Source organism: Sulfitobacter sp. M39 (assembly GCF_021735935.1).
GTDB lineage: Bacteria > Pseudomonadota > Alphaproteobacteria > Rhodobacterales > Rhodobacteraceae > Sulfitobacter.
On the sequence record NZ_WMDZ01000001.1, the window covers coordinates 742,199 to 852,669 of the forward strand.

At 61.5% G+C, this 110,471-nt stretch carries 111 protein-coding genes, 1 tRNA gene and 2 pseudogenes (2 of these 114 running past the window's edge); 61 read left to right on the plus strand and 53 right to left on the minus strand.

Annotated elements, in window-relative coordinates; genetic code table 11:
- A protein-coding gene (locus GLP43_RS03555; RefSeq protein ID WP_237278223.1) for a lytic transglycosylase domain-containing protein crosses the window boundary here: on the minus strand, positions 1-610 show its 5' portion. It extends 1,364 nt beyond the left edge of the window; only the first 610 of its 1,974 coding nucleotides appear in the window; it begins with the start codon at positions 608-610; the stop codon falls past the left edge of the window.
- Between the two features lie 119 nt (positions 611-729).
- Here GLP43_RS03555 and dapA point away from each other — a divergent pair, with 119 nt between their 5' ends.
- Positions 730-1,605 carry a 4-hydroxy-tetrahydrodipicolinate synthase gene (dapA, locus tag GLP43_RS03560; protein ID WP_237278224.1) on the plus strand — a complete coding sequence of 292 codons (876 nt, stop codon included), beginning with the start codon at positions 730-732 and terminating at the stop codon, positions 1,603-1,605.
- A 148-nt stretch (positions 1,606-1,753) separates the two neighbouring features.
- Here the strand turns inward: dapA and GLP43_RS03565 are convergent, their stop codons facing one another.
- From GLP43_RS03565 to GLP43_RS03645, 17 genes are all read right to left on the minus strand, one after another.
- A complete protein-coding gene (locus tag GLP43_RS03565) occupies positions 1,754-2,011 on the minus strand; it encodes a glycine zipper 2TM domain-containing protein (protein WP_037944890.1) in 258 nt (85 codons plus the stop codon).
- A 96-nt stretch (positions 2,012-2,107) separates the two neighbouring features.
- Positions 2,108-3,505, minus strand: coding sequence for an aminotransferase family protein (locus tag GLP43_RS03570; RefSeq protein ID WP_237278225.1), 1,398 nt, complete (start codon positions 3,503-3,505; stop codon positions 2,108-2,110).
- 272 nt (positions 3,506-3,777) lie between these two features.
- A complete protein-coding gene (locus GLP43_RS03575) occupies positions 3,778-5,973 on the minus strand; it encodes a DEAD/DEAH box helicase (protein WP_237278226.1) in 2,196 nt (731 codons plus the stop codon).
- Between the two features lie 164 nt (positions 5,974-6,137).
- Positions 6,138-7,706: a gamma-glutamyltransferase gene (locus GLP43_RS03580; protein WP_237278227.1), complete on the minus strand. Its 1,569-nt coding sequence runs from the start codon at positions 7,704-7,706 to the stop codon at positions 6,138-6,140.
- An 85-nt stretch (positions 7,707-7,791) separates the two neighbouring features.
- The gene (locus tag GLP43_RS03585; protein ID WP_005851155.1) at positions 7,792-8,412 is read right to left on the minus strand and encodes a CHAP domain-containing protein; all 621 of its coding nucleotides are present in this window, start codon (positions 8,410-8,412) and stop codon (positions 7,792-7,794) included.
- 132 nt (positions 8,413-8,544) lie between these two features.
- Entirely contained in the window at positions 8,545-9,174 is a 630-nt protein-coding gene (ureG, locus tag GLP43_RS03590; protein WP_005851157.1) for an urease accessory protein UreG, read from the minus strand.
- Positions 9,171-9,806 (minus strand): urease accessory protein UreF, encoded by a 636-nt coding sequence (locus tag GLP43_RS03595; RefSeq protein ID WP_237278228.1) that lies wholly within the window; start codon positions 9,804-9,806, stop codon positions 9,171-9,173. Before GLP43_RS03595 ends, ureG begins: the two co-directional genes overlap by 4 nt.
- 12 nt (positions 9,807-9,818) lie before the next feature.
- On the minus strand, positions 9,819-10,271 hold the full coding sequence (locus GLP43_RS03600; RefSeq protein WP_005851160.1) for an urease accessory protein UreE: 453 nt from the start codon (positions 10,269-10,271) through the stop codon (positions 9,819-9,821).
- Positions 10,272-10,280: 9 nt separating this feature from the next.
- Entirely contained in the window at positions 10,281-11,990 is a 1,710-nt protein-coding gene (gene ureC / locus GLP43_RS03605) for an urease subunit alpha (protein WP_009825906.1), read from the minus strand.
- 24 nt (positions 11,991-12,014) lie between these two features.
- Positions 12,015-12,320, minus strand: a complete 306-nt coding sequence (locus GLP43_RS03610; RefSeq protein ID WP_093731515.1) for an urease subunit beta — start codon at positions 12,318-12,320, stop codon at positions 12,015-12,017.
- Positions 12,317-12,502: a hypothetical protein gene (locus tag GLP43_RS03615; protein ID WP_237278229.1), complete on the minus strand. Its 186-nt coding sequence runs from the start codon at positions 12,500-12,502 to the stop codon at positions 12,317-12,319. Before GLP43_RS03615 ends, GLP43_RS03610 begins: the two co-directional genes overlap by 4 nt.
- 27 nt (positions 12,503-12,529) lie before the next feature.
- Complete coding sequence (locus GLP43_RS03620) at positions 12,530-12,832, minus strand: urease subunit gamma (RefSeq protein WP_005851167.1); 303 nt, start codon at positions 12,830-12,832, stop codon at positions 12,530-12,532.
- A gap of 1 nt (position 12,833) precedes the next feature.
- Positions 12,834-13,706, minus strand: coding sequence for an urease accessory protein UreD (locus tag GLP43_RS03625; RefSeq protein WP_237278230.1), 873 nt, complete (start codon positions 13,704-13,706; stop codon positions 12,834-12,836).
- Between the two features lie 154 nt (positions 13,707-13,860).
- Complete coding sequence (locus GLP43_RS03630; RefSeq protein ID WP_237272395.1) at positions 13,861-15,174, minus strand: TRAP transporter large permease; 1,314 nt, start codon at positions 15,172-15,174, stop codon at positions 13,861-13,863.
- Entirely contained in the window at positions 15,171-15,737 is a 567-nt protein-coding gene (locus GLP43_RS03635; protein WP_237278231.1) for a TRAP transporter small permease subunit, read from the minus strand. The genes GLP43_RS03630 and GLP43_RS03635 overlap by 4 nt, the downstream gene beginning before the upstream one ends.
- A gap of 112 nt (positions 15,738-15,849) precedes the next feature.
- Positions 15,850-16,887 carry a TRAP transporter substrate-binding protein gene (locus tag GLP43_RS03640; protein WP_237278232.1) on the minus strand — a complete coding sequence of 346 codons (1,038 nt, stop codon included), beginning with the start codon at positions 16,885-16,887 and terminating at the stop codon, positions 15,850-15,852.
- A gap of 195 nt (positions 16,888-17,082) precedes the next feature.
- Positions 17,083-17,937 (minus strand): helix-turn-helix domain-containing protein, encoded by an 855-nt coding sequence (locus tag GLP43_RS03645; RefSeq protein WP_237278233.1) that lies wholly within the window; start codon positions 17,935-17,937, stop codon positions 17,083-17,085.
- A gap of 93 nt (positions 17,938-18,030) precedes the next feature.
- On the opposite strand from GLP43_RS03645, the gene pobA reads away from it, so the two are divergent.
- The gene (pobA, locus tag GLP43_RS03650; RefSeq protein ID WP_237278234.1) at positions 18,031-19,200 is read left to right on the plus strand and encodes a 4-hydroxybenzoate 3-monooxygenase; all 1,170 of its coding nucleotides are present in this window, start codon (positions 18,031-18,033) and stop codon (positions 19,198-19,200) included.
- 98 nt (positions 19,201-19,298) lie between these two features.
- Here the strand turns inward: pobA and GLP43_RS03655 are convergent, their stop codons facing one another.
- Together GLP43_RS03655 and GLP43_RS03660 are read right to left on the minus strand one after the other, a co-directional pair.
- Entirely contained in the window at positions 19,299-20,279 is a 981-nt protein-coding gene (locus GLP43_RS03655; RefSeq protein ID WP_237278235.1) for a zinc-binding dehydrogenase, read from the minus strand.
- Positions 20,280-20,300: 21 nt separating this feature from the next.
- Complete coding sequence (locus tag GLP43_RS03660) at positions 20,301-20,894, minus strand: TetR/AcrR family transcriptional regulator (RefSeq protein WP_237278236.1); 594 nt, start codon at positions 20,892-20,894, stop codon at positions 20,301-20,303.
- A gap of 122 nt (positions 20,895-21,016) precedes the next feature.
- Here GLP43_RS03660 and GLP43_RS03665 point away from each other — a divergent pair, with 122 nt between their 5' ends.
- Positions 21,017-21,271: a hypothetical protein gene (locus GLP43_RS03665; protein WP_237278237.1), complete on the plus strand. Its 255-nt coding sequence runs from the start codon at positions 21,017-21,019 to the stop codon at positions 21,269-21,271.
- Positions 21,272-21,663: 392 nt separating this feature from the next.
- Here GLP43_RS03665 and GLP43_RS03670 read toward each other — a convergent pair.
- Both GLP43_RS03670 and GLP43_RS03675 read right to left on the minus strand, forming a co-directional pair.
- A tRNA-Ala gene (locus GLP43_RS03670) sits at positions 21,664-21,739 on the minus strand.
- 116 nt (positions 21,740-21,855) lie between these two features.
- Complete coding sequence (locus GLP43_RS03675) at positions 21,856-22,182, minus strand: TIGR02300 family protein (protein WP_237278238.1); 327 nt, start codon at positions 22,180-22,182, stop codon at positions 21,856-21,858.
- Between the two features lie 112 nt (positions 22,183-22,294).
- Between GLP43_RS03675 and GLP43_RS03680 the strand changes: the two genes are divergently transcribed.
- Both GLP43_RS03680 and GLP43_RS03685 read left to right on the plus strand, forming a co-directional pair.
- Positions 22,295-22,993: a M48 family metallopeptidase gene (locus GLP43_RS03680; protein WP_237278239.1), complete on the plus strand. Its 699-nt coding sequence runs from the start codon at positions 22,295-22,297 to the stop codon at positions 22,991-22,993.
- A 55-nt stretch (positions 22,994-23,048) separates the two neighbouring features.
- A complete protein-coding gene (locus GLP43_RS03685; RefSeq protein WP_005851189.1) occupies positions 23,049-23,699 on the plus strand; it encodes a GntR family transcriptional regulator in 651 nt (216 codons plus the stop codon).
- 21 nt (positions 23,700-23,720) lie between these two features.
- On the opposite strand, the gene GLP43_RS03690 is transcribed toward GLP43_RS03685, so the two are convergent.
- The 3 genes from GLP43_RS03690 to GLP43_RS03700 form a co-directional block, all read right to left on the minus strand.
- The gene (locus GLP43_RS03690) at positions 23,721-24,683 is read right to left on the minus strand and encodes an acetyl-CoA carboxylase carboxyltransferase subunit alpha (RefSeq protein ID WP_237278240.1); all 963 of its coding nucleotides are present in this window, start codon (positions 24,681-24,683) and stop codon (positions 23,721-23,723) included.
- Positions 24,684-24,747: 64 nt separating this feature from the next.
- A complete protein-coding gene (locus GLP43_RS03695; protein WP_064216324.1) occupies positions 24,748-25,377 on the minus strand; it encodes a LysE family translocator in 630 nt (209 codons plus the stop codon).
- 73 nt (positions 25,378-25,450) lie between these two features.
- Positions 25,451-26,410, minus strand: coding sequence for an L-malyl-CoA/beta-methylmalyl-CoA lyase (locus GLP43_RS03700; RefSeq protein WP_237278241.1), 960 nt, complete (start codon positions 26,408-26,410; stop codon positions 25,451-25,453).
- 249 nt (positions 26,411-26,659) lie between these two features.
- Between GLP43_RS03700 and dgcN the strand changes: the two genes are divergently transcribed.
- Genes dgcN through GLP43_RS03715 form a run of 3 tightly spaced genes read left to right on the plus strand, consistent with a single transcriptional unit; the run spans position 26,660 to position 29,536 of the window.
- Entirely contained in the window at positions 26,660-27,661 is a 1,002-nt protein-coding gene (dgcN, locus tag GLP43_RS03705; RefSeq protein ID WP_237278242.1) for an N-acetyltransferase DgcN, read from the plus strand.
- A gap of 45 nt (positions 27,662-27,706) precedes the next feature.
- Complete coding sequence (dgcA, locus tag GLP43_RS03710; RefSeq protein ID WP_237278243.1) at positions 27,707-28,672, plus strand: N-acetyl-D-Glu racemase DgcA; 966 nt, start codon at positions 27,707-27,709, stop codon at positions 28,670-28,672.
- A 3-nt stretch (positions 28,673-28,675) separates the two neighbouring features.
- Positions 28,676-29,536 (plus strand): D-amino-acid transaminase, encoded by an 861-nt coding sequence (locus GLP43_RS03715; protein ID WP_237278244.1) that lies wholly within the window; start codon positions 28,676-28,678, stop codon positions 29,534-29,536.
- Between the two features lie 31 nt (positions 29,537-29,567).
- Here the strand turns inward: GLP43_RS03715 and GLP43_RS03720 are convergent, their stop codons facing one another.
- Positions 29,568-29,882: a DUF1244 domain-containing protein gene (locus GLP43_RS03720; RefSeq protein WP_009825922.1), complete on the minus strand. Its 315-nt coding sequence runs from the start codon at positions 29,880-29,882 to the stop codon at positions 29,568-29,570.
- A gap of 280 nt (positions 29,883-30,162) precedes the next feature.
- Here GLP43_RS03720 and pyk point away from each other — a divergent pair, with 280 nt between their 5' ends.
- From pyk to rplT, 4 genes are all read left to right on the plus strand, one after another.
- Positions 30,163-31,608, plus strand: coding sequence for a pyruvate kinase (gene pyk, locus GLP43_RS03725; RefSeq protein WP_064216326.1), 1,446 nt, complete (start codon positions 30,163-30,165; stop codon positions 31,606-31,608).
- 44 nt (positions 31,609-31,652) lie between these two features.
- Positions 31,653-31,880, plus strand: coding sequence for a hypothetical protein (locus GLP43_RS03730; RefSeq protein ID WP_005851207.1), 228 nt, complete (start codon positions 31,653-31,655; stop codon positions 31,878-31,880).
- Between the two features lie 131 nt (positions 31,881-32,011).
- Positions 32,012-32,212 (plus strand): 50S ribosomal protein L35, encoded by a 201-nt coding sequence (gene rpmI / locus GLP43_RS03735; protein ID WP_005851209.1) that lies wholly within the window; start codon positions 32,012-32,014, stop codon positions 32,210-32,212.
- Between the two features lie 15 nt (positions 32,213-32,227).
- Positions 32,228-32,593, plus strand: coding sequence for a 50S ribosomal protein L20 (gene rplT, locus GLP43_RS03740; RefSeq protein WP_093731492.1), 366 nt, complete (start codon positions 32,228-32,230; stop codon positions 32,591-32,593).
- Between the two features lie 72 nt (positions 32,594-32,665).
- Here rplT and GLP43_RS03745 read toward each other — a convergent pair whose 3' ends face one another.
- Entirely contained in the window at positions 32,666-33,889 is a 1,224-nt protein-coding gene (locus GLP43_RS03745) for a YbfB/YjiJ family MFS transporter (protein ID WP_237278245.1), read from the minus strand.
- A 138-nt stretch (positions 33,890-34,027) separates the two neighbouring features.
- Here GLP43_RS03745 and pheS point away from each other — a divergent pair, with 138 nt between their 5' ends.
- From pheS to mscL, 6 genes are all read left to right on the plus strand, one after another.
- Positions 34,028-35,101, plus strand: a complete 1,074-nt coding sequence (pheS, locus tag GLP43_RS03750; protein ID WP_037954562.1) for a phenylalanine--tRNA ligase subunit alpha — start codon at positions 34,028-34,030, stop codon at positions 35,099-35,101.
- A gap of 65 nt (positions 35,102-35,166) precedes the next feature.
- Positions 35,167-35,448, plus strand: coding sequence for a YrhK family protein (locus GLP43_RS03755; RefSeq protein ID WP_237278246.1), 282 nt, complete (start codon positions 35,167-35,169; stop codon positions 35,446-35,448).
- Between the two features lie 8 nt (positions 35,449-35,456).
- Positions 35,457-36,302, plus strand: a complete 846-nt coding sequence (locus GLP43_RS03760) for an alpha/beta hydrolase family esterase (RefSeq protein ID WP_237278247.1) — start codon at positions 35,457-35,459, stop codon at positions 36,300-36,302.
- A gap of 83 nt (positions 36,303-36,385) precedes the next feature.
- Positions 36,386-38,785, plus strand: coding sequence for a phenylalanine--tRNA ligase subunit beta (gene pheT, locus GLP43_RS03765; protein WP_237278248.1), 2,400 nt, complete (start codon positions 36,386-36,388; stop codon positions 38,783-38,785).
- 16 nt (positions 38,786-38,801) lie between these two features.
- On the plus strand, positions 38,802-39,251 hold the full coding sequence (locus tag GLP43_RS03770) for a YtoQ family protein (RefSeq protein WP_237278249.1): 450 nt from the start codon (positions 38,802-38,804) through the stop codon (positions 39,249-39,251).
- 159 nt (positions 39,252-39,410) lie between these two features.
- A complete protein-coding gene (mscL, locus tag GLP43_RS03775) occupies positions 39,411-39,842 on the plus strand; it encodes a large conductance mechanosensitive channel protein MscL (protein ID WP_005851224.1) in 432 nt (143 codons plus the stop codon).
- A gap of 72 nt (positions 39,843-39,914) precedes the next feature.
- Here mscL and ald read toward each other — a convergent pair whose 3' ends face one another.
- Positions 39,915-41,033 carry an alanine dehydrogenase gene (ald, locus tag GLP43_RS03780; RefSeq protein WP_132997517.1) on the minus strand — a complete coding sequence of 373 codons (1,119 nt, stop codon included), beginning with the start codon at positions 41,031-41,033 and terminating at the stop codon, positions 39,915-39,917.
- A 141-nt stretch (positions 41,034-41,174) separates the two neighbouring features.
- Between ald and GLP43_RS03785 the strand changes: the two genes are divergently transcribed.
- Positions 41,175-41,636 carry an Lrp/AsnC family transcriptional regulator gene (locus GLP43_RS03785; RefSeq protein ID WP_005851227.1) on the plus strand — a complete coding sequence of 154 codons (462 nt, stop codon included), beginning with the start codon at positions 41,175-41,177 and terminating at the stop codon, positions 41,634-41,636.
- Here the strand turns inward: GLP43_RS03785 and trhA are convergent.
- Together trhA and rpsU are read right to left on the minus strand one after the other, a co-directional pair.
- Positions 41,633-42,283, minus strand: a complete 651-nt coding sequence (trhA, locus tag GLP43_RS03790) for a PAQR family membrane homeostasis protein TrhA (RefSeq protein ID WP_237278250.1) — start codon at positions 42,281-42,283, stop codon at positions 41,633-41,635. The genes GLP43_RS03785 and trhA overlap by 4 nt on opposite strands.
- Before the next feature lie 155 nt (positions 42,284-42,438).
- The gene (gene rpsU / locus GLP43_RS03795; protein WP_005851231.1) at positions 42,439-42,645 is read right to left on the minus strand and encodes a 30S ribosomal protein S21; all 207 of its coding nucleotides are present in this window, start codon (positions 42,643-42,645) and stop codon (positions 42,439-42,441) included.
- 115 nt (positions 42,646-42,760) lie between these two features.
- Between rpsU and GLP43_RS03800 the strand changes: the two genes are divergently transcribed.
- The 4 genes from GLP43_RS03800 (at position 42,761) to GLP43_RS03815 (ending at position 45,934) form a co-directional block, all read left to right on the plus strand.
- Positions 42,761-43,459, plus strand: a complete 699-nt coding sequence (locus GLP43_RS03800) for a COQ9 family protein (protein ID WP_237278251.1) — start codon at positions 42,761-42,763, stop codon at positions 43,457-43,459.
- 84 nt (positions 43,460-43,543) lie between these two features.
- On the plus strand, positions 43,544-44,269 hold the full coding sequence (locus GLP43_RS03805) for an energy-coupling factor ABC transporter ATP-binding protein (RefSeq protein ID WP_237278252.1): 726 nt from the start codon (positions 43,544-43,546) through the stop codon (positions 44,267-44,269).
- A complete protein-coding gene (locus tag GLP43_RS03810; protein WP_237278253.1) occupies positions 44,244-44,840 on the plus strand; it encodes an energy-coupling factor transporter transmembrane component T family protein in 597 nt (198 codons plus the stop codon). Before GLP43_RS03805 ends, GLP43_RS03810 begins: the two co-directional genes overlap by 26 nt.
- Positions 44,841-44,941: 101 nt before the next feature.
- Entirely contained in the window at positions 44,942-45,934 is a 993-nt protein-coding gene (locus tag GLP43_RS03815) for an NAD(P)H-quinone oxidoreductase (RefSeq protein WP_037943108.1), read from the plus strand.
- 67 nt (positions 45,935-46,001) lie between these two features.
- Here the strand turns inward: GLP43_RS03815 and GLP43_RS03820 are convergent, their stop codons facing one another.
- Both GLP43_RS03820 and GLP43_RS03825 read right to left on the minus strand, forming a co-directional pair.
- Positions 46,002-48,554, minus strand: a complete 2,553-nt coding sequence (locus tag GLP43_RS03820; protein ID WP_237278254.1) for a hybrid sensor histidine kinase/response regulator — start codon at positions 48,552-48,554, stop codon at positions 46,002-46,004.
- Between the two features lie 18 nt (positions 48,555-48,572).
- Complete coding sequence (locus GLP43_RS03825) at positions 48,573-49,052, minus strand: molybdopterin-dependent oxidoreductase (RefSeq protein ID WP_237278255.1); 480 nt, start codon at positions 49,050-49,052, stop codon at positions 48,573-48,575.
- Positions 49,053-49,265: 213 nt separating this feature from the next.
- Here GLP43_RS03825 and GLP43_RS03830 point away from each other — a divergent pair.
- Positions 49,266-49,886, plus strand: a pseudogene (locus tag GLP43_RS03830) (response regulator transcription factor).
- On the opposite strand, the gene GLP43_RS03835 reads toward GLP43_RS03830, so the two are convergent.
- Positions 49,879-50,523 carry a ribonuclease T2 gene (locus GLP43_RS03835; RefSeq protein WP_237278256.1) on the minus strand — a complete coding sequence of 215 codons (645 nt, stop codon included), beginning with the start codon at positions 50,521-50,523 and terminating at the stop codon, positions 49,879-49,881. The pseudogene GLP43_RS03830 and the gene GLP43_RS03835 overlap by 8 nt on opposite strands.
- Before the next feature lie 128 nt (positions 50,524-50,651).
- Between GLP43_RS03835 and GLP43_RS03840 the strand changes: the two genes are divergently transcribed.
- The 4 genes from GLP43_RS03840 (at position 50,652) to aspS (ending at position 56,094) form a co-directional block, all read left to right on the plus strand.
- Complete coding sequence (locus GLP43_RS03840; RefSeq protein ID WP_237278257.1) at positions 50,652-51,413, plus strand: DUF1013 domain-containing protein; 762 nt, start codon at positions 50,652-50,654, stop codon at positions 51,411-51,413.
- 108 nt (positions 51,414-51,521) lie between these two features.
- Positions 51,522-52,625 (plus strand): endonuclease/exonuclease/phosphatase family protein, encoded by a 1,104-nt coding sequence (locus GLP43_RS03845; protein ID WP_237278258.1) that lies wholly within the window; start codon positions 51,522-51,524, stop codon positions 52,623-52,625.
- 246 nt (positions 52,626-52,871) lie between these two features.
- Positions 52,872-54,050 (plus strand): type III PLP-dependent enzyme, encoded by a 1,179-nt coding sequence (locus tag GLP43_RS03850; protein ID WP_237278259.1) that lies wholly within the window; start codon positions 52,872-52,874, stop codon positions 54,048-54,050.
- A 193-nt stretch (positions 54,051-54,243) separates the two neighbouring features.
- Positions 54,244-56,094: an aspartate--tRNA ligase gene (aspS, locus tag GLP43_RS03855; RefSeq protein ID WP_237278260.1), complete on the plus strand. Its 1,851-nt coding sequence runs from the start codon at positions 54,244-54,246 to the stop codon at positions 56,092-56,094.
- A 127-nt stretch (positions 56,095-56,221) separates the two neighbouring features.
- On the opposite strand, the gene GLP43_RS03860 is transcribed toward aspS, so the two are convergent.
- Positions 56,222-56,383, minus strand: coding sequence for a hypothetical protein (locus tag GLP43_RS03860; protein WP_237278261.1), 162 nt, complete (start codon positions 56,381-56,383; stop codon positions 56,222-56,224).
- A 166-nt stretch (positions 56,384-56,549) separates the two neighbouring features.
- Between GLP43_RS03860 and GLP43_RS03865 the strand changes: the two genes are divergently transcribed.
- Positions 56,550-57,275, plus strand: a complete 726-nt coding sequence (locus GLP43_RS03865) for a GNAT family N-acetyltransferase (RefSeq protein ID WP_237278262.1) — start codon at positions 56,550-56,552, stop codon at positions 57,273-57,275.
- 7 nt (positions 57,276-57,282) lie between these two features.
- On the opposite strand, the gene GLP43_RS03870 is transcribed toward GLP43_RS03865, so the two are convergent.
- Positions 57,283-58,002 (minus strand): response regulator, encoded by a 720-nt coding sequence (locus GLP43_RS03870; protein WP_237278263.1) that lies wholly within the window; start codon positions 58,000-58,002, stop codon positions 57,283-57,285.
- A gap of 134 nt (positions 58,003-58,136) precedes the next feature.
- On the opposite strand from GLP43_RS03870, the gene mce reads away from it, so the two are divergent.
- Positions 58,137-58,541 carry a methylmalonyl-CoA epimerase gene (gene mce / locus GLP43_RS03875; RefSeq protein ID WP_005851258.1) on the plus strand — a complete coding sequence of 135 codons (405 nt, stop codon included), beginning with the start codon at positions 58,137-58,139 and terminating at the stop codon, positions 58,539-58,541.
- A 2-nt stretch (positions 58,542-58,543) separates the two neighbouring features.
- On the plus strand, positions 58,544-58,837 hold the full coding sequence (locus GLP43_RS03880) for a DUF1467 family protein (protein WP_138924407.1): 294 nt from the start codon (positions 58,544-58,546) through the stop codon (positions 58,835-58,837).
- Here GLP43_RS03880 and GLP43_RS03885 read toward each other — a convergent pair.
- The 4 genes from GLP43_RS03885 to trpS form a co-directional block, all read right to left on the minus strand.
- Positions 58,770-59,504: an EI24 domain-containing protein gene (locus GLP43_RS03885; protein WP_237278264.1), complete on the minus strand. Its 735-nt coding sequence runs from the start codon at positions 59,502-59,504 to the stop codon at positions 58,770-58,772. The genes GLP43_RS03880 and GLP43_RS03885 overlap by 68 nt on opposite strands.
- Positions 59,495-60,067, minus strand: a complete 573-nt coding sequence (locus GLP43_RS03890; RefSeq protein ID WP_237278265.1) for a nitroreductase family protein — start codon at positions 60,065-60,067, stop codon at positions 59,495-59,497. The genes GLP43_RS03885 and GLP43_RS03890 overlap by 10 nt, the downstream gene beginning before the upstream one ends.
- 11 nt (positions 60,068-60,078) lie before the next feature.
- Positions 60,079-61,185: a class II histone deacetylase gene (locus GLP43_RS03895; RefSeq protein ID WP_237278266.1), complete on the minus strand. Its 1,107-nt coding sequence runs from the start codon at positions 61,183-61,185 to the stop codon at positions 60,079-60,081.
- 133 nt (positions 61,186-61,318) lie between these two features.
- A complete protein-coding gene (gene trpS, locus GLP43_RS03900; RefSeq protein WP_237278267.1) occupies positions 61,319-62,335 on the minus strand; it encodes a tryptophan--tRNA ligase in 1,017 nt (338 codons plus the stop codon).
- Between the two features lie 75 nt (positions 62,336-62,410).
- On the opposite strand from trpS, the gene GLP43_RS03905 reads away from it, so the two are divergent.
- Entirely contained in the window at positions 62,411-63,097 is a 687-nt protein-coding gene (locus GLP43_RS03905; protein WP_237278268.1) for a rhomboid family intramembrane serine protease, read from the plus strand.
- 74 nt (positions 63,098-63,171) lie between these two features.
- Here GLP43_RS03905 and murJ read toward each other — a convergent pair whose 3' ends face one another.
- The 3 genes from murJ to GLP43_RS03920 form a co-directional block, all read right to left on the minus strand.
- Positions 63,172-64,764 carry a murein biosynthesis integral membrane protein MurJ gene (gene murJ / locus GLP43_RS03910; protein WP_237278269.1) on the minus strand — a complete coding sequence of 531 codons (1,593 nt, stop codon included), beginning with the start codon at positions 64,762-64,764 and terminating at the stop codon, positions 63,172-63,174.
- Positions 64,765-64,872: 108 nt separating this feature from the next.
- Positions 64,873-67,656, minus strand: a complete 2,784-nt coding sequence (locus tag GLP43_RS03915; RefSeq protein ID WP_237278270.1) for a [protein-PII] uridylyltransferase — start codon at positions 67,654-67,656, stop codon at positions 64,873-64,875.
- Between the two features lie 13 nt (positions 67,657-67,669).
- The gene (locus tag GLP43_RS03920) at positions 67,670-68,854 is read right to left on the minus strand and encodes a penicillin-binding protein activator (RefSeq protein ID WP_237278271.1); all 1,185 of its coding nucleotides are present in this window, start codon (positions 68,852-68,854) and stop codon (positions 67,670-67,672) included.
- 89 nt (positions 68,855-68,943) lie between these two features.
- On the opposite strand from GLP43_RS03920, the gene rsmI reads away from it, so the two are divergent.
- Genes rsmI through GLP43_RS03940 form a run of 4 tightly spaced genes read left to right on the plus strand, consistent with a single transcriptional unit; the run spans position 68,944 to position 72,103 of the window.
- Complete coding sequence (gene rsmI / locus GLP43_RS03925) at positions 68,944-69,804, plus strand: 16S rRNA (cytidine(1402)-2'-O)-methyltransferase (protein WP_237278272.1); 861 nt, start codon at positions 68,944-68,946, stop codon at positions 69,802-69,804.
- Position 69,805: 1 nt separating this feature from the next.
- The gene (locus tag GLP43_RS03930; RefSeq protein WP_237278273.1) at positions 69,806-70,195 is read left to right on the plus strand and encodes a YraN family protein; all 390 of its coding nucleotides are present in this window, start codon (positions 69,806-69,808) and stop codon (positions 70,193-70,195) included.
- 58 nt (positions 70,196-70,253) lie between these two features.
- Positions 70,254-71,189, plus strand: coding sequence for a glutathione synthase (gene gshB, locus GLP43_RS03935; RefSeq protein WP_237278274.1), 936 nt, complete (start codon positions 70,254-70,256; stop codon positions 71,187-71,189).
- On the plus strand, positions 71,186-72,103 hold the full coding sequence (locus GLP43_RS03940) for an alpha/beta hydrolase (protein ID WP_237278275.1): 918 nt from the start codon (positions 71,186-71,188) through the stop codon (positions 72,101-72,103). Before gshB ends, GLP43_RS03940 begins: the two co-directional genes overlap by 4 nt.
- On the opposite strand, the gene GLP43_RS03945 is transcribed toward GLP43_RS03940, so the two are convergent.
- Together GLP43_RS03945 and GLP43_RS03950 are read right to left on the minus strand one after the other, a co-directional pair.
- Positions 72,069-73,583, minus strand: a complete 1,515-nt coding sequence (locus GLP43_RS03945; protein WP_237278276.1) for a YifB family Mg chelatase-like AAA ATPase — start codon at positions 73,581-73,583, stop codon at positions 72,069-72,071. The two genes, GLP43_RS03940 and GLP43_RS03945, sit on opposite strands and share 35 nt — an antisense overlap.
- A gap of 120 nt (positions 73,584-73,703) precedes the next feature.
- Entirely contained in the window at positions 73,704-74,285 is a 582-nt protein-coding gene (locus tag GLP43_RS03950; RefSeq protein WP_237278277.1) for a histidine phosphatase family protein, read from the minus strand.
- Between the two features lie 173 nt (positions 74,286-74,458).
- On the opposite strand from GLP43_RS03950, the gene GLP43_RS03955 reads away from it, so the two are divergent.
- From GLP43_RS03955 to GLP43_RS03990, 8 genes and pseudogenes are all read left to right on the plus strand, one after another.
- On the plus strand, positions 74,459-75,346 hold the full coding sequence (locus tag GLP43_RS03955; protein ID WP_005851286.1) for an RNA polymerase factor sigma-32: 888 nt from the start codon (positions 74,459-74,461) through the stop codon (positions 75,344-75,346).
- Positions 75,347-75,453: 107 nt separating this feature from the next.
- Positions 75,454-76,647 (plus strand): bifunctional phosphopantothenoylcysteine decarboxylase/phosphopantothenate--cysteine ligase CoaBC, encoded by a 1,194-nt coding sequence (gene coaBC / locus GLP43_RS03960; RefSeq protein ID WP_237278278.1) that lies wholly within the window; start codon positions 75,454-75,456, stop codon positions 76,645-76,647.
- A gap of 64 nt (positions 76,648-76,711) precedes the next feature.
- Positions 76,712-77,161, plus strand: coding sequence for a dUTP diphosphatase (gene dut / locus GLP43_RS03965; protein WP_237278279.1), 450 nt, complete (start codon positions 76,712-76,714; stop codon positions 77,159-77,161).
- Positions 77,162-77,259: 98 nt separating this feature from the next.
- Positions 77,260-78,069: a phosphonate ABC transporter ATP-binding protein gene (phnC, locus tag GLP43_RS03970; RefSeq protein WP_237278280.1), complete on the plus strand. Its 810-nt coding sequence runs from the start codon at positions 77,260-77,262 to the stop codon at positions 78,067-78,069.
- A gap of 67 nt (positions 78,070-78,136) precedes the next feature.
- On the plus strand, positions 78,137-79,048 hold the full coding sequence (gene phnD, locus GLP43_RS03975; protein WP_237278281.1) for a phosphonate ABC transporter substrate-binding protein: 912 nt from the start codon (positions 78,137-78,139) through the stop codon (positions 79,046-79,048).
- Between the two features lie 71 nt (positions 79,049-79,119).
- On the plus strand, positions 79,120-80,004 hold the full coding sequence (phnE, locus tag GLP43_RS03980; protein ID WP_237278282.1) for a phosphonate ABC transporter, permease protein PhnE: 885 nt from the start codon (positions 79,120-79,122) through the stop codon (positions 80,002-80,004).
- Positions 80,001-81,299, plus strand: a complete 1,299-nt coding sequence (gene phnE, locus GLP43_RS03985; RefSeq protein WP_237278283.1) for a phosphonate ABC transporter, permease protein PhnE — start codon at positions 80,001-80,003, stop codon at positions 81,297-81,299. The genes phnE (GLP43_RS03980) and phnE (GLP43_RS03985) overlap by 4 nt, the downstream gene beginning before the upstream one ends.
- Positions 81,299-81,957 (plus strand): annotated as a pseudogene (locus GLP43_RS03990) (chloramphenicol acetyltransferase). Before phnE (GLP43_RS03985) ends, GLP43_RS03990 begins: the two are co-directional and overlap by 1 nt.
- Positions 81,958-81,969: 12 nt before the next feature.
- Here the strand turns inward: GLP43_RS03990 and phnF are convergent.
- Positions 81,970-82,683, minus strand: coding sequence for a phosphonate metabolism transcriptional regulator PhnF (gene phnF / locus GLP43_RS03995; RefSeq protein ID WP_237278284.1), 714 nt, complete (start codon positions 82,681-82,683; stop codon positions 81,970-81,972).
- A gap of 102 nt (positions 82,684-82,785) precedes the next feature.
- On the opposite strand from phnF, the gene phnG reads away from it, so the two are divergent.
- From phnG to GLP43_RS04045, 10 genes are all read left to right on the plus strand, one after another.
- A complete protein-coding gene (gene phnG / locus GLP43_RS04000) occupies positions 82,786-83,241 on the plus strand; it encodes a phosphonate C-P lyase system protein PhnG (protein ID WP_443069472.1) in 456 nt (151 codons plus the stop codon).
- A complete protein-coding gene (gene phnH, locus GLP43_RS04005; protein ID WP_237278286.1) occupies positions 83,241-83,801 on the plus strand; it encodes a phosphonate C-P lyase system protein PhnH in 561 nt (186 codons plus the stop codon). The genes phnG and phnH overlap by 1 nt, the downstream gene beginning before the upstream one ends.
- Positions 83,801-84,961, plus strand: coding sequence for a carbon-phosphorus lyase complex subunit PhnI (locus GLP43_RS04010; RefSeq protein ID WP_237278287.1), 1,161 nt, complete (start codon positions 83,801-83,803; stop codon positions 84,959-84,961). The genes phnH and GLP43_RS04010 overlap by 1 nt, the downstream gene beginning before the upstream one ends.
- A complete protein-coding gene (locus GLP43_RS04015; RefSeq protein ID WP_237278288.1) occupies positions 84,958-85,827 on the plus strand; it encodes an alpha-D-ribose 1-methylphosphonate 5-phosphate C-P-lyase PhnJ in 870 nt (289 codons plus the stop codon). Before GLP43_RS04010 ends, GLP43_RS04015 begins: the two co-directional genes overlap by 4 nt.
- Positions 85,824-86,594, plus strand: a complete 771-nt coding sequence (phnK, locus tag GLP43_RS04020; protein ID WP_237278289.1) for a phosphonate C-P lyase system protein PhnK — start codon at positions 85,824-85,826, stop codon at positions 86,592-86,594. The genes GLP43_RS04015 and phnK overlap by 4 nt, the downstream gene beginning before the upstream one ends.
- Before the next feature lie 5 nt (positions 86,595-86,599).
- Positions 86,600-87,283: a phosphonate C-P lyase system protein PhnL gene (gene phnL / locus GLP43_RS04025; RefSeq protein WP_037954574.1), complete on the plus strand. Its 684-nt coding sequence runs from the start codon at positions 86,600-86,602 to the stop codon at positions 87,281-87,283.
- Positions 87,280-87,855, plus strand: a complete 576-nt coding sequence (phnN, locus tag GLP43_RS04030; protein WP_237278290.1) for a phosphonate metabolism protein/1,5-bisphosphokinase (PRPP-forming) PhnN — start codon at positions 87,280-87,282, stop codon at positions 87,853-87,855. The genes phnL and phnN overlap by 4 nt, the downstream gene beginning before the upstream one ends.
- Positions 87,852-88,994, plus strand: a complete 1,143-nt coding sequence (locus GLP43_RS04035) for an alpha-D-ribose 1-methylphosphonate 5-triphosphate diphosphatase (protein WP_237278291.1) — start codon at positions 87,852-87,854, stop codon at positions 88,992-88,994. Before phnN ends, GLP43_RS04035 begins: the two co-directional genes overlap by 4 nt.
- Positions 88,995-89,175: 181 nt before the next feature.
- Positions 89,176-90,225 carry a HesA/MoeB/ThiF family protein gene (locus GLP43_RS04040; RefSeq protein ID WP_237278292.1) on the plus strand — a complete coding sequence of 350 codons (1,050 nt, stop codon included), beginning with the start codon at positions 89,176-89,178 and terminating at the stop codon, positions 90,223-90,225.
- Positions 90,226-90,312: 87 nt separating this feature from the next.
- Positions 90,313-92,328, plus strand: a complete 2,016-nt coding sequence (locus GLP43_RS04045; RefSeq protein ID WP_237278293.1) for a M3 family metallopeptidase — start codon at positions 90,313-90,315, stop codon at positions 92,326-92,328.
- Positions 92,329-92,442: 114 nt separating this feature from the next.
- On the opposite strand, the gene GLP43_RS04050 is transcribed toward GLP43_RS04045, so the two are convergent.
- The 6 genes from GLP43_RS04050 to GLP43_RS04075 form a co-directional block, all read right to left on the minus strand.
- On the minus strand, positions 92,443-93,375 hold the full coding sequence (locus GLP43_RS04050; protein WP_237278294.1) for a 2-hydroxyacid dehydrogenase: 933 nt from the start codon (positions 93,373-93,375) through the stop codon (positions 92,443-92,445).
- A gap of 7 nt (positions 93,376-93,382) precedes the next feature.
- Positions 93,383-94,522, minus strand: coding sequence for a rod shape-determining protein RodA (gene rodA / locus GLP43_RS04055; protein ID WP_037943167.1), 1,140 nt, complete (start codon positions 94,520-94,522; stop codon positions 93,383-93,385).
- The gene (gene mrdA / locus GLP43_RS04060) at positions 94,519-96,462 is read right to left on the minus strand and encodes a penicillin-binding protein 2 (RefSeq protein ID WP_237278295.1); all 1,944 of its coding nucleotides are present in this window, start codon (positions 96,460-96,462) and stop codon (positions 94,519-94,521) included. The genes rodA and mrdA overlap by 4 nt, the downstream gene beginning before the upstream one ends.
- Before the next feature lie 10 nt (positions 96,463-96,472).
- Complete coding sequence (locus GLP43_RS04065; RefSeq protein ID WP_237278296.1) at positions 96,473-97,108, minus strand: rod shape-determining protein MreD; 636 nt, start codon at positions 97,106-97,108, stop codon at positions 96,473-96,475.
- Positions 97,105-98,010 carry a rod shape-determining protein MreC gene (mreC, locus tag GLP43_RS04070; protein ID WP_237278297.1) on the minus strand — a complete coding sequence of 302 codons (906 nt, stop codon included), beginning with the start codon at positions 98,008-98,010 and terminating at the stop codon, positions 97,105-97,107. Before mreC ends, GLP43_RS04065 begins: the two co-directional genes overlap by 4 nt.
- Positions 98,011-98,079: 69 nt before the next feature.
- Positions 98,080-99,126, minus strand: coding sequence for a rod shape-determining protein (locus tag GLP43_RS04075; protein ID WP_037944896.1), 1,047 nt, complete (start codon positions 99,124-99,126; stop codon positions 98,080-98,082).
- Positions 99,127-99,300: 174 nt separating this feature from the next.
- Here GLP43_RS04075 and GLP43_RS04080 point away from each other — a divergent pair, with 174 nt between their 5' ends.
- Together GLP43_RS04080 and GLP43_RS04085 are read left to right on the plus strand one after the other, a co-directional pair.
- Entirely contained in the window at positions 99,301-99,885 is a 585-nt protein-coding gene (locus GLP43_RS04080; RefSeq protein WP_237278298.1) for a VOC family protein, read from the plus strand.
- A gap of 145 nt (positions 99,886-100,030) precedes the next feature.
- Positions 100,031-100,894 (plus strand): porin, encoded by an 864-nt coding sequence (locus tag GLP43_RS04085; protein WP_237278299.1) that lies wholly within the window; start codon positions 100,031-100,033, stop codon positions 100,892-100,894.
- 82 nt (positions 100,895-100,976) lie between these two features.
- Here the strand turns inward: GLP43_RS04085 and GLP43_RS04090 are convergent, their stop codons facing one another.
- Positions 100,977-102,548, minus strand: a complete 1,572-nt coding sequence (locus tag GLP43_RS04090) for a 2-isopropylmalate synthase (RefSeq protein ID WP_237278300.1) — start codon at positions 102,546-102,548, stop codon at positions 100,977-100,979.
- 265 nt (positions 102,549-102,813) lie between these two features.
- Between GLP43_RS04090 and GLP43_RS04095 the strand changes: the two genes are divergently transcribed.
- Both GLP43_RS04095 and GLP43_RS04100 read left to right on the plus strand, forming a co-directional pair.
- Positions 102,814-103,479, plus strand: coding sequence for an SDR family NAD(P)-dependent oxidoreductase (locus GLP43_RS04095; RefSeq protein ID WP_237278301.1), 666 nt, complete (start codon positions 102,814-102,816; stop codon positions 103,477-103,479).
- Positions 103,473-105,002 carry a cryptochrome/photolyase family protein gene (locus GLP43_RS04100; protein WP_237278302.1) on the plus strand — a complete coding sequence of 510 codons (1,530 nt, stop codon included), beginning with the start codon at positions 103,473-103,475 and terminating at the stop codon, positions 105,000-105,002. The genes GLP43_RS04095 and GLP43_RS04100 overlap by 7 nt, the downstream gene beginning before the upstream one ends.
- Here the strand turns inward: GLP43_RS04100 and GLP43_RS04105 are convergent.
- Positions 104,999-106,522, minus strand: a complete 1,524-nt coding sequence (locus GLP43_RS04105; RefSeq protein ID WP_237278303.1) for a 2-isopropylmalate synthase — start codon at positions 106,520-106,522, stop codon at positions 104,999-105,001. The two genes, GLP43_RS04100 and GLP43_RS04105, sit on opposite strands and share 4 nt — an antisense overlap.
- 173 nt (positions 106,523-106,695) lie before the next feature.
- On the opposite strand from GLP43_RS04105, the gene GLP43_RS04110 reads away from it, so the two are divergent.
- From GLP43_RS04110 to GLP43_RS04120, 3 genes are all read left to right on the plus strand, one after another.
- Positions 106,696-108,354, plus strand: coding sequence for an NAD+ synthase (locus tag GLP43_RS04110; protein ID WP_237278304.1), 1,659 nt, complete (start codon positions 106,696-106,698; stop codon positions 108,352-108,354).
- Between the two features lie 77 nt (positions 108,355-108,431).
- Complete coding sequence (gltX, locus tag GLP43_RS04115) at positions 108,432-109,757, plus strand: glutamate--tRNA ligase (protein WP_237278305.1); 1,326 nt, start codon at positions 108,432-108,434, stop codon at positions 109,755-109,757.
- Between the two features lie 96 nt (positions 109,758-109,853).
- On the plus strand, positions 109,854-110,471 hold the start of the coding sequence (locus GLP43_RS04120) for an MATE family efflux transporter (RefSeq protein WP_237278306.1). The gene runs 780 nt beyond the window's last position; 618 of the gene's 1,398 nt are visible here — the first part of the coding sequence; it begins with the start codon at positions 109,854-109,856; the stop codon falls past the right edge of the window.

Consider the following 110,471-nt stretch of genomic DNA (forward strand, 5'->3'; position numbering starts at 1 on the left):
GGGTTTCGGCCAGCGCCTTGTCGGCATCACTGACCAGATCGAACATCTGGCGGGCTTCGGCGTGTTCCCGTTGCCATAGCATCTCGTCCAGACGAGCGGCGTGGTGCTGTTTCAACAAAGACCCATGCGCGTCAATGAACTTTGCCTGATCGTTCCCGCTCATAGGGAGGGTACGCCACGCCAGCACCAGCCGCGCCTGTGCCTCGCCCAGACGATCCGCACGCAGCAGCGCTGCGGCATGGGCCAGCACACCCTCGGGCGTCTGCGGGCCCTGACCGGTAAAGAAATCCAGTATCGCCTTGTCACCTTCGCGGAGCACGGCCTCTTCGGACTGTCTGCGCAGATAGGCTTCGCCCGGCCAGTCTGGGCGGCGGTTGAGGAAATCGGTCACCTCGGCATAGGTGCCCCGTCCGGCGCGCAGGCGGTGCCATTCGATCACATCAACCGCAACGGCCCCGTCACGGCGCGCGATCAGGGCGGCATTCTCCCAGCTGCCCGCGCGCATGGCGTCCATCGCCCATCCCAGCGGACGCGGCCTTTCGGCGTGGGCCGGAAGGGCGAGGGCAAAAACCATCGTCAGCGTTGCCAAGGCGCGTCTCATCACTTGCATTTCCTACTGGTCAAAGGCTACAGCCTTGCAACATACGGCGCGGCGCGGGGGTTTCAACTCAACTTGCCGCTATCAGCAATTGGGCGCTTGCCCAGCAACGCAAGAATAGGAGCGTGCATATGCTACAAGGTTCACTACCTGCACTCGTCACGCCGTTCACGGACGGCGCGCTGGATTTGGACACGCTCAAGAAGCTGGTGGAATGGCACATCGCGGAAGGATCGAACGGGCTGGTGCCTGTCGGGACCACCGGTGAATCGCCCACCCTGACCCATGCCGAGCATGAAACCGTTGTCGCCGAAGTCGTCAAAGCCGCCGCGGGGCGTATCCCTGTCGTTGCAGGTGCCGGTTCGAACAACACGACTGAAAGCATCCGTCTGGCCAAACACGCCGAAAGCGTCGGTGCCGATGCGGTTCTGGTTGTCACGCCCTATTACAACAAGCCGACCCAAGCCGGTCTGATCGCGCATTTCACCGCGATCCACGAGGCCTGCGGTCTGCCGATCATCATCTACAATATCCCCGGCCGTTCGGTCGTTGATATGCTGCCCGAAACCATGGCGGAGCTGGCCAAGCTGCCGCGCATCATCGGTGTCAAGGATGCCACCGGCGATCTGGCGCGGGTCTGTGACCAGCGGATGCTGTGCGGGCCGGATTTTGTCCAGCTCTCGGGCGAGGACGCCACAGCGCATGGGTTCAATGCCCAAGGCGGCGTTGGCTGTATCTCTGTCACCGCGAACGTCGCGCCCAAGCTGCTAAGCCAGATGCAAGCGTTCTGCCTTGCGGGGGACTATGCCTCGGCGCTGGAAATCCAAGACAAGCTGATGCCGCTGCACAACGCAATCTTCACCGAGCCGGGCTTGGTGGGTGTGAAATACGCGATGGCGCGTCTGGGGTTGTGTTCAGACGAGGTGCGCCTGCCACTGGTGCCGCTGAACGAGGCCACCAAAGCGCTGGTGGATCTGGGGTTGAAGCACGCGGGTTTGCTTGACTGATCACTTCGGTAAATCAGGGTTAAGACGGGGCGGCATCTAGCCGCCCTTTTTTATGCGCAACACTCAACCCGCGCGTCAGCGCATAAAAAAGGCCCCGGCGAAACGCCGAGGCCTAATGTGAATATCTGCCTTCGGGAGCAGAAAACGCTTATGGGCAAGCAGCCGTGTAACGCTGACCTGCGGAGTTCTGGTAGACACACTGGCCGTTTTTGCCGCGGCCCAGGTATGCACCTGCAGCAGCGCCAGCCAAGCCACCCAGAACGGCGCCTTTGGTTTTGTCATCGTCGCCCGACACGACAGCACCCAGAGCCGCACCAGCAGCAGCGCCGGTTACAGAAGATTGAGTCTGCGTTTCGCAAGCGGCGAGTGCGCCAACCATAGGCAGGACCAAAAGTAGCTTTTTCATGATATACTCCATACTAGCTTCAGTACTTAACGCTATGTAACGGGTTTGGTTCCAGTAAGATTATTTTGATCGGCAACAAAGTGCCTGAGCGGCAGCCTATTTGCTGCCGAACACCCGCCCCATTGCCCCATCCACGGCGGCGATGATCTGATTAATGTCGTCTTCTTTAGCGATCAAGGCGGGGCTGAAGCAAAGGGTGTTGTTCTTGCCCGGCACCGACCGGTTGGTCGCCCCGATGATCACGCCCTGCGCCATACAGTCTGCGACGACCGCTTGAATCTGCGCTTCGACAACGGGAACGCGGGTGCTGCGGTCTTGGACCAGCTCTGCGCCAAGGAACAGACCCTTGCCGCGCACCTGACCGATCACGTCATATTTGTCGGATAGCTCTTCAAGCTCTTCGAGCATGTATTGCCCCATGTCGCGGGTGTTTTGCAGCAGGTTTTCGCGTTCGATAATCGCCATGTTTTCAATCGCGGCGGTGGGGCCAGCAGTGCATCCCCCGAAGGTAGAGATATCGCGGAAGTAGTTCAGCGGGTCGCTGGCGTCGTCCTTGAACAGGTTAAAGACCTCTTCGGTGGTCACAAGACAGGCAATCGCCGCATAGCCCGAGGCCACACCTTTGGCCATCGTGACCATATCGGGCTGGATGCCGAAATGCTGGTAGCCGAACCATTCGCCGGTGCGCCCGATGCCGCAGACGACTTCGTCGATGTGCAGCAGCACGTCATACTTGCGGCAAATCTCTTGCACCCGTTCCCAGTAGCCGTCCGGAGGCGTGATGACACCGCCGCCCGCCGTGACGGGTTCAAGACACAGCCCGCCCACGGTGTCGGGCCCTTCGGCGAGGATGATCTTCTCGATCTGATCCGCAGCCCAAACGCCGTAGTTATCCTCTGGCGCGCCGTCTTGTTCGAACTTGCGATACTCTAGGCAGTGGGGCACGCGGACGAACCCATCGGTGAAGGGGCCGTATTGCGCATTGCGTTCTTCCTGACCGCCCGCAGACAGACAAGCGATGGTCGTGCCGTGGTAGTCGCGGTCGCGATACAGGATTTTGTGCTTCTTGCCGCCATAGCGTTTGTGGGCGATCTGACGGATCATCTTGAAGGCTTTCTCGTTCGCCTCGGAGCCGGAGTTGCAATAGTACAGTCGGCTCATGCCCGGCATCTTGTCGATCAGCTTTTCCGCAAAGATCGACCCCGGAATAGACCCGGCAGAGCCCGCAAAATAGTTCAGCTTGATCAGCTGGTCGCGCACGGCGTTGGCAATGCTTTCACGGCCATAGCCGACGTTGACGGTCCAGACACCACCGGACACCGCGTCCAGATGCTCTTTGCCCTTTTGGTCCCAGACACGCATGCCTTTGCCTTCGACAATGATCCGTGGGTCCGTGGTTTCATAGGCTTTGTGCTGGCTGAGGTGGTGCCAGATGTGCGCGCGATCTGCCTCGACCACACGGGAGATATCGTTTTCGCTAAATGTACCATCCATGTGCGTGACCTTTCCGAGGTTGGGATTGGGGGCGGGTGGTAAAGCACCCTGTTTTTAAGGCCGCATCGCAAACGCGCCTCGCGTCCGTTTCGGCCCATGTGCAGTGATTGTTAGGAGCAACTTCCCCCTCTGAAAAGGAAAAACCTGCCACATAGGGGGGCGGGGCGGGGAAGATAGACGCAAAAAGGGCCGGAATTGATTAAAATTCCGGCCCCTAAGCGTTTGATTGATCTGTATTTCCCCGTTTTCAGACTGGGGGTAGGTCTTGCCGCTTATTTCGGGCGAAAGCTCGACTTGCCGCGTTTGGGGGCTGCATCGCCGCCACCGGCTTTTCCCGAGGGTTTGCCGCCCTTGGGTTTCGCGCCCACTTTGCCCGGTGGGACAAAGCGTTTCGACGGGTCAGCGGCGCGGGCCTTGAACGGTTTATCCGCTGGTTTGCCGTCGCCACGGGGGCGGTCCGCCCCACGATCCGCTGGCTTTTCCTTTTTCCAGACGGCTTTGGCTTTGGGCTTGCCGCCGGGTTTGTCAAAGCTGTCGGGCTTGCCCGCAGACTTGGGTTTAGGCGCGGCACCGGGCTTCATCGGAGACCGTTCGGTCTTGTGCGACTTGGGCGGGCGTTCGCCTTTGGGGGCCTTGGGCTTGTCAAACTTCGGCTTGTCGCCGCGCGGTTTGTCGAACCCTTTGTCGGGGCGCGGGCCACGTGGCTTGTCGTAGGAGACCGATGCTTCTTCGGTGCTGGCCGCACGTGGTTTGCGCGGTGCACGTGGTGCGTCAGGGTCATAGGGTGCGCGGTCGGGGCGGGGGCCACGATCGGGGCGTGGGCCGTTGTCAGAACGGGGGGCGCCGCGGTTCGGTTTGGGGCCACGGCCGCCGGGCTTGGGCCCGCGCGACAGATCGGGGGCCTTGTCGAGCTTGGTCACAACCGCGCCGTCTTCGACCTTCATGTCGGGGCCAAGCGCGTTGGTGAATTTGTCTGCCGAGGTCGCGAGGATCTCGACAAAGGTATGGCTGGGCTGTACGCGGATCGCGCCCACGTCATCCTTGGTCAGATCGCCCATGCGACAGATCATCGGCAGGATGGTGCGGGGTTCGGCGTCATCATTGCGCCCGATCGAGATCGAGAACCAGACCGACGGGCCAAAGTCACCACGGGGGCGTTCGTCGGCAGGGGTGCCGGGCTCTGCCAGCTGCTCGGGCGCGGACTGGCGTGCACGGTACAGGTTCACAAAGGCCGTCGCCAGTTGCTCGGCGCTGAACTGATCCACCAGATTGGCGACAAAGCCAGTCGCATCATCGGGGATCGGGTTCGACCAAGCGGAATCAGCCAGCAATCGCTTTTCGTCTTCGGCGTTTACTTCTTCGGCAGAGGGCGGGTTGGCCCATTCGACCTTCAGCTTGGCGCCGCCCAGCAGACGGTTTGCCTTGCTGCGCATCTTGGCCGGAACGATCAGCGCGGACACACCCTTGCGACCGGCGCGACCGGTACGGCCCGAGCGGTGCAGCAACGTGTCAGAGTTCGACGGCAGATCGGCATGCACCACCAGTTCGAGGTTGGGCAGGTCGATCCCGCGTGCGGCCACATCTGTCGCGATACAGACGCGCGCGCGCCCGTCGCGCAGCGCCTGCAGCGCGTTGGTGCGTTCGGATTGCGTCAGCTCGCCCGACAGCGCCACGACTGAAAATCCGCGGTTGGTAAAGCGAGTGGTCAGGCGCGCGACGGCGGCGCGGGTGTTGCAGAAGACGATGGCGTTTTTCGCCTCGTAGAACCGCAGCACGTTGATGATCGCGTTTTCAGTGTCGCGCGGGTGCACGTTCAGCGCACGGTATTCGATGTCGGCGTGTTGTTTCTTTTCGCCCACGGTTTCGACGCGCTGCGCATCACGCTGGTAGGATTTGGCCAGCTTGGCGATCGCCGCAGGCACGGTGGCCGAGAACAACAGCGTGCGGCGTTCTTCCGGCGCTTCGGAGAGGATGAATTCCAGCTCTTCGCGGAAACCCAGATCAAGCATCTCGTCCGCTTCATCCAGCACCACGGCACGAATGTCGGACAGGTTGATGTTGTTGCGTTTGATGTGGTCGCACAGGCGGCCCGGTGTCGCGACGACGATATGCGCGCCACGGTCCAGCGCACGACGTTCGGTGCGTGTGTCCATGCCGCCAACGCAGGTGGTCACGACCGCACCGGCCTTGCCATAAAGCCACGTCAGCTCGCGGCTGACCTGCATGGCCAATTCGCGCGTCGGTGCGATGATCAGCGCCAGGGGCGCGCCGGCGTGTCCGAATTTTTCATCGTCGCCCAAAAGGGTCGGTGCGATGGCGAGACCAAAGGCCACTGTCTTGCCGGACCCCGTTTGGGCTGACACCAGAAGGTCGGCCTCGACCAGATCTGGGTTGGTAACCGCCTCTTGGACGGGGGTAAGCGAATCATAGCCTTGGGTGGCAAGCGCGTCTGCGATGGTTTGGATCAAGGGATTGTCCTGTCTGAGAAAATGTCGCGCTACAAATACGCGCGTCGCGGCAAAAGCGGATACGCCAGCCACGTGTTGCGCCCGTCCCTAGTCGGTTGTGGCGCAAATGTACATCTCTTTGTCAGGCGCGCAGGGCAAGGCAGCTATGCTTGCCCGTCGCTGTTTCAGGCGCTGACGGCATCCCCCCACGCGGACATCACCTCTGTCACGCCGGTATTTTCATCGCCCGCACGCCCGACGGCTGAGGGGCAGGCGAAGTGATAGGGGAAGATCGTGCGCGGCGCGGTCACCACATTGTCCAGTGTGTCTTGCAACGTCGCGATCACTTGCGGCGGCAGCGCCAGATCCACGATGGTCACATCGGCAAGGCTCATATCCGTGCGCGGCGCATGAAAGGCGGTTTCCAGATCCATTCCGTAGTCCAGCAGCAGGGATGTCAGTTCGACCACAGCGGGCATGATCTTGCGCCCGCCCGATGCCCCAAGCGCGAATTGCGCACCGTCGGCACGCTCCAGCAGCGTGGGGCACATATTCGCAAGGCAGCGTTTATCCGGCCCAAGCGAGTTCGGCTTGCCCTGTTCAGGGTCAAACCACATGATGCCGTTGTTCATCAGGATGCCCGATTGCGGCAACATCATCCGCGAGCCAAAGATCGACAGCAGCGTTTGGGTGACGGCGACCATATTGCCTGCCGCATCAACGACGCTGAAATGTGTGGTGCAGGACGGGTCGGGTTCATGTTCGATATCGCCCATCGTGTCATAGCGTTCCTGGTTGGCCTGCCGGATGGCACGGTCATAGGCAATGAACGCCTCGGCGTCGGGGGTGTCGGTGCCGGGCTGCCAGGCGGTCATCAGGTCAAGCGCGCGGCGCATGGTCGGGCCAGCGGTCAGGGTCGGTGTGGCGATGACCTCGTGCCCGCGATAGGCATAGTGCATCGCGTCGACCAATGTCGCCTGATACTGCGCCAGATCCTCCGCCGTATGGTGCCCGCCGGCGGCTTGCAGATCGGCCACGATAGACTGCGCCAAAGGCCCCTCGTAAAACGCGCGTGGTCCGTCCTTGGCCACGGTGCGCAGCGACGCGGCAAGACGGCTAAGGTCGCATTTCGTCTCGCCCAAGGCGGTCCAGCCAGAGGATTTGGGAAAGCCGTCTTCGTCCAGAAACGTCTCGGCCGAGGCGGGGAAGGGGGCGAGGTCTTTGGCCGAGCCGCCAAGGATCAGCTGTGTGTACCAGTCCACAGGCAGACCATCATCGGCAAGCTTGATCGCAGGCGCCAGCAGATCGGCCCAAGGTTTCGTGGCAAAGCTTTCATGCGCCAGACCCATGCCCGCGACCTGACCGGGAATGGCAATCGCCTTGGCCCCAAACACATTGCGGTCTTCCAGCACCGAAGGCCAGGGGAACAGATCGCCCGCCTTGCCGCCCACGATGGGATAGTCCGCGACATCCAGCCCCTTGGGGGATTTCATCCCGAATTCGATGACCTTGGCCGTCTTTTCGCCCGCCATGCGCACGACCATAAAGCCGCCGCCGCCCATACCGCTCATCCAGGGTTCAGCCGCGCCAAGCGCAAAGGAGGTGGCAATCGCCGCATCCACCGCATTGCCGCCCTGCGCCATGACATCCGCCCCGACCTGCGCGGCGACACGGCTTTGCGAGGCGACGATCCCCTTGCGGCTGCGGGTCGCGGGTTTGGTGATCTGCCAAGAGGCATTCTGCTGCTGGGTCATTGGGGGCATCCTGATGTTTAGATGTGCCTACCCAACGCCAGTGTCAGCAGATTTGCAACCTTGAGGGGCCCTGCGGCCCCATTGGTCAGTTGCTTTGTGTCGGTGCCGCTGAAAATGCGAACACGGGGGGCTGCGTCATCTCGTTCGACGGCGCGGATTTCGCATCGGGATAGATGAACCCGTTGATCGGATAGACACTGCCGTAGGACCCAGCCTGGCTTTCAAGGCGCACATCGGACCAGTCGTTCAGCGGAGATACGTCTTGTACGCTCATCCCAAGCGAGATCTTGTTGCGCTTCCAATTGGCGTGATCGACCTTGATCTCGCGCGGGGAAACGACTTCGGAGACGACGGCAACATGGCCCATAGGGTTCCGGCTGGTGCCTTTGAACGCCATGACCGACCCGACGACGGGTTCTTTGCCGCGTTCGTACAGGCCGTTGGCTTGCGCCCACCACGTATTGGCATTGCCGCGGATTTGAACGCCGCTGGCATTGCGTGCGAAGGGCACGCACCAGACGCGCTGCCCTTTGGATTGCAAAACGCGAACCTCGCGGATCGCCATGGCGTGCAGGTCGGGGTTGATACCCGCCTGACCAATGGTCTGAATTTCAGACGGGCCGCGGGCGCAGGCTGCTGTCATCAGCAGGGCCACACACAAAAAAGGAATTCCAACTTTCGATGACCACTGGCGTTTCACGCTCATTTATCTGTCCTGCTGCCCGTTTCATTCACCTTACTGTCCCAGTAAAGTCCGGCAGACATTCCGCGATTCTTGCCGAAAAACAAAGCGTCAGGATTCCTGTGGGCAAAATTCCGCCACTATTATTGCAAATTGTTAATTTTCGGGAACCGGCCGAAGGCCGCCGATTTTGACAATTAGGTCCAGCAGCTCTGCCACACCCTTATCGTGTTTCATCTCGGCAAAGAGATAGGGCAGATCGCCGCGCATCCGTTTGGCGTCACGGTCCATCACCTCTAGTGATGCGCCCACATGCGGGGCGAGGTCGGTTTTGTTGATGATCAGGATATCCGACTTGGTGATCGCTGGCCCGCCCTTGCGCGGGATCTCTTCGCCCGCAGCAACGTCGATGACATAAAGCGTCACATCCGCCAGCTCGGGGCTGAAGGTCGCCGACAGGTTATCGCCACCGGATTCGATGAGCACACAGTCCAGATCGGGGTGGCGGTCGCGCATCCGGGCTACGGCGGCAAGATTGATCGACGCATCCTCGCGGATGGCGGTGTGGGGGCAGCCGCCCGTCTCGACCCCGATGATCCGGTCCTGCGGCAAGACCTGAAGCCGCATGAGCGCTTCGGCGTCCTCTTGGGTGTAGATATCATTGGTGATCACGCCGATCGACCAGCGGTCGCGCATAGCACGGCACAGGGCGGCGGTCGTCGTTGTCTTGCCCGCGCCAACGGGGCCACCAATGCCAATACGAAGCGGTCCATGGGGGGAGGTCATGTCTGGAACATCCTTGAGTAAAGCGTTTCATGTCGCATCGACGCGATATCGGCCAGAAAACAGGCGCTGCCGATGTCGTCGATGGTTTGGGTCAGGGCCAGCGTCACCGTTTGGTGGCACAGCGGGGCAAGGGCGGTGATCACCCGCTGCCCGTCCGTTTGCCCCAAGGGCACCGCGCGGATTGCAGCAGACACCAATGCGCTGACGAAGGCGTGCAGGAACAGCTGCGCGCCTTGTGCCACGGGCAGCCCCTGCGCCGCGCAAGCCGCGCCAAAGGCGACGGGCAGCGTCAGGTCGGGGAGGTCATGCCCCCAGACGTCATTGACCACCCGCACAAAGGCCGCGCCCTGCTGGGTCATCTCGGTCAGCCGCTCTGACGAGGGGGCCAGCGCGCGCGCCAGCGCATCCACCTCGTCCACCCCCTTACCCGCAAAGCCAGCGTTCAGCAGGATCGCATCGGTCCGGCCTGCACCGTGGGTGATGATATCCGACAGCCACGCCTGAAGGCTGGCCGCATCGTGAATGGTGCCGTCCTGCACGGCCATTTCCAGCCCGTGGCTATAGCTGAACGCGCCGATGGGAAAGCTGGGCGACAGCCATTGCGCGAGCGTGATCAGGGCTTGGGTTTGCATCGTCCGGCGGGCCTAATGTGCGTGGCTGTGGGTGCGCCCGTGGCCATAGGCACCGCCCTCGGGAATGAACGGTTCGGACACATCCCGCAACGTCGCGCCGAGCTTGGTCAGCATGTCGCGGATCACATGGTCGTTCTGGATCAGCAGGCGGGCGGGTTCAAGCTGGCAGGGGCAGTGCCGGTTGCCGATATGCCATGCCAGCCGCACCAGATCGTCGCCGGTGATTTCCAGCAAGGCTTCCTTGGCCGCGATGACCTCGATGATCTGCCCGCCTTCAAGCTCGAACGCATCGCCGTGGTTCAGCGATTCCGTATGGGCGAGGTCCACGAGGAATCCGCGGTTATGGCTGGTCAGCAAGCGTTTGCGGCGCAGGAAGCGGTCGTCATAGGTCAGCACGCAGCTGTCATCCGCATGGTCCCACTGGCCGTGGCGCTTGATCGTATGGGCGGGAGGAAGGTCGGTCATCTAGGGGCCTCAGAACATGAAATAGCGTTGCGCCATGGGGACGGTTTCAGCGGGCGCGCAGGTCAGCAGCTCGCCGTCCGCGCGGACTTCGTAGGTTTCGGGGTTTACCTCTACCTTGGGGGTGGCCGCATTATGGATCAGATCGGATTTGCCGATGTTGCGGGTGTTTTGAACGGCAATGGTCTGTTTGCGCAGGCCAAGGCTGTCGCGCAGCCCGTTCGATTGCGCGGCTTCCGAGATAAAGGTCACCGCACAATGCTGGAGCGCACTGCCATAGGCCCCGAACATCGGACGGGTATAGACCGGTTGCGGCGTGGGGATCGACGCATTCGGATCGCCCATCTGCGCCACCACGATCATGCCCGACATCAATACCATTTCCGGCTTCACACCAAAGAAGGCGGGGTTCCACAGCACCAGATCGGCCTTCTTGCCGACCTCGATCGACCCGACCTCGCGGCTGACACCATGGGCGATGGCGGGGTTGATCGTGTATTTCGCGATATAGCGTTTGACGCGGAAGTTATCGTTGTCGCCGGTTTCTTCCGGCAAGCGCCCGCGCTGCTTGCGCATCTTGTCAGCGGTTTGCCATGTGCGGATCAGCACCTCGCCCACACGGCCCATGGCCTGACTGTCAGAGGCGATGATAGAGAACGCGCCGATGTCATGCAGGATATCCTCGGCGGCAATCGTTTCGCGTCTGATCCGGCTTTCGGCAAAGGCAACGTCTTCGGGGATGGATTTATCAAGGTGGTGACAGACCATGAGCATGTCCAGATGCTCTTCGAGCGTGTTCACCGTGAAGGGGCGTGTCGGGTTGGTCGAAGACGGCAGCACGTGTTCTTCGCCGCAAATCTTGATGATGTCGGGGGCGTGGCCACCGCCTGCGCCCTCGGTGTGGAAGGCGTGGATGGTCCGGCCTTTCATCGCGCCAAGCGTATGTTCGACAAAGCCGGATTCGTTCAGCGTGTCGGTGTGGATCATCACCTGCACGTCCATATCGTCGGCGACCGACAGGCAGCAATCAATCGCGGCGGGGGTGGTGCCCCAATCCTCGTGCAGCTTCAGCGCGCAGGCCCCGCCGTTCACCATTTCAACCAGCGCGCCGGGTTGGCTGGCGTTGCCCTTGCCCGAGAGACCGATGTTCATCACCACACCATCCATCGCCTGCAACATGCGCCCTATGTGCCACGGGCCGGGGGTGCAGGTGGTGGCAAGCGTGCCATGCGCAGGACCGGTGCCGCCGCCAAAGCAGGTGGTCACGCCGGAATGCAGCGCGTCTTCCATCTGCTGGGGCGCGATAAAGTGGATGTGGCTGTCGAAACCGCCCGCGGTGAGGATGCGGCCTTCGCCTGCGATCACCTCGGTCCCCGGTCCGATGATGATATCGACATTGGGTTGGGTGTCGGGGTTGCCCGCCTTGCCAATCGCCGCGATGCGCCCGTCTTTCAGCGCGACATCCGCCTTGTAGATGCCCGAATGATCCACGATCAGCGCATTGGTGATCACAGTATCCACCGCACCGTTTGCCCGCGTGACCTGCGACTGGCCCATCCCGTCGCGGATCACCTTGCCGCCGCCGAATTTCACCTCTTCGCCATAGGTGGTCAGATCGCGTTCCACCTCGATGATAAGATCGGTGTCGGCCAGTCGCAGTCGGTCACCCGTGGTGGGGCCATACATCGCTGCATATTCAGAGCGGGGGAGTGTGGTGGTCATTGGTCTCTCTTTCCTCGAAGCGCCTTAGAGCGCGCCCATCACTTCAGCGTTGAACCCATACACCTTACGGTCGCCCGCCAGCGGGATCAGCTGCACCTCGCGGCGTTGACCGGGTTCAAAGCGCACTGCGGTGCCGGCGGCGATGTCCAGACGGTGACCACGCGCGGCGGCGCGGTCGAAGTCGAGCGCGGGGTTGGTTTCGGCAAAGTGGTAGTGACTGCCGACCTGCACGGGCCGGTCACCGGTATTGGCAACCATCAGGGTGATGGCCGTGCGATCGGCGTTCAGGGTGATGTCCCCTGTGGCGCACAGCACCTCTCCGGGGATCATTTGCGCGCCTTTTGGGGGGCCTTGACCCGCCCCCGCAGCGCGATGGCCGCGACGGTTGCGATGACGGCGAGCCCCATGAAGACAGGCATCCATTCGGCCCCGTGGGGGGCGATATGCACACCGGGGTGGGCAAGGGCAGGGCCGGCCATCAGGGCGGCGGGCAGGATCATCAGATGTTTCATAGCAGGGGCCTTTCTTGCGAATGGTGTCTAGCGGATAGGGTTGTGCACGGTGACCAGCTTGGTTCCGTCGGGGAAGGTGGCTTCGACCTGCACGTCGTGGATCATCTCGGCGATGCCCTCCATACAGTCGTCGCGGGTGATGACCTGGGCGCCAGCCTGCATCATCTCGGCCACGCTGCGGCCATCGCGCGCGCCTTCGACGACGGTGTCGGTGATCAGGGCAATCGCCTCGGGGTGGTTCAGCTTGACGCCACGGGCCAGACGCTTGCGCGCGACTTCGGCCGCCATGGCGATCAGCAGTTTGTCTTTTTCACGGGGGGTCAGCTGCATGTCAAAGCATCCATGTTTTAGGAGGGGCCGCGCCGTGCAGGCGGGCGATGATCGGCACCAGAGACTGGCGCAGGATGTAACTGTCGGGCGCGAGGAGCCGCGCATAAAGCACGCCGTCGCGGATCAGGCTGGCACCGGCTCTGGCAGGCAGCAGCGCGCGCAGGGGGGCAAGCAGCGCCTCGGCATCGGGGGCGGCGTAGATCACGCTCGCCATAGCGCAGTTGCCGCCCGCCGTGGCGGTGCCAGTAAGTTGCGCGTGGATATCGCCGGACAAACGCACAGCATCGGCAAAGATAGGGTGCCCGTCGCGGCGGATCGTGATGTTATCGGCAAAGCGCGCGTCGCGCAGCGTCTCGCCCATGGAGACGCGGCCAAAGACCAGCGGCTCTACACCGAAGAAACAGGCGTCGTCCGTCAGGTCCACCTCCAGCTTGCGGCGCAGGGCGGAGCCGTTGAACAGGATCGTTTCTTGCGGCAGCCAATCGACCCGTGCCCCCGCTTCGGCATCCAGCCGCGTGGTCATCTGCGCCATGGGGCCGGGTTGCGCCAGATAGACGCGCTCGGCCGCTTGGCTGGTCAGGGTCAGCCGGCTGCCCGCACCCGCCGTGGCGGTGATCGACAGTTCATCGCCGCCCGTCATTCCGCCCGAAGTATTGAGGAAAACCCCCGTCAGCCCGCCCGCCGCCGCGCGTGGAAACAGCGCCTTGAAGCAGCCTTGCTGGTAGAGATCGCCAATCACGGACGCGCTGCCATAGGTCTTGCTGCTGATGCGCAACGCCCCGCGGGCGCGGGGTTGCATCGGCACGGAGAAAGCCTGATCGGTATGGGCGGCGATGTTGATGGGGGGCCTCGTCCAGCTGAAAATAACTCCCATCTGGATAGCGTGATTCCCGTCGGGTGCGATCCGAAACGGGCATTTTTGGCGCAATTTCAGGCTGTAACTCGACAGCTGCCTATTATTTGAGCATATTCCGTCAGGGGCTTTGACCCGCAGGCGTGCCGCGGGTCAAAGCAAAAGCATGAGCGGTCTACCCGTAGAAATACTTGGGCAGATAGGTCGCGATCTCGGGGATCAGGATGATCAGCAAGACCCCGATCAGCGTCACGATCACGTAAGGCGTCACAGAGGCATAGATATCGCCCATTGTGACGTCCGGCGGGGCCACCCCTTTGAGGTAAAAGAGGTTAAAGCCGAAGGGCGGGGTCATATACCCGACCTCCATCATGATGATGAAGAGGATGCCGAACCAGATCGGATCAAAGCCATAGCTCTGCACCACGGGCAGGAACACAGGCAGGGTGATCAGCATGATCCCCACCGGATCCAGCACCATGCCAAGGATGAAAAGCACCGCCAGCATAAATACCAGCGACCCCCAACGCCCACCGGGCACAAGGTTCATCATATCCTGGATCAGGCTTTGTGCCCCAAGCGCGGTATAGGCCGTGCTAAAGGCGTGGGCCGCGAACAGGATCCACATGATCAGCGCGGTCAGTTTCAGCGTCGCGACAGAGGCGTCACGGATCACGGCCCATGACAGTTGCCGGTTCACGCCCGTGGCGACCATCGCACCAAAGACACCGATGGCGGCGGCTTCGGTCGGGGTGGCGAACCCGCCAAAGATGGCCCCCAGCACGATCACCACGATCAGGATCGGCAGGATCACCGCCTTGAGAGACCGCAGTTTCTGCCCCCAGTTCGCGCGTTCCTCTTTCGGGAGGGCGGGACCCAGTTCCGGCTGCATCCAGCAGCGTCCGCCGATATAGACGGACACAAGGAAGAACAGCAGCAGCCCCGGCCCGATACCGGCCGCAAACAGACGCCCGACCGACACTTCGGTCAGCAGCGAATACAGTACCATCAGGATCGACGGCGGGATCAGGATGCCCCAACCCCCGCCCGCGTTAATGGCCCCAAGCGCGAGCTTCTTGTCATAGCCGCGTTCCAGCATCTTGGGCAGCGCAATTGTCCCCATCGTGACAACCGCCGCACCCGAGATGCCCGACATGGCGGCAAAGATCACGCAGATCAGCACCGTGCCGATGGCCAGACCGCCGCGCAGCCCGCCCCACCATTCGTGCATCATATCGTAAAGGTCATTCGCGACCCCCGATTTTTCAAGCAGGATCGCCATGAAGACAAACAGCGGAATTGCCATCAGCGTGGGGGATTGCATCGTTTCCCACATTTTGGAGGCGAGCAGATAGAACCCCAGATCGCCCATTTCCGCATAGAGGAAGATGACCGATATCCCCCCAAGGGCAAAGGCCAGCGGCGTGCCGAGCATCACAAACAACAGCAGCGCGCCAAAGAACAGCATGGTCAGGATTTCAACGCTCATGACTGGCCTCCTGCGGCTTGGGCGGCGTGGGTGTCGCCGGCGGCCGGTTGTCCAAAGATCGCGGGATCATTGGGCAGCCCCATCAGGGTGCGCACATCGGCCCAAAGGCGTACAAAGCCCTGCAACAACAGCAGCAAGGCGGCGACGGGGATCAGCGATTTTGTCGGCCACAGCGGGGCCTTCCAGACAGAGTTCGACCGCTCCATATCCGCGATGGCTTCGGACGCGATGTCGTAGCCTTGCCACAGCAGCACGCCGACAAAGATCAGGAACAGCGGCCATGTCACGATGTCCACCAAGGCTTTGCGTTTGGGGGAAAACTGGCCGTAGATGATATCGACGTTCACGTGACCGCGTTCGGTCAGCAGATAACCGCCCCCGATGATCGCATAGACACCAAAGATCAGCGTCGCCAGTTCGGCAGTCCAGATCGCGGGCTGCCCGATCAGATAGCGCATGACCACATCGGCCAGCAGCAAGGCAAAGATGATCAGCACGCAAAAGCTGATCCAATAGCCGATAATGCGGTTCAATTGCGTGATGAAGCGCGCAAGTTTAAACAAAACGTTTCTCCCTCAAGACATAAAAGAAGCCGCCCGAAATGCAGGGACATGTCAGGCGGCTACATTGATTTTCACTGTGGCATCACCGGGGTTTAACCCCCGGATCAGGCCCCTAGAGGTAGCCGAGGTCGGTCATCAAGGTTTTGTAGATATCCGCCGCCTTCGCTGCGCGTTCGCCTTTCTGCGCCTCTGTGTCGAGGATCTTGGCCGAGGCATCGGCAAGGATCGCCAGAACGTCGTCGGGCAATTCGGATACTTCGATGTTGTTCTCGGCAATGCCCGAAGAAATCGCGATGGCTTCGGCGTGCTGGTATTCGGCCGACCGCTGGAAGAACCGCGTCTCCATCGTGTCGAGCAGGGCAGTGCGCAGATCGTCCTCCAGCCCGTCGACGGCCTCCATATTCAGGATAAAGGCGTCGGTGGTCTGACCAAGCGCGGGTTTGTAGTGGTATTTGCAGACCTCCCAGAGGGACATGGATTTCGCCCCCACGGCAGCGCCCCAATGTGCGCCATCCACAACGCCCGAGCTGAGCGATTGATAGAGTTCGGACCCGGGGATGTATTGCGGCGCGGCACCGGCGGATTGCAGGTAATCCAGCATCGTACCCGACGACCGCAGCTTGAGCCCTTTGAAGTCTTCGGCGGATTCGATCTTTTTCGACACGACGATTTCGACGGGCAGGACTTTCTCCGTCTTCATCATCACGCCATCGGCGTTCAGGTCTTCGTTCACCAGCGCCTCAAGGCCAAGGTTCTTGACCGCGTGTTCCATTTCCCAGGCCTGACGGAAGGTGCCGGGGATGCCGAACAGGAAGGACGCGGCCTGCGCCTGATCTTGTACATAGGACGGGCTGACCGTCCCCATCGGCACCACGCCCTTGCGCACGATATTGTAGATGTCGGGCCCTTTGGCGAATTCGCCGGCACCCAGCAGATCCATTTTGAACGCGCCTTCGGTACGCGTCTCAAGCACTTCGGCCAATTTGCCAAGGCTGTCGGTGAAAGAGCTGGACGCTTTGGGCCAATGGGCTTGCACGCGCCAGTTGACTTTGCCCTGTGCGATCCCTTTGCCGACCAGCGCCGGTGTCGCCAACGCGCCAAGCGCGGCGCCGCGCAGCATGGTGCGACGGTTCATATTGCCTTTTGTCATTCTATTTCCTCCCAGAAACTTCGGTTTCTCTTATCTGCGCGGCACGGGTTGCGCAGGCTCCCTAACGTCACCTTCACGTATCATTTGGGGTAGGTCAAACGGCTGTTAGCGATAACGGTTAATAATTCTGACATTTGTCAGTTTTGTGAGCACTGATTTGCCCAGTCTTCAACCTGTGGTCCTTTAGTCGTGATCTCAGGTTACGAATTGCTGACGGTATTGCGACGGGGTCACCCCCTGTACGGTGCGGAAACGGCGCGAGAAATAGGACGGATCGGCGAACCCCAGACGATAGCCAACCTCGGCCACTGACAGGCGGGTAAAGGCCAGCATGCGGCAGGCTTCCTCGACGTGGCGGGCTTCGATGTAGGCGGTGGCGGACAGCCCCTTTGCCGCGCGGCACAGGCGCGACAGATGTCCGGTGCTGATCCCGAGGGTGCTGGCAAAGTCCTTGGCCGTCCAGCCCGCACTGCCCGGATCGCCGATAAGCTGGTCGAGCCGCGACAGGCGATCATCCTGCGGTGCGTCGTTACTGCGGTTTTGCGTTGTCCCCCATGCCGCGATGCTGGCCAGAACCGCATGTCCCAGCCCCACGGCAATCTGCGCCCGAAACGGCGCCCCCGTCTGGGCCGCCACGGTTTCCAGCTGGGTCATCAGCGCGATCAGCGGGCCCGCGGCGCGACCAACCGTCGGCTTGGTCAACGCCTGTGCGACCTCGGCATTGACGGGCCCGATGCTGTGCAGGATCGCAATGGGAAAGGATTGCACCATGCCTTGGGTGTTGGGGGCAAAGTCGAAACTATGCACCATGCGGGGCGGGATAAAGACGACCGATCCCTGCGTCAGGGCAAAGCGGTCGCCATCGATGTTCGCCGTGCCACCCCCCGAAAGGATGTAGAGCACCTGCGCCAGCTGCGCGTGCCGATGTGGCGCGATGTGCCACGCGTGATCTGGTGCGCGGTCCTTGATCCGTTCGCAATGCAGCACATCGGGAAAGTCTTTGGTTTCGCCAAAAAGCGCATAGCTGGGGATCGGAGAAAGCTCTGTCATGCACGGATTGTACCAGCAATTGCGCTAACGATCCATTCATCATGCACGTTCCGTACAATAGGTTAATCCGGCAGTCAGGCAGGGAGCAGCTATATGAAAACCGAAGTCGTCATTATTGGCGGCGGGCCATCGGGCTTGCTGCTGTCGCAATTGCTGAACGACGCAGGCGTCAGCACTGTCGTGCTTGAAAGGACCACCCGTGAACACGTGCTGTCTCGCATCCGCGCAGGCGTGCTTGAGGACGGCACAATGAACCTGCTGCGCCATGCCGGTGTCGGTGCACGGATGGACCAACAGGGCTTGCCGCACAAAGGCTGCTACCTGACTGACAACGATCAGATGGTGCATATCGATTTCCACAAGCTGATCGGCAAGAAGGTCATGGTCTATGGCCAGACAGAGGTCACCCGCGATCTGTACGACGCACAGGACCGGATGGGCACGACGATCATTCACGAGGTCGAAAATGTGGTGATCGACGGTGCGGACAGCAAAGCGCCCACGGTATCCTTCACCAAAGACGGCCAGCGGCAAGAGATCAGCTGCATCTACGTCGCGGGCTGTGATGGGTTCCACGGTGTCAGCCGCGCGACGATCCCCGCCGCCAAACGTCGGGAGTTTGAACGGGTCTACCCCTTTGGCTGGCTCGGGATTCTGTCGCGCACGAAACCGGTGAACGATGAATTGATCTATGCCAGTTCGGCGCAGGGCTTCGCTCTTGCCTCCATGCGTAGCGCAAGCCTGAGCCGCTATTACATTCAGGTGTCGTCGACCGAAAAGGTCGAGGATTGGAGCGATGACCGCTTCTGGGAGGCACTGAAGCAACGTTTGCCGCGACCTGTGTCAGAGGCGCTTGTGACCGGCCCGTCGATCGAGAAATCCATCGCGCCGCTGCGCTCCTTCGTGAGCGAGCCTTTGCGGTGGGGAAACCTGTTTCTGGTGGGGGATGCCGCGCATATCGTGCCGCCCACCGGTGCCAAAGGGCTGAACCTCGCGGTGTCCGATGTCTTCTATCTGCATGACGCACTGATTGCCGCGCTGAAGCGAGGGGATCACAGCGGGGTTGACGGTTATTCCGCCCATGCGCTGTCGCGGATCTGGAAGGCGATGCGGTTCAGCTGGCAGATGACAACAATGCTGCATCAGTTCGAGGGCGAAGACAGTTTCGCCCCGCAGATGCGGCGGGCGTCGCTGGCCCATCTGGCGCAAAGCGAAACAGCACGGCGCGATCTGGCAGAGAATTATACGGGGCTGCCGTTCTAAGCGCAGCCGCCCAAACTTGGGTGTCGAGATGAAAGCAGGGCGGCCCTTGATCCCGGATCAAGGGCCGCCCTGTTTGGTTCTGTGGTATCCGGCTGCGTTTAGCCGCGGATCATCACCTTGCCGGGGCGGCCCGGTGTCAGCGAGGCTTTCAGCGCACCAGAGAGATCATCCAGCCCGAACTGCCCACCGTCTTCCAGCACCAACTCGCCTTTGGCGACCAGCGTAACCAGTTCAGTGATCAGGCGTTTGCGCTCTTCGGGGTCCATGTCGCCGCTCACGCGGGAGCCCCAGAAGCCTTTGACGGTGATATGCTTCATGATTAGCGCGCCAGAGTTCAGCGGCATCGGCGCACCGGTCGCGGTCCCGAACACAACAAGCTCCCCGTCCAGTCCCAGCAGATCGACCAGATCGGCAGAAATATCGCCCCCCACGGAATCGATCGCGGATGCGGCACCTTTTTCGCCAATGATTTCGCGCGCTTTATCCTGCCAGCCCGCTTCCGAGGTCGACAGCACGTTGTCGATGCCCAGATCCGTCAGCTCTGTCACAGCGTCTTCGCGCCGCACGAGGTTCAGCAGGTTGATGCCGCGGCTTTTGGCGAGCGTGGTCATGATCTTGCCGACGGCCCCGTTTGCTGCGGTCTGGACGATCCAGTCGCCTTTCTGCGCCTTAAGCGTTTCCAGCAAAGAGATGGCGCTGAAGGGCATCGCGATCAATTGTGCGCCAGCAACGTCCGAGATCATGTCGGGCAGGGGCAGAACGCCAGTGGCGGGGGCGACGAAGTATTCGGCCCATGTGCCGTGCACGCCCGCGATCGACACACGCTGGCCGACCATCGCGTCGTCCACGCCTTCACCGACAGCCTCGACGGTGCCAAGCCCTTCGCTGCCGGCAATCGCGCCGGGAAGCTCGGGCTTGTAGCCGTAGTTCCCGCGGATCGTCCAAAGATCGTGGTTGTGGATGGGCGACAGGGTCATCTTGACCAGAACCTCGCCCGCCCCTGCGGTGGGGGTGTCGATATCGGTCGCTTCGATGACGTCGATGGGTTCGCCAAAGCTATTGTGCACTGCTGCTTTCATGGTGGTCTCGCTTTCTTGTGGTTATCGAATGGTTAGAAAATCGGTGGTTTCTGACAAAGCCTGCTGCAACGGGATCTGATCCTGCGACAGTTTCGACAGGATCGCGGCCCCCAGAAACTTGGCATAGAGCATCTGCGCTGCCGCCCGTGCTTCATCGACTGGTGGGATTGAGCCTTCTTCGGCCCCGGCAACCAGCAGCTGTGCGATGCGGCCGACCAACTGTGCCACGCCATCATCCAAGATGCGCCGCATGTCGTCGGACAGATCGGCAACCTCGGCCCCAAGCTTCACAACGAGGCACTGGTTGGCGATGCCTTCGGAATGGGCATGGGCAAGCCACGCAGACCAGAACGACAGCAGCTTGTCACGGGCAGAACCCGACCCGCTGCACAGCGCATCCATGCGCGCCAGATAATCGTCGACATAGTCGTGCAGCAAGGCCTGGCCAAAGGCATCCTTGGACGGAAAGTAATAATAGAACGACCCCTTGGGGACATCACTTTCCCTCAGGATGCGCGCCAGCCCGACAGCGCCAAACCCGTGCTTGCTGATCAGCGCACGTCCGGCGGTCAGTATCTTTAGCCGCGTTTGATCTGATTTCTTTTGCTCTGTCATACGGGGGGAGATAAGAAGTAATAGACCGGTCGTCTAGTGGCGCGGCCAATTTAATTTTGTGCGCGGCTGTTCCTTGCCGTACAGCTTGGGATGGGGCGGCGTTTCAACGGGCGGGGTGCGCAATGGGAAAGGTGACGGACCGAGCGGTCATTTGGGTGTTCTTCGCCTCAGGCGCGCTTTGCCTTGGCATCGTCGCATTCCTTGGGGTGCAGCACTGGGTCGAAAGCATCCCCTACACCGACACATGGGCCTATTTCCGCAACTACCACCCGATACGGCATACTCTGCTGGTTGCGCTTGGGTGGGTCTTTGCTGGCGTCAGCGTGACTGCGGGCGTTGTGTACGCATGTAGGCGTGCGATACGTCGGAAACGTTGAAACGCGTCAGTCAGCCCCGCGTGGTGCGTGACGTGTGTGCTGGAATGTAGGGTGGTGTTTGGTGGAGCCTAGCGGGATCGAACCGCTGACTCAGAGTGTCCGCCTCGCGGACGCGCGTCAGTCAGCCTCGCGTGGTGCGTGACGTGTGTGCTGGAATGTAGGGTGGTGTTTGGTGGAGCCTAGCGGGATCGAACCGCTGACTCAGAGTGTCCGCCTTGCGGACGCGCGTCAGTCAGCCCCGCGTGGTGCGTGACGTGTGTGCTGGAATGTAGGGTGGTGTTTGGTGGAGCCTAGCGGGATCGAACCGCTGACTCAGAGTGTCCGCCTTGCGGACGCGCGTCAGTCAGCCCCGCGTGGTGCGTGACGTGTGTGCTGGAATGTAGGGTGGTGTTTGGTGGAGCCTAGCGGGATCGAACCGCTGACCTCCTGCATGCCATGCAGGCGCTCTCCCAGCTGAGCTAAGGCCCCATCGTGGATCAGAGATCCGGGAAGTGTATCAACCATTCAAGGCCGATGCGCCGCTGAATAGGCGGTCGCGAAGGCGGGATCAAGAGGAAAATCTATCCCGCCCTCGCAAAAATCAATCAATCTTCGTCGTCGGATGCAACGTCGGCGATTTCTTCGAGTGGAACGGTATCATCATCGTCGTCGTCATCGTCCAGGATGTCGTCGTCCAGATCCACATCTACATCGTCGTCATCTACCAATGTCTCGTCATCATCCGAGTTGCCTTTTTTGGCTTTGGCTGTAACGGCATCTTCGGCGTCTGCGGCGATCATGCGGGATTTGGAGTTATCCACCTCGACCACTTCGCCGGAGTAAGGGCTGATGATCGGATCTTTGTTCAGGTCGTAGAACCGCTTGCCCGTTGTGGGGCACAGGCGCTTGGTTCCCCATTCTTCATTGGGCATCGAAGTCCCCTTTTTGAAAGTGTTGTTGCGTATAGATGATTCAGGCCAAGTGCCATATGAGATAGGCACTGTCAAAGGCAATCGCCACCCCATCGCGACCCGGAACCCTGAAATGCCTGATCCTGTCCTGCCCGGAAACCCGCCTATCCCGCTGATCCTGCGCCGCTCTGCGCGGGCGCGGCGGATATCATTGCGGATATCGCAGCTGGATGGGCGGGTGACGCTTACCATGCCGAAACGCTTGAAAGAGGCCGAGGGAATCGCCTTTGCCCGCGAAAAGGAGGCGTGGATTCGGCAACATCTGGAAGCGCGCGGCGCTGATGTTCTGGTGGGTATCGGGGCCGAGTTTCCCTTGGGCGGTCGGATGCTGCGGGTTGAGGCGGGGCAGGGCAGGCGGGTGGTGCTGGGGACCGATACGATTTCCGTGCCCGGCCCGGCAGCGCGTGTGCCGACACGGCTTGCCGCGCATTTGAAAGAGCTGGCGCGGGACCGGCTGACCGGGGCCTGCGACGATTATAGTGCGCTGCTGGGGAGGCCCTATAGCAAGCTGACCTTGCGGGATACGCGGTCGCGGTGGGGGTCTTGTACCTCGGACGGGGGGCTGATGTTTTCGTGGCGCTTGATCCTGACGCCGCCCGACGTGCTTGATTACGTCGCCGCCCACGAGGTCGCGCATCTGGCGCAGATGAACCATTCGCCCGCCTTTTGGGCCGAGGTTGAAAGGATTTACGGACCCTATCAAGAGGCGCGTGGCTGGCTGCGCACCCACGGCAGCGACCTGCACCGGTTCAAGTTTACCACGCAGGCATAGGGCGCGTCCACGTTGCGCCATTGACGCAGCAGCGATTCGTGATCACAACGGCGATATGAACCTGAACCCTCGTCCCCTTGATGCGCATCCTTTGGCCCATGACCGTGTCTATCGGCAGTTGCGGACCCGCATCATGCACGGCGATCTGGCTCCGGGGCAGGCGCTGACCCTGCGGGGAATCGGGAAGGAATACGAGGTGTCGATGACCCCCGCCCGCGAGGCCGTGCGGCGGCTGGCGGCGGAAGGGGCGCTGACCATGTCGGCCTCTGGCCGGATATCGACGCCGGAGCTTAGCAACGAACGGATCGAGGAGCTGGCCGCCCTGCGTGCCCTGATCGAGGTGGAGCTGGCGAGCCGCGCCCTGCCGCGGGCCCACCTAGCGCTGATCGACCGGATGCAGGCGATCAACAATGCCATCTCGGATGCGGTGATCCACCGTGACGCGGTGAGCTATATTCGCACCAATCTGGAATTTCACCGCACCCTATACCTGCGGGCGCAGGCCCCTGCGATGCTGGCGATGGCGGAAACGGTCTGGCTGCAGATGGGCCCGACGATGCGGGCGCTTTATGGGCGGCTCAGACGGACAGAGCCGCCGCATTTTCACAAGCTGATTATCGCGGCGCTGCGCGCGGGCGACGAACCGGGACTGCGGCTGGCCGTGCGCACCGATGTGACCCAAGGTCTGCGGATGCTGGCGACGTGATGCGCCAGCGGGCGGCGTTGGTTACGCCGCCAGCCCCTTGGCCCCGAGGTCGAGGAATTTCTTGCGACGATCAGCCACCAGCGCCTTTGGGTCTTTGCCCGACAGGTCATCCAGCATCGCGGCAATCGCCTTGCGCACCGATGCAATCGCCTCTTTCTGATCCCGATGCGCGCCGCCACGGGGTTCGGGGATGATGCGGTCGTTGACGCCCAGCTGTTTCAGATCTTGCGCGGTCAGGCGCAGCGCTTCGGCGGCCTCGCGCATTTTCTCGGCGTCTTTCCACAGGATTGATGCGCAGCCCTCGGGCGAGATCACGGAATAGACAGAATGTTCCAGCATGGCGACGCGGTTCGCCGTGGCAAAGGCAACCGCCCCGCCGGACCCACCTTCACCGATGATGACAGAAACCAGCGGCACACCGATCTGCAAACATTTCTCGGTCGCGCGGGCGATGGCTTCGGATTGGCCACGCTCTTCCGCGCCTTTACCGGGGTAGGCACCGGGGGTGTCCACCAGCGTGATCACGGGCAGCCCGAACTTGTCGGCCAATTCCATCAGGCGCACGGCTTTGCGGTAGCCTTCGGGGCGGGCCATGCCGAAATTGCGTTCGATACGGGATTTGGTGTCGTTGCCCTTTTCGTGGCCGATCACGACGACAGGCGTGTCGTTGAACCGTGCCAGACCGCCCATTACGGCAAGATCATCGGCAAAATTCCGGTCCCCTGCCAGCGGGGTGTATTCGGTAAACAGGGCCTCGATATAGTCTTTGCAATGGGGCCGGTCGGGGTGACGTGCCACCTGACATTTGCGCCACGGCGTCAACGACTTGTACAGATCGTCAAGCATTTGGTGGGCTTTTTCGTCCAGCGTTTTGGCTTCGGCGCTCACGTCCATCCCTTCGGAGGACCGCGCCAGAGCGCGCAGCTCTTCCGCTTTGCCTTCAACTTCGGCCAGTGGTTTTTCGAAATCCAGATACTGTGTCATCACCTGCTCCGCGCTTTGTTCAGGGCTATATGGCGTTGATTTGCGGTCTTTGCAACGGAACCTGTCAGCTGGCCGGCCAAAGGGCGGGCAGCAGCGACGCCACAAGCAGCGCGGCCATGGTCACGTTAAACACCCGCAAACGCCGGGGATTGGTTAGAAAACGGGCCATCTGCCCGCCAAGAAGGGTCCAAAGGGTGACCGACGGCAGCGCCATCACCGCCACGACAAGCGCCGTGATCACCAGCGGCAATATGCCAGCAGAGGGCACGTAGATCGTGATGATGCTAAGACCAAAGGCCCAAGCCTTGGGGTTGACCCATTGAAACCCCGCCGCTTGCAGAAAGCTCAGCGGCTTGGCGTTCGGGTCTGCGCTTTGCACCGGGGCGGCAGTGGCGATCTTATAGGCAAGGTAGATCAGATAGATCAGGCTCAGGATCTTGAGCACCGTATAGATGACAGGAAAGGCGTCAAACACGCGGATCAGGCCAAAGCCCACCAGCAGCAACATGACCATAAAACCAAGAGTGATGCCCATCATATGCGGGACCGTGCGCGCAAAGCCGAAGTTCGCGCCCGATGCCATCAGCATCAGGTTGTTCGGCCCCGGCGTGATTGAGGTGATCAGCGCGAAAAGCGCGAGCGCAGAGAGGACATCGATGGTCATGCTGCCTTGATGCCCCAAGCCGCGGGGCATGCCAAGCCCGCTTTGCTGCGGGGGGCTGTCGCGGCGCGAGGGTCGCCTCGCGCCGCTGTCCAGTATCGCGGGGTTAGCGCGAGGCGATCATCTCGGACTGGCGCACGATGACTTCGGCCTGTTTGATGCTGGCGATGTCGACCAAACGGCCTTTGTAGACGGTCGCACCCTCGCCGTTGGCCTTGGCTGTTTCCATCGCGGCCAGAATTTCGCGCGCTTCAGCGACGGCTTCTTCCGAAGGAGTGAAGACCTCGTTCGCGACGGCGATCTGTTTGGGGTGAATGGCCCATTTGCCGACCATGCCCAAAGTTGCCGACCGACGCGCCTGCGCGCGGTAGCCTTCGTCGTCCGAGAAATCACCGAACGGACCATCGACCGGCAGCACGCCGTGGGTCCGGCAGGCGGCAACGATGGCGGTCTGCGCCCAATGCCACGGATCGGACCAATGCTTGGTCCCGTCGCGCAGCATGTAATAGTTTTCTTGCGTGCCACCGATGCCAGTCGTCTGCATCCCCATAGAGGCGGCAAAGTCGGCCGCACCAAGGCTCATCGCTTGCAGGCGCGGGCTGGCGGCGGCGATCTCTTCGACGTGGGCGATGCCTGCGGCCGATTCGATAATCACCTCGAACGAGATTTTCTTGGTGCGGCCCTTGGCGGTTTCGATCGCCGTGACCAGCGCGTCGACGGTATAGACGTCAGCGGCGCAGCCGACCTTGGGGATCATGATCTGGTCCAGACGCTCGCCCGCTTGCTCCAGCAGATCGACGACATCGCGGTACCAGTAAGGTGTATCCAGCCCGTTGATCCGCACGGACAGTGTTTTGTCGCCCCAGTCTACATCGCTGATCGCCTTGATGATGTTGGCGCGGGCGCTGTCCTTGTCCGTGGGGGCAACGCTGTCTTCCAGATCAAGGTTGATCACATCGGCTTCAGAGCTTGCCATTTTTTCGAAGATTGCCGGGCGCGAACCGGGGCCGAACAATTGGCAGCGGTTGGGACGTGCAGGTGCTGTAGGCTGGATGCGAAAGCTCATATGCGGAATCCTTGAGTAATAAAGTTACGACTTGCTTGCCTTGGGTGGTATTAAATTGCGCTGCGCCCTGCAAGGGTGATCTCGCACCTGCAGCATCGGCGGCTGAAATTCTGTGCACAGTTCTTGCTTGCATCGGCAGATACCCGCAAAATTTCCGCGCGATCTCTTGCACCTACCATTCATTTGCAACCTTATCGCGCTGAAAGGCTGCGAAACTGAGCCAAAGCCAAATTGCAGGAGCATGTGATCATGATCAAAACACCTTATCTTCTTTTTCTGGGCGACGCGCCGGATCACCTTGCGGTTAAAGTGGCGCAGGGCATCAAGGACTGGCGTCCTGAAAATGCCGTCGGTCAGCTGCGGCTGGACGGGTGCAAAGCGGATCTGGGTCTGACCGATATGACGCTTGCGCAAGCGAAAGAGGCCGGCGCGCAGACCTTGGTGATTGGCGTCGCCAACCGCGGGGGCACCATCAGCGCCACATGGCGCGCCGTGCTGGTCGACGCGCTGGAGGCCGGCTTCGATCTGGCATCCGGCTTGCATAACCTGCTGCGCAACGAGCCAGAGCTGGTGGCTGCTGCCGAGAAACACGGGCGTACCTTGCATGACGTGCGTATTCCGTCGGTGCAGTACCCGATTGCGAATGGCGTCAAACGCAGCGGCAAGCGCGTGCTGGCGGTCGGTACCGATTGTTCGGTCGGCAAGATGTATACCGCGCTGGCGCTAGACGCGGCGATGAAAGAGAAGGGGCTGAAAAGCAGCTTCCGCGCGACGGGCCAGACCGGTATTCTGATCACCGGCGAAGGCGTACCTTTGGATGCCGTGATCGCGGATTTCATGGCCGGCTCGGTCGAGTATCTGACCCCCGACAATGACGATGATCACTGGGATATCATCGAAGGGCAGGGCAGCCTGTTTCACGTGTCCTATTCCGGTGTCACCATGGCGCTGATCCACGGCGGCCAACCCGATGCTCTGATCCTGTGTCACGAGCCGACCCGCAAGACCATGCGCGGTCTGCCCGACTACACGCTGCCCACGTTGGAAGACGTGCGCGACGTGGCACTGACACTGGCAAAGGTTGCCAACGCAGGCTGTCAGGTGGTCGGTATCTCGATCAACACCCAGCATCTGTCGGAGGCAGAGGCAGACGCCTATCTGGCCGAGGTCGAACAACGCTTGGGCTTGCCAGCCGTGGACCCGTTCCGCCAAGGTGCCGCAAGATTGGCGGATGCTTTGGCAGCCCTCTGATCGGCCCTTCGGGGAGAGTTTAAGTGGCAAAATGAAGGAGCGGATATGCGTATTGAGGTAAGCCGGGATGTCTTTCGGCTGGCGCAGGTCTTTACCATTTCGCGTGGATCGCGGACCGAGGCGCAGGTGCTCACGGTGAGGATCACCGATGGCGGCGCGACGGGATGGGGCGAATGTGTGCCCTATGCCCGTTATGGCGAGACGCTGGAGTCGGTCACGGCAGAGATCGAAGCGCTGCGCGGGCCGCTGACGCGTGATGCGCTATATGACCTGCTGCCGGCTGGTGCAGCGCGCAATGCAGTGGATTGTGCCCTGTGGGATCTGCAAGCCAAGCAGGCGGGTAAGCCTGTGTGGGAACTGGCGGGGCTGGCGCGACCGGGGCCCGAGATCACGGCCTTTACCCTGTCGTTGGATAGCCCCGAAAAGATGCGCGAACAGGCCGCCTTGCACGCGCATCGCCCGCTGTTGAAGATCAAGCTGGGCACGCCGGATGATATGCCCCGCCTTGAGGCTGTGCGCGCCGGTGCCCCTGATGCGCAGATCATCATCGATGCGAATGAGGGCTGGTCGGCCGCGGTATACGCCGATCTTGCCCCTCATCTGGTGCGGCTGGGTGTGTCATTGGTTGAACAGCCTTTGCCCGCAGGGGATGACGATGCCTTGATCGGGATGGAGCGGCCCGTGCCGGTCTGTGCCGATGAAAGCTGTCATGACCGTGCGAGCCTTGCTGGGCTGAAGGGCAAATACGATGTGGTCAACATCAAGCTGGACAAGACCGGTGGTCTGACAGAGGCGCTGGCGCTGCGCGATGCGGCAGTCGCACAGGGCTTTGAGGTCATGGTGGGCTGCATGGTCGGGTCGTCGCTCGCGATGGCTCCGGCGGTGCTGGTGGCACAGGGGGCGAAGGTCGTGGACCTTGACGGCCCGCTGCTTCTGGCCGAAGACCGCGAGAACGCTTTGACATTTGACGCCGCCGGGGTGCATCCGCCTGCGGCCAAGCTTTGGGGATAAGACATGCGGACTGTATATGTGAACGGCGAATACCTGCCCGAGACCGAAGCCAAGGTTTCGATTTTTGATCGCGGGTTTCTTATGGCGGACGGGGTCTATGAGGTCACCAGCGTGCTGGACGGCAAGCTGATCGACTTTGACGGCCACGCGATCCGGCTGAGCCGGTCGCTGAATGAATTGCAGATGCGAAACCCGATCTCGAAGGAGGACCTGCTGGAGGTACACCGCGAGCTGGTGCGCGTGAACGAGATCGACGAGGGGCTGATCTATTTGCAGATCACGCGCGGGTCGGACGGGGATCGCGACTTTGCCTTCCCTGACCCCGAGACGACGGAGCCGACGATTGTCTTGTTCACCCAGTCCAAGCCGGGTCTGGCCGACAGCCCTGCCGCCAAGAAAGGTGCCAAGGTCATCAGCATCGAGGACATCCGCTGGGGCCGCCGCGACATCAAGACGGTGCAACTTTTGTACCCGTCGATGGGCAAGATGATGGCCAAGAAGGCGGGCTGCGATGATGCCTGGATGGTCGAGGACGGCTTTGTCACCGAAGGCACCAGCAACAACGCCTATATTGTGATGGGCAACAAGATCATCACCCGCGCCCTGAGCAACGAGATTTTGCACGGCATCACCCGCGCTGCGGTTCTGCGTTTCGCCAAAGAGGCGCAGATGGTGGTGGAAGAGCGTAACTTTACCATCCACGAAGCGCAGCAGGCGGACGAGGCGTTTACCACCTCCGCCAGCGCCTTTGTCATGCCCGTGGTCGAGATCGACGGCGTGGCCTTGGGCGATGGAACACCGGGCAAGGTCGCGCCGCGGCTGCGCGAGATCTATCTGGACGAGATGCGCAAGGCGGCGGTCTAACCCGCCTTGCCAAGGGGCTGGCTGCGCGCGGTCAGCCCTTTTCCCCGACGTTCTGTTCGAAGGCGACCTTGAACGCTTCTTTCTGCGCGTCCTTCGCGTCGGTCTGATAGTTGGCTTTCCATGCGTCCATGGTCATGCCGTAGAACAGCTCGCGCGCTTCTTCCTTGCCCATGTCGATCCCGCGTTCGTTTGCGGCTTCTTGATACCAGCGCGACAGGCAGTTGCGGCAAAATCCGGCCAGGTTCATCATGTCGATGTTCTGCACGTCCGTGCGGTCTTGCATCAGGTGCTGTTGCAGCCGGCGAAACGCCGCAGCCTGAAGTTCGATTTCCTGTTGTGTGGGCATTATGCTCTCCTGCGTGTGGGGTGGGGCCAAGCTATGGGTTGGCCGGTGTGGGTTCAAGGCGGCGGGCCATGAATGTGGCGCGGCCTTGCGCGGTGCGGTGTCATCGTGCTGTCATATTGTGGTGGGCATAGACGGGGCGGGCGATCTTCGCTAATTGCTAACGCTAACAAATGTTAACGCTAACTTATTTACTATCCACTCTGACCGCCGCGCGTGTTAAACCCGTGGCAATGAGCGCAGGGGCTGTCAAAGCCCGCAGATGAAAAGGGACGTCACCAGTATGAAACGCACGCGGAATGTCAAAGTAGTTGCCACCTTGGGTCCGGCCTCGGACACGCACGAGACGATATCGGCACTGTTTCACGCGGGCGCGGATGTGTTCCGGTTGAACATGAGCCACGGCAGCCATGACGAAATCCGGATCAAGCACCAGATCATCCGCCAGATCGAAGAGGAAACGGGATCCACGATCGGTATTCTCGCGGATCTTCAGGGACCAAAGCTGCGTGTGGGTGTCTTTTCGGGGGACAGCGAATTGCTGGTCGAGGGCGCGTCGTTCCGGCTGGATCTGGACGAGGCAGAGGGCAACGCCCGCCGCGTGTGCCTGCCGCACCCCGAGATTTTCCAGGCGCTTGAACCGGGCGCATCGCTGTTGGTCAATGACGGCAAGATCCGTCTGAAGGTCAAGGAATGCGGCCCCGATTTCGCTGAGTGCGAAGTGATGATCGGCGGCGTGATCTCTAACCGCAAGGGCGTGAACGTGCCGGATGTGGTGCTGCCGCTGGCCGCCCTGTCGGAAAAAGACCGCGCCGATCTGGAATTCGTGTGCGAGCTGGGGGTCGACTGGCTGGCGTTGAGCTTTGTGCAGCGCCCCGAAGACGTGACCGAGGCGCGAGAACTGGCCAAGGGCCGTGCCGCATTGCTCAGCAAGATCGAAAAGCCGTCGGCGGTGGACCGGTTCGAGGACATCCTAGCGGTGAGCGACGGTATCATGGTCGCGCGCGGTGATCTTGGGGTTGAGCTGCCAGTGCAGAACGTACCGCCGATCCAGAAACGACTGGTGCGCAAATGCCGTGCGGCGGCAAAGCCGGTGATCGTAGCGACGCAGATGCTGGAATCGATGATCGAAAGCCCGATCCCCACCCGGGCCGAGGTATCGGATGTCGCGACCGCCATTTATGAAGGGGCCGATGCGGTGATGTTGTCAGCGGAATCCGCGGCTGGTGCCTATCCGGTCGAGGCGGTGCGCACGATGGATAACGTGGCCACCGAGGTAGAGCAGGACCCGACCTACACCCAGATTATCGAATCGTCGCGCAAGGTTGACCGCATGACCGTGGCGGACGGTATCGTTGCCGCCGCACGCGAGATTGCGGAAACCGCGAACATCAAGGCAATCTGCTGCTTTACCCAAAGCGGGACCACGGCGCTGTTGACTGCGCGCGAACGTCCTCGGGTGCCGATCATCGCGTTGACGCCCCTGGTCAAGACCGCGCGCCGTCTGGCGCTCACCTGGGGCGTCAATTGCGTTCAGACCGGCACGCTGGAACGCTTCAAGATGGCCGTGGTCAGCGCCGCACGCGTTGCCCGTGACGAAGGCTATGCCGGGCCGGAAGATATGATCGTCGTCACCGCAGGCGTGCCTTTCAACGTCGAGGGCAGCACAAATATCCTGCGCGTCGCGCCCTGCGACGAACGATTGATTTTTAATACCGATCCGGAATAACCTCTGGTCAGGTAATAAGAATATATCGAGCAAGGGCAGGAATAATGGATACTGATCTGATTTTGGTGATTGGTCTTGCCCTTGCTGTGCTTTCTATCCCCTCTGTCGTGTCGGCCTTCTCTGATGGCCGTGCGCCGCGCGCGTCGGCCTTGACGGTGCTGATCGCGGGCGGGATGATCGTCTATGCCATCAACACCCATCCGGGCGGCTACGCGTTGGAAGACGTGCCAGACGCTGTTTTGCATGTGATTGCGCGCTACAAGTTCTGGTAAGCGCAGGCGTTTCGCGCTTTTGCCCTTGCTTTGGGCCCCTGTCCCTCCTATACGCCAGCTTCGTTCCGCGCGTCCGGCCTTCGTGGCATGCCGAGTCGCGCACTTACCGAACTCAAGTTAAGGAGACGGAAATGCCCAAGATGAAGACGAAATCGAGCGCCAAGAAGCGCTTTAAGATCTCGGCGACCGGCAAGGTCATCGGCGGTCAGGCTGGCAAACAGCATGGTATGATCAAACGGACGAAAAAATTCATCCGTGACGCGCGTGGGACAACAGCTTTGTCTGCACCCGACGCCAAGATCATCAAGGGCTTCATGCCCTACGACCGCTAAGATAGGAGAGCCGATATGTCCCGTACAAAAGGTGGTGTCGTTACCCACGCCCGTCACAAAAAGGTAATCAAAGCAGCCAAAGGTTACTATGGCCGCCGCAAGAACACCTTTAAGGTCGCCCGTCAGGCGGTCGACAAAGCCAACCAATACGCCACGCGCGACCGTAAGAACCGCAAGCGGAACTTCCGCGCATTGTGGATCCAGCGGATCAACGCCGCTGTGCGCAGCCACGACGAAGCACTGACATACAGCCGCTTCATCAACGGCCTGTCCCTGGCTGGTATCGAAGTGGACCGGAAGGTTCTGTCCGACCTGGCCGTCAACGAACCCGAAGCATTCGGTGCCATCGTGAAGCAAGCACAAGACGCACTGGCCGCGTAAGCGCCCTTTGCCGATCCAAAGTTTTAGAACGCCGCCCTGACATCGGGGCGGCGTTTTTCGTTTGTGCGGTGATCAGCTGGGGTCTTGTTGCGGCAGCGGTTTTTGAAACACCACCACAGCGGCCCCTGTCAGCAGGATCGCAGCGGCAGCCAGCAGGCTGGACCCGATATTGCCCGTCAGGTCGCCCAAGGCACCGGCGGCGAAGGGGCCTGCGGTCTGCGCGATGGCAAAGACCACGGTGAACAGGCTCATCGCAGCGGCCCAGCTTTCGGCAGGCAGGTTCTGGCGGATAAAGCTGGTGATCGCGCCGGGGGCCATGAAGACGCAAAGTCCGAAAACCACGGCTGAAATCACCACGGCCCCACCCGCGGGCAGGACGAGCGGCAGCGCCGACCCAACTGCGATGCCGGTCAGGATCATCGCCAAGGGCTTGCCCGAAGCATGTCGCGCCAGCACCCCGCGCCACACGAAGGGCGAGGCGATCAGCGCCACCCCCATGATGATCCACACCGCCGAGATCAGCAGCGCCGGTGCCTGTTGATCCGTCATCCACGCAGACAGGAACGTCAGATAGACGATATAGCCCATGGCAAAACCGACGTAACCTGCAAGCTCTCTCCAGATCAGGCGCAGCTTGATGCCGCCGGCCGCCGTGTTGCGTTGCGCAGGCACCGACAAACGCGCCGCGGCCCATAGGGACAGGGGCAGGCAGGCCACGCTGATCGCGCCGATGATATACCAGCCATAGCGCCATGATCCGGTGCCCCAGAGCTCTATCATCAGGGGCAGGGACGCGCCTGCCAGCATGATCCCGATACCGCCGCCCGCGCCGAACAGGATCGCGATTGCCAGGGCATTGCGGCGCGCGTCGCCCGGAAACAGCCGCGCGGTCAGCACCCCTGCGGTGGAAAAGGACATCGCCCCGAACACCCCCGCCGCGATCCGCCAGAAGGTCTGCCAGCCCATCGTCGCCTCGTACCCCGTCGCCAACAGCGTCAGCGTCGTGGTCACCATGCCGAACCCGAACAACCGCGCAGGCGCGATGCGCCCGATCAGCAGCAGCGTCAGCACTGCGCCGATGATATAGCCGATTGCATTCGCCGTGTTCAGCCAGCCCGCCTGCGCATAGGTCCAGTCCAGCTCGGTCTTCATCGCGGGCAGGATCAGCCCGTAGGCAAAGCGCGCGAACCCGTTGGTGACCGTCACCCCCAGCGTCAGGCCAAGCAGCGCCAGCCAGGGCCGTGTGACAGGTCGGGGCAGGGACGGGTTGCCGTCGGGTTGTAAAATCTCTGCCACGCGCGGCACCCCCTTGATGGTTTGCGCCACTATGTGCCCGCGGTTTCAGCATCACAAGCCCCGCTTCAAATGGCCCTGCCGCTTGTATTCGGGCCCAATTCTGCTAGCACCAGCCCGAGCAAAAGACATGAGGCCGATATGGACGACCTGAAAGCGAAATATCTGGGCCAGATCGCTGGTGCCGCCGACGAAGCCGCGTTGGAGGACATCCGTCTGGCCGCCGTGGGCAAAAAGGGCGAAGTCGCCCTGAAGATGCGCGAGCTGGGCCGTATGACGCCCGAAGAACGCCAGACAGTCGGCCCCGCGCTAAACGCGCTCAAGGACGAGATCAACTCCGCCATTGCCGCGAAGAAAGCGGCGCTTGGGGATGCGGCGCTTGATGAACGTCTGCGCAGCGAATGGCTGGACGTGACATTGCCCACGCGGGCGACGCGTCAGGGCACGATCCACCCCGTCAGCCAGGTGACCGAGGAAGTGACCGCGATCTTCGCCGAGCTGGGGTTTTCGGTCGCCGAAGGCCCGCGCATCGACACCGATTGGTATAACTTCGACGCGCTGAACATCCCCGGCCACCACCCCGCGCGCGCCGAGATGGATACGTTTTATATGGCCCGTGCCGAGGGCGACGACCGTCCGCCCCACGTGCTGCGCACCCACACCAGCCCCGTGCAGATCCGCACGATGGAGGCCGAAGGCGCGCCCTTGCGCATCATCTGCCCCGGTGGCGTGTACCGTGCCGACTATGACCAGACCCACACACCGATGTTCCATCAGGTCGAAGGTCTGGCGATCGACAAAGACATCTCTATGGCGAACCTGAAATGGACGCTCGAGGAATTCTTTAGCGCGTTCTTCGAGGTCGAGGGCATCAAGACCCGCTTCCGCGCCTCGCATTTCCCCTTCACCGAGCCGTCGGCAGAGGTCGATATCCAGTGTTCGTGGGTCGACGGCCAGCTGCGCATCGGCGAAGGCGATGGCTGGATGGAGGTGCTGGGCTCCGGCATGGTCCACCCGAAGGTGCTGCAAGCGGGCGGGATTGACCCTAACGAATGGCAGGGCTTTGCCTTCGGCATGGGCATCGACCGCATCGCGATGCTGAAATACGGCATTCCTGATTTGCGGGCATTCTTTGATTCAGACCTGCGCTGGCTGCGCCACTATGGCTTCGCGAGCTTGGACCAGCCGACGCTGCATGGTGGTTTGAGCCGCTAATTGATCGTCGCGGTGTCCGTCGTAGGGCACCGCGCCGCTTGTCCGGCAAATAAGGGCAGGGCCCGATGAAAATATTTCGCAATGAACGTCGGGACCAATCCGAGGCGCACCGCAGGCTTTATGCGCGGTTCGAGCTGGCCCATACGGTTGTCGATTTCATGGCCGCGTTTTGCTTTATCGTCGGGTCGATTATGTTCTTTAGCGACGCTTGGCTTACGCCGGGCACATGGATGTTTCTGATCGGGTCGCTGCTGTTTGCTGCCAAACCAACCCTGCGTCTGATCCGCGAGATCAAGCTTTATCGCATGGGCGATGTGGACGATCTCGCGCATCGGCTTGAGGATTAGAGAAACCTGTGAGCCTAGCTGCCTTTCTCCACGCGCTGACCGCGCGGCCAAAAGCACTTGTACAGGCCGCGATGCTGGCCTGCGCCGTGTCCGCTTCCCCCGCCGCCGCCCAAACCCTCCCGCCCTGCGGCGGGGATACCGTCTGCAAAATTGGTGACCGCAGCTACAACATCCTGATGCCCGACGATTGGGATGGCGTGACGCCTCTACCTGTCATGATGCATTTCCACGCTTTCCTGCGGCGCGGGCGTACCGTGATCAACCATCCGCGCATCGGGTCTGAAACAAAGCCGCGTGGTGTGATGCTGGTGGCCCCGTCGGCGCAGCATCGGGCGTGGCGGTTCTGGCAGGATGACCCTGCGGATATCGCCTTTGCTGATGCGGTGCTCGCGGATGTGGCGAAACGCTATCCGGTGGATCAAAGCCAGATCTATATCTCGGGGTTCAGCTTTGGCGCGGCGATGGCGTGGCGCTATGCCTGCGCGCGCGGCGACCGGATCGCGGGGCTGATGACCATGTCGGGCACGATCAAACAGGCCAGTACCTGCGCCAACCCGCCGCGTCAGGTCCGCCATGTGCATGGGCTCAACGACCTGTGGATGAGCCTGCCGCGCGGGCCCGAACATGACACCACCAATGTCGTCGCCCTCTGGCGCAAGGCGTTCCGCTGCGGCAAGGGCCGGCTGGACGGTGCGCTGACCATCGCCCCTGGGGTAGAGTTCGCGCATTTCGCTTGGGACAATTGCGCCGGCGACCGCAGCGTGACGCTGGACATCCACACCGGCGGACATTTCATCCCGACCGGATGGCTTGGCTACCAGCTGGACGGGTTGATGCCCAAAACACCGGGCTAGGCGCAAAACGCGGCCGCACCGCATTGAAACCGCGCCGATTAAACGCTACGCCCTAGCGCAAGCATTGCATGAGGATCACCGCCATGAAATTCACACTGTCCTGGCTGAAGGAACATCTCGACACCACCGCGTCGATCGATGAAATCACCTATGCGCTGACCGATCTGGGGCTCGAGGTCGAAGGCGTCGAAGACCGTGGCGCGAAGCTGGCGGATTTTACGCTGGGCTATGTGCAATCGGCAGAAAAGCACCCCGACGCGGATCGTTTGCAGATCTGTCAGGTGGATACCGACGAAGGCGTCCAGCAGATCATCTGCGGTGCGCCGAACGCGCGTCAGGGCATCACCGTGGTTGTGGCAAAGCCGGGCGTCTATGTGCCGGGCATCGATACCACCATCGGCGTTGGCAAGATCCGTGGCGTCGAAAGCTTTGGCATGATGGCGTCAGAGCGCGAGCTTGAGCTGTCCGAAGAACATGACGGTATCATTGAACTGCCCTCGGGCAACGTCGGCGACCGTTTCATCGACTGGCTGGCGGAAAACGACCCCGCCAAGGTCGACCCCGTGATCGAGATCGCGATCACCCCCAACCGACCCGATGCCTTGGGTGTGCGCGGGATCGCGCGTGATCTGGCTGCCCGTGGTCTGGGCACGCTGAAACAGCGCGATGTGCCCGCGGTCGAGGGGCAGTTTCCGTGCCCGATCTCTGTTTCGATCGACGAAGACACGCTGGACCAATGTCCGGTTTTCTACGGTCGTGTGATCCGCGGCGTCAAAAACGGCCCGTCGCCGGCATGGTTGCAGGACAAGCTGCGCGCTATTGGCCTGCGCCCGATCTCGTTCCTCGTCGATGTGACGAACTTCTTCACCTATGACCGCAACCGTCCTTTGCACGTGTTCGACGCGGATAAGGTCGCGGGCAACAGCCTGCGCATCCACCGCGCCAAGGGTGGCGAGACCCTGATGGGGCTGGACGACAAGGAATATACCTTCAGCGAAGGCATGACCCTGATTTCGGACGATGAAAAGGTCGAAAGCATCGCGGGTGTGATGGGCGGCGCGGAAAGCGGCTGTTCCATGGACACGGTGAATGTCTTTGTCGAAGCGGCCTATTTCGATCCGGTGCGCACCGCCTACACGGGCCGCGGGCTCAAGATCAACTCGGACGCGCGCTATCGCTTTGAACGGGGGATCGACCCCGAATGGACGCCCTATGCCATCGAACATGCGACCCAGATGATCCTGGACATCGCCGGCGGCGAGGCGTCCGAGGTTGTCGTCGCGGGCAAGGTGCCGGACTATTCCCGCGCCTACAAGCTGGACGCCGCCCGCGTGCAATCGTTGGTGGGGATGACCATCTCGGAAAGCGAGCAGCGCAAGACGCTGACAGCGCTTGGCTTCCGTCTGGAAGGCGACATGGCGCATGTCCCAAGCTGGCGCCCCGATGTGCAAGGCGAAGCCGATCTGGTCGAGGAAGTCGCGCGGATTGCGTCACTCACCAAGCTTGAAGGGCGCCCCTTGCCGCGCCTGACGACCGGCGTGCCCAAACCCGTCCTGTCGCCGATGCAGCGCCGCGAGTCCATCGCGCGCCGCGCCTGCGCCGCCTTGGGCTACAACGAATGTGTATCCTACAGCTTTATCGATCAGGCGTCTGCCGCGCTGTTTGGTGGTGGCACCGATGACACCCGTCTGGAAAACCCGATCAGCAACGACATGAGCCACATGCGCCCCTCGCTGCTGCCTGCCTTGCTGCAGGCCGCGGCCCGCAATCAGGCGCGGGGCTTCCCTGACATGGCGCTGTTCGAGGTCGGCCCCGTCTTCACCGGTGGCGAGCCCGGTGATCAGCATCTGCAGATCAGCGGTCTGCTGACCGGCAGCACCGGTCCCAAAGATGTGCATGGCGCATCGCGTCCGGTCGATGTGTTCGACGTCAAAGCGGATATCGAGGCAGTCCTGTCCGCGATCGGTGCCCCCGCAAAGGTGCAGATCAACCGCAATGGCGCTGACTGGTTCCACCCCGGGCGTCACGGGCAGATCTGCCTTGGCCCGAAAAAAGTGCTTGGCGTCTTTGGTGAAATTCACCCGCGGGTTCTGGCGGCACTGGATGTGAAAGGGCCCGCGATGGGCTTCACCATCTGGCCAGCCGAGGTGCCCTTGCCGCGCAAGTCCGGTTCCACACGTCCCGCGCTGAACACCAGCGCGCTGCAAGCGGTGGAACGTGACTTTGCGTTTGTGGTGGATGCCGATGTTGACGCGCTGACCTTGGTCAATGCAGCGATGGGGGCGGATAAGGCCCTGATCGACGATGTGCGCGTCTTTGACGAATTCATCGGCGGTGCCTTGGGCGAGGGGAAAAAATCGCTCGCCCTCACGGTACGGATGCAGCCAAGCGACAAGACACTGAAAGACGCGGATATCGAGGCGGTTGGCGCCAAGGTCATCGACAAGGTGACCAAAGCCAGCGGCGGCGTGCTGCGCGGCTAAAGCGAACGGAGGCGGTATGACACTGCATGTATATCTGTCGGGTGAAATCCACACCGACTGGCGCGATCAGATCATCGATGGCGCGGCAGGGTTGGATGTTGTGTTCACCGGCCCTGTCACCGACCACGCGGCCAGCGACGACTGCGGTGTGGCGATTCTAGGGGCCGAGGAAAACAAGTTCTGGCACGACCGCAAGGGCGCACAGCTGAACGCGATCCGCACCCGCAAGGGCATCGAAGAGGCGGATGTCGTCGTCGTGCGTTTTGGCGAAAAGTACAAACAGTGGAACGCGGCCTTTGATGCGGGCTATGCGGCGGCTCTGGGTAAATCGCTGGTAATCCTGCATGGGGCCGACCACGCGCACGCGCTGAAAGAGGTCGACGCAGCAGCTTTGGCTGTCGCCCAAGAGCCCGCGCAGGTCGTGCAAATCCTGCGCTATGTGCTGACGGGCACCCTGCCAGAGTAAGCAAGCTTTGCACCGGATTGCGCGGTTTTCGCCTCTGTAAGGGGGAAAACCGTGCTTATCCGACAAAAATCCATCGTTATTTGGAAAACTTGTGCTAACGCATGCGCAGTATGTCGTGCGACGTAGCAGACACGGCTTTCAATCATACGAGGGACAGACATGATTCAAGAATTCAAGGATTTCATTGCCAAGGGCAATGTTATGGACCTGGCAGTCGGTATCATTATCGGCGCGGCGTTTACGGCTATTGTGACCTCGCTGGTCAGCGATCTGATCAACCCTGTGATCGGTCTGGTCCTTGGCGGCGTTGATTTCACCAGCATGTATGTAGTGTTGTCCGGCGATGTGCCTGCGGGTACCGGTCTGGACGCGGCGCGCGAAACCGGCGCGGCGATCTTTGCCTATGGCGCGTTCATCACGGCCTGCATCAACTTCCTGATCATCGCTTTTGTGGTGTTCATGCTGGTAAAATCCGTCAACCGGCTGAAATCGCTGGCCGAACGCCCCGATGATGTCGCCCCCGAAGTGGCAACCGGCCCCAGCCAGTTGGACGTGCTGCTGCAAATTCGCGACGAGCTTGCCAAGAAGTAAGCGTTTCAACGGCGTGAAACGAAAAGGCCCGCAGGTTCACTGCGGGCCTTTTGCGTGGTGAGTAGGGGGTGGTTAACCGGCGATGGCCTGATCGGCGGTGATCGCCTCCATCCCGAGCGCTTCGGCCACGGCGGCGTAGGTCAGTTGACCTGCGTGCACGTTCAGACCTGCCTTGAGGTGGGGATCGTCGGCGCAGGCTTGCTTCCAGCCTTTATCCGCCAGTGCCAGCATGAACGGCATCGTGGCGTTGCCAAGCGCGATGGTCGATGTCCGCGCCACGGCACCGGGCATGTTGGCAACGCAGTAGTGCATAATGCCGTCCACTTCGTATACGGGGTCTTGGTGGGTGGTCGCTTTCGAGGTTTCAAAGCAGCCACCTTGGTCAATCGCTACGTCCACCAGCGCCGCGCCGGGCTTGAGCTCGGACAGTTGCGCGCGGCTGATCAGCTTGGGGGCGGCGGCACCGGGGATCAGGACGGCACCGATGATCATATCGGCCTCGCGCGCCAGTTCGATCGTATTGCCCGCCGAGGCGTAAGAAGTGTTGAATACGCCACCATAGATGTCGTCCAGATAGCGCAAACGGGGCAGGGACCGGTCAAGCACGGTGACATCCGCACCCATACCAGCGGCAATCCGTGCGGCGTGTGTGCCGACAACACCGCCGCCGATGACGACCACGCGCGCCGGACCAACGCCGGGAACGCCGCCCATCAGCACGCCGCGCCCACCGTTGGCTTTTTGCAGCGTCCATGCGCCCACCTGCGGGGCCAGACGACCGGCGACTTCGGACATTGGCGCAAGCAGTGGCAAGCCGCCATTGCGGTCGGTGACGGTTTCATAGGCGATACAAGTCGCACCGGAGGCCAGAAGATCCTTGGTCTGTTCGGGGTCGGGGGCGAGGTGCAGATACGTGAACAGGATCTGTCCTTCGCGCAGCATCTTGCGTTCAACCGCCTGGGGTTCCTTGACCTTGACGATCATGTCGGCGCTGTCGAAGACCTCTTGCGCGGTGGCAAGGATCGTCGCGCCTGCGTCGGTATAGGCGGCGTCATCAAAACCAGCGCCGATGCCGGCACCTGCTTCGATAACAACCTCATGTCCCTTGTTCACCGCCTCGTAAGCGGCATTCGGGGTCATGCCGACGCGGAATTCCTGTGGCTTGATTTCTTTGGGGCAACCGATTTTCATGAGCTCATCCTATTGAGGGTGCATTTGAATTACGGTACGCCCCTCGATACGCAATTGGGCACGGATTATGGGCCGTTATCCCCCTTGCTCTTCGAATACTCTGCTGCATATTGGTCATTTCACGCGAAAGTATTGCGCCACATGAGTCTAGACGACATCGATCGCCGCATCCTTACTGCCCTTCAACGCAATGGGCGGATGTCGAACTCTGACCTATCTGAAAAGGTACATCTGTCGCCGTCGGCCTGTCATCGGCGCGTGCAGCGGCTGGAGGCCGAAGGGTATATCCGTGATTACGTCGCCCTGCTGAACCCGCGCAAGATGGGCGTCCCCACGACGGTGTTTGTCGAGATCACCCTACAAGGCCAAGCGGACGAGGTGCTGGACGCCTTTGAAAAAGCGGTCGCGCGTATTCCCGATGTGCTGGAATGTCACCTGATGGCGGGGGCCGCGGATTACCTGCTTAAGGTCGTGGCCGAAAATACCGAGGATTTCGCCCGCATCCATCGCCAGCATCTGGCGCGGTTGCCCGGTGTGGGGCAGATGCAATCCAGCTTTGCGCTGCGCACGGTGTGCAACACCACAGCGCTGCCAGTCGGTTAAATCGCAGACGGAAACAGCGCCATCCAGATACCTGCGAACATCGCGATGCCGCCGATATTGACCCAAGCGTGCCATGTCGCATAGCGAAAGCGCATGGCCCGGCGCACGTAAAAGCCGACGCCGATCACATAGGCAAATGCCCCGCCGAGAATGCACCAGAGTGTTGCCAGCGGCACCCCTGTCAGGTCCGGCAGTGCGCAAAGGCCAATGGCGCCCAGCCCCAGATAGGATGCGGTGGACCACTTGCCCTGAACCTGCGGGTCGGTGATCTTTTTATACATCGCCACAAGCGCCAGCCCCCATGACACACAAAGCAGCGTGATCGTCCATGTCGTGCCTGCCTGCACGAAGAACGGCGTAAACGTGCCCGCGATACTGGGATAGATCGCCGCATGATCAATCCGCCGCATCAATTTGCGCGCGTCATGCCACGGCGCGAAGTGGTAGGCGCAGGATGCAAGGTTCGATGCCAGTGCGCAAAGCACATAGACCACCACCGCGACCGTCACCGCCGTTTGCAGCGATGTGGCCGATTTCATCACCAACGCGCCGCCAGCCCCAAGAATCAGCGCAAGCCCCACAAGGTGGACGATTAGATCAGCCCGCCGGTGGATCGGGGCAACGCTGGGGTAGGTGGGCTGGGTCATGCTCTGTCCTGTCTTTGGCCGCTTTGCGATACGCTCTGCCGTCGGGTCCTGTCTACTGTACCCATGCGTCACCACGCGCGCAGCGGCAGACAAAAGAAAACCCCCGGCACCGAAAGGTAACGGGGGTTCGTATTCGTATGCGTCGCTTGGATGATTTACATCATGCCTTCGCGCTGCAATTTCTTCCGTGCCAGTTTGCGGCTACGGCGGATCGCTTCTGCTTTCTCGCGTGCTTTTTTCTCGGAAGGTTTCTCGAAATGCTGCTTAAGCTTCATTTCACGAAACACACCCTCGCGCTGAAGTTTTTTCTTCAGGGCGCGCAGCGCTTGATCGACGTTGTTATCGCGAACACTAACCTGCATGTGGTTTTCACCACCTTTCTAGTTTGAAGTTGCAAGGATTTGCAGGAACTGGCCATATAGCAACCGAAACCTATATTGTCTAGAGCAAAGCCAATCACCCCTTCAGGAGGCCGCTATGACGAACACATCCCAGACACCGAAAGAACAACTGCTGGATGCCGCGCTGATGCATGTCGCGTTTGACGGCTGGTCAGAGGCGACGTTCAAGGCTGCGGTCAGCGATACTGGCATGGACCCGACCGTCGCGCGTGCTGTCTGTCCGCGCGGTGCCGTTGATCTGGCCGTCGCCTATCACAAGCGGGGCGATCAGCAGATGATCGCCCGGATGAAGGCCGAAGATATGACCGAGATGAAATTCTCGGCCAAGGTTGCCGCTATGGTCCGCTTCCGTCTTGAAGCCGCCACGGACAAAGAGGCAGTACGTCGTGGGACAACCCTATTTGCTTTGCCGCAATACGCTCCTGAGGGGGCCAAACTGGTCTGGGGGACGGCGGATGCCATATGGACTACCTTGGGGGATACGTCCGAAGACGTGAACTGGTACACCAAACGGGCCACGCTGAGCGCGGTCTATTCCTCGACCGTGTTGTTCTGGCTGGGCGACACCAGCGAGGGCCACGCAGAGACATGGGCCTTCCTTGATCGGCGGATCGAGAATGTGATGCAGATCGAAAAGGTCAAGGCGCAGGTGAACAGCAGCCCGACGCTCAGCATGTTGATGGCTGGCCCCAACTGGTTGCTTTCCCACGTAAAAGCCCCCTCTCGCCTGAGCCGCAGTGATCTTCCCGGCAGCTGGGGCAGCCCGCGTCCCTAGGCTGGCTTTCCTCGCCAGACCAGACCTGCTAGGTGCTGCGGCGTCCGCATCCGGCGCGGGCGCGGCTTATTGGTATTCACGCATATGCACCCGTTTCTGATTGATCTGGACAAGGTTTCCTACACCCCCGAAGGAACCTCGGTGCTATGTGATGTGACACTGCAGGCATCCGAACGGCGGATTGGTATCGTCGGGCGTAACGGGTCGGGTAAGACATCTCTGGCGCGGGTGCTGGCGGGGCTGGTGACCCCGTCGTCGGGCAAGCTGCGGATCAACGGGGTGGATGTGGTCAAGGACCGCAAGGCGGCGCTGCGGCAGGTCGGTATCCTGTTCCAGAACCCCGATCACCAGATCATCTTCCCCACGGTGGAGGAGGAGATCAGCTTTGGCCTGACCCAGCTGAAACACTCCCCAAAAGAGGCGGCAGAGAGAACGGCGGATATCCTCGCGCGCTTTAACCGCAGCCATTGGGCGAATGCGGCAATCCATCAACTATCGCAGGGGCAGCGGCAGCTGGTCTGTCTGATGTCGATCCTTGCCATGCAGCCGCGTCTGATCATCCTCGATGAACCTTTTGCGGGGCTTGATATCCCGACGATGATGCATCTCACGCGCGTGCTGCACGCCGTAGAGGCGCATTTGGTGCACATCACCCATGACCCCGCGCATCTGGCGACCTACGACCGGATGATCTGGATTGATCAGGGTCAGATCGTGCAGGACGGCGCGGTGCCTCAGGTGACCCAAGCCTTCGTGGCAAAGATGCAAGAGATCGGGGAAAGCGATGATTTCACTCACCTCCCCGGTTGAGACCCGGGCCCACGGTTGGCCTGCGGGTGCAAAGCTGGCAGCGCTTTGCGTGGCGACGATGGGGTTATTCAGCCTGACCCATCCCGCGCTTCAGGCGGCGGCCTTGGCGGTGACCCTGCTGTTCTATGCGCTGCCGGGGTGGCGCTTTTTCAAGGTGGGGCTGTCGCGCTTGCGGGTGCTGCTGCCCTTCGTTGTGCTGATCATGGTATGGCATATCGTGACCCATGACATCATGGCGGGCGCGACCGTGACACTGCGGATGATGACAGCGGTGGCGCTGGCGAATCTGGTGACCATGACGACCAAGCTGGCACAGATGGTGGCTGTGGTGACATGGCTGACCACGCCGCTGCGCCGCCTTGGCATCCAGACCCGCGCGATCGAACTGGGCATCGCACTCGTCATCCGCTTTACTCCCGTTCTGGCGCAAAAGGGTCAGTTGCTGGCGCAGTCATGGCGCGCGCGTTCCACCAAGCGGGTCGGCTGGCGGATGATCATCCCGTTTACCGTGCTGGCGATTGACGACGCCGAACATGTGGCCGAGGCCCTGCGTGCCCGTGGCGGGCTTTGACGTGAGACCCTCCGCGACCTGACGCCTGTCAGTTCGCATTGTGTGTGCGGAAAACCGTGCCTATGGTGCGGCAACACAGATTTACGGAGGAGACGTAGTCGATGACAGAAACCATGCGCGCGATAGAGATCACCAAGGCCGGCGGGCCCGAAGTGCTGCAACCCACCGACCGCCCCATGCCACAGCCCGCCCATGGGCAAGTAGTGATCAAAGTGGCCTATGCCGGTGTGAACCGCCCCGATGCGCTGCAACGCGCGGGCATGTATGCGCCGCCCCCCACTGCCAGCGATCTGCCCGGGCTTGAAGCCTCGGGCGTGGTGTCCGCCGTGGGCGAGGGCGTCAGCGGTCTGGCTGTCGGCGATAAGGTCTGTGCGCTGCTGCCCGGTGGCGGATATGCGGAATATGTCGCGACGCCTGCGGCCCATTGTCTGCCGGTGCCCAAGGGCATGGACATGAAGGAAGCCGCCTGCTTGCCCGAGACATTCTTTACCGTCTGGTCCAACGTGTTCATGCGCGGTGGCCTGAAAGCGGGCGAACGGTTCTTGGTGCATGGCGGGTCGTCGGGCATCGGGACGACAGCGATCCAGCTGGCGCGCGAATTCGGCGCACGGGTTTTTGCCACGGCAGGGACCGACAGCAAATGCGACGCCTGCGCCAAACTCGGGGCCGAGGCCGCGATCAACTACCGTGACTCGGATTTCGTTGATGTGCTGAAAGCCGAGGGCGGGGCAGACCTGATCCTTGATATGGTCGGCGGCGACTACATTCCGCGCAACCTGCAAGCGCTGGCCGAAGACGGCCGTCTTGTGCAGATCGCTTTCCTTAGCGGACCGAAGGTAGAGGTAAACTTTGCCACGCTGATGACACGCCGTCTGACGATGACCGGCAGCACCCTGCGTCCGCAAAGCGATCTGGCCAAGGCCAAGATCGCCGAAGAGCTGCGCGAGAAGGTCTGGCCACTGCTGGACGCGGGCAAAATCGCACCGGTGATGGACAGCGAATACGCGTTCGAGGACGCGAGCGAGGCGCACGCCCGCATGGAAACAAGCGGCCATATCGGCAAGATCGTGTTGAAGGTTGACGCCAACGCCTAAGCGGCGGGTACTGAGATGTGGCAAGGGGCGCTCTGATATCAGGGTGCCCTTTGTCGTTCAGGGGGCGTTACGCCGACAGGCGCGCCTCCCACGCATCTAGGGTTTCGGCCCATGCCGCAGGCACTTTGGCGACCTGATCACGGGCTTTATCCACGTCGCCCTGTTTGCAGTCCTGTTCGATGGTGGCGAGCAGCGCGTGCATACGCTCTGCGCCGAACATCCCGCACAACCCGGCAAGGTCGTGGGTCTTGCGTTGCAGATCGTCGCGGTCCTCGGCAGAGGCCAGGGGCGGCAATTGCCCCTCTACACGTTGGCGCAGATTGCCAATGCGATCGGCAAGCTTTTCAGGACCAAGCAGTTCGAACAATTCGTTCACCTGATTGGCGTTCAACACCGGATGCTGCGGCTCGGCGTGCGTAACTTCAGCCGCACCAGAGGCACCGTCAGCGGCGGGCATCACAAGCTCGCTTAGCGCGGTTTTCAGACGGCGCGTGTTGATGGGTTTTTGCAGAAAGCCGGTCATCCCGCCCGCGGTAAAGGCCGCGCGTTCGTTGGGCAGGGCGTGGGCGGTCACGGCCATGATCGGGGTATTGGCATTGGGCCCGCCCCCTTGAAGGATCACCTGCGTGGCCTGTAGCCCGCTCATCCCCGGCATCGAAATATCCATCAGGATCGCGTCAAACGGCTGTTCCGCCGCACGATCAATGCCTTCTGGGCCGCTGCTGGCAAGGGTGACTTCGTGACCCAGACGGCCGAGCATTGCCTTAAGCAGATCGCGGTTGATCTCGTTATCGTCGACGACCAGCAGGTTCATCGCGGGGGTGTCTTCGGTATCAAGCTGCGGTTGGGCGACGGGCTGCGGGGCTTCTGTCTGCACGAAGTCTGCGGGCAGTCGCACGATAAACCGCGCGCCTTTGCCAACCTCCGAGACGCAGGTGATCGTGCCGCCCAGACGGTGCACCAGCCGCCGCACGATCCCCAGCCCCAGACCGGTGCCCCCCGTGCGCCGCTCGTAGCGGCTGTCGAGCGATACGTAATCCTCGAAGATGCGTTTAAGGTCATCCGGCGGGATACCGGGGCCATTGTCTGCCACTTCGATATGCAGCATCGGCGCATTGGCCGTTTCCATGTCATAGGTCGCGCTGAGCACGATATCGTCGTCGGGGCTAAATTTGATCGCGTTGCTGATGAGGTTGACCAGAATCTGCTGCATCGCGAGCGGGTCCGTCAGGATGGGTGTGTCGGTCAGCCCGTCCTGATCCAGATGCAGGCGCGTGTCCGACGTTTTGGCCAGTGGAGTCATGGTGTTGACCATGCCGGCGGTCAGCGCGACCATATCGCTGGCTTGCAATTCGTGATCATTGGTTTCGGCCTCGCTGCGTTCGATGGCCAACACGTCGTCGATATGGCCCAGCAGGATGTCACCGGATTTCAGTGCTGCTTCGACATATTTGCGCTGTTCGGCGTCCAGCTTGTCGTCATGCAGCAAGTGGATGGCAGAGAGGATGCCGTTCAGCGGGGTGCGCATCTCGTGGCTCATCATCGCGAAGAAACGCGATTTTTCCTGATAGGCGTCCAGTGCCTCGTCGCGGGCGCGGATGATCTCCTGCTCTTTTTGCAGCTTGTCGGTGATGTCGCGGATATAGGTGACGAAAACCGGCGCGTCGTTTGACCGCGCCAGCGACACCGAAAGTTCGACAGGGAAGATGCGGCCCGTGCCGTCGATCATCTCTGTCTCGTGACGGCCGGTTTCGGCCAGCCGCGTTTTGCCGGTCTCGTTGAAATGAGCAAGGTTATCCCGTTGGCGATGGCGCAGTTTAGGGGGGACCAGCAGTTCGATGTAGCTGCGCCCAAGCGCGTGATCGCGCGAGATGCTAAAGACCTCTTCGGCAGAGCCGTTGAAATCGATAATCTCGCCGTCCACCGACAGCACCATCACCGCATCAAGCGAGGCGCGTAGCATGGTTTCAAGCTGCGAGTGGTTGCGTTCGACCTCGCGCGAGGCACGGTTGAGCGTGATCGTCTGGCGCGACAGCCGGAGGATGGCCCCCAGCAGCGCAATGGTCACGGTCACCACGATCACCAGCAAGATCTCGATCAGCTGCGCGATCTCTTTGCGCTCTGCCTCGGCGGCTTTGGCGGCAAAGGAGATGGAGGCAAGCCCGATGCTGCGCGGCATATCCCCGACCGTGGCCAGCGCTTCCGATAGGGCGGGCACACCTGCGGCGAGCGCCTCATCGCTGCCGTCGATCAGGGGGATCTGTGTGTCCAGAACCGCTTGGATTTGTTGGATTTCGCGGGTCAGGTCGCCGCTTTGCTGCACCCGTTCCGCGACTTCGGTGCGGCTGTAGAAGATGTCGAACCGTTTGCGCAGATTGTCCAGATCGTTTTCGGCACCCGACCGCGCCTGTTCAACGGCACCATCCAGTTTGAGAAAGTCGATTTCAAGCTGCGAGAACACCCATTCGGCATGGTCCTGCTGCGCGCTGCCAAGGGCGCGCACGCGGTCCCAGACGTTGAACGCCAGGTAGCCGGCAAGCAGGATGCCGACCATCAGCGCCAGGGCAAGAACGTATCTTACCCTGCTGCGCTGTGGGCCGTGCTGCATCAAATCGGCCATGGTGAACATGCCTTGCGGTTACTTGATCGCCAGCCGGTTCAACTGCCAGATAGAACGGCTATAGATCGTCTCTGTCTGGTACTTTACGTCGCTGTCATAGGGATAGACAATCCATAGCGGACCTTTCCCGCGGCGCGACATCTCTTTGTCGTTGTTGGCATAGGCGATGATCGGCCCGTCGGACACCGCATCCTCCATCGGGATTTCGATCGCATAGTCGTTGATCGCGGTTGCTTCGATCATACCTTCGGACACGTCCAGCGTGTCCATCAGATCCTTGAGCGATACGCCCTGAAAGGTCTGCGCGCCTTCGGTCCAGATGGTTTCGGTCTCGAAGCTGGACGACGGCAGTTCTTTCAGCTGCTCCATCGTATATGTGTGTTCCATGTCGCCTGCCGTGACGGTCAGAACGGCATCTTCTTGTGCGCTAACAGCAGTGGCCAATGCGGCACCGCACAACGCGGCGGTGATTGTTTTGGTAAAAGCTTGAAACGTCATAACTCGGTATCCTTCCCCTGTGTTTGTACATCAACCTTAGGTTAACGCCGTTTGGAGAGCGACTGAGATTAAGGGTATTCTTACTATACGAAGGTATAGTCGCCAAAAATTCGACACAGTTATCCTATCCTCATGTGTGCTATTATTCGCCCATAAGTTGGTCTACGACTACTTAAGCAGCATTGAGGTGGTGGCGAGGGAAGGAAAGAACTTATGGCATTACGGATACTGATTGCGGACGATCACGATATGGTCCGCGAAACGATTGCAATGTTTCTGGACGCCGATGGCGAGACAGAGACGGTTGCAGCAAGCGACCTGCCCGAAGCGATGGCCAAGATAGAGGCAGAGGGGCCGTTTGATCTGGTCCTGCTCGACTATACGATGCCTGGCATGAAGGGGCTTGAGGCGCTGCCTAAGGTCATGAAAGCCAACGAGGAAAAGCCTGTCGGTCTGATTTCGGGCACGGCAACGCGGTTGATCGCGGAACAGGCGCTGGCCATGGGCGCGATCGGTTTCCTGCCCAAGACGTTGCCCGCGAAATCACTGGTCAACGCGGTCCGCTTTATGGCCGCGGGCGAGATTTACGCGCCCGTCAACTTTATGTCTGGCAAGGACGATCCCTAAGAAACCGACTTTGAAAAGGCCCTGTCAGAGCGGGAGCGTCAGGTTCTGCGCGGCTTGATGGAGGCGAAATCGAACAAGGAAATCGCCCGCGATCTAGAGTTGCAAGAGGTCACGATCAAGCTGCACGTCAAAACGCTGTGCCGCAAGCTGGACGCCCGCAACCGCACCGACGCCGCAATGATTGCACGTAGCGCGGGGTTTATCTGATCGGGGTAAACAGCGCGTCGTCCAGCTTGCAATCCTTGATCACGTCGCGCCCGCAAGGCACCGGCTCCAGCGTTTTTGACAGGCATAGACGCACTTCTTGAATGTAGCCGCTTTTGCAGGTGACGGTGACGCCATCGGCCTCCATTGTCGGGTTCGCTTTCAAAAACGCTTCCTCCACCACAGAGGCGGGCAGGCGGATGTCGCCCGTGATCTTGCGAAACACAGCGGGGCGGGTCACGGCATCATAAGCCTGACGCGAAAGATCGAAATATCCGGCGGCGGGCAGGCCGGTACAACTGCCGTGTTTCTTCCATTGATGCCACGCCAGACCGGGCGTTCCCATAATGTCAGCCATGGCGGCGGTCATGCCACGGTTGGGGGGCCGTTCGGCGGTGCGGCAGTAGGAGGGAAACCCCCGATGCAGCTGCGGCCAAAGCCCGTGCATGATCCAGCCGTGATCGTGGCGCGCGTCGCATTGCGCGGAATCGCGCGCATCGCCTTCCAGTGCGCACCAGTTGGGCGACCAGCTGAGCGCCAGCACGTAATAGTCGAATTCTCCGGCAATTTCGCCCTTAGCCGCCGCGGGGCGGGGCATCGGGGCCAGCAACAGACACAGGCACAGGATCAGCAATCGCATTGGGGTCTTTCCTTATTTTGCCGGTCCGAGTATAAGGCGTTCAAGTTCCCCCACAATGGAAACCGTTCTGCCCCGCAGGACAGCCTATTTCAGGCGACGGGGAAAGTGCGTTTTAAGGAGAGACCGACATGGCAAAACCGATTATGGCCCGCGCCACTGCCGTATGGCTGGTGGACAACACAACCTTGAGCTTCAAACAGATCGCGGATTTCGTGGAAATGCACGAGCTTGAAGTGCAGGGCATCGCGGATGGTGACGTGGCGCAAGGCGTGAAGGGCTTTGACCCGATTGCCAACAACCAGCTGACCGAAGAAGAGATCGAAAAAGGGCAGGCAAGCCCGCTGCACAAGCTCAAGCTCAAGTTCAACGCGTCTGCCCAAGGCGAAGAGAAACGTCGCGGCCCGCGCTATACGCCGCTGTCCAAACGTCAGGACCGCCCCGCGTCGATCTACTGGCTGGTCAAGTTCCACCCCGAACTCTCCGACGGGCAGGTCAGCAAGCTGGTCGGCACCACCAAGCCAACCATTCAGGCGATCCGCGAGCGGACGCACTGGAACATTGCGAACATCCAGCCGATCGATCCCGTGGCTTTGGGCCTGTGCAAACAGTCCGAACTGGACGCCGCCGTTCAGAAAGCCGCTGCCAAGAAAGCGGCCGAAGGGGGCTTGATGACCGATGACGAACGCCGCCGTCTGGTCAGCACCGAACAATCGCTTGGCATGGATGCGGAACCGAAGATGCCGACCTCTATCGAAGGTCTGGAAACCTTTACCCTGTCCGGCAACCCTGCGGATGACGAAGAAAAAGACCACGGCGACTATTCTGACGCCGACAGTTTCTTCAAGCTGCCCGAGGGCGGTTCCGACGCGGATGAAGACGACGACAAATAATTCGGTTCCGCCCATCTGGCGGCTTCGGAACAAATCCGCTTAACCTCGTGTTGGGCTAGGGGTGCAGGGCAACCGCTCTGCGCCCCTTTTTTGACGTAGGGGGCATGCATGCTGGCGACGATATTACTCGGGCTGTTTTGGGGCGTTGTTGCACTCATTGCCGCGATCAGCGTGCTTCCCTTTAGCAAGATACCGCACGGCGCGATCCGGGGGATGGCATTCCCCCGTGAGCAGCTGTTTGTGTTGACCGCTGCGCTGGCTGCCGTGGCGCTGGTGTTTCTTGAACCTGACCATCGCAATCCGGCGCTGGCGATCCTTGCTGTGATTGCGGCGATCCACACGGGCTACATCCTGAAATTCACGCCGCTCTGGCCGCGCCAATCGGTGGATGCGACAAAGGCAGAGGCCGCTGACGCGGAAAACCGTGTCACCATCCTTGCGTCAAACGTGAAACAATCCAATCGCCAGTATCAGCGATTGGTCGACCTGATACGCAACGAAGACCCCGATATCGCCGCGGCGCTTGAGGTGGACCCCGACTGGGTCGATGCGCTTTATGACGCGCTGAAAGGCCAGTACCCCCATTGGGTGAAGGTGCCCAAGGACAACTCCTATGGCGTGGTCATGATGTCCAAGATGGAGGTGTCAGAGACGCAGGTGCGGGACCTGCTGGTTGATGATGTGCCGTCGATCCGGACCAAGGTCGCGATGCCGTCGGGGCGGATGTGGCGGTTGTATATCGTGCACCCCGAACCCCCCGTGCCCTATCACGATACCAAGGGCCGCGACGGAGAGATCGCGTTGGTCGGCATCGAAGCCAGTAAGGACGATCTGCCCGCTATCGTGACAGGCGATCTGAACGACGTGGCCTGGTCCACCACCACCCGCCGGTTTCAGCGGCTATCGGGATTGCTGGACCCACGGGTCGGACGTGGATTCTATAACACGTTCCATGCGGGTATTGCCGTCATGCGCTGGCCGCTTGATCATCTGTTCCATGATGCAGAATTCTGCCTGATCCGTATGTCGCGTATGCCCAATATCGGGTCCGACCACTTCCCGATCCTGTTCTCGCTTGCCCTGACAGGGGAGCCGCAGTCGAATTCCACGCCCGAACAAAGCGACGCCGAAGAGCGCGCGGAGGTGCGGGAAATGGCAGCCGAAGAACGCGAAAAGGACCGCGAAGCCATCGGCACGGATTGGGAAAAATAACCCCGATCCGTCACTGCTCACCGGTACGCAGCGCTTTGCGTGCCGCCTTGAAAAACGAATTGTCGTATCAAGTATTTTGCCACTTGCGCGAATCTGAAAACAGCGTAAATGCGCGCTTACAGACGCCAACGCACGCGCCTCTGGCCGGTCCGTCTGTCCGCGGATTGACCCCGCGCCTATGCAGCGACGGTAACGTCTCTTGAAACGACATGTTAGGGTACTCCCGCCCTTCCTTGCTCTTTGGAGATGACCATGAACGCCACAGCTACCGCCACCGTGAACACATCCGCAGCATCGAACTATGACGAAGCGGCTGATTACATCTGGAACAACAGCTTCGACAAACCGACTCTTGTCGTCAGCCGCGCCCGTGTGGGTGTACAATACGACGCGCTGCAAGCCGGTCTGGGCGATGCGCGGATTCACTATGCGGTAAAGGCGAACCCCGCCCCCGAGATCATTCGTATGCTGGTCGAACGCGGCTCGGGCTTTGATGCGGCGTCGCGTCAGGAGATCGAGCTGTGTCTGTCCCAAGGGGCGGATCCTGCGAAAATCTCTTTCGGCAACACCATCAAACGCGGCGTTGATATCGCCTTTGCCCATTCCATCGGGGTGACCATGTTCGCCGCCGACTGCGAGGCGGAGCTCGACAAGATCGCAGAGCACGCCCCCGGCGCGCGCGTCTATATCCGTCTGATCGTCGAGAATTCCATGGCGGACTGGCCGCTGACCCGCAAGTTCGGCTGCGCGGGCTCGTTGCTGCCAAGCCTGCTGGAGTACACCAAATCCGTGGGTCTCGTGCCTTATGGCCTGTCGTTTCACGTCGGTTCGCAAACCCGTCGCGCCGAATACTGGCACCCCGTTCTGGATCAGGTCGCCCCGCTATGGCACGCCGCGAAAGAAGCAGGGCACGACCTGCAACTGCTCAACATCGGCGGCGGTTTTCCTGCCTATCACGGTGATCCGGTGGATGCGCCGCGCGGCTATGCCGCCGCAGTCGTTGCCGCTGTCAACGAACGCTTTGGCGAGATTCCGGTCCTGATGGCAGAGCCGGGCCGCGGCATGGTCGCAGAGGCAGGGCATATCGCGGCCGAAGTGTTGCTGGTGTCGCGCAAATCGGCAGAGGCGGCGCGCCGGTGGGTGTATCTGGATATCGGGCGTTTTTCCGGTCTGGCCGAAACCGAGGGCGAGGCGATCCGCTATGAATTCGTGACCCCGCATGACGGCAAGCCTGTCGGCCCCTGCGTGCTGGCGGGGCCATCTTGTGACAGTGCTGATGTGCTTTATGAAAAGAATCCGGTTGACCTTCCACTTGACCTAAGGGACGGTGACAAAATCTTGATCAAGAACTGCGGCGCTTACACCAGCTCGTACAGTTCGGTCGGCTTTAACGGGTTTCCGCCGCTTGATGTATTGGTCCTGTAACAGGATCATCAACGTCGCGCGGGAAGGGCCGTCTGCTTTGGGAGGAGCAGGCGGCCCATCTATTGTCAGCCCTATGGTTTGACGCGGGGGTTTTACCCGCGGTTTGTGCCGTTTTTACGGGAAACTCTTGACTTCCGCGGCCCCAAACGGTGTACCTGCCCCGAACAATTCTAGCCCTCGAAAGGGACCCGTCATGCACGCATATCGCAGCCATACATGCGCCGATCTGAGCAAGGAAAACGTTGGCGACAAGGTTCGCCTGTCCGGGTGGGTGCACCGTGTGCGCGACCACGGTGGTATCCTGTTTATCGACCTGCGCGACCATTACGGCATGACCCAAGTGCTGTGCGACCCTGATTCCCCCGTCTTTGCCGAGGTGGAAAAGGTGCGGTCTGAATGGTGTATCCGCATCGATGGCGAGGTAAAGGCCCGCGACGCCGATCTGGTCAACACCAAGATCCCCACCGGCGAGATCGAAGTTTTCGTGCGCGACATCGAAGTGCTGGGCCCGTCGAAAGAGCTGCCTTTGCAGGTCTTTGGCGATCAGGAATACCCCGAGGAAACCCGTCTGCGCTATCGCTACCTCGACCTGCGTCGCGAGAAAATGCAGGACAACATGGTGCTGCGGTCCGATGTTGTGTCGTCGATCCGCAAGCGCATGTGGGACCAGAACTTCAAAGAATTCCAAACGCCGATCATCACCGCGTCTTCCCCCGAAGGGGCGCGCGACTTCCTCGTGCCGTCGCGTCTGCACCCGGGCAAGTTCTACGCTTTGCCGCAGGCCCCGCAGCAGTTCAAACAGCTGCTGATGGTGTCCGGCTTTGACAAGTATTTCCAGATCGCGCCGTGTTTCCGCGACGAAGACCCGCGCGCGGACCGGTCCCCCACCGATTTCTACCAGCTCGACCTCGAGATGTCCTTTGTCGAACAGCAAGACGTGTTCGACACCATCCAGCCTGTGCTGACCGGCATTTTCGAAGAATTCGGCGGCGGCAAGACTGTGGATCAGGAATGGCCGCAAATCTCTTATAAAGATGCGGCGCTGTGGTATGGCTCTGACAAGCCCGACCTGCGTAACCCGATCAAGATGCAGGTCGTGTCCGACCATTTCGCGGGCTCCGGCTTTGCGATCTTTGCCAAACTGCTGGAACAGGAAGGCACCGAAATCCGCGCCATTCCCGCGCCCACAGGCGGCAGCCGCAAGTTCTGCGACCGCATGAACGCCTTTGCGCAAAAAGAAGGGCTGCCCGGCATGGGCTATATCTTCTGGCGCGAGAAAACCGCCGACAGCGTGGCGCAGGAACTGGGTATCACGGTGAAAGAAGCCCAAGCCAAGCTGAAAGCCGGTGAGGTCGAAGGGGGCATGGAAGCAGCGGGCCCGCTGGCCAAAAACATCGGGCCAGAGCGTACCGAGGCGATCCGCCAGCAATTGGGTCTGGACGTTGGCGATGCAGCGTTCTTCCTTGGCGGCAAGCCCAAGTCCTTCGAAGGTGTCGCGGGCCGTGCCCGTAACGTCATCGGTGCCGAATTGGGTCTGACGGATGAAAACCGTTTCGCCTTTGCTTGGATCGTCGATTTCCCGATCTACGAGAAAGACGAAGAATCCGGCAAAATCGACTTTGAACACAACCCGTTCTCCATGCCGCAGGGCGGGATGGACGCGCTGATGGGCGACCCGCTTGAGGTGCTTGGCTATCAGTATGACCTTGCGTGTAACGGCTACGAACTGGTGTCCGGTGCCATCCGGAACCACAAGCCAGAGATCATGTTCAAGGCGTTCGAGATCGCAGGCTACGGCAAGGACGAAGTCGAGAAGCGCTTCGGCGGCATGGTTAACGCGTTCCAATACGGTGCCCCGCCCCACGGTGGTTGTGCGGCCGGTATCGACCGGATCGTCATGTTGCTGGCAGAAGAGGCGAACATCCGCGAGGTGATCCTCTTCCCGATGAACCAGCGTGCCGAAGACCTGATGATGAACGCGCCAAGCGAGCCTCAGTCGGATCAGTTGATGGAGCTGGGTCTGCGAGTCATCCCGCAGGACTAAGCCCTGCAACATACCCATAGAAAAGCCCGCCTTTGATTTGTCAAAGGCGGGCTTTTTCGTTTGAACGCGATGGAACCGCGTTGGTGTCGGGGTGGTGGTCTATGTCGGGATGGCATGTGCCCGAGGCTCAGAAACCGGCTTGCGCAACCTCTACCACGGTCTGTGCGCCAAAGTCGCGCGCATGGGCAAATGCCAGTGCCACGATCGCCACACCCACCACATTCGCCGCAAAGACGGTCCAGTCGAAACTGGTTTCCTTGGCGTAGATGCGGCGCAGTTTGATGAACATGACGTGCCCCCTTGGGATGGATGGCGTGGGTGGGTTGGTGGTTGCGGATGCCGTCAGCCTCGCAGGCGTTTGTGGCAAAAACAGGACTTTTCTGCGCTCTGGATTGGGTGATGTCATATGACATTCGGGTCTTGGCGCTGACAGCGCTTGGCCTTAACGTAAGCGCATGAAACAAGATGACCAGCCCCCCGGCCCACTTGGTGCCCCTGTCGCAGATTTTTCCGTCCCGCAGCGTCCGCCGCGGTTGGTGATGACGGGCCGCTACGCCCAGCTTGAACCGCTGAACGCCGAGGCCCACGCCGCCCTGCTGTTCCGCGCCTTTGAAGGGCAGGATCAGCTGTGGCATTATATGTATGACGGGCCGTTTTCATCCTCGGCCCAGTTTCACCGCTGGGTGCGCGAGGTCGAAACCAAGGACGACCCGCTGTTCTACGCGATCAAGAACCTTGAGACAGGGCATATCGAAGGGGTGGCAAGCTATCTGCGCATCGCGCCAGAGGCCGGATCGATAGAGGTCGGGTCAATCACCTTTGGGCCCGCGTTGCAGCGCACACGGGCGGCGACGGATGCCATGTATCTGATGATGAAATGGGCGTTCGAGGCGGGATACCGTCGGTATGAATGGAAGTGTAACGCGCTGAACATGCCGTCGCGCCGTGCCGCGCAACGCTTGGGCTTCAGCTACGAAGGCATCTTCCGGCAGGCGGCTGTCGTTAAAGGGCGCAACCGCGATACGGCATGGTTTGCGGCGATTGACGCCGAATGGCCGGGCCTGCGCGAAGCCTTCGAGGCGTGGCTTTCCCCCGCAAACTTTGACGCAGAGGGCAAGCAGCGCGAACGGTTGGGCGATCTGACCAGCCTCGTGCGGGTGTCGAGTGACCCGTTGACGTGACCCGCGACTAGATCGCGATCTGCCGCATCAGGCGTTGGCGCAAGACCGACCGGATCACCCGTTGTTCTTCCATCGCAGGCAGGCCCAAGGTGCTGCGTGCTGCCAGCGCTGTCGCCGCCTGTTCCAGTGCTGCATCCCGCGCACTGCGCGCCACGCCGGTCAGAAACTGCGCGACATATTCCAGCGTCTGAGGCGTACAGGGGCCGGACAGAACGTCATCCATATGCGCCATGTCATCCTGCAACGCGATAGTGTCGGGCGTGATCGTTTCATCGGCAAGCACGGACAGCCCCAGCGGACGGTGATGCTGGGGCAGGGCGGCCAGCACGACCTGCTGAAACTGTGACAAAGATTGCAACGGTTTGCTCATGAAGCGGTCTGCCCCTGCGGCCAGCGCATCCGCCGCCAGATGGGTCTCCCCCGAAATCGCCAGTAGCGCATCCACGCGGGGCTGCGATTGTGCCAGTTCCGCAATCAGATCAATGCCGTTTCCGTCTGGTAACCCCAGATCGGCAATCACGATCGACGGGCGGTAGACCTGCAAATGCCGCCGCGCGGCGCGCAGGCTGTCGGCCCGTCTGATCCGCGCGCCAGAGCGGAGACAGAGCAGTCGCATCGCCTCGCAGGCAAAGCGGCTGTCTTCGATCACCAGAACGGTAAGACCCAAAAGCGGGCGGTCGGCCGTGGGGGCGGGCAGGCTTTGGGCCTGATGTTCAAGCGTATCCATGATTCCTCCGTTATGCTTTGTGGGTGACCTATGGTTAGGCGCGCTTCGCTAATACGGTGTTAACGTGACGCATTGCTCTTGCGGCAGCGGCAGCCCATAAACTGCGTCAAATGTAGATTTGAGGGAGAAGAATGATGATCGGTCGCCTAAACCACGTAGCCATCGCCGTGCCGGACCTTGAGGCCGCTGCGGATCAATATCGCAACGCTTTGGGTGCGAATGTCGGCCCCGCGCAAGACGAACCCGACCACGGCGTCACCGTGATCTTTATCGAACTGCCCAATACCAAGATCGAACTGCTTTACCCGCTGGGGGACGATAGCCCGATCAACGGTTTTCTGGAAAAGAACCCCGCCGGTGGCATCCACCACATCTGCTATGAGGTCGAAGACATCATCGCGGCGCGGGATCGCCTGAAAGAAAGCGGCGCGCGTGTTCTGGGGAACGGAGAGCCCAAGATCGGAGCCCACGGCAAGCCGGTGATCTTCCTGCACCCCAAAGACTTTAACGGCGCGCTGGTCGAGCTGGAGCAGGTGTAACCATGGCCGTCATGTCAGGCATCGTTCTGTTCACCGTGATCTGGTCGATGGTCTTTATGATCCTGCTGCCGGTGCGGGTGCAAACCCAAGGGGATCTGGGGCAGATCGTCGAGGGCACCCATGCAGGGGCCCCCGAACATCACCATCTCAAGAAAAAGGCCCTGTGGACCACAGGTATCTCGGTCATTCTTTGGGCGATCATCGCAGGGATCATCCTGTCAGGTTGGTTCACCGTGGCCGATGTCGAACGTCTGTTGCACGGGGCCCCGACGCCAATTGGTGGAACAAATGGGTAAAGGTCGCCGCACCTAAGATCGGAATCACCAGATTCAGCAGGGGCACCGACAAGGGAATCGCCATCAACACGCCAGCGGCGAATATCGTAAGCCCATGTTTGCCACGCAAACGCTTTGCCTCGGTCCGGCCCACCCGCCGGATCGCGGCAAGAGTGAAATACTCGCGCCCCAGCAAGAAACCGTTCACGCTCCAGAAGATCAGGGGCGCGAAGGGGGCGAACATCAGGTACAGCACCAACGCCACGACGTTCACACCGATCAGCACCCCCATGAAGTTCACCGTATCGCGCAGCGCATCGCCAAAGGGCACGGGCGTGGCGGGGGGCAGATGGGGGTAGTGTTCGGCCTCTACCGCGTCGGCCACATCATCCAGAAACATCGACGTGATGGCCGAGGCGACGGGCACCATCAGGAACACCGACAGCACCATTAGCAGCAGCGCTGCCCCCCAGCTGAACAAATCGTCCAGCCAAGACACTTCGCCGAGGACGGGCAGCCAGTTGTCCTCTCCGGTCAGCCAGTCAATCAGCCAGACAAAGCCCGCAGACGCACCGACCAGCAGCAGCAACGCCAAGCCGACACCCAGCAGCAGCACGCGGCGAAAGCTTGGATCGCCGACCTGTCCAACAGCCAGCCCGAAGGCGCGAAAAATCTGTGCTATTGCCATGTGGTGATCGCCGTGATGTCGGGGCGCCCGCGCTCTGGCGGAGCGGAGGTTTCGGTGCCGATATGGATGATGCCGGCGATGCGTTCATGTTCGGCGAGGTCGAAAGCCTCGGTCATGAAGGCGCGGTCGTGGCTGACCCAACCGCTCAGCCAGTTCGCGCCCCAGCCAGAGGCGAGCGCGGCATTGACCAGCGACAGGCAGACCCCGCCCACGGCATAGGTCTGTTCCAACGGCGGGATCTTGGGCGAGGGTTTCTGCACCTCGACCACAACAACCGCCAGATCGCCCTGATCGAATTGCCCGCGGCCCTTCTGGATCTGCTCGGGGTCGAGCGCCAGGGCGGTGCCGCGTGCTTCGGCAATGTCGGCCAGACGCGCCATCGCGGGCTTTTCGATCACGATAAAACGCCAGGGCTCCAGCATCCCGTGATCCGGCGCGCGCGAGGCCACGGTCAACAGCACGGTCAGCGTGTCGCGGTCAGGGACCGGTGTGGTCAGGGTCTTGGCAGGGCGCGAACGGCGGGTTTGCAGGAAATGCAGCGCGTCGGGATTGGGTGTGGGCATCGGGGTCTCTCTTATAGGTTCAGCTTTTGCGCCATGTCGTCAATGGACGCGCGCAGGAAAGCGTCGAATGCGGGGCTTGGCTGGCGAATGCGAAAGTTCTTCGCATGGGGATCTGGCGCTGTGATGTCACTGTCTGCGAGGGCTGCGATGGTGGCGTGGCCACAGAAGGGAACATAGGCCTCTGAATAGCCGCCTTCATGGACGAGCACCAGCTTGCCACCGCAAAGTTTTTGCGCCGCTGCTTTGATCCGCTGTGTCATCTCGGCAAAGGTTTCCGCCGTGGCCTGCATGCGCGCCAGCGGGTCCACGATAGAGGCATCGAAACCGCAGGCGACGATGATCATATCGGGCTGATACGCGTCGAGCGCGGGGATTACGACGCGATCGAGCGCATGCAGATAGGCCGTATGCCCCGACCCCGCGTGCATCGGCAGGTTGATATTGTAACCGGCTCCCGCGCCGTCGCCCCGATCCGCCAGCGCGCCGGTATCAAGCGGGTAATTACCTTCTTGATGGAGCGACATCGTCAGCACGTCGTCGCGGTCATAAAAGATCGCCTCGGTGCCATTGCCGTGGTGCACATCCCAGTCCAGCACGGCAACGCGGCGCACCAGCCCCTTGGCCTTTGCTGCCTCGATCGCGATGGCGATATTGGCGAGCAGGCAGAAGCCGTTGGGGAAATCAGGCAGCGCATGGTGCCCCGGTGGACGGCTGAGCGCATAGGCATTGTCGAGGTCACCTTTGGCAACGGCCTCTACCGCGGCGATGGAGAGGCCCACGGACAGCGCCGCAATCTCAAATCCGCCAGCGGCGAAGGGGGTGCGCAACCCCAGCTCTCCACCGCCCGCGTCGGAAAGGCGCTTGAAGTGGTCGAGATAGGCCGCCGGATGGACCCGCAGCAGATCGTCGCGGGTGGCAGGTGCTGCGCTGCGCACGTCGAGCTCGGCCATCAGGCCGGTGACCTCCATCAGGTTGCGCAGCCGGCGTTTGGTCTCGGGGTTTTCTGGCAGGCCGCCCGCTGCCAGCGGCTGCACCAAACCGCCCACGGGCATGGTAAAGGCATAGTTGCCACCTGCGTGCCAAAAGCAGCGTTCATCCATGAAAAAACCGGTGGTCATCGTCTATCCCCTTCGTGGTTCGGGCGAAGGCTGGCAAAACGCCAAAGGATTGTCCATGGGGGCAAGGCCCGCAGCCGGGGTGCTGCGGGGGATCTGTGGAGTGAGTATTTGGGAAAGGGTGAAGGGGGCTGGTTTAGCCTACCATGCCCACAATCTCGTAGGTTTTCTTGAGGATCGGCGTGGTGATCTCGCGCGCTTGGGTCGCGCCGTGGGCGAGAATGCGGTCGATCTCTGCCGGGTCGGCCATCAGCTCTGCCATGCGGGTGCTGATCGGGGCCATTTTGGCGACGGCGAGTTCAGCCAGTTTGGGTTTGAAGGTGCCGAACTGCTGGCCGCCGACATCGGCCAGAACCTGTTCTACGGTCTGGTCGTTCAGCGCGGCAAAGATATTCACCAGATTGCGCGCCTCTGGCCGGTCCTTGAGGCCGTCCACCTCGGAGGGGAGCGCATCGGCGTCGGTCTTGGCCTTGCGGATTTTCTTGGCGATGGTGTCGGCATCGTCGGTCAGGTTGATACGGCTGGCATCGGAAGGGTCGGACTTCGACATCTTCTTGGACCCGTCGCGCAGGGACATGACGCGGGTCGCTGCCCCTTCGATCACCGGTTCGGTCAGCGGGAAGAAATCGACGCCGTAGTCATGGTTGAACTTGGCCGCGATGTCGCGGGTCAGTTCAAGGTGCTGTTTCTGGTCCTCGCCCACGGGTACATGGGTTGCGTGATAGATCAGGATGTCGGCGGCCATCAGCGCGGGATAGGCAAAGAGTCCCAGCGAGGCAGCTTCGGCGTTCTTGCCGGCCTTATCCTTCCACTGGGTCATGCGGCCCATCCAGCCCATACGCGCCACGCAGTTGAAGACCCAGGCCAGTTGCGCGTGTTCGGGCACCTGGCTTTGGTTGATCAGGATGGATTTATCGGGGTCGATGCCCGACGCGATGAAACCGGCACAAAGCTCGCGCGTGCTGCGCTTGAGGTCCGCAGGGTCCTGCCAGACAGTAATCGCGTGCAGATCGACCATGCAGTAGATCGACTGCACCCCCTTGTCCTGCGCATCGGCAAAACGTTTGAGCGCGCCTAGGTAGTTTCCAAGATGCAAATCGCCCGACGGCTGGATGCCGGAAAACACACGCGGGGTGAAAGAGGTGTCGGTCATTGGATGCTCCGATAAGGCTGGAAACTACGGCCAGATGGGCTTACCCATGCGCACCATGCCCGTCAAGGAGGCCCTATGGAAGACCCAGATTTTCACCCCCCCGTGAACCCGATGCCCGCAACCGTCACGCTGCTTTTTCTGGCGTTGGCGGGGATAGAGGTCGCGTTGTCGCTGGCCGAAGCCGGGATCATCGGCGGCCCTGCAGCCGTGGGCTGGCGTCTGGCCTTGATCCGCGACTTCGGGTTTTCAGGCGATGTTTTTGACTGGATGGTCGCCAATATGCAGTTCCCCCTGCGCGAGCTGTCGCGGGTGGTGAGCTATAGTTTCATCCATCTGGGCTTCACCCATGCGATCTTTGCCTGCGTGCTGTTGCTGGCGCTTGGCAAGATGGTGGCCGAGGCAATGGGGCAGGTGGCGTTCCTGGCGATCTTCTTTGTGTCGGGCATTTTCGGGGCGGTGGTCTATGCGCTGGTGCTGGATGATCCGGTCTGGCTGGTCGGGGCCTATCCGTCAGTTTATGGGCTGATCGGCGGTTATTCCTTTGTCATGTGGCGCAAGTTGGCGGTGCAAGGGGAACAGCAGTACCGCGCGTTTTCCCTGATTGCCGTGCTGATGGGGTTGCAGCTGATCTGGGGCGTGTTCTTTGACGCGGGCACCCAGTGGGTGGCGGAGCTTTTGGGCTTTGCCTGTGGTTTCGCGCTGAGCTTTGTTTTTGCGCCGGGTGAATGGGGCAGGCTGCGGGAGCGTATTCGGCATCGGTAGTATGTGACGCAGGGTAGGAAAGGGGGCCAGCCCCCTGACCCCCGGGATTTAAGGCCATTTGGAAGCGGGTCGGGTTAGCCGCGTTTTAGGGCGCGTTTGAATTCGGCCAGTTTGAACGCACCGATGAGTTGGCCGGTGCCGAAGTAGCTGACGGCCGCCAGGGCAATGAGGATCACCAGGGCGACCCCGCGCCACCAGGGTTCGGCGAGCAGGGGTTGCAGAGCCAGGTTGCTGATCCAGAGCGCGCCGCCCATGACCGCCGCCGCCGCCATGATGCGCCAGATGCGTTTGTGAAACCGTGCGTCGAATTTCGCGGCCAGCCCGAAGCCACGTGCGCCATAGGCCAGCAAGGCAAACATCGCCCATCCCGCCAGTGTCGTCGCGATGGCAGGGGCAATCCAGCCGATCACGGGGCTGAGGCCGACGGCCAGCACCACATTCACCACCATTGCCACCACGGCAAAGTAGAAGGGGCGGCGGGTGTCTTCACGCGCGTAGTAAAGCGGTTGCAGGATCTTTTGCAGCACGAAGGCCGGCAGGCCGAGCCCGTAGATCGCCACCGCAATGGCGATGGCCGCGGCGTCATCTGTGGTTGTGGCCCCGCGTTGGAACAGCACCGTGGCCAGCGTGAAGGGGATCACCATCAGCGCAACCGCCGAGGGGATGGTCAGCGCCAGCGACACCTCGGCAGCGCGGCTGATCTGGGTGTGCGATCCCTGTTCGTCTCCGGCCTTGAGCCGTCGTGACAGGTCGGGCAGCAGCACCACGCCAATGGCGATCCCCACAACGCCCAAGGGCAGTTGGTAGAGGCGGTCTGCGTAATTGAGCCAGGCCACGGCCCCTTCGTAGAAGCTGGCGACCTGACGGCCTACCAGCAGGTTGATCTGCATGACCCCGCCCGCCAGGGCCGCAGGGGCGGCGATGATGGCGAGGCGTTTCAGCTCGGGCGTCAGGCGGGGGCGGCGGCCGAAGGTCAGTGTGAAGCCTGCGCGTTTCGCGGCCCACCAGACCAGTGCCAGTTGCGCGATCCCCGCCAGCGGGACAGACAGCGCCAGCGTGTCGCCGATCTGCAGGCCAAGCGCCTTGTCGATGCCCATCCCGATTGCCTCTGATCCGTCGCGGCCAAGGGCGGCCCCGATAAGGACGGCGAGGATGAAGATGACGTTCAGCACCACAGGGGCTGCCGCTGCCGCCATGAAGCGGCCCGTGGCGTTCAGCACGCCCGACACAAGAGCCGCGAGGGAGATAAACAGGATATAGGGGAAGGCCAGCCGCCCGTATTCGACCGCCAGATCGAACCTTTCGTCCCCCGCAAAGCCTGACGCCATCAGCAGTACCAGCCCCGGCATCGCGACGATCCCGATGATGGTGAACAGCGTCAGGATGAACGCCATGCCGACGAAAGCATCCTGCGCGAATTTTTCCGGATCATCGCCGCTTTCGAGCTTTTTCGAGAACATCGGCACAAAGGCCATGTTAAACGCCCCCTCGGCAAAGAAGCGGCGGAACATGTTGGGCAGGGAAAAGGCGACCAGAAACGCTTCGGCTGCGGGGCCAGAGCCAAGGTAGCCCGCGATCATCACATCGCGCACGAACCCCATGACCCTGCTGAGGAGGGTCCAGATCCCGACGGTGAAGAAGCCGGACATAAGGCGGATAGGTTTCATGGTGGTGCTGCCCCGTAACTGCGGTGCAAATGGCCTAGCCGTTGGCGCCGCACTGCGCAATCAGGGAAATGCGAAGACAGCCGTCATGCCCGCGCGAAAGCGCCGATGTCAGTCCTGCGCCCGTGCCACACCGTCGATGATCGCCGTGCGCAATCGTTTCTCGAGCGTCTTTTGCTTGCTTTCGGTATAGTATTTCAACCCGAACATATCCTTGACGTAGAAGGTATCGACCACCTGTTCCCCATAGGTCGCGATCACCGCATTGGCGATATAGACGTTGGATTCAGACAGCGACCGCGTGAGGTCATAGAGCAGGCCGGGGCGGTCGCGGGTATCCACCTCGATAATCGTGTAGATTTCGGAGCCTTCGTTATCAAAGGTGATATGCGTGGGCACCTTGAACACTTTCTCGCGCTTTTTCACCTTGTCGCGGGATTTCAGCGCATCGCGGGCCAGAATTTCACCCTTGAGCGTCTTGGAGATCATCTGCCGCAGCCGTGGCAGGCGCGAGACGTCGTAGGGGTTGCCCTCGGCGTCCTGGATCCAGAACGCATCGGTCACCCAGCCGTCCTTGGTGGTATAGCTGCGGGCATCGACGACATTGGCCCCGACCAGCGCCAGTGCACCGGCGAGCCGTGCAAAGATGCCCGGGTGGTCTGCCATGACAAAGCAGGCGCGGGTGGCGTCGCGGTCATCGTCAGGATGCAGGTCAATGCGGATTTCACCGTCCTGAATATCGCGGAGCTGCTCGGCGAATACCACCTGCGAGGCCGTATGAAGCCCCTGCCAATAGGGCGGGTAGTGGCGTGCGGTTTCGGCCTGAAGATCCTTGCGCGGCCAATGGGCAAGGGCCGCACGCAGGGCCTTTTTGGCCCCCGCGCCGCGGTTCTCGCGGTTGAGGTCTTCGAGCCCGGTTTCAAGCGCGCGTTTGGTTTGCCGGTAGAGCCCGCGGATCAGCACGGCTTTCCAGTTGTTCCATGTGTTCGGGCCGACGCCGCGGATATCGCAGACGGTCAGCACACACAGCAGATCAAGCCGTTTGACGGTCTGCACCGCCTTGGCAAAGTCCCGCACGGTGCGCGGATCGGAAATATCGCGTTTTTGCGCCATATCCGACATCAGCAGGTGGTAGCGGACCAGCCATTCGACCGTGTCGACCTCGGCCTTGTTCAGGCCCAGACGGGGCGCGATCTTGCGGGCCATTTGGGCGCCAAGGATCGAATGGTCTTCGGGGCGGCCCTTGGCGATATCATGCAGCAAGAGAGCCACATATAGCACCTTGCGGTTCACCCCACGTTGCAGGATCGACGAGGCGACGGGCAGGTCTTCTTCCAGCTCGCCCTTCTCGATGAGGGCAAGGTTCGTAATGCACTGGATTGTATGCTCGTCCACCGTATAGCTGTGGTACATGTTGAACTGCATCATCGCCACGATGGGCTCAAACTCGGGGATGAAGGCCGACAGTACGCCCAGTTCGTTCATCCGGCGCAGGCCGCGTTCGGGGTTGCCGTGTTTCAGCATCAGATCAAGGAAGATCCGCCGCGCTTCGGGCGTGTTGCGCATGTCGTCGTCGATCAGGGCGAGGTTCGCTTTGACCAGACGCATCGCATCGGGGTGGATCAACATGCCGGTGCGCAATGCCTCTTCGAAGATGCGCAGCAGGTTCAGCTTGTCGCTGATAAACGCCTTGCCATCGGTGACGGCCAGCCGCCCGCCCACGACCTCATAGCCGTCCCGCAGCTTGGGGCGACGGCGAAAGATGCGTTCGAGCAGGGGTTCCGCCTTGACGTGCAAGGCTTCGAGCTTGGTGAGGAAGATGCGCGTCAGCTCGCCCACTTCGGTGGCATGGCGGAAATAGGCCTGCATGAACACCTCGACCCCGCGGCGGCCCCGCGTGTCGCGGTATCCCATCGCCTCGGCCACGGCGACCTGCATGTCAAAGGTCAACTGTTCGGTAGCGCGTCCTGAAATGAGGTGCAGGTGTCCGCGTACCGCCCAAAGAAAATTCTCGGCCGCGACGAAGGTCTTGAACTCTTCCTCCAGAAACACGCCGCGGTCGACAAGATCGGCGGCATGTTCGACGCTGTAGATATGTTTGGCGATCCAGAACAACGATTGCAGATCGCGCAAGCCGCCCTTGGCCTCTTTGACGTTGGGTTCCACCACATAACGTAGGCCCTGCTTGCGGTGCCGCGCGTCGCGTTCCTCCAGCTTGGCTTCGATAAAGCTGCGACCGGTGCCTGCGAACAGATCAGTCTTGAGCGTTTCATCCAAATCCTGCGCCAAAGCCACATCGGCGGCGATAAAGCGGTGCTCCAGCAGGGCTGTCTGGATCGTAAAATCCTCGCGGCCAAGGGTCACGCAGTCGCGGATGGTGCGGGTGGAATGGCCGACCTTCAACTTGAGATCCCATAGCATGTAGAGCATGGATTCGATCAGGTTTTCAGTGCGCTGGCTAGGAGTTTGGGGGATGAGGAACAATAGGTCCACATCGGAATAGGGGGCCATCTCCCCGCGGCCATACCCGCCGACGCCGATCACGGCGAGCCTGTCGTTCGGGCCAAGCGTTTCAATCGGGTGGAGCCGTTGTCCGGCGATCTGCAGGGTCGTGCGGACAAGCTGATCGGTGAGGTAGCAATAGGCCGACGTCATGGGGCGCGCGTTGAACGGTGACGCCGCAAAGGCGCGGGCGATTTCGGCGCGTCCGTTCTTCTGCGCGTCTTGCAGGACGGCGACGGCGGCGGCCTGAATCTCTGCCGGATCGGACAAACCGTCCAGCACATCCTTGAGCGCGGCGGAAACAGCCGCTTCGTCAAAGATGCGTTTGGGGGTGCTAATCAGGTGACGCGCGGTGGCCTCACCTGATTCTGCTGGTGCAACAAGGGGTTTCACAAAAGGCGGTCCCTTAGAAACCGGCCCCGCCAAAGGCTTGGGGGGCAGGGCTGATGATGACGACCTGCTGGTTGCGGATCGTGGCAATGGCAAGGCCGCGTTCGGCGGTGCCGTCCGCCTTGAGGCGGAACACGCCGCTCGCCCCGCGGAAGCCCGCGCCTTGGGTCAGACGTGCCGCGGACAACGCGTCGGATTTGCCGGATTTCGCAAGGGCACCCACGGCTGCGATCCCGTCAAAGGCCAGACCAGCGATCGGGCCGGGTGTGTCGCCATAGGCTGCGGCATAGCGCTGCGAAAATGCGGTTGTCGCACCGGGATCGGGCAGGGCGAACCAGCCACCTTGCACGCCGGGCAGTGCCAGCGTTTGGGGCGGGATGTCCCAGCGGGTCAGACCGATGTACTGCGTGGTGGCACCGCTGATCCCCGCCTCTGGCAGCAACTGTGCGAACAGTGGCAGCGCACTGGCCGAGGATGTCGTCAGGAAGATCGCATTCGCCCCGTTGCTTTCTACGGCAGCTTTCACGCGCGGCACGGCAGACATTACGGCTTCTTGGCTCAGCGCGTAATCAACCGTACCGGCAGAGGTCGCCCCGTTTGCGGCAATCGCGCGCAGGATGGCATCGCGGCCCAGCTGGCCGGCCAGATCCTGACCGTGCAGCACGAGGATCTTGTCTTTTCCGTTGCTCTTGGCGTAGCGGACCAGACGGTTGGAGGTGTCGTTAAAGTTCTGACCCAGCACAAAGACATTGCCGCCCGCGATGCTGGGGTTGTTCGAGAAGGACAGGACATTCACGCCCTGCGCGGCAACCGCGTTGCCCGCCGCATTTGCGGCCTCGCCATAAAGCGGCCCCAGAATGATCTGCGCCCCGTCGGTGACGGCCTGCGCCGCCGCGGTGCCCGCAGTGCCAGCATTGCCGCCCGTGCCATAGACCCGCAGGTCAATCTGCACGCCGCCCAGATCACGGATCGCCAGACGCGCGGCGTTCTCAAGCTCTTGCGCCAGCAGGTTATCCGCCGCCGAACCGCCGCGTGGGATCAGCAAGGCCACCGGAATAGGTTTGCTCGAGTCGACTTTGGGGCCCTTGGACCCGTTCATATTGGTCATCGCCACAGGTTCACAGGCGGCAAGCGCCAATGCGATCAGTGGCAGGATCAAAAGCCGCAGTGGCTTGCGAAGGATGTTGAAAACAGCGATCATAACAGTGTCACTCCATTGGTGGCAGGTCGGCGGCAATGGCCCCGGGGACATATGCACTGATCATAGAGGGTGCGAAAGGCGGGTCCAGCTTGAATTACCAAAAGATTCCCCTTGCGGCGGGGCTTTACTTTGTCGGGGTGCCGATCGGCTCTGCCCGCGACATAACCTTGCGGGCGCTCGACGTGCTGGCCTCGGCTGATGTGCTGGCGGCTGAGGACACGCGAAGCCTGCGTAAGTTGATGGATATCCATGGGGTGCCTTTGAACGGGCGGCAGATTGTGGCGCTGCACGACCATTCGGGCAGTGGCGTGCAGGATAAGCTTGTCGCCGCGATCCGCGATGGGCAATCCGTCGCCTATGCCTCCGAGGCGGGGATGCCGTTGATCGCGGATCCGGGGTTCGAACTATCCCGCGGTGTCGGCGAGGCAGGGCTCATGTTGACCTGCGCCCCGGGCCCCTCGGCGGTGCTGACCGCGCTGGCTTTGGCAGGGCTGCCGACGGATGCCTTCTTTTTCGCAGGGTTCCTGCCCAATGCGAAAGGCGCACGGCTCACGGCACTGCAAAAGTTGAAAGAGGTGCAAGGCACGCTGGTTTTCTACGAATCACCCAAGCGGGTGGGGGCGATGCTGCGCGATGCCGCACAGGCGCTGGGCGGGACACGTCCGGCGGCAGTCTGTCGCGAGCTGACCAAGAAGTTCGAGGAAATTCAGCGCGGTACCCTGGATGAGTTGACCGAACACTACAGCGGTAAAGCCCCGAAAGGCGAGATTGTTGTGCTGATTGATCGCGGGCGTTTACCGGCTGTTAGCGAAAGTGATCTAACCTCTGACCTTGCGAACGCATTGGAAACGAATTCGATGCGCGATGCCGTCGATATGGTGGCGCAGGCATATGATGTGCCGCGCCGACAGGTGTATCAGGCAGCATTGGAATTGGGGAAAGAAACCTAAGATGACCGACACACTGACGACATTGGCGAAATCCGTTCAAGGGGCTGTTTCCTATCACGCAGGTCGTGCGGCCGAACTGCAAGTCTCGGATGACTACCGTCGCCGCGGCTTTGATCTGGCACATGAACGGTGGCGCGGTAAGGCGGGCGAAATTGATCTGATCATGCGTGATGGCGACGGGATCGTCTTTGTCGAAGTGAAGAAAAGCAAAAGCCATGACAGCGCGCTGCAGCGTCTGAACCGGAAACAGATGCGCCGTATCTATCGATCCGCCGAAGAATTCATCGGTGGCGAACCCAAAGGCGCGCTGACGGACGTGCGGTTTGACGTGGCGTTGGTCGATCAAACCGGTGAGCTGCGTATCCTTGAAAACGCCTTCGGGCACGACTGACCCATTGCACCCCACGCCCTGCTGCGCCATCTAGAAAGGAACAACAGGGAGACCCCTTATGAAAATCGCCTTTCAGATGGACCCGATCGGGGACGTGAACATCAACGCGGACAGCAGCTTTCGCCTGGCCGAAGAAGCACAGGCGCGCGGGCACGCGCTTTTCTACTACACCCCCGATCACCTCGCCTATCAAGAGGGCCGCATAACCGCGCGGGGGCATGATCTGACCGTACAGCGTGTGCAAGGTGACCATGCCACGCTGGGTCCCGAGCGCGAGGTTGATTTGGCGGATTTCGACGTGGTCTGGCTGCGACAGGATCCGCCGTTCGATATGCATTACATCACCTCGACCCATTTGCTGGACCGTCTGAAAGAGACAACGCTGGTGGTGAATGACCCATTCTGGGTGCGGAACTACCCCGAAAAACTGCTGGTGCTCGATTTGCCGCAGCTGACCCCGCCCACCACAATCGCCCGTGATCTGGATACGATCAAAGCGTTCAAGGCGAAGCATAAGGATGTCATCCTCAAGCCGCTATACGGTAACGGGGGCGCGGGTGTCTTCCGTCTGGACACCAATGATCGCAACCTCAGCTCTTTGCACGAACTGTTCACCGGTTTCTCGCGCGAGCCGTTGATCGTACAGAAATTCCTGCCTGCTGTGTCCAAGGGCGATAAACGGGTGATTCTGGTGGATGGCGAAGCCGTCGGGGCCATCAACCGCGTCCCGGCAGAGGGCGAAACCCGGTCGAACATGCATGTGGGCGGACGCCCCGAGAAGGTCGGCCTGACAGAGCGTGACCTTGAAATTTGCGCCGCCATCGGCCCGTTGCTACGCGAGAAGGGGCAGATTTTCGTCGGTATCGATGTCATCGGCGACTATCTGACCGAGATCAACGTGACCTCCCCCACCGGCATACAAGAACTGGAACGTTTCGACGGCACCAATATCGCGGCTAAGATATGGGAAGCGATAGAGCGTAAGCGCGCATGAGCTTGCTGCGCCCTCTGCTGAACGGCTATTTACGTTTGGTAGAGAAGCGCAAGCTGGCGCGCACGCGCGATGTGCACAAGATACGTCGCGATTTCGCGAAAACCGCGCGGCTGCTGTTTCGGGCACCGCGCGGCACCCAGATCACCCGCAGCCGCTTGGTTGGCGCGGGCGAGGTTCTGCGGGTGACCCCTGCGCAGACACGCTCTGATCTGGTGGTATTTTACATTCATGGGGGCGGTTTCGTGTTCGGCAGCCCCGATACCCACGGGGCGATGCTTGGGGCCTTGGCGCAGCGTCTGGGGGCTGCGGCGGTCTTGCCCTATTACCGTCTTGCCCCCGAAGCGCCGTTTCCCGCCGCAATCGAAGATGTCGCCGCGGCGTATCAGGCGTTGCTCGACAGCGGTGTGGCGGCGCAGAATATCGTTGTCGGCGGCGATAGCGCTGGTGGCGCGCTGGCGTTCAATCTGCTCAGCCGGCTTTGTGCAGGCAGTGGCCCCGTGCCGCGCGCGGTTTTTGCCTTTTCACCGCTGACCGATTTTCTGCACGAGGGGGCCAGCTTCCGCGAGAATGCGGCGCGAGAGGCTGTATTGCCCGCCACGCAGGCCGGTCTTATGGCAGAGATGTATCTGGCCGGTGCCGACCCCCGCGATTCGGCTGTAAGTCCTTTGCTTGCGACCTATCCAGGGGCGCCGCCAATCTGGATCACCGTCGGTTCCACGGAGATTTTACGCGATGACGCGCGCCGGATGGCAGCGCATTTGCGGGATCAAGAGGTTACCGTGACGCTGGAGGAAGCGCAGGACCTGCCCCACGTCTGGCCGATATTCCACAATACCCTGCCCGAAGCGCGGGCCACGCTGGACGCATTGGCGCGCTGGATCACGCAAGTGCCACCGACGGCAGCCGAAAGCTGAGCGCTTCGGCCAGATGCGGTTTGCGCACGTCGCCGGCCCCGTCCAGATCCGCGATGGTGCGCGCCACACGCAATACCCTGTGATACCCACGCGCCGATAGGTGAAACCGCTCAGCCGCGCGGGACAGCAGTTGCCGCGCCTCCGTATCTGGGGCGGCGATCTGTTCCAGCAGATCCCCTTCGGCATCTGCGTTCAGGGCCGCTGTGGGATGGTCGGCAAATCGGTTGTGCTGGCGGCGGCGCGCGGCTTGCACCCTTTGGGCGACTTCCGCCGAGCCTTCCGCACTGGGGGGCAGGTCAAGGTCGGTATAGCCCACGGGCGGCACGTCTATGCGTAGGTCGAAGCGGTCGCGCAGCGGGCCTGACACGCGGTTCATATAATCCTCTCCGCACGCGGGGGCTTTGCTGCAGGCGCGGGAAGGATCGCTGAGATAGCCGCATTTGCAGGGGTTCGCCGCGGCGACAAGCATGAACTTGCACGGGTATTTCACATGTGCATTGGCGCGAGCGATCATCACCTCGCCCGTCTCAACGGGTTGGCGTAGGGTTTCGAGCACGGTGCGCGGAAATTCGGGGAATTCATCCATGAACAGCACGCCGTTGTGGGCAAGGCTGACCTCCCCCGGTTTGGCCAGCCGACCACCGCCAATGATCGCCGCCATAGACGCCGTGTGGTGCGGTTCGCGGAACGGGCGCAGACGCGAGATGCCGCCATCATCCAGAAGCCCGGCAAGCGAGTGGATCATAGAGGTGCTGAGCGCCTCTTGTGGGGTCAGCGGGGGGAGGATGGAGGGTAAACGCGCCGCCAGCATGGATTTACCCGAGCCGGGCGTGCCGACAAACATCAGGTGATGACGTCCCGCCGCCGCGATTTCCAAGGCGCGTTTGGCGCGTTCCTGCCCTTTCACATCACGCAGGTCATGTTGGCTGGGGCTTTGGGTGACTTCGCCCGGTGTGGCAGGCGGCAGCGGGGTTTGGCCGGTATAATGCCGCACCACCGCGCCGAGGCTGGGGGCCGCGATCACCTGCGCATTGCCGACCCAAGCCGCTTCGGCACCTGAGGCAGCGGGACAAAGCAGGCTACGCCCGTTTTCCGCCGCAGCCATCGCCGCAGGCAGCGCGCCGATCACGGGGATCAGGCTCCCGTCCAGCGAAAGTTCGCCCAAGGCGACGGTGCTTTGGATGACATCATTTGGCAGGATATCGATCGCCCCCAGCAGGGCCAGCGCGATGGGCAGGTCGAAATGGCTGCCTTCTTTGGGCAGGTCGGCCGGGCTGAGGTTGATCGTGATCCGTTTGCTGGGTAAGGCGATGGCCATCGCACCAAGCGCGGCACGGACCCTTTCGCGCGCTTCCGACACCGCTTTGTCGGGCAGGCCCACGATTGAAAAGGCGGGCATGCCGGCAGAGAGTGCGCATTGCACCTCGACGATGCGCGCGTCGATGCCCTGGAATGCGAGCGTATATGCCCGTGCGACCATTCTACCCCTGATGCCTTGCGATACCTCAGGGGTAGGGCGGGGGTGTTTAATAAGCGTTAACGAACGTGGGAAGCGCGGGATTTGAGTTTAATTGGCAAAATGAAGGTAGGGGCGGGGCCGTCAGACTTGATGGTTGATCGTGCCGATGTCCCATCCCTGCGGGGTGATGTGGATATCCGTGACCGACAGGTTGTCGATCTTATGGGCCATCGCGGCATGGGCATCCACACCAAGCGCGCGTTGGACCTGTGTCAGGATCACGCCGAAATGCGCCACGGCGATGATATCTGTGTTCGGATGGGCCTGTGTGATCCGGTCAACGGCGGCGTTGATCCGGCGGGCCGCGTCATTCCAGCTTTCGCCTTCGGGGGCGGCGATGTCACCCGGGGTGGTCCAATAGGCGCGGCTGAGCTCGGGGTGGCTTTGCGATACATCGCGGGCGTGCATGCCGTCCCACAGCCCGAAATCAAGCTCGCGCAGGTCACGGTCATGGGGCAGGCGCAGGCGGCTGGCAGAGGCCAGCGTATCGGCGGTGGCAGAAGCGCGGATGAGGTCGGAGGATACCATCATGGCAGTTTGCGGGAGATGCGCGTTTAGCCGCGCGATCAATGCGTGATCGGACAGATCGGCGGGGACATCGCGCCATCCGACAAAGTTTTTCTCGTGGGTCGGGCCGTGGCGCACCCAATGCCAGATTGTCATGATCAGCGCGCCTTATTCGCCCAGTGGTTTGCAATTTATTTAGCGTCATTGTCACAAAGTCAAAGCAAGCTGCGCGGAAAAAAAGCCGATTCTTTTTTGATTCCGCGTGAACCAACGGGCGGTTTTCCGCGTTTACATGAAAAGGCGCAGTCAGATGTGCCTCAATAATAGGGATGGACATCATGACGCTGGCGCAATCACGTGAATTTTCTTTGACCCGCACCGCAATGAAAGCAGAGCTTTTGGATGCGGAGACAGAGCTAAAGCTTGCCTATGCTTGGCGGGACGAACGCGATGAGGAAGCGCTGCACCGGCTGATCACTGCTTACATGCGTCTAGCTATCTCGATGGCGGGTAAATTCAAGCGCTATGGCGCGTCGATGAATGATCTGATCCAAGAGGCCGGATTGGGCCTGATGAAAGCCGCCGACAAGTTCGACCCCGACCGCGGGGTTCGCTTTTCTACCTATGCCGTCTGGTGGATCAAGGCGAGCATTCAGGATCACGTCATGCGCAACTGGTCGATGGTGCGCACCGGCTCTACGTCCTCTCAGAAATCGCTGTTCTTCAACATGCGCCGTGTACAGGCACGTCTTGAGCGCGAGGCCCAGGCCGCGGGCGAGACCCTGGACAAGCACCAGCTGCGTCAGATGATTTCTACCGAGATTGGCGTGCCGATGCATGACGTCGAGATGATGGAGGGGCGTTTGTCCGGCTCTGACTTCTCGTTGAACGCGACGCAATCGGCAGAGGATGAGGGCCGCGAGTGGATCGACGCGCTGGTCGATGACAGCGCGCAGGCCGCCGAACGTGTCGAGGAAAGCCACGACACGCTGACGCTGCGCAGCTGGCTCTTGTCGGCGATGCAGGCCCTGAACGAACGCGAACAATTCATTGTGCGGGAACGCAAGCTGCGCGACCAGCCGCGGACGCTTGAAAGTCTGGGTGCCGAGCTGAGCCTGTCGAAAGAGCGTGTGCGCCAGCTAGAGGCCGCGGCCTTTGGCAAGATGCGCAAAACGCTTGAGACACAATCCTCCGAAGTGCGCCACTTCCTGATGTGAGCCCCCAGATATGATCCCGCGGTCTGCGCGCTCTGCCGCAGGAACGGGCTGGCGGAAAATGAACCGCCCCCCTATGGTCGGGACGAACACCGACGACGGGGGCGATCATGCTGGCTGGGAAACATATTCTGCTGATAATCGGGGGCGGCATTGCCGCTTTCAAATCCCTTGATCTGATCCGCCGCCTGCGCGAACGCGGGGCCACTGTGACGCCCGTGCTGACCCGCGCGGGCGAAGAGTTTGTGACGTCGCTGTCCGTTTCGGCGTTGGCGGGGCAGAAGCTTTATCGCGACTTGTTCGATCTGGGCGACGAGGCCGAGATGGGGCATATCCAGCTCAGCCGCGTCGCGGATCTGGTTGTGGTGGCCCCTGCCACGGCGGATCTGATGGCCAAGATGGCGAGCGGCGTGGCGAATGATCTGGCCTCTACCCTATTGTTGGCGACAGATACGCCGGTGCTGATTGCGCCGGCGATGAACGTGCGCATGTGGGACCACCCCGCGACGCAACGCAACCTTGCGACCCTGCGCGGTGATGGCATCCATGTGGTCGGCCCGAATGATGGTGATATGGCCTGCGGAGAATTCGGCCCGGGGCGCATGTCTGAACCGCTTGAGATCGTCGCGGCGGTCGAGGCGCAGCTCGCCGATGGTCCGCTAAAGGGCCGACGTATTCTGGTGACCTCCGGCCCTACGCACGAGCCGATTGACCCTGTCCGCTATATCGCGAACCGGTCATCGGGCGCGCAGGGCACAGCGATCGCGCGCGCGCTGGCGGCATTGGGTGCCCGGGTGATCTTTGTCACCGGTCCGGCCGACGTGCCCCCGCCGGAGGGGGTAGAGGTGATCCGCGTGCAAACGGCGCAGCAGATGCGGGAGGCGGTAGAGGCCGCCTTGCCCGTCGACGCAGGCGTGTTTGCCGCGGCGGTGGCGGATTGGCGCATGGCCAGCGCCAGTGCTCGCAAGCTCAAGAAATCGAAAGACGGGCTGCCGGTGCTGAGCTTTGCGGAAAACCCCGATATCCTGAAAGCCGTCAGCGCGGCGGGTGCGCGGCGGCCCAAGCTGGTCGTGGGCTTTGCTGCCGAGACGAATGACGTCGTTGAAAACGCCACGGCGAAACGGCTGCGCAAAGGCTGCGACTGGATCGTTGCGAATGATGTCTCACCGGCGACAGGCATTATGGGCGGTGCGGAAAATGCTGTGACCCTGATCACGGATGCGGGTGCCGAAAGCTGGCCGCGTATGGGCAAGGATCAGGTGGCACAGCAGTTGGCCGCGCGCATTGCAGAGACGTTGCGCTAGAGTTTTCTTGCCTTCGGCTAGGATTTAAAACCATTTGGAAAGTGCGCGTGCGGTGGAGCGGATGATGAGCGAGATCAAATTCAAACGGGTCAGCGGCAATGATGATCTGCCGCTGCCGTCCTATACCACTGCCGGGGCGGCGGGGATGGATTTGCGGGCCTTTCTGCCAGACGGGCCTATGGAATTTGTGAAAGGGCAGATCAGTCTGATCTCTATCGGGTTCTCGGTCGAGCTGCCGCGCGGGACAGAGATGCAGATCCGGCCACGGTCGGGCTTGGCGTTGAAGCACGGGTTTCTGATCCCCAATGCGCCCGGCACGGTGGATAGCGACTACCGCGGCGTGGTGATGGTCGGACTGTACTATGTGGGGGATGCGCCTTTTGTTATCCGGCACGGAGATAGGATCGCGCAGGCTGTTATTGCACAGGTTCAACAATACGCCTGTGTCGAGGTCGATGCCTTGTCCGATACCACGCGCGGGGACGGCGGGTTCGGCTCTACCGGCCTGAAATAGGGCTGATCGCGAAAGGTTCCGCTGTCGTGAAACTTTCATAAAGCTGAAACGAATGTGAATTAATGCCGCCCTAGGTTCCCCGAAAAAAGGGGAACCGAATGCTTCAGCTTCAAGCCGTCACCAAAACATTTGGCGCGAATACAGCCGTTCACGCAGCGAGCTTTTCCGTCGACCGCCCGATGATGATTGGCATCATTGGCAGTTCCGGTGCCGGTAAGTCGACGCTGCTGAGAATGATGAATTGCCTGACCCCTGCCAGTTCGGGTGAGATTCTGGTCAACGGGCGCGACATTACCAAGCTGCGCGGGGCCGAGAAACGCGACTGGCAATCCCATTGCGCGATGATCTTTCAGCAGTTCAATCTGGTGCCGCGTCTGGATGTGGTATCGAACGTGCTGCATGGCACGTTGAACCGCCGGTCGACATTGGCGACGATGTTCAACCTCTACCCCGAGGACGACATCATCCGCGCCATCGATATTCTGGACCGTCTAGGCATTGCCGAGCACGCTCCCAAACGCGCCGAGGCCCTGTCGGGCGGGCAGCAGCAACGTGTCGCCATCGCGCGTGCGCTGATGCAGGACCCCACGATTATTCTGGCCGATGAACCCATTGCCTCGCTTGATCCGATGAACGCGCAGCTGGTGATGCAGGCGTTGCGGGATATCCACGAACAGGATGGGCGCATGGTGATCGCGAACCTGCACACGCTGGACACCGCGCGTCGCTATTGCGACCGCGTGATCGGCATGCGGCAGGGGCGGGTCGTGTTTGACGGCACACCCGCGCAGCTGACCACCGGTGTGGCACGCGACATTTACGGGGCGGATGCCAGCTTTTCCGAAGCGACGACATCGACCCAGATCGAAACGCTGTCCGCCCGTCCCGAAACGGTGGCGGCGCAATAACCCCAACCAACTTTTCATCCCCAGCCTCCGATCCTCGGGGGCCTATCTGCAAAAAGAGAGACGACCGATGAACAAACTACTTGCTGCTGCTCTGGCGACGACCACCCTTGCAACGGGTGCTGTGGCCCAAACCGAAGCCATTTCCGAATTCCGCATCGGCATTCTGGGCGGCGAGAACGCGCAGGACCGGATGAATTCGAACGAATGTATGCGCGCCATGACCGAGGATGCCTTGGGCGTCCCGACCAAGCTGTTCGCGCCTGCCGATTATAACGGCGTTATTCAGGGTCTGATGGGTGGCACGCTGGACATGGCATGGTTGGGTGCTTCCGCCTATGCCGCGGTATATCTGCAAGACGCCGAAGCGGTTGAGCCTGTGCTGGTGAAAATCAACGTGGACGGGTCCTACGGCTACCACTCCATCGGGTTTGCCCGCGCCGACAGCGGCATCACCAAGCTAGAAGACGTCAAGGGCAAGGTCTTTGGTTTCGGTGACCCGAACTCCACCTCGGGCTATCTGATCCCGTCGATCGAGATCCCCCAGATGGGCGAAGAGATCACCATGGAGTCCGGCGCGTATTTTGGCGAGGTCAAGTTCACCGGCGGTCACGAGCAGACCATCGTTGCGGTCAACAATGGCGACATCGATGCAGGCGTGACCTGGGCTGATGGTCAGGGCAACTGGGAAGACGGCTACAACTCCGGCGCGCTGCGCAAGGCCGTGGACGCAGGCCTGGTCGATATGAACGATCTGGTGGAAATCTGGCGCTCCAAGCCGATCCCTGAAGGCCCCGTCGTGCTGCGCACCAGCCTGCCTCAGGACGTCAAAGACAAGATGACCGCGCTGGTCGACAGCCTGCACGAGAACGACCCCGAGTGCGCCTATGGTGTGGCGGCGGGCGAAAGCCTTGGGTTCGATCCGATTACCCATGACGCCTATGTGTCGATCATCGAAGCCCGCAAGGCAAAATCGAATTGATCCAAGTGATTTAAGCACTGTCGCTGGCTCCGATCCGCATCGGGGCCAGCATTTTTACGTAAGGGCTTCCCATGACCGCGACATCGCAAACCGACCCTGATCTGGCAGGGATTCAGGAAAACTATCTGGCACTGGCCCGATCAAAACGCTGGATGAATCTGGTGCTGCTGATCCTTTTCGTGGCGCTGCTGGTGGGTGGATTTAACACCGCAGGCAACCGCAATGCGGGCGGGTTCTGGGACGGCTTGCCGAATATTCTGGATTTCCCCGCCGATGTGATCGGCGAAGCGATAGAACGCGGGCACCTGCTGCCCGGTTATATGGCGAAATACCTGCCGTCGCTGATCGAGACGGTGAACATCGCCGCCGCCTCGACCCTGCTGGGGGCGATGGTCGGGCTGTTCTTGTCGCTGATGGTCACGCGCGGGTTGGCTCCGGTGCCGTGGCTCGTGGGCCCTTTGCGCCGCGTCTTGGATCTGCTGCGCGCCATCCCCGAGATTGTCATCGCGCTGGTGCTGATCTTTCTGCTGGGGGGCGGGCCGGTGCCTGCGATGATCGCCATCGCGCTGCATACCATCGGTGCCTTAGGCAAATTGTTCTCGGAAGTGAATGAAAACGCATCGCTCAAACCGGTAGAGGGGCTTGCCTCTGTCGGGGCGGGGTGGAGCCAGCGCATGTGGCTGGGCGTGATCCCGCAGGTGGCCCCGAACTACATCAGCTATGCGCTCTTGCGGTTCGAGATCAACATCCGCGCCTCTGCGATCCTTGGCTTCGTCGGGGCAGGGGGTATCGGCTATGACCTGCGCAACACCATGAGCTGGGGGCAGGGCAAGTTCGACGACGCCGCTGCCATCTTCCTGCTGCTGTTCCTGACGATTGTGATCGTCGACCAGCTTTCTTCTGTTTTCCGTAACCGTCTGACCCACGGCCTGCCGAGCGCAAAGGTGACCCTATGACCGCGACCGCCCTTCACACCCAGACGATGGTCCATTTCTCGCGCAAGCGCATGACTGCATTGGCGTTCCCTGTGATGGTACTGGCCTATTTCGTCTATATCTTCTTTGCCTTCGATATCGCGGGGCTGGGGGATCGGATCAATGTGCGTAATGCGCGCACGCTGGTGGCCGATGCCTATAGCTACAAGACCCATGTCACGCAGGATAACCGCGACGGCGCGTTTTCCATCGCGATCGAAGGGGAGCGTAAGGGCGCATATGAAGCCGGCACGGCCCCCGATTGGGTCACACTGGGGGATCGCCCTGTCGCGGATCTGGGGGGCGGGCATATCGTGACCTTCGGCCCGCAGGTAAGCTATGACATCCCAGCCTATGGCACGATCGTGGCCGAGCCGGGGCAGCGCGGCGTTCAGGCGACATTCCCGCCCGGCGATGTGCCCGACTATATCAGCGCGTCCAAGAACCGTGTGATGATCAACACAGAGGCAGGGCGGCTGACGATCACCCGCAACCGGACCGAGGTGTTCAAATACGACTACGGGTGGGAGCTGTTCTTTTTCACGCTCGACAGCCCCTATCACGGGATGGGCCCGGTCGCGCTGATGGGCCGCGCGTTCAGCGGTGAAGCGGGCGCGATTTTTCATGACTTCTGGACCAACCGCATGTGGCGGCACAGTGATGTGGCCTGGGCGCTCTACGAGACCTTGCTGATGGCCTTTCTGGGCACATTCGGCGCGGCGATCATCGCCCTGCCGTTGGGGTTCCTTGCGGCCAAGAACTTTACCCCGCTGCGATCCTTGCGCTTTGCTGCGCGGCGGATGTTCGATTTCCTGCGCGGTGTCGACGGGCTGATCTGGACCATCGTCCTGTCGCGGGCCTTTGGGCCGGGGCCGCTGACCGGTGCGTTGGCGATCCTGCTGACCGATACGGGGTCTTTCGGCAAGATGTTCTCGGAAGCGCTGGAGAATGTGGACGGCAAACAGATCGAAGGCATCGCCTCTACCGGGGCCAAGCCGCTGCAACGCTACCGCTTTGGGGTGATCCCGCAAATCGTGCCCGTGCTGCTGAGCCAGATCCTCTATTTCCTTGAATCCAACACCCGCTCCGCGACGATCATCGGGGCGATCACCGGCGGCGGTATTGGTCTGCTGCTGACCCAGGCGATTGCTACCCAAAAGGACTGGGAAGAGGTGACCTATTATATCGTGCTGATCGTGCTTATGGTCATGGCGATGGACAGTTTCTCGGGCTGGCTGCGCCGCAAGCTGATCAACGGTGACGAGGGCGGTCACTGATGCCGCGCCTGACTGCCGACAGCCCCTTCATCCACCCCGACTGCGAGATCAAAGATGCCACATTCGGAGCCTATACAGAGGTCGGGCGCGGGTCGCGGATCGCCCACAGCCAGCTTGGCGACTACAGCTATTGTGACCGCTACGCCGACATTGCCAACACCACCGTGGGCAAATTCTCGAACATCGCGGCCTATGTGCGGATCGGGGCCACAGACCACCCGATGGAAAAAGCCAGCCTGCATCACTTTCACTACCGCGCGGGCGACTACTTTGACGATGCGGCTGACGATGACGCTTGGTTCGCACACCGTCGCAGCCGGCGCGTTACCCTTGGCCATGACACATGGCTTGGCAATGGCGCACAGGTCCGGCCAGAGGTAACGATCGGCCACGGCGCGGTTGTCGCGGGTGGGGCCATCGTGACCAAGGATGTCGCCCCCTATATGATCGTCGCGGGTATTCCCGCGGTGCCGCTGCGGGCGCGGTTCAGCGCGGGCATCGCTGACCCGCGGTGCCGCTGCGGGCGCGGTTCAGCGCGGGCATCGCTGACCGGATGATGGCGCTGGCGTGGTGGGACTGGCCCCATGACACCTTGCACCGCGCGCTGGATGATTTCCGCACGCTGTCAGTCGAGGCATTTCTGGAGCGCTACGAATAACGCCACGCGATCTCAGGTATCTGCCAGTGTTAGGGTCACTTTGTCCCCTGCGAACCACGTGCGCCCGTATTCCAGCGGTTGCCCTTGATCATCCACATTCAGGTTGATCGTGCGCAAGATCGGTGCGCCCTCGGCCACGCGCAGATGCAGCGCTTGGGTGGCGCTGGCGAGCTTGGCGTTGATGCGGGTCGAGGCACGGGTATAATCCGTCACGCCCCCGAGCCGCAGCGCCGCCGTTACGGATTGCGCCTGTTCAAGATGCGCCAGCATGTCGGGGAAGCGCGCGGCAGAGAAGACGCTGCGAAACAGCGCGATCACCTGACCGTCGGCAAAGGACAGCCCCTCGCAGACCTGCACCTGTGCGTTCTGCGCCAGCGCAAGTGCGTCGCTTTCTTCGGGGCGCGCGGTGCGGGTTTCCAACGTCAGGAACTCCTTGCTTGGCATCCGCCCCTGCGCCGACAGGTTCTGGTGAAACCGCACGCGGCGGCCAATCGGGTAATCGGTGGGGGTCGAGGTCACGAACACCCCCGCACCGCGCCGCGGCAACACCAGCCCTTCGTCCGTCAGCGCCTTGATCGCGTGCCGCACCGTGTGCCGGTTCACCCCGAACCGCGCGGCCAGCGCGCTTTCGGTCGGCAGCTTGTCGTCGGGGCCATAGACACCCGCTGCGATGTCGCTGCGCAGACTATGGGCGATGGCGGTCCAGATCGGGGTGCGTTGGGGCATGTCACAAATATTTCGCAAAAGGAGGGCTTGGCGCTGGTCGGCGTCACAGGTAGTATTTGTCTAGTTGTATAGACAACTCGAAAAGGTGTCTAGATGAATATGATGAACTCAGAAATCGACCCCAACGCGCCTCGTAAGGCGTGGTTGGGGCTGCTCGCTAAATCCCCTGCTACCGAGGTCGCGCGCCTTTGGGCCGCCTATGGCACCAACCCAGACCACAGCATTCTACGCGCACCGGAAATCGGCGGCGTGATGGTGCGCGGGCGGGCAGGGGCCGTGGGGGCCGCGTTCAACCTTGGCGAAATGTCCGTCACCCGTGCGTCTGTCAAACTGGGCTGCGGTACGGTGGGCCACGGCTATGTGCAGGGCCGCAGCAAGGACCACGCGCTGCAGACGGCGCTGATTGACGCGCTGATGCAAACCGACGCGGCGGCGCAGGTAGAGGCCGCGATCCTCGCCCCCCTGCGCAAGGGGCGCGACACGGCCAAGGCCACCCGCGCGGCCAAGGCGGCGGCGACCAAGGTGGATTTCTTTACGATGGTACGAGGGGAAGACTGATGCAGACACACGCTTTGGAGGGCGGCTTTACCGACGCCCCGATCGACGCCGCCCGCGCCTTTCGCGGGCTGATGACTGCGATGGCTCGCCCCGGCACGATCTGTGACGTCTCAGGGGCCACGCCGCCCGCCCCGCTTGGCGCGGCCGCCGGCACCGCGATCCTGACGCTGTGTGATCCCGATACGCCAATCTATCTCGGCACCTCTTGTGACACCCAAGATGTGCGCGATTGGATCACCTTTCAGACCGGCGCGCCCTTTGTGCCGCCCGCACAGGCGATGTTTGCCGTCGGGGCGTGGGATGATCTTCCGCTCTGCGAATTTGCCATCGGCACCGCCGAATATCCCGACCGGTCAGCGACGGTGGTTGTCGAGATGCCTGACCTCACGTCTCTGGGTGCGACCCTAAGCGGTCCCGGGATCAAGGATACCGCCAACCTGTCGCTGCCGGATACTGCCGCGTTCCAGCGCAACGCCGCGCTGTTCCCGCTGGGGCTGGATTTCATTTTCACCTGCGGTGACCGGCTTGCCGCGCTGCCACGCACGACGAGGGTTCGCTGATGTATGTTGCAGTCAAAGGGGGCGAACGCGCCATCGACAACGCCCATACCTGGCTGGCCGAGGAACGGCGCGGGGACCGTGATGTGGCGGAACTGGGGGTAGACCAGATCCGCGAGCAGATGACGCTCGCCGTCAATCGGGTGATGGCGGAAGGGTCGCTTTATGATCCCGACCTTGCCGCGCTGGCGATCAAACAATCGCGCGGCGATCTGATAGAGGCGATATTTCTGATCCGCGCCTACCGCACCACGCTGCCGCGTTTTGGCGGCTCTAACCCCGTGGATACGGCCACCATGGCCTGCGACCGCCGCGTGTCTGCAACGTTCAAGGATGCACCCGGTGGGCAAGTGCTGGGGCCAACATTTGACTACACCCACCGTCTGCTGGACTTCAAACTCGCCGCCGATGGCGAGTTTGGCGAGATGCCGCAAACAGAGCCTAATGCAGGCGAAACGCCGCATATCATGGGGTTCCTTGATCGCGAGGATCTGATCCAGTCGGAACCCGCTGGGGCGGACACACCGGACGATCTGACCCGCAGCCCGCTGGAGCTTCCGGCGAGCCGTGCCTTGCGTTTGCAGGCTCTAACACGGGGGGATGAGGGGTTTATCCTTGGCATGGCCTATTCCACCCAACGGGGCTATGCGCGCAACCACGCCTTTGTAGCAGAGCTGCGCATCGGTGCGGTCGCGGTCGAGATGGATATCCCCGAGCTCGGCTTTGCCATCGACATCGGCGAGATCACCCTGACCGAATGCGAAACCGTCAACCAGTTCAAAGGCTCTAAAACCGAACCGCCGCAATTCACGCGCGGCTACGGGCTGGTCTTTGGGATGACTGAACGCAAGGCGATATCAATGGCGCTGGTCGACCGCGCGCTGCGCTGGAAAGAACTGGGAGAGGATAACCTAGGTGCCCCCGCGCAGGACGAGGAATTCGTGCTGTATCACGCCGACAACATCCAGGCGACGGGGTTTCTGGAGCATATCAAACTGCCTCACTACGTCGACTTCCAATCCGAACTGGAGCTGATCCGCAAACTGCGCCGCGAGGCACAGGCATCAGAGCAGGCATCAGAACAAGCGGCGGGACAGTCCGAGGGGGAGGGCCCCTCCGGGGGGAGTTTAAAAGGCAAAATGAAGGAAGGGGTGGCGTCATGAGCGACTATAACTTCGCCTATCTGGACGAGCAGACCAAACGCATGATCCGCCGCGCGATTCTGAAAGGTTTGGCGATACCTGGGTATCAGGTGCCTTTTGCCAGCCGCGAGATGCCGATGCCTTATGGCTGGGGCACGGGCGGTGTGCAGGTTTCGGCAGCGGTACTGACGCCCGAGGATCGCTTCAAGGTGATCGATCAGGGGGCGGATGACACGACCAATGCCGTCTCTATCAGGCGGTTTTTCGAGAAAACGGCGGGCGTTGCCGTGACCGAGGCCACCACAAAGGCCAGCGTTATCCAGACCCGTCACCGCATCCCCGAAACACCCCTGCGCCAAGACCAGATCCTTGTCTATCAAGTGCCGATCCCCGAACCCCTGCGGTTTCTTGAACCGTCAGAGGTCGAGACACGCAAGATGCACAGCCTTGAGGAATACGGATTGATGCACGTGAAACTTTACGAAGACATCAGCCAGCATGGCGCGATTGCCACGGCCTATGCCTATCCGGTCAAGGTCGAGGGGCGCTATGTCATGGATCCGTCCCCGATCCCCAAGTTCGATAACCCCAAGCTCGAGATGGCGGGAATCCAGCTGTTCGGCGCAGGCCGCGAACAGCGCATCTATGCGGTGCCGCCCTATACGCAGGTGGTTAGTCTGGACTTCGACGATTATCCGTTCGAGCCGACCAAGGCGGATCATGCCTGTGATCTCTGCGGCGCGACGGACAGCTATCTGGACGAGCTAATCATGGATGACGCCGGCGGGCGGATGTTCATGTGTTCGGATACGGATTACTGCGGTGCGCGACGTGCGGCGGGGCATCTGGGTGCGCAGGGCGCTCCGTTGGCGGAGGACGCGGCATGACGCCTTTGTTGCAAGTAAAAGGCATCGCCAAGATGTACGGCGCACGGATCGGCTGCACCGACGTGTCGTTTGATCTTTATCCGGGCGAGGTGATGGGCATCGTCGGGGAAAGCGGGTCGGGCAAGTCGACGCTTCTGAACTGTTTGGCAGGGCATTTGCAGCCCGACGCCGGGGCCGTCCGTTTCGACACCCGCGCCGAGGGCTTGCGCGACACGGTCATGATGAGCGAGCCTGAACGCCGCATGTTGTCGCGCACCGACTGGGCCTTTGTGCATCAGCACGCCCGCGACGGCTTGCGCATGAATGTCAGCGCAGGCGGCAATGTGGGCGAGCGGCTGATGGCCGTGAACGCACGCCATTATGGCGACATCCGCGACAAGGCGATCGACTGGCTAGGCCGTGTCGAGATCAGCGCCGACCGGATTGATGACCGGCCCACGGCGTTCTCTGGCGGTATGCAACAGCGCTTGCAGATCGCGCGCAATCTGGTGACGGGCCCGCGATTGGTGTTCATGGATGAACCCACCGGCGGTCTGGATGTCAGCGTGCAGGCGCGGTTGCTGGACCTGCTGCGGGGGCTCGTGCGCGAGATGGGGCTGAGCGCCATAATCGTTACCCACGATCTGGCTGTGGTGCGTTTGCTGGCCGACCGGCTGATGGTCATGAAAGACGGCCGTGTGATCGAAAGCGGGCTGACCGATCAGGTGCTCGACGATCCGCAGCATGCCTATACGCAGCTTCTTGTTTCCTCTGTCCTACAGGTATGAACCCGATGATTACTGTTGAAAACGTGTCGAAATCTTTTGTGTTGCACAATCAGGGAGCTGCCGAAATCTCTGTTATGGCGGGGGCGTCGCTGTCGGTGGCACAGGGGGAGTGTATTGCTTTGGTGGGCGCCTCGGGCGCAGGTAAATCGACCCTGATGCGGATGATTTACGGCAATTACCTGACCCAGTCGGGGCGCATTATGGTGGGCGATCTGGATGTCGTGACCGCGGCACCAAGGCAGGTGATCCAGCTGCGCCGCACCACATTGGGCTATGTCAGCCAGTTCCTGCGGGTTGTGCCACGGGTATCGACGCTGGACGTGGTGGCAGAGCCGCTGATGGCCACCGGATCGGACCGCGCCAGTGCCGAAGCGCAGGCGAAAACCCTTTTGCAGAGACTGAATATACCCGAACGTCTGTGGCAGCTGAGCCCCACGACCTTCTCGGGCGGAGAGCAGCAGCGCGTCAATATCGCGCGCGGTTTTGCCTATCCCTATCCCGCGCTTTTGCTGGATGAACCGACCGCCAGCCTTGATCCGGTGAACCGCGCCACCGTGCTAAAGATGATCGCCGAGGCGAAGGCGCGTGGCGCTGCCATCATCGGGATTTTTCACGACCACGCCGCGCGCGACGAAATTTGCGACCGGCAGTTTGACGTGACCCGGTTCACCCCGGGGCTGGCCGCATGACGGGGCGGTTCATTGCAGTCGTCGGGCCTTCTGGTGTGGGGAAAGACAGCGTGATGGAGGGGCTGGCCGCGGCGGACCCGTCGCTTTGCCTTGCGCGGCGCGTGATCTCGCGGCCCGCAACCCTTGGCGGAGAAGCATTCGACGGCGTGTCGGAGCGTGCCTTCAGAAAGGCAGAGGATGACGGTGCGTTTATCCTCAGCTGGCATGCGCATGGTTGGCACTACGGCATCCCGCAGTCCGTCGCCCTAGAGGTGGCGCAGGGGCGCGATGTGCTGGTGAACCTGTCACGGGCCGTCCTGCCGCAGGCGCAGGCTCTCTTTGCGCGGTTTTGCGTGATCTTGTTGCGGGCGGATCATGACATCCTCGCCGCCCGTCTGACGGCGCGCAACCGCGAGGACGCCGCCGAGATCAAACGCCGTCTGGCCCGTGCGGATTTCGCCATGCCCCTCGGTATTCCCCATCAGGTGATCGACAACAGCGGCCCCTTGGCGCAGACCATTGCCACGATACGCCAGCACCTTTCCCAGACAGCCTGCGACGCTGGCCAGTCCAATCAGAAGATGATGCCATGACCCAAGAGACAATTTTCGCCAATGCCCGCCTGATCCTGCGTGATCGCGTCGAAACCGGAACGCTCCGCATCGCAGATGGGGTAATCACCGACATCGATTTCGGCACCGCCGTGCCCAAAGGCGCGCAGGACATGCAGGGCGACTACATCGCGCCCGGTCTGGTCGAACTGCACACGGATAATCTGGAACGGCATATGTCGCCGCGCCCCAAGGTCGACTGGCCGCACCGCGCGGCCATCCTCGCCCATGACCGTGAACTGGCGGGCACCGGCATCACCACCGTGTTCGATGCGATCCGCGTCGGGTCGATGATCTCGGCCGAGCACCAGTACCAGAGATATGCGCGCGGCATGGTCGATACCATTCTGACGATGCGCGCCGCCGGAGCCCTGCGGATCAGCCACCACATCCACCTGCGGGCCGAGATCTGTTCGGAAACGCTGGCCGAAGAGCTGGCCGAATTCGGCCCAGAGGATCGCGTTGGCATCGTCTCTATGATGGACCACACGCCGGGTCAGCGTCAGTTTCGCGATCTGTCGAAATTCGAGGCCTATGTGCGCGGCAAACACAGCTTTGATGCCGCCGCCTTCCAGCGTCATGTGGACTATCTATATGACGTGCAAAATCGATATGGCAAAACCCACGAGGCCGCGACCGTTGCGGCAGCCACCCGATATGGCGCAGCGCTTGCCAGCCACGACGACACCACCGCAGAGCAGGTCGAGACGAGCCACCGCTACGGCGTCCGGCTTGCCGAGTTTCCCACCACGATCGAGGCGGCGCATAGCTGTCATGCCAATGGGATCGCGACCATCATGGGCGCGCCCAACGTCATTCGCGGCGGGTCGCATTCGGGCAATGTGGCCGCCCTTGATCTGGCGAAGGCGGACCGGCTGGATATCCTGTCGTCCGACTACGTACCCGCGGGCTTGCTGATCGCGGCATTGCAACTGGGGGATCTGTGGGGGGATCTGGCGCGCGGGCTCGCGACGGTCACCCACGCGCCCGCACAAAGCGTCGGGCTAACGGACCGCGGCACGATAGAGGTCGGCGCACGCGGCGATGTGATCAGGTTTGCGCGGTTCGACGGCTTGCCGATCCTGCGCGAAACATGGGTCGAAGGGCAGCGCGTCTTTTGACCTGATGCAGCGGCGCGACGCTTGGGGCGCTCTGGCGGGCGGGGCGTAGCTTTGGGGTTGGTGTCGGCGGAAAAATGCTTAGGTTGCCGCTTTAGGGTCTGAACACCCGGAAACAAAGCGGGGGCCTTATGCGCCAATCATTCATGCAACCATATCCCCATGTCACAGGCGGAGGCGTCTGATGCTGTTGGTGCTGGGACTGGCCGCGTTGATCTGGGGCGCGGGAGCCGCGTTCGGCCAGCCGCGCGAACGACGCGTCGTGGTGTTGGGGATGCTGTTTGGTCTGGTGATCGGGTTGAACCTCTTGCTGCCCCAAGCGCACCCCTTGCGCGTGGCGACTGGTGGCTCGGCAGCACCATGGCTGCTGCTGACGGGATTTCTGCTGCTGATCTTTGGCTATAGCTGGGTGTTGAACCGCCTGCGCGCCCGCGCCGAACCGGTGGCCGCACCCACGCCCGCCGCGCAAACCGGCACATTCTCCGAAACGGAGCTGAACCGCTATGCCCGCCACATCGTGCTGCGCGAGGTCGGCGGACCGGGGCAGAAGGCGCTAAAGCAGGCGCGGGTTCTGGTCATTGGCGCGGGTGGGCTTGGCGCGCCGGTGCTGCAATATCTGACGGCGGCCGGTGTCGGCACGATTGGTGTGATCGATGACGACGTGGTCGAGAATGCCAATCTGCAACGGCAGGTGATCCACAAGGACAGCGCCATCGGCACGCCCAAGGTCTTTTCAGCGCAGGCCGAGATGGAGGCGCAGAACCCTTTTGTCACCGTGCGCCCCTATCACCGCCGCCTGACCGAAGACATCGCGGCAGAGCTTTTCGCCGACTACGATCTGGTGCTGGACGGGACGGATAATTTCGATACGCGCTATCTGGTGAACCGCACCTGTGTCGCGGCCGGTTTGCCGCTGATCTCGGGGGCGCTGTCGCAATGGGAAGGGCAGCTGAGCATCTTTGACCCCTCCAAGGGCGCGCCGTGCTACCAGTGCATTTTCCCGCAGGCCCCGGCGGCCCATCTTGCTCCCAGCTGTGCGCAGGCCGGGGTGATCGGCCCGTTGCCCGGCGTGATCGGCGCGATGATGGCGTCCGAGGCGATCAAGCTCATCACCGGGGCCGGTGCGCCCCTGCGTGGGCAAATGCTGATGTATGATGCGCTCTACGGCGAGAACCGCGTGATCGGCGTCTCCAAACGCGATGACTGTCCGATCTGCGGGAACGCGGGCGAATAGTCGACCCGACATGGTGGCTTGGTGCGCGGGTATTGCGATTGTATTGCCCCGCCGCAGTGCATAGCTTGATCCGTAAAGGAGACCGCCATGACAAACCCTTTGCTACAGGATTGGGACACCCCGTTTCAGATCGCCCCTTTCGACAAGATTTCCGACGATGATTTCGCCCCTGCGCTGGACGAGGCCCTGCAGACGCACCGGATGGAGATCGACGCCATTGCCGACTGCGAATATGATCCGACGTTTTCCAACACGATCGAGGCGCTCGAGGAAGCAGGCAGCCAGCTGGACCGCGTGTTGGGCGTGTTCTTCACCGTCGCAGGGGCCGATAGCAACCACACGCGCGAAGACCTGCAGCGCAAATTCTCGCCGCTGCTGTCTGCGCATTTCTCTGACATCTCAAGCAACAAGGCGCTGTTTGCGCGCGTGGCCTCCGTCTGGGAAAACCGCGACAGCTTTGATCTGACGCCCGAACAGGCGCGGGTGCTGATGCTGACCCACCGCGGCTTTGTGCGCGCAGGCGCGGCGCTGGACGGTGCGGATGATGCGCGGATGAAAGAGATCAAGAACCGGCTGGCGGTGCTGGGGACACAATTCACCCAGAACCTGCTGGCGGATGAACGTAGCTGGTTCATGCCGCTGGAGGAATCCGATCTGGAGGGGCTGCCCGACTTTGTCACCGATGCCGCCCGCGCGGCAGGCGAGGAGAAAGAGGCAGGCGCGCCGGTCATCACCCTATCGCGGTCTTTGATCACACCGTTCCTGCAATTCTCGCCGCGCCGCGATCTGCGAGAAAAGGCGTTTCTGGCCTGGCAGTCCCGTGGGGCCAATGGCGGCGAAACCGATAACCGCGCCATCGCTGCCGAGATCCTCTCCCTGCGCGAGGAACGGGCCAAGCTTCTGGGCTATGACAATTTCGCTGCCTACAAGCTGGAAACAGAGATGGCGAAAACACCCAAATCGGTGCGCCAGCTGCTGATGGATGTCTGGACCCCGGCAAAACGCCAAGCGCAGGCGGACGCCGAGGTGCTGACCCGTATGATGCACGACGATGGCGTGAACGCCGATCTGGCCCCGTGGGACTGGCGCTACTATGCACAGAAACGGCGCGTGGCAGAGCATGATCTGGATGAAGCCGCGTTGAAACCGTACTTCCAGCTGGACCGGATGATAGACGCGGCCTTCGACTGCGCCACGCGATTGTTCGCTCTCGAATTCAAGCGCCTCGACGTGCCGCTCTATCACCCCGATTGTCGCGCGTGGGAAGTGACCCGCAACGGCGAACATGTGGCGGTGTTCATCGGTGACTACTTTGCACGCGGATCGAAACGGTCGGGCGCGTGGTGCAGCGCCATGCGGTCTCAGGCGAAATTCCCCGACGTGCAGTCGCCCATCGTGATCAACGTGTGCAACTTTGCCAAAGCCGCGCCCGCGCTACTGTCCTATGACGATGCGCGCACGCTGTTTCATGAATTTGGCCATGCGCTGCACCAGATGCTGTCGGATGTGACCTACGAATCCGTGAGCGGCACATCGGTCGCGCGTGATTTTGTCGAACTGCCCAGCCAGTTGTTCGAACATTGGCTCGAAGTGCCCGACGTGCTCAGCCAATTTGCCACCCACGCCAAAACAGGCGACCCCATGCCGCCCGAGATGCTGGAAAAGGTGCTGGGGGCCGCGAATTTCGACATGGGGTTCGCCACGGTCGAATATGTCGCCTCTGCGCTGGTCGACCTCGAATTCCACGACGGTGCGGCGCCTGCCGATCCGATGGAGAAACAGGCGCAGGTGCTGGCCGATCTGGGCATGCCACCCGCAATCACCATGCGCCACGCCACGCCGCAGTTTGCCCATGTCTTTTCCGGCGACGGCTATTCCAGCGGCTACTACAGTTACATGTGGTCCGAGGTGATGGACGCAGACGCCTTCGCCGCCTTCGAAGAGGCCGGCAGCGCCTTTGATCCCGACCGCGCCGCCGCGCTAGAGCAGCACATCCTATCCACCGGCGGCAGTCAGGACGCGGCAGAACTGTACAAGGCGTTCCTTGGCCGGTTGCCGGGGGTAGAGGCTTTGTTGAAGGGGCGCGGCCTGACAGCGGGCTGAACGCCCGCGGCTGGCCTGCCTTCGGCGAGAGTTTAAGAGGCAAAATGAAGGGGCACGCGGCTACAGCTTCATTTTGCCAAATAAACTCTAATCCCGCCCTCGATACGGGGCGGGTCAGTAGCCTTTGGCGCGATCCACCAGATGCAGGAACTCCTCACCTGCTTCGCCGCGGCGGATGTTTTCGACGATGGCCTGTGCAGCGGTTGTCGCGCGGGTTTCAGCGGCGATGTGGGGCGTGACGGTGACCTTGGGATGCGCCCAATAGGGGTGGTCTGCGGGCAGGGGCTCGACACGGAACACATCCAGCGTAGCATGGGCGATCTGGCCGCTGTCGAGCGCTGCCAGCAGCGCGTCGTCATCGATCAGCGCGCCGCGGCCGGGGTTGATGATACAGGCACCAGCGGGCATTTGCGCCAGCGTCTCGGCATTCAGCGTGTTTTCGGTATCGGGCGTGTTGGGCAGCAGCAGCACCGCGATCTCGGCACGGCGCAGGGCATCTGCGCGCCCGGCGTCCCCATGCAGGCAGGTGACGCCCGCGATGTCCTTGGGACTGCGCGACCAACCGGTGACGTTGAAGCCCAGATAGACCAGCGTTTCCGCCACCGCCGCGCCCAAGGCCCCCAGACCCAGAATGGTGACCTGTCGTTCCTGTGCCAGCGGCGGGGTGCGCGGGGTCCAATCGGTGTCCGTTTTGCGAATGTCCGTGTCCAGCCCCAGATGATAGCGCATCACATGGCCCGTGACCCATTCCACCATCCCCTTGGTCAGCCCCGGGTCCACCATCCGCGCTAAAGGGATCTTCAGCGTCTCGTTATTGGTGATGTTTTCCACCCCCGCCCAGAGGTTCAGCACCGCCTTGGCCCGCGTGTAGGGGGTGAAATCCTGCAAGGGGCTGTTGGGGGCATAGACGATGTAGTCCACGTCCTGCGGGGTGATATCCGTCGATAGATTGGCCGTAATCCCCGCGGCATCAAGTGCTTGGCGCAGAGGCGTTTCATACGTCACCCAGCGTTCGGGGCGCGCGGCGAAAAGGATATTGAGGGGCATGGGCTTCCTATCTGGGGCGGTGGACATGGGCCGATTGTACAAGGCCAAAAGCCAGCAGCAACACCAGCATCGCCGACCCGCCGTAGCTGACCAGCGGCAATGGCACACCGACAACGGGCGCAAGCCCCATCACCATCGACATGTTCACCGCGAAGAACAAAAAGAAGTTCAGCGCGATGCCAAGGGTCAGCAGTGACGAGAAACGGTCCTTGTTGATCAGTGCCGCTGCGACGCAGAAGACGATGATTAGCGCATAGAGACCCAGCAGGGAGAACCCGCCGACAAAGCCGAACTCCTCGGCCAGGGTGGTAAAGATAAAGTCGGTGTGTTTCTCCGGCAGGAAGTTCAGACGCGACTGGGTGCCTTGCATGAACCCGCGCCCCGTCCAACCGCCGGAGCCGAGCGCGATCTTGGATTGCGTGATGTGATACCCTGCGCCCAACGGGTCGGTGCTGGGATCGATAAACGTGTCGATGCGCCGGAACTGGTAATCCTTGATCAGCTGCCACGGCGTGCCGCGTGACTGGAACACTGCCGTCACCAGTCCGACGGCTCCGGTGATGACCACGGCGAAATAGCCCCAGTGCACACCGGCCAGAAACATCAGCCCGCCGCCCGCTGCCATCAGCAGGATCGCGGTGCCCAGGTCGGGCTGTTTCAGCACCAGTGCCGTGGGGATCAGGATCAGCAGCACCGGCAGCAACACCCAAAGCGGGCGCGAGGTTTTCTTGGGCGGGAGCCAGTCGTAATAGGCGGCCAGCATCATCACCAGCGTGATCTTCATCAGCTCGGAGGGTTGCAGGCGAAACGATCCGAGCTCGATCCAGCGCTGCGCGCCCATACCGACAGCGCCGAAAAGCTCTACCCCGATCAGCAGGATCACGGTCCCGAAATAGGCCACGCCTGCGAGGTTTCGCCAAAGCCAGATCGGCACCATCCCCGCGGCGATCATCAGCGCGATGCCAAGTGCAAAGCGTTTCATCTGCGGTTCGGCCCAGGGGGTAAAGCTGCCACCGGCCACGGAGTAGAGCATCAGGAACCCCACCCCCGAAACAGCGGCCAGCAGGATGGTCAGCGGCCAGTTCAGGTGCAGGATTTTGGCAAATCCCGTGGGGACATGTTTGACCGTATATTCAAGGTAGCTCATGCTTGGTCTTTCCCGCTGAAGTCCGCTTGGGGCTGGATCGCGCGCAGGGCTTTTTGCTGCTCGGCGATGCGGCCGCGGTCGGCGGTGGGGTAGGCCTCTAGCGGCGGTTCGCCGCCATAGATCGCTTGCAGTATGACATCGCGGGCGATGGGGGCCGCTGCGGTCGATCCGCCGCCGCCGTGTTCCACCAGCACCGATACCGCATAGCGTGGCTTGTCATAGGGGGCGAAGGCGACAAACAGCGCGTGGTCGCGGCGTTCCCAGGGCAGGTCCTCGTTGCGGCTGACCCCGCGCGCGCGTTCGGCCGCGGTGATGTTGCGCACCTGACTGGTGCCGCTTTTGCCGGCCATGCGCACATCCTCGGCGATGACGCGCGACCGGTAGCCGGTGCCGCGTCGGTCGTTCACCACCGAATACATGCCCTTGCGCACCTGCCGCATGTTGTTCTCGTTCATGCCCAATGGCTCGCCCGCGCCGCTGGGTTGTTCGACACCGTCGATGGATTTGATCAGCCGTGGGACCACGGCGCGGTTGGTGGCGATCCGCGCGGTCATCACCGCCAGCTGCAGCGGCGAACTGAGGGTGAAGCCTTGCCCGATAGAGGCATTAACCGTGTCGCCGATCACCCATGAATCGCCCTTGGTCGCTTGCTTCCACTCTTTCGTGGGGGCAAGACCGGCGGCGACCGAGGACAGCGGCAGGTCGTGTTTCCAGCCGAGTCCAAAGCGGTTTGCCATGGCCGAGATTTTCTCGATCCCGACTTTCATCGCCAGATCATAGTAATAGACGTCGCAGGATTGCTTGAGCGAGTTCTCAAGGTCGATCCAGCCGTGACCTGCGCGTTTCCAGCAGTGGAAACGGCGACCACCGACCTCCAGGTGGCCGGGGCAATAGACGGTTTCTTCGGGGCCGACGATGCCCTCTTCGAGGGCGGCCAGGGCCACGACCATCTTGTAGGTCGATCCGGGCGGGTAGGTGCCCTGCACGGTCTTGTTGACCAGCGGGCGGTATTCCGATTGCAGCAGCGGGTTATAATCGGCCGAGGATATCCCCCCGATGAACAGGTTCGGGTCGTAGCTGGGCGAAGACGCATTGGCGACCAGATCGCCGTTCTCGCAATCCATGATCACGACGGCGGCGCTTTCGTTGCCCAGACGGGCCTGCACAAAGTTCTGCAGTTTGGAATCGATGGTAAGCTGCAGGTCCGCCCCCGATTGCCCTTCGCGGCGGGCCAGTTCGCGCATCACACGGCCGGTGGCGTTGACCTCGACCTGTTTGGTGCCGGCAGAGCCGCGCAATAGGGATTCCTGTCGGGCCTCTACGTTGATCTTGCCGATCTGGAACCGGGGGATGCGCAGCACCGCGTCGGGGTTTTCCAGCGCATCCAGATCGGCTTGGCTGACGCGGCCTACACGGCCGACAATATGCGCAAAGTCCGACCCGCGCGGATAGACACGGGTCAGGCCGACCTCGGGGCTAACACCGGGCAGGGCGGGGGCGTTGACCGACACGCGGCTTACCTCGTCCCATGTCACATCATCGGCGACAGTCACCGGCAGGAACGGGGCGGAGCGTTTAATCTCGGCCATCGCGCGGTCGCGCATTTCGGGATCAAGGTCGATGACCTTGCCCAGCCGGTCCATCACCGCATCCACATCATCGGCATCCTCGCGCACGATCACAATCCGGTAGGACGGCACGTTTTGTGCCAACCGCACGCCGTTGCGGTCAAAGATTTCGCCTCGTGCAGGCGGAATCAACCGGATGTTGATCCGGTTCTCTTCGGCCAGCAGGCGGAACTGGTCAGCCTGATCGACCTGCAAGTAATTCATCCGCGCGGCCAGACCGCCCATGAACAGCAGCTGCGCGCTGCCCAGCAAAACAGCGCGGCGGCTGAGCTTGGAGTGGCTGGCGTCGCTATCGGCCCTGCTGCGTCTCATCTTGGTCTCCTCATGAGCGGTTGCCCATACTGTCCAGATCGCCGGGGGCGGATTTGCGCACGCCCATCAGCGCATGGGTCACAAACACCACAGCCGGATAGGTCAGGATCGTGACAGCCAGTTCAAACAGGCTCAGCGACCATTGTGGCGGTGGGACCAGCAGCAACGATAGCACGATCCGGTTCAGCATCAAAATAGCGATCAGCCATACGGAGACCGCCAGCCATTCCGCGCCAAAGGTGCTGTCGCGCAGGGTGCGGCCACGGGTTTTCATATTCTCGCATGCCAGCAACGCCAGCAGCGCCCAGAGGCCGGGCGGGCGTTGCAGCAACAGGTCCGTCAGCAGGAACGCGACGGCGAGCAGCAGGGCGGGGACATAGTCGGGCCGCCGCACAGACCACGCCAGCGCAAAGGCGATCAGCAGGTCCGGGGCGATCCAGATGCGGTCGCTGCCTTGGTCCAGCAGGGCACGCAGACGCGCCTCTGCTGGGTCGATGGTGGCCAGTGGGGGCGACAGCTCGGGCGCGAACAGCGCGATCGGCTGGGTATCAAGCGGCAGCAGATGGAAAAACAGCAGGACCAGCGTCAGTGCCAGAAACGCCGCGCGCATCAGCCACAATCGCAGGGGCGACAGCTCGTCCATCATTCGGTCGCAGGATCAAGGGGCAGGGGCGCGATCATGCCCGTGGCGTCATCCCGCACCACGGCTGCATCCTCGTTCACTTTTTCGGAGCCGTGGTGGCGCAGCACGCGCAGGAATTCGAGCCGCTCGAAATCCGCCGCAAGACGCACGCGCAACCGCCCGCCAGGGTCGGCGGCGACCTGACCGATCAGGATACCCGCGGGAAACACGCCGCCATCGCCAGAGCTGCTTACCCGATCGCCGGGACGCACGAGGTCGGGGTTCTCAAGGAAATCAATCGGCGGCGCGGCGGAGTTGTCGCCCGCAATAATCGCCCGCTGCCCCGACGGCTGGATCACCGCCGGTATGCGGCTAGAGGTATCGGTCACCAGAATGACGCGCGCGGTGTTTTCGCCCACGCCGGAAATACGCCCTACCAGCCCGATGCCGTCCACCGTGGCCCAGCCATCGACAATGCCGTCACGGGCCCCGACGTTCAGCAACACCGATTGGCGGAAGGGCGAACCGGAGTCCGCCTGCACCACACCGGTGATATGGGTCAAACGCGGATCAAGCCGCACCTTGTTCAGGTCCAGCAAACGGGCGTTTTCCTGTTCAAGCTGCAGTGCCGCCTCTTTCCAGGTCTGCATCTTGCGCAGCTCGGACCGCAGTTCCTGGTTCTGCACGGTCAGACGTTGATAGCTTTGGAAATCGCGAAACAGGTTCACCGTGCCGGTAACAGGGGTCATCGCCCAATCCAGATTGGGGACGATCCGGTCGGTGATCTGCGCGCGAAACCGTTCAACACGCGGGCTGTCGATCCGCCACAGCAGAAAGATGCCCGCCAGGACCAGCACGATGACAGCCAGCAGCAAGCGGCGCAGCGGGCGCCCAAAATCGTTCGAAGAGGATCGGTCGATGGCCATGCGTTATACGTTTCCCACCGCGAGGGCAGCGCCGTCCTGCCGCATCGCGGGCTGTTATAGCTGCGCTGATTAGCTGTCGTAGTCGATGGCGTGGCGCAGCTGCTTTTCATACTCCAGCGCTTTGCCGGTGCCCAAGGCCACGCAGTTCAACGGTTCATCCGCCACGGAAATGGCCAGCCCGGTCTGTTCGCGCAGCGCCAGATCCAGATCCCCCAGCAAGGCCCCGCCACCGGTCAGCATGACGCCACGGTCCACGATGTCAGCCGCCAGATCGGGCGGGGTGGTTTCCAGCGCGGTCATCACCGCCTCGCAGATTTGCTGCACAGGCTCGGCCAGCGCTTCGGCGATCTGCGCCTGGGTCACTTCGATCTCTTTGGGGACACCATTCAGCAGGTCGCGCCCGCGGATCTGCATCGATGTGCCGCGCCCGTCGTCGGGCATCCGTGCGGTCCCGATAGAGGTTTTTACCCGCTCGGCCGTTGTTTCACCGATCAGCAGGTTCTGCTGGCGCCGCAGGTAGCTGATGATCGCCTCGTCCATACGGTCGCCGCCCACACGGACAGAGCGCGCATAGACGATATCGCCCAAGGACAGCACCGCGACCTCGGTTGTACCACCACCTATATCAACGACCATGTTCCCGGTCGGATCGGTGATCGGCATGCCCGCCCCGATGGCTGCCGCAATCGGTTCGGCAATCAGGCCGGCGCGGCGTGCGCCCGCAGACAGCACCGACTGGCGGATCGCGCGTTTTTCAACGGGCGTCGCCCCATGCGGCACGCAGACGATGATCTTGGGCTTCGAGAAGGTCGACCGTTTGTGCACCTTGCGGATGAAATGCTTGATCATCTCTTCGGCGGTGTCAAAGTCGGCAATCACGCCCTCGCGCATGGGGCGGATCGCTTCGATGCTGCCGGGGGTCCGGCCCAGCATCAGCTTTGCGTCTTCCCCCACGGCCAGCACCTTTTTGACGCCATCCTTGACGTGATAGGCGACAACCGACGGTTCGGACAGGACGATGCCCTTGCCTTTGACATAAACCAAGGTGTTCGCGGTCCCGAGGTCGATGGCCATATCGGACGAGAACAAACCACGGAATTGATCAAAAACGGACATGGGCAGCAGGACCTTGCAAAAATTCATTTTGGCCCGTCGACTCTGACAAGTCACGGGCTAAACGGCTTATAGGCCGATGAGGTCAAAGACGAAAGGGGGGTTGACCTTTGTGGTGGCATGATGCCGCCACCGCGCTATGGTTTGCGGCAAGCCGGACAATAGGGGGAGAAAGAAATGCAGAAGATTCAAGTTATTGGTGTGCATCACATCACGCTGATGGGCGCGGACCGTCAGACCAGTATCGACTTCTGGGAGGGTCTGCTGGGCATGCCGTTCATCTTCGACCAGCCAAACCTGGACGATCCCGACGAAGGGCACCTGTATTTCGATCCCGGCGATGGCCGATTGATCACCATCTTTACCAATGAAAACCGCAAGCCCGCGTACAGCCGTACCCCGACCGACGCAGGCTGCGTGCACCACCTTGCGTTCGAGGTCGACCGCGCCATGTTCGACCAAGTGCTCGACCGGCTCAAGGAACGGAGGATCGGCAATTCGGGCGTGAAGGATCGCGGGTTCATGCACTCGATCTACTTCAAGGACCCGCTGGGGTTCCTGATCGAACTGGCCTGCTACACCTTCATCCCGCCGCGCGGATCGTCCCACGCGGAAGTGATGCTAGAGGCGCATAAGCTGCGCGTCGCGCGCGGAGATCACCATATCGAACGCCAGCATCTGGCCGATGCCACAGTGATGATCGTCGAACGCTCGCAACGGTCGCTGTCAGAGGATCGCAGCCCCAAGGATCCCTATCGCTAAGGGGCGTCGGGCAGCGGTTCAGGCGGGTTAAAAATACCACAGGTAAACGGATCGTAACGGCGGTTTCGCTTGGGTGTTGCGGGCGGATTCCGCTGCGCCTAAGAGCCATGGAACGAGCAACCGTAAATTGTGCGAAGGAACCAGCATGATCCGTAATATTTTTGTCGCCTCGCTTCTGAGCGTGACCGCAACCGCAGCTGCTGCCGAACTGACCTATGGCACGGCTTTCGCGAAATTCCACGACTTCGACGTTGACGGCGCAGGCACGATCGACGTGAAATCCTTTGGCGGCGGCATCGAATACCGCTACGACAACTTCATCTTCTCGGGTGAGCTGTCGAACATCTCTATCGAGGGCGTCGATATCGATCTGGGCACAGTGGGCGTCGAATACGCTTTGGCCAACGGCTTTAACATCGGCCTCGACTATTCGCGTTTTGACATCGAAGGCTTCGACGCGGATGTCACCAGCCTCTTCGGGTCCTATCAGTCCGGCGCGCATACCTTTGGCGCCGCGATCGGTGATTCCTCCGATCTGGACGACATGACCTTCAGCATCTTCGCCGCTTGGGATGTTACCCCCACCGGCACCGTCGGTCTGGACCTCGTTCACATCGAAGACGAGACGCTTTACGCCGCCTATGCCGATTATGATGTCGCGCAGTACAACGTGCAGGCCGACCTGCTGAAACTGGATGATCTGAGCGTCGTCGCTGTCGCAGGCAGCTATGAATTCGCCAACGGCTTCTCTGCCATCGGTTCTGTTGGCTTCCTGGATCTGGGCCCCGAAGACGTGCGGTCGATCACCATCGGCGGTCAGTATGAATTCACCCCCGGTGCGAACGTAGAGCTGGCCTTGGGCCGTCTGGACTTTGACAGTGGCGAGGACGTGGACCAGCTGACTTTCGGTGTGAACTATGAACTGGGTCGCCGTACCTCCAAGCGTCGTTCGCTGGGTAACATCTTTTCAAGCGCGACCGGTACTTTTGCGGGTCTGACAGATTTCTAATCTGCGCTGACAGATCACGAGATACAGAAAAGGCCCCCGACTTCGGGGGCCTTTTTGCGTTCAGGGGTAAAGAACGGGTGGGTTAACCCACCACGTCCTTATAGCTGATCTCGCGCTTGTCGGTGCCGCCCTTCTCGCGGCGCACCAACAGACGGTTGAGCGCGTGGATATAGGCGCGGACCGATGCGACCACGGTGTCTGTATCCGCCGACTGACCGGTCACAATGCGGCCGTCTTCCTCAAGCCGGACAGAAACGGTGGCCTGCGCGTCGGTGCCTTCGGTCACGGCGTGCACCTGATACAATTGCAAGCGGGCCGTATGTTCAACCAGCGCCTTGATGCAGTTGAACGAGGCGTCCACAGGCCCGTCACCGGTTTGCGAGGTTGAGGTTTCCGCACCATCCACAGACAGCGACATCTCTGCCTTCTGCGGGCCTTCGGTGCCGCAGACAACGGTCATGCTATTCAGCACAATGCGGTCGCTTTCAGGATCGGTGGCGGTGCGCATCAGGGCGATGAGATCGTCGTCGTAGATCTCTTTCTTGCGGTCGGCCAGTTCCTTGAAACGGACAAACACGTCCTTGAGCTGGTTATCCCCCAATTCATAGCCGAGGTTTTCAAGCTTCGAGCGCAACGCCGCACGGCCCGAGTGTTTGCCCATCACGATGTTGGTCTCGGTCAGGCCCACGTCTTCGGGGCGCATGATCTCGAATGTTTCGGCGTTCTTCAGCATGCCGTCTTGGTGGATGCCGCTTTCGTGGGCAAAGGCGTTCTTGCCGACGATGGCCTTGTTGAACTGCACGGCGAAGCCCGAAACAGCGGCAACGCGGCGCGAGATATTCATGATCTTGGTGCTGTCGATCTTGGTCTGGAACGGCATGATGTCATTGCGCACTTTCAGCGCCATCACGACCTCTTCCAACGCGGTGTTGCCCGCGCGTTCGCCCAAGCCGTTGATCGTACATTCGATCTGGCGCGCGCCCGCTTCGACGGCGGCAAGGCTGTTGGCGGTCGCCATGCCAAGGTCGTTGTGACAATGCGTGGCAAAGACGATCTCGTCCGCGCCGGGCACGTTTTCCAAGAGCTTGCGGATCAGATCGGCGCTTTCGCGGGGGGCGGTATAGCCGACGGTATCGGGGATGTTGATCGTGGTCGCCCCCGCCTTGATCGCGATTTCGACGGTGCGGTAGAGGTAATCAAGCTCGGTCCGCGTGGCGTCCATCGGCGACCATTGCACATTGTCGCAAAGGTTGCGCGCGTGGGTCACCGTTTCGTGGATGCGCTCGGCCATTTCGTCCATCGTGAGGTTCGGAATGGCGCGGTGCAGCGGCGAGGTGCCGATAAATGTGTGGATGCGGGGCTGGGCCGCGTGTTTGATCGCCTCAAAGCAACGATCAATGTCGCCGAATTGTGCGCGGGCCAAGCCGCAGATGACCGAGTTCTTCGAAAGCTTCGCGATTTCGCTGACGGCGGCGAAATCCCCTTCGGAGGCGATGGGGAAGCCGGCTTCGATCACGTCGACGCCCATCTCGTCCAGCAGGCCCGCGATCTCGATCTTTTCGGCGTGGGTCATGGTGGCGCCGGGGGATTGTTCGCCATCGCGCAATGTCGTGTCGAAAATCAAGACGCGGTCTTGTTGTGTGGTATCTGTCATCGTTTGGGTTCTTTCATTCTGCTGTATAAATCCGTGGCGCGCGGCACTTCCCTCTGAGCGGGCGCGCCGGATGGCACGCTCAGAGGCGGATTAGCAGCAGTAGGTTGGCACGCAGGAAAGTCGCGCAGCGGCGCGGCAGGATCGCAATATGATCGGCGTGTGTCATGGCGACAAGTTATACCCGTGCATTCGCAAATGGGAAGGGTTTTTCTGCGCCCTTTTTTCGGCGCTTGAAGGGGGGCTGTTTTCCGCTACTTCCCCTTGCATGAAACAGGTTTTGATCATCGGGGCGTCGGGCGGTGTGGGTGCCGCCTTGGCCGCCGCTTACGAGGCGCGTGGCGATACGGTCACGCGGCTGTCACGGTCGGTCGATGGGTTCGACATCACGGACGAACGCAGCGTCGACACGCACTTGACCGCGCTGAACGGGCCGTTTGACGTGGTGCTGGTGGCCACAGGCGCGCTCGAGATTGACGGTGCCGCACCGGAAAAGACCATCAAGTCCATCAGCCAAAAGGCGATGTTGGACCAATTCGCGTTGAACGCTGTGGGCCCTGCACTGGTGCTGCGCCACGCGGGCGACTTGCTGCGGCGGGACGCGCCTTGTGTCTTTGCCGTATTCTCTGCGCGGGTGGGGTCGATCGGCGACAACCGCATCGGCGGCTGGATCAGCTACCGCAGCGCCAAGGCGGCGGTGAACCAGATCGTGCACACCGCCGCGATCGAACTGACGCGCAGCCACAAGCGCAGTATCTGCGTCGCCCTGCACCCGGGCACGGTCAAGACCGCCTTTACCGCGAAATACCTTGCCCGCCATCCCGCTGTCGCACCGTCGGAGGCGGCGGAAAATCTGCGGGCTGTGATCGACGGGCTGACGCCTGCGGACACAGGGCAGTTCTTTGACTGGGCCGGAAAGCCGGTGCCATGGTAGGGCGCTTGGTGCTGGTTCTGGGCGACCAGCTGACAGAAACGCTCAGCGCCTTGGCGCAGGCGGATAAGGCGCGCGATACGGTCGTGATGGCCGAGGTCGCGGACGAGGCGGCCTATGTCCAGCATCACCCCAAGAAAATCGCCCTGATCTTTGCCGCGATGCGCAAGTTTGCCCATGCGTTGGAACAGGATGGCTGGACGATCGCCTATACGCAACTGGACGATACGGATAACGCGGGCTCTATCGTGGGGGAATTGCTGCGCCGGGCTGCGCAGACGGGGGCCAGCGAGGTGCTGGCGACAGAGCCGGGGGAATGGCGCTTGATCGACAAGCTGAAATACGCCCCGCTGAAGGTGCACCTGCTGCCCGACGACCGCTTTCTTGCCACTCATGCCGAATTCGAGGCATGGGCCGAAGGCCGTAAGGCGCTGCGGATGGAGTATTTCTACCGCGAGATGCGCCGCAAGACCGGCCTGCTGATGGAAGGGGACCAACCCGCTGGCGGCAAGTGGAACTTCGACCATGACAACCGTAAGGCGGCACCCGAGGATGTCACCGTAGATGGCCCCCTGCGGTTCGACCCCGATGCCACGACGCGCGAGGTGCTGGAGCTGGTTCAAGCGCGCTTCGGCGATAATTTCGGCGCGCTAGAGCCTTTCTGGTTCGCCACCACCCGTGCCGAGGCGCTGCAAGCGCTCGACCATTTCATCGCGAACGCCCTGCCGCGGTTTGGCGACTATCAGGACGCGATGCTGAACGAGAATGAATTCCTGTATCACGCGATCCTGTCGCCCTACCTAAACATCGGGCTGCTGAACGTGACCGAGATTTGCGAGGCCGCTGCCGACGCCTATGCCGCAGGTCATGCGCCGATCAACGCCGCCGAAGGGTTCATCCGGCAGATCATCGGCTGGCGCGAATATGTGCGGGGCATCTATTTCCTTGAAGGGCCGGACTATACCGCCCGCAATATTCTGGGGCACGACCGCGACCTGCCGTGGTTCTACTGGGGTGGCGAAACGCGGATGAACTGTGTGGCCAAGGCCGTGGGGCAGACCAGAACCCAAGCCTATGCGCATCATATCCAACGGTTGATGGTGACGGGCAACTTTGCCCTGTTGGCCGGGATTGATCCGGCGCAGGTGCATGAGTGGTATCTGGCGGTCTATGCCGATGCCTTTGAGTGGGTAGAGGCCCCCAATACCATCGGCATGAGCCAATTCGCCGACGGCGGCGTTATCGCGTCCAAGCCCTATGTCTCGTCCGGGGCCTATATCAACCGCATGTCGGATCACTGCAAAAGCTGCCACTATTCAGTCAGCGCCAAGACGGGTGACAAAGCCTGCCCGTTCAACCTGCTCTACTGGCACTTTCTGGACCGCCATCGCGACCGGTTCTCGAACAATCCGCGTATGGGTAATATGTACCGCACGTGGGACCGGATGGACGCCGACAAACGCAGAGCGGTTCTGGCCGAAGGCGATGCTTTGCTCGCCCGCCTGGACGCGGGAGAGGTGATCTAGCCGTCGTTGCTCTCGGCCTCGTCCGTGCTGTCGGCGGGTGCCTCTGACGGAGTTTCGGCCTCTGACGGAGTCTCATCCGTGGCGTCGGGCGTGGGCACCGCCTGTGCATCCTCGGCTGGGGCAGCGCCCGCTTCTTGCAGCGCGCCGTTGACCCACTGGCCCGAGACTTCCTCGCCTGTTTTATAGCGCATTGTGCCCTGACCCTGACGTTTACCGCCCTCGAACGCGCCTTCGTAGATGTCGCCGTTGGGGTAGGTGGCGGTGCCGGTGCCTTCGATCTCTCCGCCGGACCACTGGCCGTCATAGGTGAACCCATCGGGCATAGTGATCTTGCCGGTGCCGTCGCGCAGTCCGTCGACAAAGCCGCCGGTATAGACTGTGCCATCGGGATAGGTCGCCGTGCCCATGCCGTTGCGCTGGCCGTCTTTCCAGCTGCCGTCGTACCTATAGCCGTCGGCATAGGTCATCACGCCCTGACCGTCGTTGCGCGCGTTCTTGAACCCGCCTTCATAGACGATGCCGTTGGGGTAGGTCGCGCGGCCTTCGCCTTCGATCACGCCCGCGACCCATGACCCTTCGTAGGTTGATCCGTCGGGATAGGTGATCTTGCCCTCCCCATCGGCCAGATCATCGCGGAAACTTCCCTCGTAGACAGAGCCGTCAGGGTAGGTCACCTTGCCTGTGCCTTCGATCTGCCCCGCGACCCATGATCCGGTGTAGACATAGCCATCTGTGCCGGTGAACGTGCCCTGACCCTCGCGGCGGTCGTCCTCGAAGCCGCCCTCGTAAGTGTCGCCATTGGCATAGGTCACCTTGCCGGTGCCCTGGCGCTGACCGGCGACCAGATCGCCTTCATAGACATCGCCATTGGGCTGGGTCAGCGTTCCGGTGCCGTCGATCTGCCCGTCTTTCCACTGGCCGGTATAGGTCAGCCCGTCGGGCATGGTCAGCGTGCCCGTGCCATTGCGTTCGCCATCGGCGATGTCACCGTCATAGAGCGCGCCATCGGGATAGGTGATCTTGCCTACGCCCTGCTTGACGCCATCGACCCAGTCGCCCTGATACTCGTACCCGCCGGGGGATTGCATGACGCCTTTGCCGTGGTGGTTGGCATTGCGGAACGACCCTTCGTAGCGCACCCCATTGGCATAAAGCGCGATGCCCTGACCGGTGATCGCACCGGCCTCCCATTCGCCCTCGTAGGTGCCGCCATCGGCAAAGGTGATCTTGCCGAAACCGTCCGGTTTGCCCTTTTCAAAGTTGCCCTCGTAGACAGACCCGTTGGGGAAACGCGCGACGCCTTTGCCCTTGATCTCTCCGTCCACCCAAGAGCCTTCGTATTCATAGCCGTTGGGCAGCGTATAGGTGCCGGTCCCGTGCTGTACGCCATCCTTGAACGTCCCCTCATAGACGCCGCCATCGTCGTACTGCTTGCTTTGAACCTCGCCGTCCTGCGCAAGCGCGGTAAAGGGCAGCAGCCCAAGGCAAAGGATCAGGGGGGTCAGGGTCAATTTCGTCATACAGCAACTTTCAAAAGAGAGTGCGGCCAAGAGCGGCGGGCGAGTTTGTTAACGCTTAGCCTATTCAATGGCCTGCAAGGGGGCAATCGTCTTTTGCCCGGCGGTGCGCCTTGGCCTTTCACTTGGCGCGTGATCTGCTACATCACTTGCGTAGATTATCGAAGGACTGCCTTATGACATCGCGTTTTCGCATCACGCTTGGCCAGTTGAACCCCACCGTCGGGGATCTGGCCGGAAACGCAGACCTCGCGCGGGAGGCCTGGGCGCAGGGCAAAGAGGCAGGCGCCGATCTGGTTGCTTTGCCCGAAATGTTCCTGGCCGGGTATAATGCGCAAGATCTGGTGATGAAGCAGGCGTTCCAGCTGGATGTGATGACCCACCTCGAAGCGCTGGCGGCTGATTGTGCCGACGGGCCCGCGCTGGCCATCGGTGCGCCCTGGGTCGAAGGGGCCAAGCTCTATAATGCGTACCTGATCCTTAGGAACGGCAAGATCGCCAGCCGTGTCTTCAAGCACAACCTGCCGAACGAGACCGTGTTCGACGAGGTGCGCATTTTCGACAGCGCGCCTTTGGGTGGGCCCTATGCCGTTGGCGATACCCGCATCGGCAGCCCGATCTGCGAAGACGCATGGCACCCCGATGTGGCCGAAACGCTGGCCGAAACCGGGGCGGAGTTCCTGCTGGTGCCCAACGGGTCGCCCTATTATCGCGGCAAATTCGAGACGCGGTTGAACCATATGGTCGCCCGCGTGGTCGAGACTGAACTGCCGCTGATCTACCTCAATATGGTGGGCGGTCAGGATGATCAGGTCTTTGACGGGGCGAGCTTTGCGCTGAACCCCGGCGGCAAGCTGGCGTTCCAGATGCCCGCCTTTGACGCGCAGATCGCGCATGTCGATCTTGAACAGACCCCCGAAGGCTGGCGCGTGGTCGAGGGCGAGATGGCGCATATGCCGTCGGACCTTGAGCAGGATTACCGCGTCATGGTGCAGGGCTTGCGCGACTACATGGGCAAGACCGGGTTCAAGAAAGTGCTGCTGGGTCTGTCGGGCGGGATCGATTCGGCGATTGTGGCGACGATTGCTGTGGATGCGCTTGGCGCTGACAATGTGCGCTGCGTGATGCTGCCGTCCGAATATACGTCCCAAGCCTCGCTGGACGATGCTGAGGCCGTCGCCAAGGCGCTTGGCTGCCGCTATGACTATGTGCCGATTGCGCAGGGCCGTGCCGCGATCACCGACACGCTGGCCCCGCTGTTTGACGGCACCAAGCCAGACCTGACCGAGGAAAACATCCAGTCACGCCTGCGCGGTTTGCTCTTGATGGCGGTCAGCAACAAGTTTGGCGAGATGCTTTTGACCACGGGCAACAAGTCAGAGGTGGCGGTGGGCTATGCCACGATCTATGGCGACATGGCGGGGGGCTATAACCCCATCAAGGATATGTACAAAACCCGCGTTTTCGACAGCTGCCGCTGGCGCAACGAGAACCACCGCGACTGGATGAAGGGCCCAGAGGGAGAGGTGATCGCGCCGCGCATCATCGACAAGCCGCCCTCGGCCGAGCTGCGCGAGGATCAGAAGGACAGCGACAGCCTGCCCGACTATCCCGATCTGGACGCGATGCTGACGATCCTTGTCGACGACGACGGGTCCATCGCCGATTGCGTGGCAGCGGGCTTTGACCGCGAGGTTGCCAAAAAGGTCGAACACCTGCTCTATATCAGTGAATACAAACGGTTCCAGTCCGCCCCCGGTCCGCGTTTGACCAAGGGCGCGTTCTGGTTGGACCGCCGCTATCCCATCGTGAACCGCTGGCGCGACCCTAGTTGATCGCCCAGGCGACGCTGCACGTTATCTAGACAATGACGCCGCGCTGTGACAAGCCAGCGGCCAATCAGGAGAACCCAATGACCATCACCCGCTTCGCCCCGTCCCCGACCGGCTATATCCACGTAGGCAACCTGCGCACGGCGCTGATGAACTATCTGATCGCCCGCAAGAACGGCGGAGAGTTCATCCTGCGGATCGACGACACCGATCCGGTGCGCAGCAAGGAAGAATACGTTGACGGTCTGAAAGAAGACCTGACATGGCTCGGCCTGCATTGGGATCGCGTTGAACGCCAGTCCGAGCGGTTGGACAAATACCACGCTGCCGCGGACGAGCTGCGCAAGATCGGGCGGTTCTATGAAGCGTGGGAAACGCCGACCGAACTGGACCTCAAGCGCAAGAAACAGCTGAACATGGGCAAGCCGCCGGTCTATGACCGCGCTGCGCTGAACCTGTCGGATGCGGAAAAAGCCAAGCTGCGCGACGAACGCGGCCCCGGTGTGTGGCGTTTCAAACTGGATCAGGAACGGATTGAGTGGAAAGACGGTATCCTGGGCGATATCTCGATCGATGCGGCATCGGTGTCCGACCCTGTGTTGATCCGCGGCGACGGGCAGATTTTGTACACGCTGGCGTCTGTGGTCGATGATACCGAGATGGGCGTGACCAATGTCGTGCGTGGCTCTGACCACGTGACCAACACGGCGACGCAAATCCAGATCATGCAGGCGCTTGGCGGCACTGTGCCGAGCTTTGCGCACCATTCGCTGCTCACTGGCCCGCAGGGCGAGGCGCTGTCGAAACGTCTGGGCGTGCTGGCGCTGCGCGACCTGCGTGAGCGCGGTGTGCATCCTTTTGCGCTGCTGTCGACAATGGCGCGCCTGGGCTCTTCGGACCCGATTGAACTGCGCACCGATATGGAGAGCCTGATCGACGGCTTCGACATCGAACGCTTTGGCTCAGCGCCGACCAAATTCGACGTCGAGGACCTGTTCCCCATGACCGGCCGCTATCTGCAGACCCTCCCGCTTGAGGCCGTCGCAAGCGACATCGCCGCCCTCGGTGTGCCCGAGGACAAGGCCGCGCTGTTCTGGCAGGTCACCCGCGAAAACATCACCACGCTGCACGATCTGAAAGGCTGGTGGCAGATGTTCAGCGAAGGCGCAGAGCCGGTGATCGCGGACGAGGATAAAGAATTCGTCGCCGAAGCATTGGCGCTTCTGCCCGAGGGCGAATTTGACGAAACCACCTGGGGCACATGGACGGCCGCCGTGAAAGAACAGACCGGCCGCAAGGGCAAGGGGCTGTTCATGCCGCTGCGTCTGGCGCTGACTGGCAAACCCCACGGCCCCGACATGGGCGCGGTGCTGCCATTGCTGCAAGTCGTGAAGGCACGCGGGTGAAACGGGCCGGGTTCACGGGCGCAAGTTCGGGAGCCTTCGGCGAGAGTTTATCTGGCAAAATGAAGCCGCTGTCGGCTGACATAGGGCGCGTCTATCATGGTTGATGGGCGCGCCAAATTTTTGTCGGGCAATCTGTTCGGGCATGTCGCCAATATGTCTTTGCTGGCCTCTGTCGGGCTGGTGGCGGTATTTCTTGTCGATTTCGTCGACATGATTTTCATCTCTATGTTGGGCAAGGCAGAGCTGGCGGCGGCCATCGGCTATGCCGGTGCGATCTTGTTTTTCACCACCTCCTTCGGGATCGGGTTGGGCATCGCGGCGGGGGCCTTGGTCGCGCGGGCCTTGGGGCAGGATAACGCGCAGCTCGCACGAGAGAGGACGACCCATGCGCTGTGTTACGGCGCGGTCTTTGGCGTGATCTTTGCGCTTTGTGTGTTCCTGTCGCTGGATGTGCTGGTCGGCTGGGTTGGCGCAGGCGGTGAGACGGCGGCGCTGGCGGTGGATTTCCTGCAGATCGTCGTGCCCTCTGTGCCGTTTCTGATGGTCGGTATGATGGGCAGCGCGATCCTGCGGGCCCATGGGGATGCGCGGCGGGCAATGATGGCGACCATCGCGGGGGGCATCGTGAATGCCATCCTCGATCCGATCCTGATCTTTACCTTTGATCTGGGGCTGACGGGTGCGGCTTGGGCGTCTTTTGTGGCGCGGGTGGTG

Excerpts from the sequence above, each read along its gene's own strand:
- GLP43_RS03945 (WP_237278276.1), bottom strand. The coding sequence starts at position 73,583 with ATGGTCGCACGGGCATATACGCTCGCATTCCAGGGCATCGACGCGCGC.
- rodA (WP_037943167.1), bottom strand. The coding sequence starts at position 94,522 with ATGAGCTACCTTGAATATACGGTCAAACATGTCCCCACGGGATTTGCC.
- aspS (WP_237278260.1), top strand. The coding sequence starts at position 54,244 with ATGCACGCATATCGCAGCCATACATGCGCCGATCTGAGCAAGGAAAAC.
- phnE (WP_237278283.1), top strand. The coding sequence starts at position 80,001 with ATGACCGCGACCGCCCTTCACACCCAGACGATGGTCCATTTCTCGCGC.
- murJ (WP_237278269.1), bottom strand. The coding sequence starts at position 64,764 with ATGAAACCTATCCGCCTTATGTCCGGCTTCTTCACCGTCGGGATCTGG.
- coaBC (WP_237278278.1), top strand. The coding sequence starts at position 75,454 with ATGCTGGCTGGGAAACATATTCTGCTGATAATCGGGGGCGGCATTGCC.
- GLP43_RS04105 (WP_237278303.1), bottom strand. The coding sequence starts at position 106,522 with ATGACGAAATTGACCCTGACCCCCCTGATCCTTTGCCTTGGGCTGCTG.
- GLP43_RS03880 (WP_138924407.1), top strand. The coding sequence starts at position 58,544 with ATGGCCGTCATGTCAGGCATCGTTCTGTTCACCGTGATCTGGTCGATG.
- GLP43_RS03930 (WP_237278273.1), top strand. The coding sequence starts at position 69,806 with ATGACCGACACACTGACGACATTGGCGAAATCCGTTCAAGGGGCTGTT.
- GLP43_RS03640 (WP_237278232.1), bottom strand. The coding sequence starts at position 16,887 with ATGACAAAAGGCAATATGAACCGTCGCACCATGCTGCGCGGCGCCGCG.
- GLP43_RS03720 (WP_009825922.1), bottom strand. The coding sequence starts at position 29,882 with ATGCCCACACAACAGGAAATCGAACTTCAGGCTGCGGCGTTTCGCCGG.
- trhA (WP_237278250.1), bottom strand. The coding sequence starts at position 42,283 with ATGACCCAGCCCACCTACCCCAGCGTTGCCCCGATCCACCGGCGGGCT.
- GLP43_RS03860 (WP_237278261.1), bottom strand. The coding sequence starts at position 56,383 with ATGTTCATCAAACTGCGCCGCATCTACGCCAAGGAAACCAGTTTCGAC.
- GLP43_RS04010 (WP_237278287.1), top strand. The coding sequence starts at position 83,801 with ATGTATGTTGCAGTCAAAGGGGGCGAACGCGCCATCGACAACGCCCAT.
- GLP43_RS04050 (WP_237278294.1), bottom strand. The coding sequence starts at position 93,375 with ATGCCCCTCAATATCCTTTTCGCCGCGCGCCCCGAACGCTGGGTGACG.
- GLP43_RS03675 (WP_237278238.1), bottom strand. The coding sequence starts at position 22,182 with ATGCCCAATGAAGAATGGGGAACCAAGCGCCTGTGCCCCACAACGGGC.
- mscL (WP_005851224.1), top strand. The coding sequence starts at position 39,411 with ATGATTCAAGAATTCAAGGATTTCATTGCCAAGGGCAATGTTATGGAC.
- phnG (WP_443069472.1), top strand. The coding sequence starts at position 82,786 with ATGAACTCAGAAATCGACCCCAACGCGCCTCGTAAGGCGTGGTTGGGG.
- dgcA (WP_237278243.1), top strand. The coding sequence starts at position 27,707 with ATGCGTATTGAGGTAAGCCGGGATGTCTTTCGGCTGGCGCAGGTCTTT.
- GLP43_RS03655 (WP_237278235.1), bottom strand. The coding sequence starts at position 20,279 with ATGAAAGCAGCAGTGCACAATAGCTTTGGCGAACCCATCGACGTCATC.
- GLP43_RS03840 (WP_237278257.1), top strand. The coding sequence starts at position 50,652 with ATGGCAAAACCGATTATGGCCCGCGCCACTGCCGTATGGCTGGTGGAC.
- phnK (WP_237278289.1), top strand. The coding sequence starts at position 85,824 with ATGACGCCTTTGTTGCAAGTAAAAGGCATCGCCAAGATGTACGGCGCA.
- GLP43_RS04080 (WP_237278298.1), top strand. The coding sequence starts at position 99,301 with ATGCAGAAGATTCAAGTTATTGGTGTGCATCACATCACGCTGATGGGC.
- GLP43_RS03805 (WP_237278252.1), top strand. The coding sequence starts at position 43,544 with ATGCACCCGTTTCTGATTGATCTGGACAAGGTTTCCTACACCCCCGAA.
- GLP43_RS03770 (WP_237278249.1), top strand. The coding sequence starts at position 38,802 with ATGACACTGCATGTATATCTGTCGGGTGAAATCCACACCGACTGGCGC.
- GLP43_RS03815 (WP_037943108.1), top strand. The coding sequence starts at position 44,942 with ATGACAGAAACCATGCGCGCGATAGAGATCACCAAGGCCGGCGGGCCC.
- GLP43_RS03895 (WP_237278266.1), bottom strand. The coding sequence starts at position 61,185 with ATGACCACCGGTTTTTTCATGGATGAACGCTGCTTTTGGCACGCAGGT.
- GLP43_RS03565 (WP_037944890.1), bottom strand. The coding sequence starts at position 2,011 with ATGAAAAAGCTACTTTTGGTCCTGCCTATGGTTGGCGCACTCGCCGCT.
- GLP43_RS04075 (WP_037944896.1), bottom strand. The coding sequence starts at position 99,126 with ATGTCCGTTTTTGATCAATTCCGTGGTTTGTTCTCGTCCGATATGGCC.
- GLP43_RS03680 (WP_237278239.1), top strand. The coding sequence starts at position 22,295 with ATGCCTGATCCTGTCCTGCCCGGAAACCCGCCTATCCCGCTGATCCTG.
- GLP43_RS04015 (WP_237278288.1), top strand. The coding sequence starts at position 84,958 with ATGAGCGACTATAACTTCGCCTATCTGGACGAGCAGACCAAACGCATG.
- GLP43_RS03580 (WP_237278227.1), bottom strand. The coding sequence starts at position 7,706 with ATGACCCAGCAGCAGAATGCCTCTTGGCAGATCACCAAACCCGCGACC.
- phnC (WP_237278280.1), top strand. The coding sequence starts at position 77,260 with ATGCTTCAGCTTCAAGCCGTCACCAAAACATTTGGCGCGAATACAGCC.
- GLP43_RS03610 (WP_093731515.1), bottom strand. The coding sequence starts at position 12,320 with ATGATCCCCGGAGAGGTGCTGTGCGCCACAGGGGACATCACCCTGAAC.
- gshB (WP_237278274.1), top strand. The coding sequence starts at position 70,254 with ATGAAAATCGCCTTTCAGATGGACCCGATCGGGGACGTGAACATCAAC.
- GLP43_RS03950 (WP_237278277.1), bottom strand. The coding sequence starts at position 74,285 with ATGACAATCTGGCATTGGGTGCGCCACGGCCCGACCCACGAGAAAAAC.
- GLP43_RS04110 (WP_237278304.1), top strand. The coding sequence starts at position 106,696 with ATGACATCGCGTTTTCGCATCACGCTTGGCCAGTTGAACCCCACCGTC.
- GLP43_RS03820 (WP_237278254.1), bottom strand. The coding sequence starts at position 48,554 with ATGGCCGATTTGATGCAGCACGGCCCACAGCGCAGCAGGGTAAGATAC.
- GLP43_RS03620 (WP_005851167.1), bottom strand. The coding sequence starts at position 12,832 with ATGCAGCTGACCCCCCGTGAAAAAGACAAACTGCTGATCGCCATGGCG.
- GLP43_RS03920 (WP_237278271.1), bottom strand. The coding sequence starts at position 68,854 with ATGATCGCTGTTTTCAACATCCTTCGCAAGCCACTGCGGCTTTTGATC.
- phnE (WP_237278282.1), top strand. The coding sequence starts at position 79,120 with ATGACCGCGACATCGCAAACCGACCCTGATCTGGCAGGGATTCAGGAA.
- mce (WP_005851258.1), top strand. The coding sequence starts at position 58,137 with ATGATCGGTCGCCTAAACCACGTAGCCATCGCCGTGCCGGACCTTGAG.
- mrdA (WP_237278295.1), bottom strand. The coding sequence starts at position 96,462 with ATGAGACGCAGCAGGGCCGATAGCGACGCCAGCCACTCCAAGCTCAGC.
- GLP43_RS03890 (WP_237278265.1), bottom strand. The coding sequence starts at position 60,067 with ATGCCCACACCCAATCCCGACGCGCTGCATTTCCTGCAAACCCGCCGT.
- GLP43_RS03865 (WP_237278262.1), top strand. The coding sequence starts at position 56,550 with ATGAAACAAGATGACCAGCCCCCCGGCCCACTTGGTGCCCCTGTCGCA.
- GLP43_RS03665 (WP_237278237.1), top strand. The coding sequence starts at position 21,017 with ATGGGAAAGGTGACGGACCGAGCGGTCATTTGGGTGTTCTTCGCCTCA.
- GLP43_RS03850 (WP_237278259.1), top strand. The coding sequence starts at position 52,872 with ATGACCATGAACGCCACAGCTACCGCCACCGTGAACACATCCGCAGCA.
- pyk (WP_064216326.1), top strand. The coding sequence starts at position 30,163 with ATGAAACGCACGCGGAATGTCAAAGTAGTTGCCACCTTGGGTCCGGCC.
- GLP43_RS03695 (WP_064216324.1), bottom strand. The coding sequence starts at position 25,377 with ATGCCCCGCGGCTTGGGGCATCAAGGCAGCATGACCATCGATGTCCTC.
- GLP43_RS04035 (WP_237278291.1), top strand. The coding sequence starts at position 87,852 with ATGACCCAAGAGACAATTTTCGCCAATGCCCGCCTGATCCTGCGTGAT.
- ald (WP_132997517.1), bottom strand. The coding sequence starts at position 41,033 with ATGAAAATCGGTTGCCCCAAAGAAATCAAGCCACAGGAATTCCGCGTC.
- GLP43_RS03660 (WP_237278236.1), bottom strand. The coding sequence starts at position 20,894 with ATGACAGAGCAAAAGAAATCAGATCAAACGCGGCTAAAGATACTGACC.
- GLP43_RS03630 (WP_237272395.1), bottom strand. The coding sequence starts at position 15,174 with ATGAGCGTTGAAATCCTGACCATGCTGTTCTTTGGCGCGCTGCTGTTG.
- phnD (WP_237278281.1), top strand. The coding sequence starts at position 78,137 with ATGAACAAACTACTTGCTGCTGCTCTGGCGACGACCACCCTTGCAACG.
- phnF (WP_237278284.1), bottom strand. The coding sequence starts at position 82,683 with ATGCCCCAACGCACCCCGATCTGGACCGCCATCGCCCATAGTCTGCGC.
- GLP43_RS03570 (WP_237278225.1), bottom strand. The coding sequence starts at position 3,505 with ATGGATGGTACATTTAGCGAAAACGATATCTCCCGTGTGGTCGAGGCA.
- rpmI (WP_005851209.1), top strand. The coding sequence starts at position 32,012 with ATGCCCAAGATGAAGACGAAATCGAGCGCCAAGAAGCGCTTTAAGATC.
- GLP43_RS03715 (WP_237278244.1), top strand. The coding sequence starts at position 28,676 with ATGCGGACTGTATATGTGAACGGCGAATACCTGCCCGAGACCGAAGCC.
- GLP43_RS03785 (WP_005851227.1), top strand. The coding sequence starts at position 41,175 with ATGAGTCTAGACGACATCGATCGCCGCATCCTTACTGCCCTTCAACGC.
- GLP43_RS03940 (WP_237278275.1), top strand. The coding sequence starts at position 71,186 with ATGAGCTTGCTGCGCCCTCTGCTGAACGGCTATTTACGTTTGGTAGAG.
- phnN (WP_237278290.1), top strand. The coding sequence starts at position 87,280 with ATGACGGGGCGGTTCATTGCAGTCGTCGGGCCTTCTGGTGTGGGGAAA.
- GLP43_RS04090 (WP_237278300.1), bottom strand. The coding sequence starts at position 102,548 with ATGACAGATACCACACAACAAGACCGCGTCTTGATTTTCGACACGACA.
- GLP43_RS03690 (WP_237278240.1), bottom strand. The coding sequence starts at position 24,683 with ATGACACAGTATCTGGATTTCGAAAAACCACTGGCCGAAGTTGAAGGC.
- GLP43_RS03645 (WP_237278233.1), bottom strand. The coding sequence starts at position 17,937 with ATGACAGAGCTTTCTCCGATCCCCAGCTATGCGCTTTTTGGCGAAACC.
- GLP43_RS04095 (WP_237278301.1), top strand. The coding sequence starts at position 102,814 with ATGAAACAGGTTTTGATCATCGGGGCGTCGGGCGGTGTGGGTGCCGCC.
- GLP43_RS03585 (WP_005851155.1), bottom strand. The coding sequence starts at position 8,412 with ATGAGCGTGAAACGCCAGTGGTCATCGAAAGTTGGAATTCCTTTTTTG.
- GLP43_RS03835 (WP_237278256.1), bottom strand. The coding sequence starts at position 50,523 with ATGCGATTGCTGATCCTGTGCCTGTGTCTGTTGCTGGCCCCGATGCCC.
- GLP43_RS03800 (WP_237278251.1), top strand. The coding sequence starts at position 42,761 with ATGACGAACACATCCCAGACACCGAAAGAACAACTGCTGGATGCCGCG.
- dut (WP_237278279.1), top strand. The coding sequence starts at position 76,712 with ATGAGCGAGATCAAATTCAAACGGGTCAGCGGCAATGATGATCTGCCG.
- GLP43_RS03600 (WP_005851160.1), bottom strand. The coding sequence starts at position 10,271 with ATGACCGACCTTCCTCCCGCCCATACGATCAAGCGCCACGGCCAGTGG.
- pobA (WP_237278234.1), top strand. The coding sequence starts at position 18,031 with ATGAAAACCGAAGTCGTCATTATTGGCGGCGGGCCATCGGGCTTGCTG.
- dapA (WP_237278224.1), top strand. The coding sequence starts at position 730 with ATGCTACAAGGTTCACTACCTGCACTCGTCACGCCGTTCACGGACGGC.
- trpS (WP_237278267.1), bottom strand. The coding sequence starts at position 62,335 with ATGACCGACACCTCTTTCACCCCGCGTGTGTTTTCCGGCATCCAGCCG.
- pheT (WP_237278248.1), top strand. The coding sequence starts at position 36,386 with ATGAAATTCACACTGTCCTGGCTGAAGGAACATCTCGACACCACCGCG.
- mreC (WP_237278297.1), bottom strand. The coding sequence starts at position 98,010 with ATGGCCATCGACCGATCCTCTTCGAACGATTTTGGGCGCCCGCTGCGC.
- GLP43_RS03885 (WP_237278264.1), bottom strand. The coding sequence starts at position 59,504 with ATGGCAATAGCACAGATTTTTCGCGCCTTCGGGCTGGCTGTTGGACAG.
- phnH (WP_237278286.1), top strand. The coding sequence starts at position 83,241 with ATGCAGACACACGCTTTGGAGGGCGGCTTTACCGACGCCCCGATCGAC.
- GLP43_RS04100 (WP_237278302.1), top strand. The coding sequence starts at position 103,473 with ATGGTAGGGCGCTTGGTGCTGGTTCTGGGCGACCAGCTGACAGAAACG.
- GLP43_RS03905 (WP_237278268.1), top strand. The coding sequence starts at position 62,411 with ATGGAAGACCCAGATTTTCACCCCCCCGTGAACCCGATGCCCGCAACC.
- pheS (WP_037954562.1), top strand. The coding sequence starts at position 34,028 with ATGGACGACCTGAAAGCGAAATATCTGGGCCAGATCGCTGGTGCCGCC.
- GLP43_RS03730 (WP_005851207.1), top strand. The coding sequence starts at position 31,653 with ATGGATACTGATCTGATTTTGGTGATTGGTCTTGCCCTTGCTGTGCTT.
- GLP43_RS03845 (WP_237278258.1), top strand. The coding sequence starts at position 51,522 with ATGCTGGCGACGATATTACTCGGGCTGTTTTGGGGCGTTGTTGCACTC.
- rpsU (WP_005851231.1), bottom strand. The coding sequence starts at position 42,645 with ATGCAGGTTAGTGTTCGCGATAACAACGTCGATCAAGCGCTGCGCGCC.
- GLP43_RS04040 (WP_237278292.1), top strand. The coding sequence starts at position 89,176 with ATGCTGTTGGTGCTGGGACTGGCCGCGTTGATCTGGGGCGCGGGAGCC.
- GLP43_RS03755 (WP_237278246.1), top strand. The coding sequence starts at position 35,167 with ATGAAAATATTTCGCAATGAACGTCGGGACCAATCCGAGGCGCACCGC.
- GLP43_RS03810 (WP_237278253.1), top strand. The coding sequence starts at position 44,244 with ATGATTTCACTCACCTCCCCGGTTGAGACCCGGGCCCACGGTTGGCCT.
- GLP43_RS03870 (WP_237278263.1), bottom strand. The coding sequence starts at position 58,002 with ATGGATACGCTTGAACATCAGGCCCAAAGCCTGCCCGCCCCCACGGCC.
- ureC (WP_009825906.1), bottom strand. The coding sequence starts at position 11,990 with ATGACCACCACACTCCCCCGCTCTGAATATGCAGCGATGTATGGCCCC.
- rplT (WP_093731492.1), top strand. The coding sequence starts at position 32,228 with ATGTCCCGTACAAAAGGTGGTGTCGTTACCCACGCCCGTCACAAAAAG.
- phnL (WP_037954574.1), top strand. The coding sequence starts at position 86,600 with ATGATTACTGTTGAAAACGTGTCGAAATCTTTTGTGTTGCACAATCAG.
- GLP43_RS04065 (WP_237278296.1), bottom strand. The coding sequence starts at position 97,108 with ATGATGGACGAGCTGTCGCCCCTGCGATTGTGGCTGATGCGCGCGGCG.
- GLP43_RS03825 (WP_237278255.1), bottom strand. The coding sequence starts at position 49,052 with ATGACGTTTCAAGCTTTTACCAAAACAATCACCGCCGCGTTGTGCGGT.
- GLP43_RS03595 (WP_237278228.1), bottom strand. The coding sequence starts at position 9,806 with ATGCAAACCCAAGCCCTGATCACGCTCGCGCAATGGCTGTCGCCCAGC.
- GLP43_RS03625 (WP_237278230.1), bottom strand. The coding sequence starts at position 13,706 with ATGGGAGTTATTTTCAGCTGGACGAGGCCCCCCATCAACATCGCCGCC.
- GLP43_RS04045 (WP_237278293.1), top strand. The coding sequence starts at position 90,313 with ATGACAAACCCTTTGCTACAGGATTGGGACACCCCGTTTCAGATCGCC.
- ureG (WP_005851157.1), bottom strand. The coding sequence starts at position 9,174 with ATGACCTCCCCCCATGGACCGCTTCGTATTGGCATTGGTGGCCCCGTT.
- GLP43_RS03700 (WP_237278241.1), bottom strand. The coding sequence starts at position 26,410 with ATGAGCTTTCGCATCCAGCCTACAGCACCTGCACGTCCCAACCGCTGC.
- dgcN (WP_237278242.1), top strand. The coding sequence starts at position 26,660 with ATGATCAAAACACCTTATCTTCTTTTTCTGGGCGACGCGCCGGATCAC.
- GLP43_RS03685 (WP_005851189.1), top strand. The coding sequence starts at position 23,049 with ATGAACCTGAACCCTCGTCCCCTTGATGCGCATCCTTTGGCCCATGAC.
- GLP43_RS03615 (WP_237278229.1), bottom strand. The coding sequence starts at position 12,502 with ATGAAACATCTGATGATCCTGCCCGCCGCCCTGATGGCCGGCCCTGCC.
- GLP43_RS04085 (WP_237278299.1), top strand. The coding sequence starts at position 100,031 with ATGATCCGTAATATTTTTGTCGCCTCGCTTCTGAGCGTGACCGCAACC.
- GLP43_RS03955 (WP_005851286.1), top strand. The coding sequence starts at position 74,459 with ATGGACATCATGACGCTGGCGCAATCACGTGAATTTTCTTTGACCCGC.
- gltX (WP_237278305.1), top strand. The coding sequence starts at position 108,432 with ATGACCATCACCCGCTTCGCCCCGTCCCCGACCGGCTATATCCACGTA.